This window comes from Staphylococcus lugdunensis (genome assembly GCF_002901705.1).
GTDB classification, from domain to species: Bacteria; Bacillota; Bacilli; order Staphylococcales; family Staphylococcaceae; genus Staphylococcus; species Staphylococcus lugdunensis.
Map to the genome: position 1 here is coordinate 337,122 of NZ_PPPV01000012.1, position 115,343 is coordinate 452,464.

Annotated in this window: 108 protein-coding genes, 1 other RNA gene and 2 riboswitches (2 of these 111 cut by a window edge); of the genes, 81 read left to right on the top strand and 28 right to left on the bottom strand. The window is 32.9% G+C overall.

The window, feature by feature from the left end; genetic code table 11:
• The 4 genes from CD041_RS02405 to CD041_RS02420 form a co-directional block, all read left to right on the top strand.
• Positions 1 to 932 carry the 3' portion of an alpha-ketoacid dehydrogenase subunit beta gene (locus CD041_RS02405; RefSeq protein ID WP_002478144.1) on the top strand. The gene continues 52 nt to the left of window position 1, outside the view, so the window shows 932 of its 984 coding nt (coding positions 53–984); its start codon lies off the left edge, out of view; it ends in the stop codon at positions 930 to 932.
• A gap of 13 nt (positions 933 to 945) precedes the next feature.
• Positions 946 to 2,199 (top strand): dihydrolipoamide acetyltransferase family protein, encoded by a 1,254-nt coding sequence (locus tag CD041_RS02410; protein WP_080606569.1) that lies wholly within the window; start codon positions 946 to 948, stop codon positions 2,197 to 2,199.
• Positions 2,200 to 2,346: 147 nt separating this feature from the next.
• Positions 2,347 to 2,784, top strand: a complete 438-nt coding sequence (gene brxB / locus CD041_RS02415) for a bacilliredoxin BrxB (RefSeq protein ID WP_070544812.1) — start codon at positions 2,347 to 2,349, stop codon at positions 2,782 to 2,784.
• A 13-nt stretch (positions 2,785 to 2,797) separates the two neighbouring features.
• A complete protein-coding gene (locus CD041_RS02420; protein WP_080606570.1) occupies positions 2,798 to 3,775 on the top strand; it encodes an aromatic acid exporter family protein in 978 nt (325 codons plus the stop codon).
• 51 nt (positions 3,776 to 3,826) lie between these two features.
• Here CD041_RS02420 and prli42 read toward each other — a convergent pair whose 3' ends face one another.
• Entirely contained in the window at positions 3,827 to 3,922 is a 96-nt protein-coding gene (gene prli42 / locus CD041_RS12110) for a stressosome-associated protein Prli42 (RefSeq protein ID WP_014533303.1), read from the bottom strand.
• 155 nt (positions 3,923 to 4,077) lie between these two features.
• On the opposite strand from prli42, the gene CD041_RS02425 reads away from it, so the two are divergent.
• The 4 genes from CD041_RS02425 to CD041_RS02440 all read left to right on the top strand — a co-directional run bounded on the left by CD041_RS02425 (position 4,078) and on the right by CD041_RS02440 (position 9,611).
• Entirely contained in the window at positions 4,078 to 5,202 is a 1,125-nt protein-coding gene (locus tag CD041_RS02425) for a M20/M25/M40 family metallo-hydrolase (RefSeq protein ID WP_002478148.1), read from the top strand.
• A 75-nt stretch (positions 5,203 to 5,277) separates the two neighbouring features.
• Positions 5,278 to 6,684 (top strand): NADP-dependent phosphogluconate dehydrogenase, encoded by a 1,407-nt coding sequence (gnd, locus tag CD041_RS02430; RefSeq protein WP_070648500.1) that lies wholly within the window; start codon positions 5,278 to 5,280, stop codon positions 6,682 to 6,684.
• A gap of 213 nt (positions 6,685 to 6,897) precedes the next feature.
• Complete coding sequence (locus CD041_RS02435; protein WP_170121711.1) at positions 6,898 to 7,953, top strand: LacI family DNA-binding transcriptional regulator; 1,056 nt, start codon at positions 6,898 to 6,900, stop codon at positions 7,951 to 7,953.
• An 11-nt stretch (positions 7,954 to 7,964) separates the two neighbouring features.
• A complete protein-coding gene (locus CD041_RS02440; protein WP_070648677.1) occupies positions 7,965 to 9,611 on the top strand; it encodes a glycoside hydrolase family 13 protein in 1,647 nt (548 codons plus the stop codon).
• Between the two features lie 264 nt (positions 9,612 to 9,875).
• On the opposite strand, the gene CD041_RS02445 is transcribed toward CD041_RS02440, so the two are convergent.
• Positions 9,876 to 10,757 carry an AraC family transcriptional regulator gene (locus CD041_RS02445; protein WP_012990838.1) on the bottom strand — a complete coding sequence of 294 codons (882 nt, stop codon included), beginning with the start codon at positions 10,755 to 10,757 and terminating at the stop codon, positions 9,876 to 9,878.
• A 141-nt stretch (positions 10,758 to 10,898) separates the two neighbouring features.
• Complete coding sequence (gene zwf, locus CD041_RS02450) at positions 10,899 to 12,383, bottom strand: glucose-6-phosphate dehydrogenase (protein WP_002478153.1); 1,485 nt, start codon at positions 12,381 to 12,383, stop codon at positions 10,899 to 10,901.
• 154 nt (positions 12,384 to 12,537) lie between these two features.
• On the opposite strand from zwf, the gene rnz reads away from it, so the two are divergent.
• The gene (gene rnz, locus CD041_RS02455; RefSeq protein WP_002478154.1) at positions 12,538 to 13,461 is read left to right on the top strand and encodes a ribonuclease Z; all 924 of its coding nucleotides are present in this window, start codon (positions 12,538 to 12,540) and stop codon (positions 13,459 to 13,461) included.
• An 87-nt stretch (positions 13,462 to 13,548) separates the two neighbouring features.
• Here the strand turns inward: rnz and proC are convergent, their stop codons facing one another.
• A complete protein-coding gene (gene proC, locus CD041_RS02460) occupies positions 13,549 to 14,361 on the bottom strand; it encodes a pyrroline-5-carboxylate reductase (protein WP_002478155.1) in 813 nt (270 codons plus the stop codon).
• Positions 14,362 to 14,448: 87 nt separating this feature from the next.
• Between proC and CD041_RS02465 the strand changes: the two genes are divergently transcribed.
• Positions 14,449 to 15,204 carry an SDR family NAD(P)-dependent oxidoreductase gene (locus CD041_RS02465; RefSeq protein WP_002478156.1) on the top strand — a complete coding sequence of 252 codons (756 nt, stop codon included), beginning with the start codon at positions 14,449 to 14,451 and terminating at the stop codon, positions 15,202 to 15,204.
• Positions 15,205 to 15,751: 547 nt separating this feature from the next.
• Here CD041_RS02465 and CD041_RS02470 read toward each other — a convergent pair.
• Positions 15,752 to 16,660, bottom strand: coding sequence for an aldo/keto reductase (locus CD041_RS02470; RefSeq protein WP_080606572.1), 909 nt, complete (start codon positions 16,658 to 16,660; stop codon positions 15,752 to 15,754).
• Between the two features lie 83 nt (positions 16,661 to 16,743).
• On the opposite strand from CD041_RS02470, the gene CD041_RS02475 reads away from it, so the two are divergent.
• From CD041_RS02475 to xerD, 3 genes are all read left to right on the top strand, one after another.
• Complete coding sequence (locus CD041_RS02475) at positions 16,744 to 17,286, top strand: NUDIX hydrolase (protein ID WP_070648506.1); 543 nt, start codon at positions 16,744 to 16,746, stop codon at positions 17,284 to 17,286.
• A gap of 108 nt (positions 17,287 to 17,394) precedes the next feature.
• A complete protein-coding gene (fur, locus tag CD041_RS02480) occupies positions 17,395 to 17,859 on the top strand; it encodes a ferric iron uptake transcriptional regulator (protein ID WP_002459058.1) in 465 nt (154 codons plus the stop codon).
• A 38-nt stretch (positions 17,860 to 17,897) separates the two neighbouring features.
• Positions 17,898 to 18,785, top strand: coding sequence for a site-specific tyrosine recombinase XerD (gene xerD / locus CD041_RS02485; RefSeq protein ID WP_002478160.1), 888 nt, complete (start codon positions 17,898 to 17,900; stop codon positions 18,783 to 18,785).
• Positions 18,786 to 18,797: 12 nt separating this feature from the next.
• On the opposite strand, the gene CD041_RS02490 is transcribed toward xerD, so the two are convergent.
• Positions 18,798 to 19,313 (bottom strand): DUF309 domain-containing protein, encoded by a 516-nt coding sequence (locus CD041_RS02490; RefSeq protein WP_002478161.1) that lies wholly within the window; start codon positions 19,311 to 19,313, stop codon positions 18,798 to 18,800.
• Between the two features lie 93 nt (positions 19,314 to 19,406).
• Here CD041_RS02490 and CD041_RS02495 point away from each other — a divergent pair, with 93 nt between their 5' ends.
• The 6 genes from CD041_RS02495 (at position 19,407) to CD041_RS02520 (ending at position 25,277) form a co-directional block, all read left to right on the top strand.
• Positions 19,407 to 20,138, top strand: a complete 732-nt coding sequence (locus CD041_RS02495) for a segregation and condensation protein A (RefSeq protein WP_002459061.1) — start codon at positions 19,407 to 19,409, stop codon at positions 20,136 to 20,138.
• Positions 20,131 to 20,664 (top strand): SMC-Scp complex subunit ScpB, encoded by a 534-nt coding sequence (gene scpB / locus CD041_RS02500; RefSeq protein WP_070648508.1) that lies wholly within the window; start codon positions 20,131 to 20,133, stop codon positions 20,662 to 20,664. The genes CD041_RS02495 and scpB overlap by 8 nt, the downstream gene beginning before the upstream one ends.
• A gap of 2 nt (positions 20,665 to 20,666) precedes the next feature.
• Positions 20,667 to 21,407: a pseudouridine synthase gene (locus CD041_RS02505; protein WP_070648510.1), complete on the top strand. Its 741-nt coding sequence runs from the start codon at positions 20,667 to 20,669 to the stop codon at positions 21,405 to 21,407.
• 146 nt (positions 21,408 to 21,553) lie between these two features.
• Complete coding sequence (locus CD041_RS02510) at positions 21,554 to 22,279, top strand: response regulator transcription factor (RefSeq protein ID WP_080606573.1); 726 nt, start codon at positions 21,554 to 21,556, stop codon at positions 22,277 to 22,279.
• Complete coding sequence (locus CD041_RS02515; RefSeq protein WP_070648512.1) at positions 22,263 to 24,011, top strand: ATP-binding protein; 1,749 nt, start codon at positions 22,263 to 22,265, stop codon at positions 24,009 to 24,011. Before CD041_RS02510 ends, CD041_RS02515 begins: the two co-directional genes overlap by 17 nt.
• Before the next feature lie 527 nt (positions 24,012 to 24,538).
• A riboswitch (FMN riboswitch) is annotated at positions 24,539 to 24,669 on the top strand.
• Positions 24,670 to 24,734: 65 nt separating this feature from the next.
• Positions 24,735 to 25,277, top strand: coding sequence for an ECF transporter S component (locus CD041_RS02520; protein WP_002478165.1), 543 nt, complete (start codon positions 24,735 to 24,737; stop codon positions 25,275 to 25,277).
• Positions 25,278 to 25,418: 141 nt separating this feature from the next.
• On the opposite strand, the gene CD041_RS02525 is transcribed toward CD041_RS02520, so the two are convergent.
• On the bottom strand, positions 25,419 to 25,667 hold the full coding sequence (locus tag CD041_RS02525) for a ferredoxin (protein WP_002449743.1): 249 nt from the start codon (positions 25,665 to 25,667) through the stop codon (positions 25,419 to 25,421).
• A 110-nt stretch (positions 25,668 to 25,777) separates the two neighbouring features.
• Here CD041_RS02525 and CD041_RS02530 point away from each other — a divergent pair, with 110 nt between their 5' ends.
• The 5 genes from CD041_RS02530 to CD041_RS02550 all read left to right on the top strand — a co-directional run bounded on the left by CD041_RS02530 (position 25,778) and on the right by CD041_RS02550 (position 32,185).
• Positions 25,778 to 26,737 carry a YpbB family protein gene (locus CD041_RS02530; protein ID WP_037544342.1) on the top strand — a complete coding sequence of 320 codons (960 nt, stop codon included), beginning with the start codon at positions 25,778 to 25,780 and terminating at the stop codon, positions 26,735 to 26,737.
• A complete protein-coding gene (locus CD041_RS02535) occupies positions 26,724 to 28,103 on the top strand; it encodes a RecQ family ATP-dependent DNA helicase (RefSeq protein WP_002459069.1) in 1,380 nt (459 codons plus the stop codon). Before CD041_RS02530 ends, CD041_RS02535 begins: the two co-directional genes overlap by 14 nt.
• 130 nt (positions 28,104 to 28,233) lie before the next feature.
• Positions 28,234 to 29,562 carry an elastin-binding protein EbpS gene (gene ebpS, locus CD041_RS02540; protein WP_225306456.1) on the top strand — a complete coding sequence of 443 codons (1,329 nt, stop codon included), beginning with the start codon at positions 28,234 to 28,236 and terminating at the stop codon, positions 29,560 to 29,562.
• 289 nt (positions 29,563 to 29,851) lie between these two features.
• Positions 29,852 to 30,838 carry a bacillithiol disulfide reductase YpdA gene (gene ypdA / locus CD041_RS02545; RefSeq protein WP_070648516.1) on the top strand — a complete coding sequence of 329 codons (987 nt, stop codon included), beginning with the start codon at positions 29,852 to 29,854 and terminating at the stop codon, positions 30,836 to 30,838.
• A 363-nt stretch (positions 30,839 to 31,201) separates the two neighbouring features.
• Positions 31,202 to 32,185 carry an amidohydrolase family protein gene (locus tag CD041_RS02550; RefSeq protein WP_070648518.1) on the top strand — a complete coding sequence of 328 codons (984 nt, stop codon included), beginning with the start codon at positions 31,202 to 31,204 and terminating at the stop codon, positions 32,183 to 32,185.
• Between the two features lie 290 nt (positions 32,186 to 32,475).
• Here the strand turns inward: CD041_RS02550 and CD041_RS02555 are convergent, their stop codons facing one another.
• Positions 32,476 to 33,444, bottom strand: a complete 969-nt coding sequence (locus CD041_RS02555; RefSeq protein ID WP_002459073.1) for an asparaginase — start codon at positions 33,442 to 33,444, stop codon at positions 32,476 to 32,478.
• 76 nt (positions 33,445 to 33,520) lie between these two features.
• On the opposite strand from CD041_RS02555, the gene cmk reads away from it, so the two are divergent.
• From cmk to CD041_RS02680, 25 genes are all read left to right on the top strand, one after another.
• Complete coding sequence (gene cmk, locus CD041_RS02560) at positions 33,521 to 34,180, top strand: (d)CMP kinase (protein ID WP_002459074.1); 660 nt, start codon at positions 33,521 to 33,523, stop codon at positions 34,178 to 34,180.
• Between the two features lie 282 nt (positions 34,181 to 34,462).
• Positions 34,463 to 35,641 (top strand): 30S ribosomal protein S1, encoded by a 1,179-nt coding sequence (gene rpsA / locus CD041_RS02565; RefSeq protein ID WP_002459075.1) that lies wholly within the window; start codon positions 34,463 to 34,465, stop codon positions 35,639 to 35,641.
• Positions 35,642 to 35,814: 173 nt separating this feature from the next.
• Complete coding sequence (gene der / locus CD041_RS02570) at positions 35,815 to 37,125, top strand: ribosome biogenesis GTPase Der (protein WP_002459076.1); 1,311 nt, start codon at positions 35,815 to 35,817, stop codon at positions 37,123 to 37,125.
• Between the two features lie 17 nt (positions 37,126 to 37,142).
• Complete coding sequence (locus CD041_RS02575; RefSeq protein ID WP_002492343.1) at positions 37,143 to 38,141, top strand: NAD(P)H-dependent glycerol-3-phosphate dehydrogenase; 999 nt, start codon at positions 37,143 to 37,145, stop codon at positions 38,139 to 38,141.
• Positions 38,142 to 38,310: 169 nt separating this feature from the next.
• Complete coding sequence (gene hbs, locus CD041_RS02580; protein WP_002478172.1) at positions 38,311 to 38,583, top strand: non-specific DNA-binding protein Hbs; 273 nt, start codon at positions 38,311 to 38,313, stop codon at positions 38,581 to 38,583.
• 275 nt (positions 38,584 to 38,858) lie between these two features.
• Positions 38,859 to 39,425 (top strand): hypothetical protein, encoded by a 567-nt coding sequence (locus CD041_RS02585; protein ID WP_002478173.1) that lies wholly within the window; start codon positions 38,859 to 38,861, stop codon positions 39,423 to 39,425.
• A gap of 12 nt (positions 39,426 to 39,437) precedes the next feature.
• Positions 39,438 to 40,163, top strand: a complete 726-nt coding sequence (locus CD041_RS02590; RefSeq protein ID WP_002478174.1) for a demethylmenaquinone methyltransferase — start codon at positions 39,438 to 39,440, stop codon at positions 40,161 to 40,163.
• A 1-nt stretch (position 40,164) separates the two neighbouring features.
• The gene (locus CD041_RS02595; protein WP_070648520.1) at positions 40,165 to 41,121 is read left to right on the top strand and encodes a polyprenyl synthetase family protein; all 957 of its coding nucleotides are present in this window, start codon (positions 40,165 to 40,167) and stop codon (positions 41,119 to 41,121) included.
• 142 nt (positions 41,122 to 41,263) lie between these two features.
• Positions 41,264 to 41,713 carry a nucleoside-diphosphate kinase gene (ndk, locus tag CD041_RS02600; protein ID WP_002492333.1) on the top strand — a complete coding sequence of 150 codons (450 nt, stop codon included), beginning with the start codon at positions 41,264 to 41,266 and terminating at the stop codon, positions 41,711 to 41,713.
• A gap of 394 nt (positions 41,714 to 42,107) precedes the next feature.
• On the top strand, positions 42,108 to 43,274 hold the full coding sequence (aroC, locus tag CD041_RS02605; protein WP_002492340.1) for a chorismate synthase: 1,167 nt from the start codon (positions 42,108 to 42,110) through the stop codon (positions 43,272 to 43,274).
• Positions 43,275 to 43,307: 33 nt separating this feature from the next.
• A complete protein-coding gene (gene aroB, locus CD041_RS02610; RefSeq protein ID WP_070544829.1) occupies positions 43,308 to 44,372 on the top strand; it encodes a 3-dehydroquinate synthase in 1,065 nt (354 codons plus the stop codon).
• 10 nt (positions 44,373 to 44,382) lie between these two features.
• Positions 44,383 to 45,678, top strand: coding sequence for a 3-phosphoshikimate 1-carboxyvinyltransferase (gene aroA / locus CD041_RS02615; protein WP_002459085.1), 1,296 nt, complete (start codon positions 44,383 to 44,385; stop codon positions 45,676 to 45,678).
• Positions 45,679 to 45,681: 3 nt separating this feature from the next.
• Complete coding sequence (locus CD041_RS02620) at positions 45,682 to 46,926, top strand: tetratricopeptide repeat protein (protein WP_002478178.1); 1,245 nt, start codon at positions 45,682 to 45,684, stop codon at positions 46,924 to 46,926.
• Between the two features lie 23 nt (positions 46,927 to 46,949).
• A complete protein-coding gene (locus CD041_RS02625; protein ID WP_207754588.1) occupies positions 46,950 to 47,510 on the top strand; it encodes a YpiB family protein in 561 nt (186 codons plus the stop codon).
• A gap of 3 nt (positions 47,511 to 47,513) precedes the next feature.
• Positions 47,514 to 48,110: a DUF1405 domain-containing protein gene (locus tag CD041_RS02630; RefSeq protein ID WP_070648524.1), complete on the top strand. Its 597-nt coding sequence runs from the start codon at positions 47,514 to 47,516 to the stop codon at positions 48,108 to 48,110.
• Between the two features lie 45 nt (positions 48,111 to 48,155).
• The gene (locus CD041_RS02635; RefSeq protein WP_070648526.1) at positions 48,156 to 48,851 is read left to right on the top strand and encodes a zinc metallopeptidase; all 696 of its coding nucleotides are present in this window, start codon (positions 48,156 to 48,158) and stop codon (positions 48,849 to 48,851) included.
• A 169-nt stretch (positions 48,852 to 49,020) separates the two neighbouring features.
• Positions 49,021 to 49,344: a nucleotide pyrophosphohydrolase gene (locus CD041_RS02640; protein WP_002478181.1), complete on the top strand. Its 324-nt coding sequence runs from the start codon at positions 49,021 to 49,023 to the stop codon at positions 49,342 to 49,344.
• Between the two features lie 26 nt (positions 49,345 to 49,370).
• Positions 49,371 to 50,489 carry an N-acetyl-alpha-D-glucosaminyl L-malate synthase BshA gene (bshA, locus tag CD041_RS02645; RefSeq protein WP_002478182.1) on the top strand — a complete coding sequence of 373 codons (1,119 nt, stop codon included), beginning with the start codon at positions 49,371 to 49,373 and terminating at the stop codon, positions 50,487 to 50,489.
• A gap of 12 nt (positions 50,490 to 50,501) precedes the next feature.
• The gene (locus CD041_RS02650) at positions 50,502 to 51,704 is read left to right on the top strand and encodes a CCA tRNA nucleotidyltransferase (RefSeq protein ID WP_070648528.1); all 1,203 of its coding nucleotides are present in this window, start codon (positions 50,502 to 50,504) and stop codon (positions 51,702 to 51,704) included.
• Positions 51,691 to 52,662, top strand: a complete 972-nt coding sequence (locus CD041_RS02655; RefSeq protein WP_002478183.1) for a biotin--[acetyl-CoA-carboxylase] ligase — start codon at positions 51,691 to 51,693, stop codon at positions 52,660 to 52,662. The genes CD041_RS02650 and CD041_RS02655 overlap by 14 nt, the downstream gene beginning before the upstream one ends.
• Before the next feature lie 23 nt (positions 52,663 to 52,685).
• Positions 52,686 to 55,367: a helicase C-terminal domain-containing protein gene (locus tag CD041_RS02660; protein ID WP_070648530.1), complete on the top strand. Its 2,682-nt coding sequence runs from the start codon at positions 52,686 to 52,688 to the stop codon at positions 55,365 to 55,367.
• Positions 55,368 to 55,474: 107 nt separating this feature from the next.
• On the top strand, positions 55,475 to 56,767 hold the full coding sequence (gene asnS / locus CD041_RS02665; protein ID WP_070648532.1) for an asparagine--tRNA ligase: 1,293 nt from the start codon (positions 55,475 to 55,477) through the stop codon (positions 56,765 to 56,767).
• A 183-nt stretch (positions 56,768 to 56,950) separates the two neighbouring features.
• Positions 56,951 to 57,637 carry a DnaD domain-containing protein gene (locus CD041_RS02670; protein WP_070648534.1) on the top strand — a complete coding sequence of 229 codons (687 nt, stop codon included), beginning with the start codon at positions 56,951 to 56,953 and terminating at the stop codon, positions 57,635 to 57,637.
• A complete protein-coding gene (gene nth, locus CD041_RS02675; protein WP_002478185.1) occupies positions 57,627 to 58,286 on the top strand; it encodes an endonuclease III in 660 nt (219 codons plus the stop codon). Before CD041_RS02670 ends, nth begins: the two co-directional genes overlap by 11 nt.
• Before the next feature lie 6 nt (positions 58,287 to 58,292).
• Positions 58,293 to 58,625 carry a YpoC family protein gene (locus CD041_RS02680; RefSeq protein ID WP_002459098.1) on the top strand — a complete coding sequence of 111 codons (333 nt, stop codon included), beginning with the start codon at positions 58,293 to 58,295 and terminating at the stop codon, positions 58,623 to 58,625.
• 89 nt (positions 58,626 to 58,714) lie between these two features.
• Here CD041_RS02680 and CD041_RS02685 read toward each other — a convergent pair whose 3' ends face one another.
• Together CD041_RS02685 and recU are read right to left on the bottom strand one after the other, a co-directional pair.
• A complete protein-coding gene (locus CD041_RS02685; RefSeq protein WP_002459099.1) occupies positions 58,715 to 60,910 on the bottom strand; it encodes a transglycosylase domain-containing protein in 2,196 nt (731 codons plus the stop codon).
• Entirely contained in the window at positions 60,907 to 61,533 is a 627-nt protein-coding gene (gene recU, locus CD041_RS02690; protein ID WP_002459100.1) for a Holliday junction resolvase RecU, read from the bottom strand. Before recU ends, CD041_RS02685 begins: the two co-directional genes overlap by 4 nt.
• Positions 61,534 to 61,782: 249 nt before the next feature.
• On the opposite strand from recU, the gene CD041_RS02695 reads away from it, so the two are divergent.
• From CD041_RS02695 to CD041_RS02785, 19 genes are all read left to right on the top strand, one after another.
• On the top strand, positions 61,783 to 62,124 hold the full coding sequence (locus CD041_RS02695; protein WP_002478186.1) for a DUF1798 family protein: 342 nt from the start codon (positions 61,783 to 61,785) through the stop codon (positions 62,122 to 62,124).
• Position 62,125: 1 nt separating this feature from the next.
• Complete coding sequence (locus CD041_RS02700; RefSeq protein ID WP_002459102.1) at positions 62,126 to 62,680, top strand: SLOG family protein; 555 nt, start codon at positions 62,126 to 62,128, stop codon at positions 62,678 to 62,680.
• Positions 62,681 to 62,705: 25 nt separating this feature from the next.
• Positions 62,706 to 63,044, top strand: coding sequence for a cell division regulator GpsB (gene gpsB, locus CD041_RS02705; protein ID WP_002478187.1), 339 nt, complete (start codon positions 62,706 to 62,708; stop codon positions 63,042 to 63,044).
• Between the two features lie 53 nt (positions 63,045 to 63,097).
• Positions 63,098 to 63,482, top strand: an RNA gene (rnpB, locus tag CD041_RS02710) — RNase P RNA component class B.
• A 131-nt stretch (positions 63,483 to 63,613) separates the two neighbouring features.
• The gene (locus CD041_RS02715) at positions 63,614 to 64,744 is read left to right on the top strand and encodes a THUMP domain-containing class I SAM-dependent RNA methyltransferase (protein ID WP_002478188.1); all 1,131 of its coding nucleotides are present in this window, start codon (positions 63,614 to 63,616) and stop codon (positions 64,742 to 64,744) included.
• A 127-nt stretch (positions 64,745 to 64,871) separates the two neighbouring features.
• Positions 64,872 to 65,507: an SDR family oxidoreductase gene (locus CD041_RS02720; protein ID WP_070648536.1), complete on the top strand. Its 636-nt coding sequence runs from the start codon at positions 64,872 to 64,874 to the stop codon at positions 65,505 to 65,507.
• Positions 65,508 to 65,770: 263 nt separating this feature from the next.
• Positions 65,771 to 69,235, top strand: coding sequence for a dynamin family protein (locus tag CD041_RS02725; RefSeq protein WP_070648538.1), 3,465 nt, complete (start codon positions 65,771 to 65,773; stop codon positions 69,233 to 69,235).
• The gene (locus tag CD041_RS02730; RefSeq protein ID WP_002459107.1) at positions 69,225 to 70,106 is read left to right on the top strand and encodes a 5'-3' exonuclease; all 882 of its coding nucleotides are present in this window, start codon (positions 69,225 to 69,227) and stop codon (positions 70,104 to 70,106) included. The genes CD041_RS02725 and CD041_RS02730 overlap by 11 nt, the downstream gene beginning before the upstream one ends.
• Positions 70,107 to 70,981: 875 nt before the next feature.
• Positions 70,982 to 72,385 (top strand): anthranilate synthase component I, encoded by a 1,404-nt coding sequence (locus CD041_RS02735; RefSeq protein WP_002459108.1) that lies wholly within the window; start codon positions 70,982 to 70,984, stop codon positions 72,383 to 72,385.
• Positions 72,382 to 72,948, top strand: a complete 567-nt coding sequence (locus CD041_RS02740) for an anthranilate synthase component II (RefSeq protein ID WP_002459109.1) — start codon at positions 72,382 to 72,384, stop codon at positions 72,946 to 72,948. Before CD041_RS02735 ends, CD041_RS02740 begins: the two co-directional genes overlap by 4 nt.
• A gap of 7 nt (positions 72,949 to 72,955) precedes the next feature.
• On the top strand, positions 72,956 to 73,957 hold the full coding sequence (gene trpD, locus CD041_RS02745; RefSeq protein ID WP_070648540.1) for an anthranilate phosphoribosyltransferase: 1,002 nt from the start codon (positions 72,956 to 72,958) through the stop codon (positions 73,955 to 73,957).
• A gap of 2 nt (positions 73,958 to 73,959) precedes the next feature.
• On the top strand, positions 73,960 to 74,742 hold the full coding sequence (gene trpC / locus CD041_RS02750; RefSeq protein ID WP_037540405.1) for an indole-3-glycerol phosphate synthase TrpC: 783 nt from the start codon (positions 73,960 to 73,962) through the stop codon (positions 74,740 to 74,742).
• A complete protein-coding gene (locus CD041_RS02755; RefSeq protein WP_070648542.1) occupies positions 74,739 to 75,374 on the top strand; it encodes a phosphoribosylanthranilate isomerase in 636 nt (211 codons plus the stop codon). The genes trpC and CD041_RS02755 overlap by 4 nt, the downstream gene beginning before the upstream one ends.
• A complete protein-coding gene (trpB, locus tag CD041_RS02760; RefSeq protein ID WP_070648545.1) occupies positions 75,367 to 76,584 on the top strand; it encodes a tryptophan synthase subunit beta in 1,218 nt (405 codons plus the stop codon). Before CD041_RS02755 ends, trpB begins: the two co-directional genes overlap by 8 nt.
• The gene (gene trpA, locus CD041_RS02765) at positions 76,574 to 77,314 is read left to right on the top strand and encodes a tryptophan synthase subunit alpha (protein ID WP_002459114.1); all 741 of its coding nucleotides are present in this window, start codon (positions 76,574 to 76,576) and stop codon (positions 77,312 to 77,314) included. The genes trpB and trpA overlap by 11 nt, the downstream gene beginning before the upstream one ends.
• Before the next feature lie 649 nt (positions 77,315 to 77,963).
• A complete protein-coding gene (locus tag CD041_RS02770) occupies positions 77,964 to 79,223 on the top strand; it encodes an aminoacyltransferase (RefSeq protein ID WP_080606574.1) in 1,260 nt (419 codons plus the stop codon).
• A 17-nt stretch (positions 79,224 to 79,240) separates the two neighbouring features.
• The gene (locus CD041_RS02775) at positions 79,241 to 80,500 is read left to right on the top strand and encodes an aminoacyltransferase (protein WP_002459117.1); all 1,260 of its coding nucleotides are present in this window, start codon (positions 79,241 to 79,243) and stop codon (positions 80,498 to 80,500) included.
• A 590-nt stretch (positions 80,501 to 81,090) separates the two neighbouring features.
• Positions 81,091 to 81,867 (top strand): HAD-IIB family hydrolase, encoded by a 777-nt coding sequence (locus CD041_RS02780; protein WP_080606575.1) that lies wholly within the window; start codon positions 81,091 to 81,093, stop codon positions 81,865 to 81,867.
• 59 nt (positions 81,868 to 81,926) lie between these two features.
• Positions 81,927 to 82,931, top strand: coding sequence for a siderophore ABC transporter substrate-binding protein (locus CD041_RS02785; protein WP_070648549.1), 1,005 nt, complete (start codon positions 81,927 to 81,929; stop codon positions 82,929 to 82,931).
• Between the two features lie 263 nt (positions 82,932 to 83,194).
• Here the strand turns inward: CD041_RS02785 and CD041_RS02790 are convergent, their stop codons facing one another.
• A complete protein-coding gene (locus CD041_RS02790) occupies positions 83,195 to 83,569 on the bottom strand; it encodes a hypothetical protein (RefSeq protein WP_002459120.1) in 375 nt (124 codons plus the stop codon).
• Positions 83,570 to 83,797: 228 nt separating this feature from the next.
• Here CD041_RS02790 and pepF point away from each other — a divergent pair, with 228 nt between their 5' ends.
• The gene (gene pepF / locus CD041_RS02795; protein WP_062077635.1) at positions 83,798 to 85,606 is read left to right on the top strand and encodes an oligoendopeptidase F; all 1,809 of its coding nucleotides are present in this window, start codon (positions 83,798 to 83,800) and stop codon (positions 85,604 to 85,606) included.
• A 78-nt stretch (positions 85,607 to 85,684) separates the two neighbouring features.
• On the opposite strand, the gene phoU is transcribed toward pepF, so the two are convergent.
• The 6 genes from phoU to cvfB all read right to left on the bottom strand — a co-directional run bounded on the left by phoU (position 85,685) and on the right by cvfB (position 91,485).
• Positions 85,685 to 86,335 (bottom strand): phosphate signaling complex protein PhoU, encoded by a 651-nt coding sequence (gene phoU / locus CD041_RS02800; protein ID WP_002459122.1) that lies wholly within the window; start codon positions 86,333 to 86,335, stop codon positions 85,685 to 85,687.
• A gap of 5 nt (positions 86,336 to 86,340) precedes the next feature.
• Positions 86,341 to 87,240, bottom strand: coding sequence for a phosphate ABC transporter ATP-binding protein PstB (gene pstB / locus CD041_RS02805; RefSeq protein ID WP_002459123.1), 900 nt, complete (start codon positions 87,238 to 87,240; stop codon positions 86,341 to 86,343).
• Positions 87,241 to 87,309: 69 nt separating this feature from the next.
• Positions 87,310 to 88,230 (bottom strand): phosphate ABC transporter permease PstA, encoded by a 921-nt coding sequence (gene pstA / locus CD041_RS02810; protein WP_002459124.1) that lies wholly within the window; start codon positions 88,228 to 88,230, stop codon positions 87,310 to 87,312.
• Position 88,231: 1 nt separating this feature from the next.
• On the bottom strand, positions 88,232 to 89,158 hold the full coding sequence (gene pstC / locus CD041_RS02815; protein ID WP_002478202.1) for a phosphate ABC transporter permease subunit PstC: 927 nt from the start codon (positions 89,156 to 89,158) through the stop codon (positions 88,232 to 88,234).
• Positions 89,159 to 89,345: 187 nt separating this feature from the next.
• The gene (locus CD041_RS02820) at positions 89,346 to 90,326 is read right to left on the bottom strand and encodes a PstS family phosphate ABC transporter substrate-binding protein (RefSeq protein WP_002459126.1); all 981 of its coding nucleotides are present in this window, start codon (positions 90,324 to 90,326) and stop codon (positions 89,346 to 89,348) included.
• A 262-nt stretch (positions 90,327 to 90,588) separates the two neighbouring features.
• Positions 90,589 to 91,485, bottom strand: coding sequence for an RNA-binding virulence regulatory protein CvfB (gene cvfB / locus CD041_RS02825; protein WP_070648551.1), 897 nt, complete (start codon positions 91,483 to 91,485; stop codon positions 90,589 to 90,591).
• 142 nt (positions 91,486 to 91,627) lie between these two features.
• Between cvfB and CD041_RS02830 the strand changes: the two genes are divergently transcribed.
• The 9 genes from CD041_RS02830 (at position 91,628) to lysA (ending at position 102,411) form a co-directional block, all read left to right on the top strand.
• Complete coding sequence (locus tag CD041_RS02830) at positions 91,628 to 93,229, top strand: ABC-F family ATP-binding cassette domain-containing protein (protein WP_070648553.1); 1,602 nt, start codon at positions 91,628 to 91,630, stop codon at positions 93,227 to 93,229.
• A gap of 506 nt (positions 93,230 to 93,735) precedes the next feature.
• Positions 93,736 to 93,911, top strand: a riboswitch (Lysine riboswitch).
• An 85-nt stretch (positions 93,912 to 93,996) separates the two neighbouring features.
• On the top strand, positions 93,997 to 95,199 hold the full coding sequence (locus CD041_RS02835; protein ID WP_070648554.1) for an aspartate kinase: 1,203 nt from the start codon (positions 93,997 to 93,999) through the stop codon (positions 95,197 to 95,199).
• 216 nt (positions 95,200 to 95,415) lie between these two features.
• Complete coding sequence (locus CD041_RS02840; RefSeq protein WP_002492792.1) at positions 95,416 to 96,405, top strand: aspartate-semialdehyde dehydrogenase; 990 nt, start codon at positions 95,416 to 95,418, stop codon at positions 96,403 to 96,405.
• A gap of 2 nt (positions 96,406 to 96,407) precedes the next feature.
• The gene (gene dapA / locus CD041_RS02845) at positions 96,408 to 97,292 is read left to right on the top strand and encodes a 4-hydroxy-tetrahydrodipicolinate synthase (protein ID WP_037544512.1); all 885 of its coding nucleotides are present in this window, start codon (positions 96,408 to 96,410) and stop codon (positions 97,290 to 97,292) included.
• Complete coding sequence (gene dapB / locus CD041_RS02850) at positions 97,292 to 98,017, top strand: 4-hydroxy-tetrahydrodipicolinate reductase (protein ID WP_080606576.1); 726 nt, start codon at positions 97,292 to 97,294, stop codon at positions 98,015 to 98,017. Before dapA ends, dapB begins: the two co-directional genes overlap by 1 nt.
• Positions 98,018 to 98,037: 20 nt before the next feature.
• A complete protein-coding gene (dapD, locus tag CD041_RS02855; RefSeq protein WP_002478209.1) occupies positions 98,038 to 98,757 on the top strand; it encodes a 2,3,4,5-tetrahydropyridine-2,6-dicarboxylate N-acetyltransferase in 720 nt (239 codons plus the stop codon).
• Between the two features lie 155 nt (positions 98,758 to 98,912).
• On the top strand, positions 98,913 to 100,064 hold the full coding sequence (locus tag CD041_RS02860; protein WP_070648555.1) for an amidohydrolase: 1,152 nt from the start codon (positions 98,913 to 98,915) through the stop codon (positions 100,062 to 100,064).
• A gap of 4 nt (positions 100,065 to 100,068) precedes the next feature.
• Positions 100,069 to 101,145, top strand: a complete 1,077-nt coding sequence (locus tag CD041_RS02865) for an alanine racemase (RefSeq protein ID WP_070648558.1) — start codon at positions 100,069 to 100,071, stop codon at positions 101,143 to 101,145.
• The gene (gene lysA / locus CD041_RS02870; protein WP_070648560.1) at positions 101,146 to 102,411 is read left to right on the top strand and encodes a diaminopimelate decarboxylase; all 1,266 of its coding nucleotides are present in this window, start codon (positions 101,146 to 101,148) and stop codon (positions 102,409 to 102,411) included.
• 678 nt (positions 102,412 to 103,089) lie between these two features.
• Here the strand turns inward: lysA and CD041_RS12270 are convergent.
• From CD041_RS12270 to msaA, 4 genes are all read right to left on the bottom strand, one after another.
• Positions 103,090 to 103,542, bottom strand: coding sequence for a hypothetical protein (locus tag CD041_RS12270; protein ID WP_225307951.1), 453 nt, complete (start codon positions 103,540 to 103,542; stop codon positions 103,090 to 103,092).
• Positions 103,497 to 103,895 carry a hypothetical protein gene (locus tag CD041_RS12275; RefSeq protein ID WP_225306459.1) on the bottom strand — a complete coding sequence of 133 codons (399 nt, stop codon included), beginning with the start codon at positions 103,893 to 103,895 and terminating at the stop codon, positions 103,497 to 103,499. The genes CD041_RS12270 and CD041_RS12275 overlap by 46 nt, the downstream gene beginning before the upstream one ends.
• 422 nt (positions 103,896 to 104,317) lie before the next feature.
• A complete protein-coding gene (gene cspA / locus CD041_RS02885) occupies positions 104,318 to 104,518 on the bottom strand; it encodes a cold shock protein CspA (RefSeq protein ID WP_002433901.1) in 201 nt (66 codons plus the stop codon).
• Between the two features lie 204 nt (positions 104,519 to 104,722).
• The gene (msaA, locus tag CD041_RS02890; RefSeq protein ID WP_002459141.1) at positions 104,723 to 105,031 is read right to left on the bottom strand and encodes a regulatory protein MsaA; all 309 of its coding nucleotides are present in this window, start codon (positions 105,029 to 105,031) and stop codon (positions 104,723 to 104,725) included.
• 167 nt (positions 105,032 to 105,198) lie between these two features.
• Between msaA and CD041_RS02895 the strand changes: the two genes are divergently transcribed.
• From CD041_RS02895 to CD041_RS02905, 3 genes are read left to right on the top strand one after another with little or no spacing between them, the layout of a single operon-like run.
• On the top strand, positions 105,199 to 105,468 hold the full coding sequence (locus CD041_RS02895) for an acylphosphatase (protein WP_062077620.1): 270 nt from the start codon (positions 105,199 to 105,201) through the stop codon (positions 105,466 to 105,468).
• Positions 105,469 to 105,483: 15 nt separating this feature from the next.
• Positions 105,484 to 106,107 (top strand): 5-bromo-4-chloroindolyl phosphate hydrolysis family protein, encoded by a 624-nt coding sequence (locus tag CD041_RS02900; protein ID WP_002478214.1) that lies wholly within the window; start codon positions 105,484 to 105,486, stop codon positions 106,105 to 106,107.
• A gap of 24 nt (positions 106,108 to 106,131) precedes the next feature.
• On the top strand, positions 106,132 to 107,280 hold the full coding sequence (locus CD041_RS02905; RefSeq protein ID WP_070648563.1) for a toxic anion resistance protein: 1,149 nt from the start codon (positions 106,132 to 106,134) through the stop codon (positions 107,278 to 107,280).
• Between the two features lie 55 nt (positions 107,281 to 107,335).
• Here CD041_RS02905 and brnQ3 read toward each other — a convergent pair whose 3' ends face one another.
• The 7 genes from brnQ3 to CD041_RS02940 form a co-directional block, all read right to left on the bottom strand.
• The gene (brnQ3, locus tag CD041_RS02910) at positions 107,336 to 108,679 is read right to left on the bottom strand and encodes a branched-chain amino acid-like transporter carrier protein BrnQ3 (RefSeq protein WP_002459145.1); all 1,344 of its coding nucleotides are present in this window, start codon (positions 108,677 to 108,679) and stop codon (positions 107,336 to 107,338) included.
• Between the two features lie 126 nt (positions 108,680 to 108,805).
• Positions 108,806 to 110,695 carry a vWA domain-containing protein gene (locus CD041_RS02915; protein ID WP_002459146.1) on the bottom strand — a complete coding sequence of 630 codons (1,890 nt, stop codon included), beginning with the start codon at positions 110,693 to 110,695 and terminating at the stop codon, positions 108,806 to 108,808.
• A 16-nt stretch (positions 110,696 to 110,711) separates the two neighbouring features.
• Positions 110,712 to 111,503, bottom strand: a complete 792-nt coding sequence (locus CD041_RS02920) for an ATP-binding protein (protein WP_002478216.1) — start codon at positions 111,501 to 111,503, stop codon at positions 110,712 to 110,714.
• 126 nt (positions 111,504 to 111,629) lie between these two features.
• Positions 111,630 to 111,833, bottom strand: coding sequence for a DUF6501 family protein (locus CD041_RS02925; RefSeq protein WP_002459148.1), 204 nt, complete (start codon positions 111,831 to 111,833; stop codon positions 111,630 to 111,632).
• A 36-nt stretch (positions 111,834 to 111,869) separates the two neighbouring features.
• Positions 111,870 to 112,676 carry a VOC family protein gene (locus tag CD041_RS02930; protein WP_062077615.1) on the bottom strand — a complete coding sequence of 269 codons (807 nt, stop codon included), beginning with the start codon at positions 112,674 to 112,676 and terminating at the stop codon, positions 111,870 to 111,872.
• Positions 112,677 to 112,964: 288 nt separating this feature from the next.
• A complete protein-coding gene (odhB, locus tag CD041_RS02935) occupies positions 112,965 to 114,275 on the bottom strand; it encodes a 2-oxoglutarate dehydrogenase complex dihydrolipoyllysine-residue succinyltransferase (protein WP_070648565.1) in 1,311 nt (436 codons plus the stop codon).
• Positions 114,276 to 114,288: 13 nt separating this feature from the next.
• Positions 114,289 to 115,343, bottom strand: partial view of a 2-oxoglutarate dehydrogenase E1 component gene (locus CD041_RS02940; protein ID WP_070815408.1) — the end only. It continues 1,753 nt past the right edge of the window; 1,055 of the gene's 2,808 nt are visible here — the last part of the coding sequence; its start codon lies off the right edge, out of view; its stop codon occupies positions 114,289 to 114,291.

The following is a 115,343-nucleotide window of genomic DNA, read 5'->3' on the forward strand; positions in this document are numbered from 1 at the left end:
TGGAAAAGGATGAAAATGTCTTTATTCTTGGTGAAGATGTAGGTGTTAAGGGTGGTGTCTTCGGTGCAACAAAAGGCTTACAAGAAAAATATGGTGTTGAACGTGTAATTGATACACCTTTAGCCGAATCAAATATAGTAGGTACTGCGATTGGTGCTTCAGCTTTAGGTAAACGACCAATTGCTGAAATTCAATTTGCAGACTTTATTTTACCAGCTACAAATCAAATTATTAGTGAAGCAGCAAAAATGCGCTATCGATCCAATAATGATTGGAATTGTCCTATCACAATTCGCGCACCTTTTGGTGGAGGTGTTCATGGTGGTTTGTATCACTCGCAAAGCATCGAAAGTATTTTTGCTTCAACGCCTGGATTAACAGTTGTTATACCATCATCCCCTTATGATGCTAAAGGATTATTATTATCATCCATTGCATCTAATGACCCAGTATTATTCTTCGAACATAAAAAAGCTTATCGTTTTTTAAAAGAAGAAGTTCCTGAAGGCTATTATACCGTGCCACTTGGAAAAGCAGATGTAAAAAGAGAAGGACAAGATATAACTGTATTTACATACGGATTATGTGTTAATTATTGTCTGCAAGCAGCTGATATATTAGCAGCAGATGGCATTAGTGTTGAAGTTGTCGATTTAAGAACCATATATCCATTAGATAAGGAAACAATCATTCAACATGCAAAACAAAATGGCAAAATCTTGTTGGTCACAGAGGATAATTTAGAAGGAAGTGTTATGTCAGAGGTCGCAGCAATTATAGCTGAAAACTGTCTCTTTGATTTAGATGCACCTATCATGAGATTAGCTGGTCCAGATGTACCTTCAATGCCATTTTCACCTTCTTTAGAAAACGAAGTAATGATGAATCCTGAAAAAATTGAAGCGAAAATGCGTGAACTTGCGTCATTTTAAGGAGTGTATAAAAATGGATGTAAAAATGCCAAAGTTAGGTGAAAGTGTACATGAAGGTACAATAGAAACGTGGTTAGTCTCAGTTGGAGATTCAGTAGATGAATATGAGCCACTATGTGAAGTTATCACAGATAAAGTCACTGCTGAAGTCCCTTCAACAGTATCAGGTACAATTACTGAAATACTTGTTGATAAAGGTGAAACAGTTGCCGTTGATTCAATTATTTGTCGTATTGAAACACATGGAGAAACAAATAACCATATTGATGATAAATCTCAAAATAACGTAACTGAATCTGAGTCTGCAAAAAATGCCTTAAATTCTTATAAATCACAAGATACAGACGCAAAAAATAATAACGGTCGATTTTCACCTGTAGTATTCAAATTAGCTGCTGAACATCAAGTAGATTTAACACAAGTAATAGGTACAGGATTTGAGGGACGTGTAAACAAGAAAGATATTTTAAAATATATTCAACAACACAGCGATAACACAAGTCAAGAAAAGCAACAAACTAAAGCTACGACAGCAACTAGAAATACAACTTCTAAGACTGAGTCATTGCAACCATCAAGTATTCCTGTCAACGGTGTCAGAAAAGCCATCGCGCAAAATATGGTAACTAGTGTAACAGAAATACCACACGGTTGGATGATGGTTGAAATAGATGCTTCAAACTTAGTTCAAACAAGAAATCATTATAAAAATAACTTTAAAGAAAAAGAGGGTTATAACTTAACGTTCTTTGCATTCTTTGTAAAAGCCGTGGCAGACGCTTTAAAAGCAAATCCTATTCTTAATAGTAGTTGGGACGGTGAAGACATCATCATTCATAAAGGCATAAACATTTCTATAGCAGTAGCTGATGATGATAAGTTATATGTCCCAGTGATTAAACACGCGGATGAAAAATCAATTAAAGGTATTGCTAGAGAAATTAATGATTTAGCAAATAAAGCACGGACAAAAAAATTAACACAAGCTGACATGGAAGGCGGTACATTTACTGTAAATAACACAGGTACATTTGGTTCTGTTTCTTCTATGGGTATTATCAATCATCCTCAAGCAGCCATTTTACAAGTTGAATCAATCATTAAAAAACCTGTAGTTATTGATGATATGATAGCTGTTAGAAGCATGGTAAATTTATGTATTTCAATTGATCATAGAATACTTGATGGGGTACAAACAGGTAAGTTTATGTCACACGTTAAAAAACGCATTGAACAATATACGATAGAGACAACAAATATTTATTAATATTTTGCAGGCATGAAAACGTAGTCAACTTTGATTTTGTTTTCATGCTTTTTGTGTTATATCATTTCGAGTAAACAAGCTTATTGAAGATTGCCGTCAATATTAGTAGAATAAAGGAAAGTCTTTTTAAAATGAAAGGTGAATCGTATGGATTTAAATTTTGATTTATATATGAACGATGTAGTTAATCAAGCCCGCAGTGAAATTGAACAAGCTGGCTATCAACAACTAACAACTGCAGAAGAGGTTGATGAAGTATTACAACAACAAGGAACCACATTAGTGATGGTGAATTCTGTATGTGGTTGTGCAGGAGGCGTAGCTCGTCCAGCAGCTTCACACGCATTACACTATGATAGATTGCCTCAACGTCTTGTTACGGTATTTGCTGGTCAAGATAAGGAAGCAACACAAAAAGCAAGAGATTATTTTGAAGGCTATGCACCATCTAGTCCATCTTTTGCACTTATTAAAAACGGTAAAATCACTGAAATGATTGAACGTCATCAAATTGAAGGACATGATGTTATGGATGTCATCAATCAATTACAAGCGTTATTCGATAAGTACTGCGAAGAAAGATAATTGGTGCTTACACATGTTAAAGTTAAATCCTTATAAGATTGGATTTAGAACACTAAAAACAGCTGTAGGTATTACTCTCGGAGTCATTCTAGCAAAATGGCTAGGACTTGATAATTATGCTTCAAGTGCTATCCTTATTGTGTTGTGCATCAAACATACAAAAATGCATTCGGTTCAAGCGATAGTATCTCGATTTATATCCTGTATCTTAGTTTTATTTATTGGTTCTGCTATCTTCAGTTTATTAGGTCAAACACCAGTTATTCTAGGTTTAATCGTTATGTTATTTATTCCTGTTACCGTGATGTTAAAAGTACAAGAAGGTGTCGTTACCAGTTGCGTTATTTTACTTCATGTCTTTAATGCTAAAGCAATTAACCTTCATTTAATTTTCAATGAAATCCAGCTTTTATGTGTTGGTCTTGGTATTGCTTTTATTATGAATTTAATTATGCCAAGTTTAGATAAAGATTTAATGCGTTATAAAGCTAAAATTGAACAAGAATTTAAAGAAGTCTTTTTAAAATTTAGCCAATTATGTAAATCATCAAATGAGATTATTAAATTGAATTTCAAGCAATTACAGTTAGATATTAACAAAGGAAAGTCAATCGCATTTAGAGATGTAAAAAATCATTTTGTACGTAATGAAAATTCATACTATCACTATTTTGATATGCGACAAGAACAACTTGAGTTATTAAAACGTATACACGCACACCTTCAAAATGTTGAAATAAACGATCCAATAGCTAAAAGAGTCTCACATTTATTGTATGAAATTGGTGAAAATGTCAATAGCAACGACTATACAGTATTGCGCTTACATTCTTTATATGAAATCAGACTCACATTAAATGAATTGCCTTTACCAACCACACATAAAGCATTAAATTCACGTTCAAGTTTAATTCAGATTTTAAATGAATTAGAGGATTATTTACAAATAAAATCACAATTCGGCTCATTGCGCTTACATAGTGAATTATAATAAATACAGGCATGCTTGCATGACACAATGTCATTACAACATGCCTGTATTTTATTGCATAAATGGCACTAAACTTGTTAATAATAATGCTGCCACAACTGCAACCAACATGACGATAATAATAACTCTTAAAACTTTGTTATTCAATTGAAACGCTCCTTAACACTGTATGATAATGTTATAAAATTTATATATAAAATAACCTTATATGATTTACTTCAAAATGGCAATCATTATATTTTCTCTGTTAACTCAAGTCAGTTAAACTATAATCATAAGTTTTAAAAGAAGGAGTGGGCAAGGTGATTAACCAATCGCGATTAGTTGATACATTTTTAGAATTGGTACAAATCGACTCAGAAACGGGTCATGAATCAGTAATTCAACCCATATTAAAAACTAAATTAAAACAATTAGGGTTAAATGTAATTGAAGATCAAGCCAGTCAGCATGATGGTTTAGGTGCAAACAATTTAATTTGTACATTACCAAGTAATATTACGAATAGAGATGTTGATAAAATTTATTTTACGAGTCATATGGATACCGTCGTTCCTGGTGTAAATATTCAACCTGAAATTAAAGAAGACGGCTATATTTATTCTGATGGCACTACGGTTTTAGGGGCTGACGATAAAGCAGGATTAGCAGCTATTATAGAAATGATTCGGCACATCCAAGAACACAATATTTTACATGGACAAATTCAATTCATTATTACCGTAGGGGAAGAATCAGGATTATTAGGAGCTAAAGCACTTGATGACAGTCTTTTAGATGCTGATTATGGTTTTGCTGTAGATGCTAGTGTAGATGTTGGCACAACCGTAACTGGTGCACCTACTCAAATGCTTTTAGAGGCAATCATTAAAGGTAAAACAGCGCATGCAAGTACTCCTAATAAAGGTGTTAGTGCGATAAATATTGCTGCAAAAGCAATTAGTAAGATGAAATTAGGCCAAATTGATAATGTGACTACAGCTAATATTGGTAAATTTCATGGTGGCGCTGCTACAAATATTGTTGCTGACGAAGTTGTTTTAGAGGCAGAAGCAAGATCTCATTCCGATACAATGATCAAACAACAAATACATCATATGAAAGAAACGTTTGAATCTACAGCTAAAGCATTGGGTGGCGCTGCTGAAGTAAATGTAGTAAAAAGTTATCCTGGTTTTAAAATTCCCGACGACGCACTTGTCACTCAAATTGCTGTAAATAGTGCCCATGCATTAGGCTTATCTGGAGATACTGTAATTTCAGGTGGCGGTTCAGATGGAAGTATTATCAATATGTTAGGCATTCCTACTGTGATATTAGGCGTTGGTTATGAAGCCATCCACACTACATCAGAAAGAATTTCAGTGACTGCTTTATGTCAATTAACTGAGCAACTAATTAAAATCGTTGAAAATGTAGCTAAGTAAGTTTATGTAAGATGAAGTATACTCATAATATATGATACAATACTAATGAAAAACTGAACAAGAGAGGTAAGTAATATGACACAACAAATCGGTGTAGTAGGTTTGGCAGTAATGGGGAAAAACTTGGCGTGGAATATAGAATCACGCGGTTACAGTGTTTCTGTGTTTAACCGTTCTAGACAAAAAACGGATGAAATGGTAGAAGAATCAAAAGGAAAAAATATTCATCCAACTTATAGTTTAGAGGAGTTTGTTAAGTCCCTAGAAAAACCTCGTAAAATTTTACTCATGGTAAAAGCTGGTCCTGCTACAGATGCAACTATAGATAGTTTGTTACCTTTATTAGATGATGATGATATTCTTATTGACGGAGGAAATACAAATTACCAAGATACGATTCGTCGAAATAAAGCGTTAGCCCAAAGCGGCATTAATTTCATAGGCATGGGTGTATCTGGTGGAGAAGTAGGGGCTCTTACTGGTCCTTCTTTGATGCCTGGTGGACAAGAAGCAGCATACAATAAAGTAAGTGATATTTTAGATGCTATAGCTGCGAAAGCTAAAGACGGTGCTTCTTGTGTAGAATATATTGGTCCTAATGGTGCAGGCCATTACGTGAAAATGGTCCATAACGGTATTGAATATGCCGATATGCAATTAATCGCGGAAAGTTATGCTATGATGAAAGACCTATTAGGTATGTCACATGAAGAGATTTCGAAAACATTCAAAAATTGGAATGGTGGTGAATTAGAAAGCTATTTAATCGAAATCACTGGAGATATCTTTACAAAATTAGACGAAAGTCATGATGCTTTAGTAGAAAAAATTCTTGATACTGCTGGCCAAAAAGGAACTGGTAAATGGACATCGATTAACGCGTTAGAATTGGGTATTCCATTAACAATTATTACAGAATCAGTATTTGCTCGTTTTATTTCATCCATAAAAGAAGAACGTGTCAATGCTTCCAAATTATTAAATGGACCAAACGCTACATTTGACGGTGACAAAGATGAATTCTTAGAAAAAATTCGTAAAGCTTTATATATGAGTAAAATTTGTTCTTATGCTCAAGGTTTTGCTCAAATGCGCAAAGCAAGTGAAGAAAACGAATGGAATCTTAAATTGGGCGATTTAGCTATGATTTGGCGCGAAGGTTGTATCATCCGTGCACAATTCTTGCAAAAAATTAAAGATGCATATGATAATAATTCAGAATTACAAAATTTATTATTAGACCCTTACTTTAAAGGTATTGTAACTGAATATCAAGATGCATTAAGAGATGTAGTAGCTACAGGTGTTCGTAATGGCGTGCCTACACCAGGTTTCTCAGCTAGTATTAATTACTATGATAGTTATCGTTCAGAGAACTTACCTGCTAACTTAATCCAAGCTCAACGCGATTACTTTGGCGCTCATACTTATGAACGTAAAGACAAAGAAGGCGTATTCCATACACAATGGGTTGAAGAATAATATTTAAGAGTCTAGGATATTAGTATGTTATTGGCTATGAACTATTGACTGGATTGAAAATAAGCTTACACTAAGCTTTTGTCATTCCTAGTCAACCTTGCCGGAGCGGGACAGAATTCATTATGAATTCGTAGTCCCGCTCCCTTCTTATCATTCTGTGCAAACGTTTGCATAATTATTTTACTTTTACCTATTAAATGTTATAGAATTTCTATTGAAAGCGCTTACTATAAAAGAGGTGATTTTACGGTAACAATTAAAGACGTGGCAAGGTATGCAAATGTCTCACCATCAACTGTTTCAAGAGTCATTAAAGGTAACAAGAAAATTAGTTTAGCCACTATCCAAAAGGTACAAACAGCGATGGATGAATTAAATTACTTCCCTAATCAAGCTGCACGTACACTTATAACTAAAAAAACAAACACAATCGGTCTTATCTTCAAAAGTGAAACAAATCTATTGCGCCAAAATCCATTCTATAATGATGTGATTACTGGCATAAGTAACACATGTAATCAATTTAATTATGCTACCAATACAACAGTTTCAAATAATGAAGAAGATTTGTTAAAAGAGGTTCAATATTTTATAGATAGCAAAAAGGTGGATGGATTTATATTACTTTATTCCAAAGAAAATGATCCTATCTTTCAATTATTAGTTAATCTAGGTATACCGTTTGTTGTTATTGGTAAAAATTATAATAAAAATGATGTCATCCATATTGATAATGATAATATTGAAGCAGCATATAAACTAACTGATTGGTTAATCCTACAAGGCTTTCAAGATATTCTATTTTTGTCCGAAAAAGGTAATTATGCAGTTTCCGCAGATCGAACAATTGGCTATCAACAAGCAATGATCGATGCGAGTTTATATCCCAAAGTGCACAACATATCAAATCAGCGCCTAGATTTACAACAATTTGTCAAATACTTATTATGCTTACAGCAATTACCTCATGCTATTATCACTTCAGATGCAATGCTTAATCTACATCTTTTAAGCGTGTTATATGATAATCATGTGTTTATTCCAAAAGATATAGGCACTGCAACATTTAATTATTCATTTATAACCGAAAGTGCTTCACCCCCACAAACGTGTATCAATATAAATACAGAATGTTTAGGACAAACTGCTGCAACACAAATCATTAATCTATTAGCACAACAACAAGTATCTAATGTAGAAAATCAAAACATCTATATACCAACATCAATCATTCAACGTCAATCAACTCAAATAAATATAAAGGAGTAGGTACTATGTCAATTAAAAGAAATTGGTGGAAAGAAGCGGTCGCATATCAAGTGTATCCTAGAAGCTTTAATGACAGTAATAATGATGGTATCGGGGATTTACCCGGTCTCATTGCTAAGTTAGATTACTTAAAAGATTTAGGCATTGATGTCATTTGGTTAAGTCCAATGTATCAATCACCTAATGATGATAATGGGTATGATATAAGTGATTATCAAGCAATCATGGATGAATTTGGTACAATGTCTGACTTTGATCAACTGTTAAATGAAATTCATGCACGTGATATGAAATTGATTTTAGACTTAGTCGTTAATCATACTTCTGATGAGCATCCATGGTTTATAGAATCAAAATCAAGCAAGAATAACCCCAAACGCGATTGGTATATATGGCGAGATCCTAAAGAAGACGGTTCAGAGCCAAATAACTGGGAAAGTATCTTTAATGGATCTACTTGGGAATATGATACTCAAACACAACAATATTATTTCCATCTATTTAGTAAAAAACAACCCGATTTAAATTGGCATAATCCTGAAGTAAGAACAGCCATATTCGACATGATGAATTGGTGGTTTGATAAAGGAATTGATGGATTTCGAGTTGATGCAATTACTCATATTAAGAAAACATTTGAAGCAGGGGATTTACCAGTTCCAATTGGTAAATCCTATGCACCTGCCTTTGATGTTGATATGAATCAACCAGGTATACAAGCGTGGCTTCAGGAAATGAAAGATAAATCTTTGAGTCATTATGATATTATGACAGTGGGTGAAGCAAATGGTGTTAATCCAGATAATGCAGAAGAATGGGTAGGCGAGGACGAAGGAAAATTTAATATGATTTTTCAATTTGAACATCTCGGATTATGGTCAACAGGAGATCAAAAATTTAATGTCAACGCCTACAAAAATGTCTTAAATCATTGGCAAAAACGTCTCGAAGGCATAGGGTGGAATGCATTATTTATTGAAAATCATGACCAACCACGTAGAGTTTCAACATGGGGAGATGATGAAAAATATTGGTATGAGTCGGCGACAAGCCACGCTGTAGTTTATTTCTTACAACAAGGTACACCATTTATCTATCAAGGACAAGAAATAGGTATGACCAACTATCCATTTGAAAGCATAGAGACATTTAATGATATAGCTGTAAAAAATGAATATCAAATTGTGAAAAAGTCAGGTGGAGACGTTGAAAAACTACTAGACAAGTATAAAATGGAAAATCGTGATAACGCGCGTACACCAATGCAATGGGATGATAGTGTGAATGGTGGATTTACAGAAGGGCAACCATGGTTTCCAGTCAATCCTAACTATAAAACGATTAACGTTAAAGAGCAATTAAGTAATGAACATTCTGTATTGAATTTTTATAAAAAATTAATTAAATTAAAAAAATCTGATGACATTTATACTTATGGTCAATTTGATTTAGTAGATGCTGATAATTCTAAAATATTTGCATACACACGCACACTTGGAGATAAAACTGTTGTAGTAGCAGCTAATTTAACAAAAACTGAAGCAAAACTTAATTTACCATTTGATATTACGCATGCCAAGATTAAATTACACAATTATCCAAGTGAAGTAATTCTGGAAAGAGTCCAACCATATGAATGTTTTGTTGCAGAACTTTAGTTTGACCACTATAATATTGGCAGTAGTTGACTGGATTGAAAATACGCTAATACCAAGCTTTTTCAATCCTAGTCAACCTTGCCGGGGCGGGACTACGAATTCATTATGAATTCTGTACCGCAAAGGGTCTTGCAAAAATACATCTCATTTATACGTAATTTCACATCAACATACTTAAAAAAGCCAGTTCCTATATTATTTTCAATAGAAATTGCTTTTTTATTTGTCCAAGAACTTTATGTCCCAGACTTGTCGTTTGTCACATTATTCTATTTCATCTTCTGAATCTACATGATATGTTTCTTGTTGTATTGGTAACCAAAGTTGAATTTTAGTTGGCTGTTCAAAAGATATCTCATGTGGATATATCTCGACATAAAGGCTATCTCGTTCATAAGGCAATGTTAATTGCAAACTCGTTTCAATAAAATGCCATGCTTCATTTACAGCATAATCTATCTCACCGTGCAGATTAAACTTTGCATAATGACGACCAGGTAAGCGTCTACTTTCTAAATGCATCGGGTATCGATCACTTGGAACGCCGACAAATATTTCCAACCCGTTGTCTAAAGGACAACTAATGACAAATAATTCATAAGGGCTTATATTATTATACTTTAATAAATCTTTAATCTTACCATCAAGGTATAAATCTTCTAAAAAGTCTGGAACATTAAATGGATTGGATAGTTGGTTTGTATTAATATATCGTGCATGCCCAACCAGCGCAATATCGCTGGTTTCTTCTAATCTATAGGGAAATGGTTCACGCTCTGTTGTAGATAATTTTATGTATACTCTTTTTTGAATTTTAAGTTCATTTTTTTTAGTAGATGCTTGAATAGGTGAGAGACCATGAAAACGACTAAAATCATTTGCAAAATCATTTGCATTAGCATATTGATACTTTTTTGCAACATCAACAAGACGTGATGAATTTTGTATCATATCTTCTGCTGCAAGTGTCATTTTTCTTGCTTGAGCATAATTTGATGGAGATAAACCCACAATCATTTTAAATGATTGGTCGAGATGGTAAGGTGAAAGACCAACGTAATCACTTAATTCCTGCAAATTAAACGGCTCGGTAATGCGGTCTTCAATATAAACAATGGCCTGTTGTAGCTGCTTAATAACGTCCAAAACTTTCACTCCAATAAATTTCAATCATTACATTATATTTTACAATAATTTCACTAAATATACACCAATTACGGTCACATTAATTTAAAAATAAAAGAACAGCACTCGAATACATAAAACGATATGCTGCTCTTTATGTTTTTATTGAATATCGTCCCACCAGTGATTACCATCTCGGCTTAATAATAAATCGCTTTCAAGCGGACCATTAGTTCCAGATTCATAATTAGGAAATACAGGGTCATTTAATGTCCATTCTTCTTGAATGATATCGACAAATTTCCATGTTGATTTTAATTCTTCCCAATGCGTGAAGTTAGTCGCATCTCCTTTTAGACAATCAAAAAGTAAGTTTTCATACGCATCAACTGTGTTCATTTTATCTTGAGCACTCATTGCATAAGATAGTTGAACTGGTTCAGTTTCGATACCTTGGATGCTTTTTTTAGCGTTTAAATGCAGTGAAATACCTTCATTTGGTTGGATATTAATGACTAATAAGTTAGAATCTAACAGCTTATCTGATTCATAATATAAATTCATTGGAACTTCTTTAAACTCAACTACAACTTGAATTGTTTTTGACTTCATACGTTTGCCTGTTCGGATATAAAACGGTACACCAGCCCATCTAAAGTTATCTATCATTAATTTACCTGACACAAACGTTGGCGTGTTAGAATCATTTGCTACTCGATCCTCATCTCTATAAGCCTTAACTGGCTTATTATCAATATAACCTTCACCATATTGGCCACGTACAAAGTTTTGTTTAACTTCTTCTGGCTCTAATTTACGTAAAGATTTTAATACTTTTACCTTTTCGGCACGTATATCTTCGCTTTTTAAACTAATAGGTGCTTCCATGGCAAGTAAAGCCACCATTTGAAGCATATGGTTTTGCACCATATCTTTTAATGCACCACTTGATTCATAGTATCCTCCACGATCTTCAACACCTAATAATTCTGATGATGTTACTTGAATATTTGAAATATATTTATTATTCCATAAAGGCTCAAACATCGCGTTGGCAAATCTTAACACTTCAATGTTTTGCACCATATCTTTACCTAAATAATGATCAATTCTATATATTTCTTCTTCTTTGAACGATCTTCTAATTTGTTTGTTTAAAGATTCTGCAGATTTCAAATCACTGCCAAATGGTTTTTCTATAACTAGACGTTTGAAACCATGTGTATTAGTAAGACCAGATGTTTTTAAGAAATCTGAAATAATACCAAAGAATTGAGGTGCCATAGCTAAATAGAATAGGCGATTACCTTGTAATTGATATTGCTTATCTAATTCATTTGAAAAAGTTAACAACGATTGATAACTTGCCTCATCATTGACATCATGACGATGATAATAGACATGCGTCATAAATTCATCTAATAAGTCTGTATTGCCTACATGGTGTTGTATAGAAGATGCAACTTGTTGACGAAATTCATCATTTGTTAAATCTCGGCGACCAATTCCGATGATAGCAATATGTTCATCAAGATTATTCTGTTGAAATAAATGGAAAAGAGATGGGAAAAGCTTTCTGTGACTTAAATCACCAGTTGCTCCAAAAATTGTAATTAAACAAGGAATATGTTTGTTTTTTGTACTCAAGATCAAAACCTCAATTCTTTAGGGATATGATTTTCTTATTATAAAATAAAAGGGACAGGTATTCATATCTTTTTGCTTATATTATACTTTATTTCTTATTATAACAATTGTCATTACTTATGATAAAATATATTGAAGTAAAGGAGGCATATGCATGGAAGTAACGTTTTTTGGTACGAGCGCAGGCTTGCCTACAAAAGAAAGAAATACCCAAGCAATTGCTTTAAATTTGGAACCTTACTCTAATTCAATATGGCTATTTGATGTAGGCGAAGGAACACAACATCAAATTTTACATCATTCCATTAAACTCGGTAAAGTTGATCATATTTTTATAACGCATATGCACGGCGATCATATTTTTGGATTACCAGGTTTATTAACAAGTCGCTCATTTCAAGGAGGAGAAAGTAAACCTTTAACTTTGGTTGGTCCTCATGGAATCAAGGCATTTGTTGAAACAACTTTAAGCTTATCTGAATCTCACTTGAATTATCCAATTACTTTTATAGAAATCGACGATGGCTTTAGTTATCATCATAATGGGTTTAAGGTAACTGCAAAGGTTCTAAACCATGGCATTGTATCTTATGGTTACAGAGTTGAAGCGCCTACAACACCAGGTAAAATTAATGTCGAAGCTTTGAAAGCACTCGGACTTGAGCCAGGTCCTAAATACCAAGAAGTTAAGGATAACGATACATTTGAATTTAATAATATTATTTATAAATCCCAAGACTTTAAAGGATTAGCAAAACCAGGTCCAATCATAGCAATATTTGGAGATACTAAGCCATGTGCCAACGAGAAAATCATAGCACAGGGCGCTCAGTTAATGATTCATGAAGCTACATACATAGAAGGGGATAAAGCATTAGCAAATAACTATCATCATAGTCATATAGATGATGTATTTCAGCTTATTCATCAGGCACATGTTAAGCAAACATTAATCACTCATATGAGTAATCGCTATAATAAAGAGGATATTCATCACATTTATAATCATCTTTTGCAGCAAGACAATGTACCTAATTTCATATTTGTAAACGATTTCGACACTTTCAAAATTGAATAAAAATAAATAATATATAAAATAGAGTAGCACAGAAAATCAGTTTAACTTAAAGATTTCTATGCTACTCTATTTAATGTTTTAATTGTATTAGTTATCATTTTTAGATAATTCTATACTTCTTTTAACAGCCGCATTTAAACAGTCTTCAAATATACCCGATATATTATGCTCTGCAAGCGCATCTAACCCTGCTTGCGTAGTACCACCCTTGGATGTAATATTTTTTCTAAGTTGTTCCATACTTAAATCTGAACGTTCAATCATCTTACTCGTACCAATTATAAGATTACGGATTGATTCTTCTACTTGACGCTTCTCTAAACCAAGATTTGTCCCGGCTTTGACATATTGTTCAAATACATGGTAAAGGAAAGCTGGACCACTTCCAGTAATTGCTGTCACTTGATGTAAATGACTTTCGTCAACTTCTATTACAGAACCAAAGGCGTTTACCAAATCAATCACTTCTTGCTTAGCAGTTGGTCCAAAATTATTTGAAAAGCTAATACCTGTGACTGAATGACCCACTTGCGCATTTGTATTAGGCATGATACGCGCTACTGGCTGATTAACTTCAAGTTGCTGTTTAATATAATCAATAGGCAGTCCTGCCATGATTGATATAAAGCGATTATTATCTTGTATATATGGACGAATGCGTTTGGCAACAGTTTCAAAATCATGTGGTTTTGTTCCTAAAAAAACATAATCTGCACCTTTTAATAAAGCTGCATCATCATAACTATATTCAACACCTAAGCGAGTTGAAAATGTTTTAAGGCGCTCTTCATTAGATTTATTCGTAAGATAAATGTCATTTGATTCTAACTTATTTGCATTAATAATACCTGTGAAAATAGCTTGAGCCATATTACCTGCACCATAAAAAACAAGTTTCATTATTATATCAATTCCTTCCCCTTTTGATAGATACATAGTAACATAACTATAAAATATGGTCGAAATTGATACTAAAAGGAGAACAAAATGATAGGTAAACATTATGTTGTAACTGGAGGAACAAGTGGCTTAGGCTTAGAAATTGTAAAAGCATTGCTAAGTCATGGCGCAAAAGTGACCTTAATCATAAGAGACATAGAGAAGTATCAATCATTGTCGTTAAATAAATACAAAGGACATATTCAAACAATATGTTGTGATTTAGAACAACAAAATGACATTATAGCACTTACTTCTCAATGGTCAGAAACTATTGATGGCATTATTTATAGCTCAGGTTTAGGTTACTTTAAATCTATAGCCGCTCATTCAAATAAGGAAATGATAGAAACTTATGCAGTTAATTTACTTGGATTTCATTTGCTCTTTTATGGTTTAGCACCTTATTTAGTTAATGGGGCGTCAATCGTAGCTATTTCAAGCCAAGCTGCTTTTGTTACTCAAGCACATGCCGCACATTACAGTGCATCTAAAGCAGCTTTAAACGCTTCGTTAAACGCATTAAGAATAGAATCACCTGAATTACATGTTATGGTTGTTAATGCTGGTCCGATTCGAACGCCATTTCATAAAAAAGCAGACCCCACGATGACATATGCAACAAAGTATAGTCGTCTAATGATTGAACCTGAACAGTTAGCACACCGAGTTATTAAAGGCATAATTAGAAAAGAGCAAGAAATAAATCAACCGACATGGATGCATCAAATGCTCAAAATATATCAACTTGCTCCAAGAACATTTGAACGTATTTTTGCACCATTATTTAAAAATAAAATGTAATGAAATAATTTGTAGGCTAAACATTAAAGATATTAAAACTGATATTTCTATTGATAACATATGTTGCTTCATGTCATTATTCTTATTCATAAGGCACCTCATTCATTGCGTTTATTAACGAATATTAAATGATACAAAAGCGCCATACTTTTTTAAAAGCACTTCACCGAAAAATGACATGTAAATACATAATATTTATGACAAAACTCATGAGAAAACAGTGCCGGGGCAACAACAAAGAGAAATGCAAAAAGCATTTCACCAAGCAAAGCAAGTTGGGGTGGGGCGGATGAGACAGCGCCCTATGAAGACGAACCAATAAAATACAAAGTGTTGAATATAAAAGAAGCGCAAAAAGTCTGGGACATCATGATGTCTTAGCTTTATGAACTAATATTGGCAACAGTTGACTAGGATTGAAAAAAGCTTGATTTAAACATATTTTCAATCCTAGTCAACCTTATCAGGGCAGGACTACGAATTTATAATAAATTCTGTTCCGCTCTCTTTGCGCTAATATTTTATTTTTGATGTCCAAGCTGTTTTCCTAAGTTAAATGCTGCGTATATTCTATATTTTTTACACGATGACGCGCTGCTTTAACTTTGTCTAAACTAAGTTTAATTAAATAATTATGCACATTTTCTTCAAGTTGCTTCACTGAACTTGCACCAACAATAATAGATCCTAATGCATCATGTGACACTAAATAGTTAAATGATAACGCACTTAAATTATTATCAATTTCTTTAATAGAAGCAATTGTTTCACCTAAATCATGATGCGTATAGTCAAATATACCTTCATGAAATTTACTATCTAATACATCAATACTATTAGCAGTTAATAATCCTTTAAATACGGGGCCACGAGCGAGTAACTTAACTTGCTTTGCATGGATTTGTTCTAATAAGCGTTCTGGGCGATTATCTATCAGATTAAATTGCGACATAATTGTATCAATTTGACTATGCTTCAAGTAATAGTCAATAACATTTGGACGAATGGATGAAATACCGTATGAACGTATAATACCTTCTTGCTTCAATTCATCAAAGGCACTAATCGTTTCATCTAAAGGATCATCGATAGTCCCACCATGCAATTGATATAAATCAATATGTTCCATTTTTAGACGCTTCAGCGATTGTTTCACGCCCTCTTTAATATGTTTCTTAGAAGGATCCCAAGTTGTCTGACCATTATCTAATAGACGGTTACCTACTTTTGTACCAACGATGATATCACCACGATTATGGTATTTTTTAAGTGCTTTCCCTACAAGTTCTTCATTCATTCCATGGTCATACATATCAGCCGTATCAAAGTAAGTAATACCATGCTCGATAGCACAATCAATAATAGATTGAGCAGTTTTAAAATTTGTTCCTAAACTCATGCAACCTAAACCTAATTCAGAAATTTCTATGCCACTCTTTAAAATTTTTTTTTGCATGTCCTAGCTCCTTTCGATACACTTTAATTAACGCATTTATCTTATCAATATATCCATCTAAATGAAAGAGGAGTGAATAAATAATGGACTTTACAGAAACGACCATTGATAGAACAGTTATTTATAATGGGAAAATTATAGACCTAGAACTTCATGAAGTGGAATTACCGAATGGCAAAAGAGCCAAACGTGAACTTATTTATCATAATGGTGCCGTAGCAGTATGTGCGGTGACCCCTGAGAATGAAGTTTTATTAGTTAAACAATATCGCAAGCCAATTGAGCAACCTTTATTAGAAATTCCAGCTGGTAAATTAGAACAAGGAGAGCAACTTGAAAGTGCAGCTAAAAGAGAATTGTCTGAAGAGACAGGGTATGTTGCTGAACATCTTGTGCATATAACGGATATGTATGGTTCTCCTGGCTTTTCAAATGAAAAATTATCTATCTACTTTACTAACAAATTATCACCTGGCAAGATGCATTTAGACGATGATGAATTTGTCGAATTACATAAAATACCTTTAACAGAGATAAGCCAACGATTAGCAACTAATGAAATCACCGATGCAAAAACAATCATCGCACTACAATATTTACTACTACATTATAATAATTCTAAATAATAAGCAGTCTTACTTGCGTTTTATTGATAATACTGGTACTTTATAAATGAGAATTTTATCAGTATAGATTAAAATGATTATAATTTTTAGTAGAGGGGTGAAGCTTCCGTGGAAGACCGTTTAAATCGCGTGAAGCAACAATTACAACAATCTTCATATAAATTAACACCTCAACGTGAAGCAACAGTGAGCGTTTTAATTGAAAATGAAAAGGACCATTTAAGTGCAGAAGATGTATATTTGAAGGTAAAGGATCGTGCTCCAGAAATTGGGTTAGCCACTGTCTATCGTACGTTAGAATTATTAGCAGAATTAAAAGTAGTAGACAAGATTAATTTTGGTGACGGCGTTGCCCGCTTCGATTTAAGAAAAGAAGGTGCTAAACATTTTCATCATCATTTAGTTTGTATGGAGTGTGGTCGTGTTGATGAAATTGAAGAAGATTTATTACCACAAGTCGAAGAACGTGTGGAAACTGAATTTAATTTTAAAATTTTAGATCATCGCTTAACATTTCATGGCATATGTGCTGAATGTCAAGCTAAAGGTAAAGGAGATAACAAATCCTCTTAAAGACACTTTGTTACATCCCGTTTTAAAGAGGTTATGACATGAATACAATCATAGAAGAATATTTAAAATTTATTCAAATTGAAAAGGGATTAAGTCCAAATACGATTGGTGCCTATCGTAGAGATTTAGATAAATATAAACTTTATCTTGAAACACGACATATTGAACATATCGACTTTATAGACCGTCAAACGATACAAGAGTGTTTAGGTTACTTAATTGATCAAGGAAGTTCGGCTAAATCGTTAGCTCGTTTTATTTCAACTATTAGAAGTTTTCATCAATTTGCATTACGAGAAAAGTATGCCGCAAAAGATCCAACTGTATTACTTGAAACACCGAAATACGAGAAAAAATTACCTGATGTTCTTGAAATAGATGAAGTTGTACGTTTATTAGAAGCGCCAGATTTATCTAAAAAAAATGGCTATAGAGATCGCACAATTCTTGAATTAATGTATGCAACTGGTATGCGTGTTTCCGAACTCGTGCATATTGAAATAGAAAACATTAATGTCATAATGGGCTTTGTACGTGTGTTTGGTAAAGGTGATAAAGAACGCATTATTCCATTAGGTGATACTGTCATAGATTATTTAAAGACTTATATGAAAGAGATTCGACCACAATTGCTTAAAAGCACGGTTACGAATGTATTGTTTTTAAATATGCATGGTAAACCATTATCTCGACAAGGTATTTGGAAAATGATTAAACAATATGGCATAAAATCAAATATTACGAAAACATTAACGCCACATACTTTAAGACATTCATTTGCAACACATTTATTAGAAAACGGTGCTGATTTAAGAGCAGTTCAAGAAATGCTTGGACATTCAGACATATCAACTACGCAATTATATACTCATGTTTCTAAAGCACAAATCAGGCAAATATATAATCAATATCATCCAAGGGCATAATAAAGATTAATGTCAGTCACTAAAATCTTTATTATGACTCTTTTTCTTTTTAGCTAATATTCTAGCTTGGTTTACAGCAGAGCGATCTCTTAATTTATGGTGATGAATAATATAGTCATCGGTTAACGTTTCTGGTTCAAAGAAATAATCTGAATGAAAACGTTTGACGATTAATTCTGCTTCAGACGTCATAGGCAAATAGATAGGAATAAACTCATGCTGCTTTGTAACCTGATAAATTTTCTCTTCTATTAGCTGTTGGTATGCTTCAATGTTTAATGGTAATTGATGTGTTTCTACCGCATTGCATATCGTAACTAGTGCTTTTTTATAACTTTTTAAAGCACCTTTATAATTATGTCGTCTATGGTGATATGAAGCTGTTGTAAATAAGATTAAACTCACAATAGCATCTTGCTTTGAATATGATGGTTGCTCTTTCCATGCATCTTCTAAAATATCATGACATAAAAAGTAATGTTGATGTCTGTGAAATTGATAAAAAAATTCAATAAGTGCTTTTTCCAAATAAATACATCCTTCATTTTAAATATATCTACTATTCATGCTATAATATTTTTGATAAATATGCACAATAGATGCAATATGAGGTAGATAAAAATGTATGAAGTAAAATTAGACGCTTTTAGCGGTCCACTCGATTTATTGCTCCATTTAATTCAGAAATATGAAATAGATGTTTATGACATTCCAATGAAAACATTAACTGAGCAATATATGCAATATGTACATACGATGAAGCGTCTAGAAATTAATATTGCTAGTGAATATCTCGTTATGGCTTCTGAACTCTTAATGATTAAAAGTAAATTACTTCTACCTCAATCAGATGATCATGTAGAATTTGAAGAAGATCCACGTGAAGATTTAGTAGGTAGACTAATTGAATATCAAAACTATAAAGAATATACAGAAATACTTGATAGTATGAAAGCAGAACGAGATCTCTACTTTACAAAACATCCGACAGATTTATCTCATTTAGAAACTAATGAAAGTTGGGATAAATCAAACACCATTGATTTGACAGAACTGATTGTTGCTTATCAAAGAGTGAAAAATCGCGTTGAGTATCACACACCAAAAACTGTAGAAATCAGTAAAGAAACATTCACTATTGAAGAAGCAACAGAAATTGTAACGACAAGATTACGTACACAAACAGCGTTTAATTTTTTCAGCTTATTTACTTTTCATGAACCAATTGAACAAGTCGTTACGCATTTTCTTGCTATTTTAGAAATGTCTAAGGCTGGCATAATAAACATAAGTCAAAAGCAAAATTTTGATGATATTGATATTGTAAGGGGAGTGAATTATCAAGTTGGATAAACAAGCAATCTTAGAGGCATTATTATATACAGCTGGCGATGAAGGTATTGACACAAAACAATTACTAGAGATACTGGACATTACTAAACCACAATTGATTGAATTAATCGATAATTATTCATCTCAAGGACTAGAAATTCATCACTACGGTCAAACTTATGTATTAACTACAAAAAAAGATGCTGCTAATTATATTGAAAAACTCGTTCAACAAAAGTCAAATATGAAATTATCACAAGCTGCAATGGAAACGTTATCAATCGTTGCTTATAATCAACCTATTACACGTAGTGATATTGAATTAATACGAGGTATTAATTCAGATGGTGCTGTTAGAACATTAGTTGCTCGTGGTATGATTGAAGCTAAAGATGTTGAACATTCAAGAAGCCATCACTTGTATACAACTGAATTATTTTTAAATGTATTTGGATTAGAAACAATAGAAGATTTACCAACTACCGAAGAAGATGATGAAGAAATAGAAGATTTCTTTAGTCAATTAGTTAATCAAAAGGGAGAATGATTATGAGCAAAGAACTAGAGCGATTGCAAAAAAGAATTGCTAATAGTGGTTATACGTCTAGAAGAAAAGCTGAAACATTGATTACTGAAGGTAAAGTCAAAGTGAATGGAGAAGTTGTCACTGAACTTGGCACAAAAGTAAAACCATCAGATCAAGTTGAAGTAGAAGGAATCAAAATGGAACAAGAAGATAAAATATATATTCTGTTTCATAAACCAGCGCAAGTCATTACTAGTGTATCAGATGACCGTGGAAGAACAGTTGTGACTGACTATTTTAAAGACTTAGATACTAGAATATATCCTGTTGGTCGTTTAGATTACGATACATCCGGAGTATTACTACTAACAAATGATGGTGAGTTCACTAATCTTATGACCCATCCACGGTACCATATACCAAAAACATATGTTGCCAAACTCAAAGGTTACCTTATGCGCGAAGAAGTAAAAGCACTTGAAGCAGGAATAGAACTTGAAGATGGTTTAACTCAACCCGCTACTGTTAAAATTAAACGCCAAGATAAAGACAAAAATACAACGTTAGTTGAGATTACCATTAGTGAAGGACGAAATCGACAAGTACGTCGTATGTTTGAGCATTTTGGCCATAGCGTTAATAAATTAACACGTATACAATTCGGTTCACTAAATTTAAAAGGTCTTAACGCTGGAGAAGGACGCGTATTAACACCTCATGAAGTAAAAGTATTACGTCATCAAGCAGAAAACGGCAATTGGTAAGCGGTTACATGTAGTTTGCTGAAGTTAATTTTATGGTTATAAAATCATGCTAATTTTTTCACAATCAAATTTGAAATTAGAGATTTAACAATTACCATATGCTATAATAAACAAGAAAATAGCATGTGTAGGAGGTATATGAATTAATGAGTAAGGAAATACTTATCGTAGATGATGAAGACAGAATTAGAAGATTACTCAAATTATACTTAGAGAGAGAATCTTTTAACATTCATGAGGCTAGTGACGGCAAAGAAGCCTATGAATTAGCCATGGACCACAATTATGCATGCATACTTTTAGACTTAATGCTTCCTGAAATGGATGGAATCGAGGTCGCATCAAAACTACGGGAGCATAAAGATACACCTATCATTATGCTTACTGCTAAAGGCGAAGAAACTAACCGAGTTGAAGGATTCGAATCAGGTGCTGATGATTATATTGTTAAACCATTCTCTCCACGTGAAGTGGTCTTAAGAGTGAAAGCGCTATTAAGACGTACACAATCAACAAGCGCCGAACAAAGCGAGCCTCATGCGAGAGATATCATAGAATTTAATCATTTACTTATTGATAATGATGCGCATCGTGTATTAGCTGATAATCAACAAGTTAACTTAACACCCAAAGAATATGAACTACTAATATATTTAGCTAAAACACCAAACAAAGTATTTGATAGAGAACAATTACTTAAAGAAGTTTGGCATTATGAATTTTATGGTGACTTAAGAACTGTTGATACCCATGTTAAACGCTTAAGAGAAAAACTTAATCGTGTTTCAGAAGATGCAGCACAAATGATTCAAACAGTATGGGGTGTTGGCTACAAATTTGAAGTTAGAGCTAGCAATGAGCCGACTAAATAGTGTTGTAATAAAACTGTGGTTAACTATTATCTTTATAGTAACGACAGTTTTAATTTTATTAAGTGCTGCATTAATAACTTTTATTCAATACTATTATACTGAGCAAACAGAAAAATCAATTCGTGATGATGCCAAAAGAATCAGTCATGTTGTTGAAACATCTAAAAATAAAAAGTTAGCTATTGAACATAGCCAAAAACTGATTAGTGGTTCTGGTGGCGTTATTATTATGAAAGACAAGTCAACACATCATAATGCTAAAGAGTCACAATTAAATAATCAAATGTTGGCTGAGATTAATCAAAACGAACACTTTTCTCCAGTGTTTAATAAAGGTCAATCTGCAACTCAAAATGTAACATTAAAACATAATGACCATTCTCGTTCTTATATCTTACTGGGTTATCCTATGAAAGCTCAAAAGGGAAGTCACAGTCATTATAGTGGCGTCTTTATTTATCAGGATTTAAAATCCATAGAAGATACCAATAACGCTATTACGATTATTATTCTGATAACTGCAATTATTTTCCTAGGTATTTCAACTGTCTTCGCCTTTTTCCTATCTAATAGAATTACTAAACCACTTAGAAAGCTTAGAAATCAGGCTAAAAGTGTTTCTAAAGGGGATTATTCTCAAATTTCATCTGTAACAACTAAAGATGAAATTGGTGAACTATCTCGCGCATTAAACGACATGAGTTTCGAAATTCAGGAAAATGTTCAAGCACTATCAACCTCAAAAAATATTCGTGATAGTTTAATTAATTCAATGGCTGAAGGTGTTGTAGGTATCAATGATCATCGCGACATTATATTATCAAATAAAATGGCAGATGAAATTTTACCAACTATTGATCAATCTATGTATGAACGAATTGAAGACCAAATCGAAGATACTTTTACAAGTAAAGGCACAGAATTTCGAGAATACGATTTTGACACACGCTATTATGTCTTCATTATGAGTTACATTCCTCAGATTCAAGAAGATGGTCGCAGTGGAATTGTCGTTATTATTCGTGATATGACTAATGAGCATAACTTAGATCAAATGAAAAAAGATTTCATTGCTAATGTTTCTCATGAATTGCGTACACCTATTTCATTATTACAAGGATATACAGAATCAATTGTTGACGGTATCGTTACAGAACCAGAAGAAATTAAAGAGTCATTATCAATTGTCTTAGATGAAACAAATAGGCTCAATCGTTTAGTTAATGAATTACTCAATGTTGCAAGAATGAATGCTGAAGGGTTATCTGTTAATAAAGAGATACAACCTATTGCACCATTATTAAACAAAATACAAACAAAGTATAGACAACAAGCTAGTGATTTATCATTAAATATGTACTTAACTCCAGAAACTAATGACGCATTGTGGTACTACGATTCTGATCGAATCGATCAAGTGCTCACAAATCTTATTGATAATGCTACAAGATATACTCAACCTGGTGATACAATTTCTATTACTAGCGAAGATACTGATAAGTACAATGTGCTTCACATAAATGATACAGGCAGTGGTATTGCTCCTGAACATTTAAATCTTGTTTTTGATCGCTTTTACAAGGTTGAAGCATCCAGAACACGTGGCAAACAAGGAACCGGCTTAGGATTATTCATTTGTAAAATGATTATAGAAGAACATGGAGGTACGATTACTGTATCAAGTGTCGTTGGAGAGGGAACAACATTTACAATCAAGTTACCGAAGCCTTAATCTTCAGGCTTATTTATAAAATTTATCAAAGATAATATCACTGAATTCAGACAGGGACATAAACCCGCAAATAATAGCACAAAGATGATTTAAAATTAAAAATCGTCTTTGTGCTTTTTTATATTCAATACTTTGTATGATCGACTCGCATGCTTAGGAGACTACTTCAGCTTGCTTTGTTAGAAAAAACTGGTTTAGTCAGTTTTTTCTGTGCTGGACTTTGACTTAATATAAAAATAAGGACGAAGGCTATTTAAGCAGAGACGTTTATGAGCCGACCTGACCTTATATATAGTTAATATCAGTTAAAACATATTGAGATTAACTATGCACGATATATTGGCAGTAGTTGACTGAATTGAAAATATCCTTATACCAAGCTTTTTCCATCCTAGTCAACCTTTCCGATACGGAACTACGAAATCATAATGAATTCTGTCCCGCTCTCAATCATCATCTCTTACCGGGCAACTTTATTGCTTTGCGGCTAGTGTTGTCGTATGATTAATGACGTAAAATATTTTAAAATTCATCTTCGGGGTAGGGTGTAATTCCCAACCGGCAGTAAATAAAGCCTGCGACCTGCTTGTGTTCAACAAGCGGCTGATCTAGTGCGAATCTAGAGCCGACAGTATAGTCTGGATGGGAGAAGATGGAGGTTTATTTGTTGCGAACAATTTTCCTCCAATTCTTTGCAAGATGAATGGAAGGAGAAAACTACATATGCAACAAAATAAACGTCTAATAACCATCAGCATGTTAAGTGCCATTGGCTTTGTTTTGACTTTTTTAAAGTTTCCACTACCTTTTTTTCCGCCATACTTAACATTAGATTTCAGTGATGTCCCTACATTGTTAGCAACTTTTTCAATGGGTCCTATAGCAGGTATTATAGTAGCATTTATTAAAAATTTGCTTAATTTTTTCTTTAATATGGGAGACCCAGTAGGTCCTGTGGCTAATTTCTTAGCCGGTATAAGTTTCTTACTTACAGCATATTATGTTAATAAAAGAGGACATGTTGCTAATAAAGCAATGATAACTGCATTAGTCATGGCTACATTAGTTATGACCATTGTACTTAGTATTTTAAATTATTTCGTATTGTTACCACTATATGGCATGATTTTCAACTTAGCAGATATTGTAAAAAATATAAAAATCATTATCGTCTCTGGTATCATACCGTTTAATATTATCAAAGGGGCAATCATCTCAATCATATTTATACTTTTATATCGCAGAATTAAAAGCGTACTTAAATAATTAACAGGTAAATGAAACTTTTAAAAATACGCTTGTAAATACAAAGCAGGCAATGTTCCCATTTGAGAAATATTGCCTGCAATTATTATAATTAATTTTTTGCTTTAACTACTAATCTACTATATATAAAATAGCTATGTGCTATTCGAATTTTAAAGCATCACCATCAAAAGGTTCTTCTTCTATTTTGATGGAATCAGTTGGACAACCTTCTAAGGCATCTTCCATATCTTCATATAACTCTTCTGGCACTTCGGCAGTACCTTGGTTATCATCAAGGATTACGAAAGCAATACCTTCATCGTCATAATCATAAATATCTGGAGCGGCCGCACCACATGCACCACATGCAATACACGTATCCATATCAACGATTGTATATTTAGCCATTTTCATTCGCCTCCTTTGATAAACATGCTACACTAGTATAACAAATACTCATGTATACATCGAAAAAACTTTTTATTAATTTATCAGTTTCATAAGAGCGAGGGTCGAGATTGAAAGATATTATACTTTATTCTAAACAACATTCATTCACTTATAAAACAAATAAAAGCATTTTTAATTTATTAACAGGCAAAAAAACACATCAAACCTTTTTTGACGCCTGCAGTCAACAACTTTTATCATTATATCACAGTTTACCCAATTTAAAATATCCGTCTTTCGAGCGATTTATGGCACAAAATGTTAACAATGGCATGACGATAAAAGTTCATCCAAGATATACGTATGATAGTTTAGTACATACTTTCAATTGTATTCAATTACTTATTCAAACGTTGTCAAACACGCAACAAAATGTCTATTCATTTATACCTATTTCACAGCATGGCCTTATCCAAAGAAAAGTTAAACAAATCTACTACTATATAAAAAAAGAAGATAAGGATAGCGCATTTATCACTGAGCTAAATCAATTATTTAAAGCTCTATATACAAATAATAACAATTATTGTTGTCTACATTATTATTTACAAGGCTATGAAGAACCAATGTATACCCGCCAACAAATCAGTTTGATTGAAAGTATACCTGAACAGCATTTATTTAACCTAGAAATGAATGAACTTGTAACACTAATGTATGAACTAGAAATAGAATATCGTTATCCAATACTTAGTCAATGTATCATTAAACCGTCATTATTACATAAAACACACATAACCCAACAACAATTAAAACAACGTTTTTCAATGACGCAAATTGCTCAAAAACAACACGTCAAACTGAATACAATCGAAGATCATATACTAGAGTTATTTATTAAAGGTTATATCACTCATTATTTTGATTTCATATCTGAAGACGGTTTCCATCAATTTAATGAATTTTATAACAAACATCGTGGAGAGCGATTAAAAGCATATAAACAGGCCTTCCCAAACTTGTCTTATTTTGAAATAAAACTAATGATTGTTGGAATTGAAAGAGGTGAGCTTATTGCTAGAGGATAAATTAAAATCCTGGTTTGGTTTTGATAACTTTAAAGCAGGACAAAAGGAAATTATTAAAAGTGTATTAGATTCAAATCATACATTGGGCATTTTACCGACTGGTAGCGGTAAAAGTCTATGTTATCAAATGGCTACTTATGAATTACAGCAATCAACTTTAATTATTTCCCCGCTTATTTCTTTGATGGACGATCAGGTTGCACAATTAAAAATGAGTGGAGAACAGTCTGTTGCATACATTCATTCAGGTATGGATGATAATGAAAAAAACTGGAATATGAAACGCTTAGCGAAGAGTCGCTTTATATTTTTAAGTCCTGAATTTATATTACAACCTCAAAACTTCAAACTAATTTCAACTATCGATTTTGGTCTTATTGTACTAGATGAAGCACATTGTATCTCTGAATGGGGATATGACTTCAGACCGCATTATGCGCTTATTAGTAAAATAACCAACTATTATAAAAATGCTACCATCCTTGCGCTAACTGCTACTGCTCCGCCACATTTGGAACAGGATTTAAATCAGCTGTTAAATGTGTCATTTCATGTTATCAAAACACATATGAATAGACCTAATATTAGTTTTCAGCACATTAACTTTAGAAATGATCAAGAAAAAATGAATTGGTTAATGCACTATATAGAACAATCTGGTCCAACAATTATTTATGTTTCGTCTAAAAAAATGTGTGTTGAATTAGCCAAGACTATATATAAACATGGGTATTTAACAGGGATATACCATGGTGATTTATCTTATCAAGAACGACAAACCGTCCAACAACAATTTATCAATAATGATATACCAGTCATTGTAGCAACTAGTGCATTTGGTATGGGAGTCAATAAAAAGGATATTCGCACGGTTATTCATTTTCATCTATCTACCAGTCCGTCTAGTTATCTACAAGAAATAGGAAGAGCCGGGCGTGATCAGCAACCGAGCCAAGCAATTAGCCTATTTCAACCGGATGATCGCTATTTATTAGAAACCATCCTTTTTGCAGATATGATTTTACCTTATGATATTGACTGCTACGAACTTGGTGCAAACATTGAGCCATTGAAGCAAGATATATTAGAAATCTTACATTCTCATTTCACTTATGCACAACTTAAACAGATTTTCCAAATAGCACAAGAGAGAAAACAACTCGCACTTAATCGTATGCTTAGTTATAGCCAACTTGATCAATGTCGTCGAAAATACTTATTAGAATTTTTTGGAGAAGTCCCTGATATTCCATCTATATGTTGTGACCATGATACTGATATAAAACCGCTTAAAATTTATAATCGAAAAAAGGTCAAACGTCAAATGTCTTATGAAGATAAACTTAAAAATTTATTTCTTAGCTAAGTACTTCCTTTGCTATAAATATTTAGTAACGCTATAATTATTGTAATAAATTGTATTTATAAGTACATATTATAAATTTTCTTGGGTAAACTATAACTAACAATAATTAATTCGCAGTAGAGAAAGGATGATGAGTGTGTCTAATAATTTTAAAGATGATTTTGAAAAAAACCGTCAATCAATTGACACGAATCAGCACGAAGATAAATCAGAACACCACACAGAAGAACACACAACAAATGAAAAGGAGCAAGTACAAGAAAATTTAGACAACAACCAACAATTTCCACCCCGAAATGCACAACGTCGTCAACGTAAACGTCAGCGGAACACCAAAAGCAATCAAGATAAACAAGTTCATAACTATAATGAAAAAGACAATCAAAACCATCAAACGGAAGATGAAAGACAACCATCACATGATTCAACTAAACCGCAACAAGAAGCAAAGCCAACAGAACACAAAAATGCGAATTCTCAGAACCGTAAAGGTGCGGCCAGTGCAAGTGTTGGCGCAGCAAGTCATGATAATAAGGAATCAGTAAGCAATAGACACGATACTCGAAATACTGGCGAACAACAAAGCAACAAACAAAACAATCAAAGTACTCAAAATGAATCTAAGCAAGCAATAGCAGATGATGATCAAGCGCAAAATAATCCAGAAAAAAAGTCGTCTAAATTAGACAAAACAACAGCTGCAGGCGTTGGAGCTGCTGGAACCGCTGGAATAGGTGCAGCAGCAAATCATAACAATAAAAATAACAATGATGATTCTACCCAACAAGAAAATAAACAGAGATCAACCCAAAATGATAAGAAAAAGGCTGCAGGTAGTGGTACAGCAGGTGCAGCTGGAGCAGCAAGTCAAAACAATCATTACAACAATACGAACAGACCGGAGCATCATGATGATAAGGAATCGAACAAACGTGGAATTAAAGGCTTATTGTTGCCATTATTAGCTTTATTGCTTGTGCTTGCCGCGCTAGCTATCTTTTTAGGTATGTATTTGAATAAAGATCACGGTGATAATCAAGCAGATGACAATCAAAAAGTAGCACAACAAGATAAGAAAGATAAAGCTAGTAACAATGATAAAAGCAACAAAGAAAAATCAGATAGTAAAGATAAAAAAGATGATAATAGTAGTAACAATGCATCAAATGATGACAACAATTCTGAAGCAAACTCTGATAACGCATCAGCTAATAATTCAAACGGTGTAAATAATCAAGCTAACAATCAAAATGCGCAACAACAACAAAACGGAGCGTCACAGTCAAATAGCGCACAAGGCCAACAAACGCATACCGTTGTTGGTAACCAAAATCTTTATCGTATCGCCATTCAATATTATGGTAATGGTTCTCCAGAAAATGTTAATAAAATAAAAGCCGCAAACGGCTTAACAAGTAATAACATTTCTAATGGACAACATTTAGTTATACCAAGATAAGACAAATAAATAACCAAAACGATACGTCTAAAAAAGGTACCTTCAAAAATATAACCATATAAAAATATATATTGACAGTAATTGACTGGATTGAAAATACGCTTATAATAAGCTCATTCCAACCCTAGTCAACCTTACCGGGGCGGGACAGAATTCATTATGAATTCATAGTCCCGCTCTTTTTTAATCATATTCATTGCTAAATCTCTTTTAAATACATCAAACAATTTTATTTAGAAATAAGAAACCAACTGCTATAATAATTAAGGGATTAAAGGAGGCCATAAAAATGCAAAGTTATGAAAGTATTATTATTGGAGGAGGCCCATGTGGTTTAAGTGCAGCTATAGAACAAAAAAAGAAAAGTATTGAAACCTTAGTCATTGAAAAAGGTAATGTTGTTGATTCAATATACAAATATCCTACACATCAAACATTCTTTTCTTCAAGTGACAAACTAAGTATAGGTGATATTCCATTTATTGTTGAAGAAAGTAAACCGCATCGTAATCAAGCACTCGTATACTACCGTGAAGTAGTCAAACACCATCAATTAAATGTACACGCCTTTGAAGAAGTTTTAACGGTTAAAAAAATTGACAATAAATTTACTATAACGACTACTAAAGATGTATATCAATGTAAATTCTTAACTGTCGCTACAGGATACTATGGTCAGCATAATCAATTAGAAGCTGAAGGTGCAAATTTAGCTAAAGTTTTTTACTATTTTAAAGAAGCACATCCATATTTTGATCAAAATGTTGTGGTCATTGGCGGTAAAAATTCTGCTGTTGATGCTGCACTGGAATTAGAAAAAGCAGGTGCTAATGTTACCGTATTATATAGAGGAGACCGTTATTCAGCCGCTATTAAACCGTGGATTTTGCCAAACTTCGAATCATTGGTTAATCATGAGAAAATAAAGATGGAATTTAATGCAACAGTAGAAAAGATTAGCGAAACTACCGTTACATATAAAAAAGATGGTAAGCTTATCGAAATACCAAATGACTATGTTTTTGCTATGATTGGATATCATCCTGATTATGACTTTTTAGAGTCAATCGGAATTGAAATTAATACAAACGAATATGGCACTGCACCAGTCCATAATAAAGAAACTTATGAAACAAATGTAGAAAACTGTTATATTGCAGGGGTCATCACTGCTGGAAATGACAATAATTCGATTTTTATTGAAAACGGAAAATACCATGGTGGCGTCATTACACAAAGCATTTTAACTAAAAAGCAAACACCTTTAGAGACTTAACCATTTATAAATACAACATAATAAAAAAAGCTATGAAGAAATTTTATACTCATTGATTTCTTCATAGCTTTTTTTATTTTAGAGAAGACTAGACCTATATTTTTTCCTTTTGAAACCCCAATTTAATTTATATTTTTTCTTTCAATAGTTTAAGTTAAATTTTTGACGTTTATTAGTCATAACTCATATTTTTATCTATAATCTTATATTTTATTTACACTAATGAATATTTTGTAGTTTAATATACAATTTAATAATTTTTGTTCATTGAAATTATTCATACTAAGCGTAACATGGTTTCTATACAAGTTGTCTATAAATAGTCGAGTTGTATAGAAGTTTAAAAATTGGAGGCGTTTATTTATGGTTAAACGTAGTGGATATATAGACATTCATCATCATATTATTCCCGAAATTTATTTAAAAGCATTAAATGATAGTGGCATCGATAAAGCTGGTGGACTTAAAATAAAAAAATGGGAACCCCAAGATAGCATTGAGATGATGGATCGGTTAGGTATCGAGGCGGGTATTACTTCTATTTCTGATCCTGCTCTTGAACCATTAGATCTAGAAAAAAGGAAAGACGTAGCAAGAAATATTAACGAACTTCAAGCAAAACTCATCAATGATTATCCAAATCGTTTTGGAGCATTCGCTACTTTACCACTTCCTGACGTTGAAGGCGCTATAGAAGAGGCAATTTATGCTTTAGATACGCTGAAATTAGATGGTGTGGCATTGTTGTCAAACTATAGTGAATCATTTTTAGGAGATCCTGAATTTGAGGATTTAATGAGAGTTTTAAATGACAGACAAGCAGTTCTCTTTATTCATCCAAGTACACCGCCAGATTATGTACCCCGACCAAAATACATGCCAGTCGACTTTATGGCTGAGTTTACATTTAATACTACACGAGCAGCTGCTAATCTGATTTTGAGTGGAACGATGGACCGATATCCTAATATTAAAATTATTTTAGCTCATGCAGGTGGCACACTTCCATATCTAACATGGCGAATTAATCAATGTTACGAACTTATTAAACAAACAATGGATAATAGTAAATATGTAACTCTTTCTAAATCACCTGAAGACTATATAAGTGATTTTTATTACGATACTGCGTTATCAACACAGTTAGCAACATTCAAAGCATTAGATGAGACAACAACAGATGATCATATTCTATTTGGTAGTGACGCCCACTATGCACCTGAAAAAATTGACAAATTAATGATTAACACTATAGAAAATGATGCTAATTTTAACCCTCAAAAGATTGAAGATGTTAAAAGAAATAATGCACTCACATTATTCCCAAGATTTAAAGATAGTTTTTAGTTAATGTTAATACTAGCGCAGGAGGGAACAGGACAGCGTTCATTATGAATTCGTAGTCCCGCCCCGGCAAAGGTTGACTAGAATTGAAAAAGGTTGGTATCAGCGTATTTTCAATCCCGTCAACTACTGCCAGTATTTAGTTGATAGCCTAAAACATAATAATATCCCGGATCTACTACGCATATAAAATAATTATATTTCCATATTTAATTCTAATTATTCATTGTTTAAAATAATTAACTACATAAAGTATTCTAACTAGACTTATCAACCTTATTTATTATTAAACATTAAAAATTGAAATAACTATTCAATTGTTTAAGTGTTAATTGATTACTCAAGCCAACTAATAATTTTAATCTCGCTTTAGGCCCATTCAATCCATTTGAAAAAATGCAACCTCTCGATTCTAAATCATAACCACCGCCTTCATAAGCATAAGTCGGACTTACAATACCATTGAATGAACGAGAAACAATTATTACAGGGATTTGCTGTTGTATACAACGTTCTAATCCAGCTAAACATGTTGTTGGTAAATTTCCTTGTCCTAACGCTTCTATAACAATGCCATCAACTTGTTGCTGAGCATAAAAGTTAAAAATATCACTACTTATTCCTAAATACGCTTTAATCAAAGGTACTACAAGGTCGGCATTCACTTTTGAGTATACAGTCTGCTGATATGGACGGTGATGGAACTGAACATTATCTTTTGTTAAGACACCTAATGGGCCATGATTAGGACTTTGAAAAGTATTGATATTAGACGTGTGCGTTTTTGTTACGTTACGTGCAGTATGAATTTCATCATTAAACACAACCATTACACCTTTATTCTGCGCCTCTTTAGACGTTGCAACCCTAATGGCACTTATAAAATTATATAAGCCATCCGAACCAATTTCATTTGAGGAACGCATTGCACCCGTAATGACAATTGGAGCCTCAATGCTAATAATTAAATCCAGTAAAAAAGCTGTTTCTTCTAAAGTATCTGTACCATGAGTTATAACGAATCCATCATATTCATTATTGATATTTGCAGATTCAATAATATCTTTTAACTGAATAATATGTTCAATAGTTATTTGTGGGGAGGGCACATTAAAAGGATGTACCTCTTGGATGTCAGCATATTGCTGTATCAATGATTCATGTTGAGAAATTGGATTATTCTTGTTAGTTATCACTTTATTTAAGTGATTTTGTGACATACTAATCGTTCCGCCTGTATGAATGACAAGTAACTTTTTCATATGTGTCCTCCTAGTTATCATTTACATATTTATGATAAAATATTATAAATAAAACAACAAGGTAGGTAATTTAATAATGGCTTCAATTAATATTGCGTTGGATGGACCAGCAGCAGCAGGAAAAAGCACGATTGCAAAGCGTGTTGCAACTCAATTAAAAATGATATATGTGGATACTGGTGCGATGTATCGGGCATTAACATATAAATATTTAAAACTAAATAAAACGGAAGACTTCGAAGATTTAATCCAACATACAACCTTGCAGCTTACATATGACCCTGAAAAAGGCCAACGCATCCTTCTTGATGACGAAGATGTTACAGATTTTTTGCGTGATAACGAAGTCACGAGTCACGTGTCATATGTCGCATCAAAGGCACCAATTCGAAAATTCGCAGTTAAAATCCAACAAAAACTTGCACATCAAAAAGGGATTGTTATGGATGGTAGAGACATTGGTACCGTAGTTCTACCTGATGCAGAACTTAAAGTGTATATGATAGCTTCCGTTGAAGAGCGTGCTGAACGTCGTCAAAAAGATAATGAACAACGCGGCATTGAATCTAATATCGAACAATTAAAGATTGATATTGCTGAACGTGATCAATATGACATGAACCGAGAAATTTCACCACTAAAAAAAGCTACAGATGCCATTACATTAGATACAACAGGAAAATCAATCGAAGAAGTTACAGATGAAATTTTAAATTTGGTAGACAAAATTAAATAATGTTACTAGCAACTATGATTAACGTTTAAAATCATAGTTGCTTTTCTTTTATCAAAAGTACATTAAGGCATATAATAAAGTTGTATATATTACGTGTATATATCAATTAAAGACCTAAAAATTACTTTTTAAATTCTTGAATATTCAATAATCTTTTTCATTACTTTTTTCAAGAAGCTCTGACAAGTTTATGTTTCATGATTCGCATGAGAAGGAATTTCTTGACAATTCTGTCATATTATAAGATGTTATAATTATGTAGTGTATAAGGAGGCAAACAAGATGACTGAAGAATTCAACGAATCAATGATCAATGATATAAAAGAAGGTGACAAAATCACCGGTGAAGTTCAACAAGTTGAAGATAAACAAGTTGTAGTTCACATTAATGGTGGTAAATACAATGGTATCATTCCAATAAGTCAACTTTCTACACATCATATTGATAATCCAAATGAAGTAGTTAGCGTAGGTGACAGCATCGAAGCATATGTCACTAAAATTGAAGTTGATGAAGAAAATGAATCAGGTGCTTACATTCTATCTAAAAGACAACTTGAAACTGAAAAATCCTATGAATACTTACAAGAGAAACTTAATAACGATGAAGTAATTGAAGCAAAAGTTACTGAAGTAGTTAAAGGCGGTTTAGTGGTAGACGTAGGTCAACGAGGCTTTGTGCCCGCTTCACTTATTTCAACAGATTTTATCGAAGACTTCTCTGTGTTTGACGGTCAAACTATTAAAATTAAAGTCGAAGAATTAGAACCGGAAAAAAATAGAGTCATTTTAAGCCGTAAAGCTGTAGAACAAGCAGAAAATGAAGTTAAAAAAGCATCTTTACTTGATTCTCTTAATGCTGGAGACGTTATTAAAGGTAAAGTAGCACGTTTAACAAACTTTGGTGCCTTTATTGATATTGGTGGTGTAGATGGACTTGTACATGTATCAGAACTTTCACATGAACATGTAGATTCTCCTGAAGACGTTGTTAGTGTAGGACAAGAAGTAGAAGTGAAAGTCAAATCTGTAGAGAAAGATTCAGAACGTATTTCTCTGTCTATCAAAGACACACTTCCAACACCTTTCGAACGCATTAAAGGCCAATTCCATGAAGGTGATGTTATCGAAGGTACAGTTGTAAGATTAGCTGCTTTTGGTGCCTTTGTTGAAGTAGCACCAGGTGTTCAAGGATTAGTCCATATTTCAGAAATAGACCATAAACACATCGGTTCTCCAAGTGAAAAACTTGAACCTGGCCAACAAGTCAATGTCAAAATTCTTGGTGTTGACGAAGATAATGAACGTATTTCACTTTCAATTAAAGCAACTTTACCTAATGAAGATGTCATTGAAAGTGATGAGGCAACAACACAATCTTATATAGATAATGATAGCGATGATGACAATCCAACATTAGGAGATATGTTCGGAGACAAATTTAAAGATTTAAAATTCTAATTCGTTATTTTTATAATCCGTTTTTATTTAGTCCAGTTAAGGTATCTACTTTAATTGGGCTATTATTATTTTAAAAATGATGTGATGCTATAGCTCTAGAAATTAATGTTTATTTGATTTAAAGTACGCATATGATAAAATTATAGAGATTTAAGAAAGAGAGGAATTAACAAATGACTAAACCTGTAGTAGCAATTGTAGGTAAGCCAAATGTAGGCAAGTCTACAATTTTTAACAGAGTAGTCGGTGAACGTGTATCTATAGTAGAAGATACTCCTGGTGTCACACGTGACCGTATCTATTCTTCAGGCGAATGGTTAACTCATGAATTCAATATCATTGATACAGGTGGTATAGAAATCGGAGATGCGCCATTTCAAACTCAAATCAGAGCACAAGCGGAAATTGCAATTGACGAAGCTGATGTTATCATTTTTATGGTTAATGTACGTGAAGGTTTAACTCAAAGTGATGAAATGGTTGCTCAAATTTTATATAAATCTAAAAAACCAGTTGTTCTTGCAGTAAATAAAGTCGATAATCCAGAAATGAAAACTGATATTTATGACTTTTACGCTTTAGGTTTTGGCGAACCTTATCCAATTTCTGGTTCCCACGGCTTAGGCTTAGGTGATTTACTCGACGAAGTTGTTAAGCACTTCAATAAAGAAACTGAGGATCCATATGATGAAGATACAATTAGACTTTCAATTATCGGACGTCCAAATGTTGGAAAATCAAGTTTAGTGAATGCCATTCTTGGAGAAGAACGCGTTATTGTTTCTAATGTAGCGGGTACAACTCGAGATGCAATCGATACTGAGTATACTTATGATAACCAAGATTATGTCTTAATAGATACAGCAGGTATGCGCAAAAAAGGGAAGGTTTACGAGTCTACCGAAAAATATTCAGTTTTACGTGCATTAAAAGCAATTGAACGGTCTAATGTCGTTCTTATTGTTATTGATGCTGAAGAAGGTATTATCGAGCAAGACAAACGCGTTGCAGGTTATGCACATGAAGAAGGAAAAGCGGTCGTAATTGTTGTCAATAAATGGGACACTGTCGAAAAAGATAGTAAAACAATGAAAAAATTTACAGATGATATTCGTAAAAACTTTCAATTTTTAGATTATGCACAAATTGCATTTGTTTCAGCCAAAGAGCGACAAAGATTACGTACACTGTTCCCTTATATCAATGAAGCAAGCGAAAATCATAAAAAACGTGTTCAAAGCTCTACACTAAATGAAGTAGTTACAGATGCGATTTCAATGAATCCAACACCTACAGATAAAGGTCGCCGTTTAAATGTTTTCTATGCTACTCAAGTAGCAATTGAACCACCAACCTTCGTTATATTTGTTAACGATGTTGAATTGATGCATTTTTCTTATAAACGCTATTTAGAAAACCAAATTCGTGATGCTTTTGGTTTTGAAGGCACGCCGATTCATATTATTCCAAGAAAACGAAATTAAAGAAAGTGAGGATCATTATGACAAAGATATCTATTTTTGGTATGGGAAGTTTTGGAACCGCATTAGCAAATGTACTAGCTGAAAACGGCCATGATGTATTAATGTGGGGGAAAAATGAACAAAATGTAAATAATCTAAATGAACATCATATGAATCCACAATATCTTAAAGAAGCTAAACTTTGTGATAGCATTAAAGCTACAACTGATATTAATCAAGCTATACAATTTTCAGACGTTTTTCTGATGGCTTTACCAACAAAAGCGATGCGAGAAGTAGCAGGTGAAATTGATCAGCACTTATCTTCTAAAAAAACATTTATTCATGTCGCAAAAGGAATTGAAAATGGCACATTCAAACGTGTATCAGAAATGTTGGAAGATACAATTGCTCCAGAACATAATGCAGGTATAGGTGTCTTATCAGGGCCAAGTCATGCAGAAGAAGTCGTGATTAAACAACCAACTACAGTAGCTGCATCTTCAAAAGATGAAGCAGTTAGTCAACTCATTCAAGACTTATTTATGAATGATTATTTACGCGTTTATACAAACAACGATTTAATTGGTGTTGAATTAGGTGGCGCATTAAAAAATATTATTGCAGTAGCAAGTGGAATTGTAGCAGGACTTAACTTTGGCGATAATGCTAAAGCAGCATTAATGACTCGCGGTTTAGCAGAAATTAGTCGTTTAGGGGAAAAGTTAGGTGCTGATCCTATGACGTTTTTAGGGTTGGGTGGAATAGGTGATTTAATCGTAACATGTACATCAACACATTCTCGTAACTTTACTCTAGGATACAAATTAGGTCAAGGTAAAACGATGGACGAAGCATTAAATGAAATGAATATGGTTGTAGAAGGTATATACACTACAGAATCTGTTTACCATTTAGCTAAATCGCTCCACGTTGATATGCCTATTACCAATGCTTTATATGAAGTATTATTTGAAAACGAACCTGTTAAAGATGGCGTAAAAAAATTAATGGGAAGAGATAAAAAATCGGAATAATGTGTATTTTTATACTATAAATGCATATTAACTTAAAAACTTATCAATAAATCGCTCTATTTCAAGGTTTATCGCACATAAATCATTGCGGTTATTAGTCTCATTGTGTTAAAGTCATACCATAATGGTATTAAGTTATCATTATCATTTATCAGGAGGTGAATCTGATATGAACAAAACAGATTTAATTAATGCAGTTGCAGAACAAGCTGACTTAACTAAAAAACAAGCTGGTTCAGCTGTAGATGCTGTTTTCGAATCAATCCAAACTTCTTTATCTAAAGGTGAAAAAGTTCAATTAATTGGTTTCGGAAACTTTGAGGTACGTGAACGTGCTGCACGTAAAGGACGTAACCCTCAAACTGGCAAAGAAATCGAAATACCTGCAAGTAAAGTACCAGCATTTAAAGCTGGTAAAGCATTAAAAGATGCTGTTAAATAGTTTACTTATTAAAGCCCTTTTAAAAGGGCTTTTTTATTTATAGTTAAAAATGCATAAATAACATAAGTTTCGTTACAATTAAACTTTAAAATCTAATTGTACTCCGTCTCTACTGTATTCAAATATCACAGGTTGATCAAAATAAGAAAATTTTAATATTTATTAACAACATGCTCATGCGTTTTAACTTTGACATCAGATAGAAGTTCTATCTTTATTTAATTTTCAAGCAGATAATGTTAAGATGTATATTGATAATATCGTGAGGTGTGAAAATGGAAACGACTATAAGTAAACTAAATAAACAAATTGATGTTAGGTTAAAGGGTATATCAGACTATGAGCCAATCCATATTAACCAAAAGCTTGGTAGTTTATTAGATAAATACGATATCCCTGAACAAGCGAAACTTGCATGCCTCACAATTGATACATCAATGAGACATCTAGATGGTATAACAGATAATAACTTATCAAAACATTCTATACTTATTGGTGACTTACTAAGTGCCCATTTTTATACATTGTTAGCTGATTTAAATGAACCAGCTTTTCAATTATCAATGAGTAAGGCAATTATAACAGTAAATGAAATCAAGTCTTCTTTGCATCAGCAAACACTTTCCGAAGAAGAAGTCACAGATGCTATCATAAAGATAGAAGCGATATTTCCCCAAATCACGATATCTTATTTTAGTGAAGAAATTGACATAGCAAATATCTATAAGTATCTTTTTGAAGATATTGAAACATATTATCCATCATATTTAAAAATGTATAGCAAAGAAAAAGCAAAAATTGATATTCAAAAAATTAATCAAAGTTTTATAGAAAAAAAGTAGAGGTAAATCATAATGGCTGACAATAATGCAAAAAAAGAACAAGTACATACCGTTTTTCAAAATATTTCGCAAAAATATGATCGCTTAAACAATATTATTAGCTTTGAACAACATAAAGTTTGGCGTAAACATGTAATGAAAGAAATGCGTGTTAAAAAAAACAGCGTTGCATTGGACGTATGCTGTGGAACGGCAGATTGGACAATTGCATTAAGCAAAGCAGTCGGCCCTAACGGTGAGGTTACTGGACTTGATTTTAGTGAAAATATGTTAAAAGTTGGAAAAGAAAAAACTTCCGCTATGGATAATGTTCATCTTGTTCATGGTGATGCTATGCATTTGCCTTTTGAAGATGACTCTTTTGACTATGTAACAATAGGTTTTGGTTTACGTAATGTACCAGATTATTTAGGCGCTCTGAAAGAAATGCATCGCGTACTAAAACCAGGCGGTATGGTTGTGTGCCTAGAAACTAGTCAACCTACAATGCCTGTTTTCAAACAAGTTTACAAATTATATTTTAGATTCGTTATGCCTATTTTTGGCAAACTCTTTGCAAAATCTAAAGAAGAATACGAATGGCTACAACAATCAACATTTAATTTTCCAGATAAAGAAAAGTTAAAACGACTATTTAGTCAAGCTGGTTTTAGTAACATTAAAGTACGTAGCTTTACAGGTGGCGTTGCTGCAATGCACCTTGGCTATAAAGAAAAAAGTTCTACCAAAGGTGATTAACGTGGCAAAGTTAAACATAAATAATGAAATTAAAAAAGTAAATAATCTTCTTGAACAAATAATCAAAAGTAATGATACTGTGCTTGAAGAAGCATCTCTTCATTTATTGTCATCTGGAGGCAAAAGAGTGAGACCAGCATTTGTCATACTGAGTAGTCAATTTGGTAAATCAAAACAGTCAGAAGATACATATAAAGTAGCTGTAGCATTAGAACTCATCCATATGGCAACACTTGTGCATGACGATGTAATTGACAAAAGTGATAAACGCAGAGGTCGATTAACAATTTCTAAAAAGTGGGACCAAACTACCGCTATTTTAACTGGCAATTTTTTATTAGCGCTAGGCTTAGAACAATTATCAGAAGTTAATCACCCGCGAATTCATACCATTATTTCTACATCTATAGTGGATGTTTGTCGTGGAGAACTATTTCAATTCCAAGATCAATTCAACAGTAACCAAACAATATCTAATTATTTAAGACGTATTAATCGTAAAACTGCGCTATTGATTCAATTGGCTACAGAGGTAGGCGCTTTAACATCTAATGCCTCTCAACAAACCGTTTATAAATTAAAAATGATTGGCCATTACATAGGTATGAGTTTCCAAATTATAGATGATATTCTTGATTTTACAAGTTCTGAAAATAAATTAGGGAAACCCGTTGGCAGTGATCTAATGAACGGACATATTACATTACCTGTATTACTTGAAATGCGACGTAACAGTCAATTCAAGAAAAAAATAACAGATTTAACATCCGAAAGCCCTAAAGAGCATTTCGAAATATGTATCCAAAATATACGAAATTCTGAGAGTATTCATGAAGCTAAAGAAGTAAGCGATCATTATTTAAATAAAGCATTAAAACTTATAGATAGTTTAAACGAGCCACATGCTCAAAATTTATTCCGAAAATTAATTAAAAAAATGGGTTCCCGAGAAATATAAGCACAAATTAATATATTGAAAGCGCTTTAAACACCTGTTACTATTAAGTTAGTAGCAGGTTTCTTACATGCTACACACACATATACATAAAAATAGTGTAAAGGATAATCATTTTTGGAACATGAAAACAGGGGGATACACAGTGGAACGAACATTTTTAATGCTAAAACCAGATGCTGTACAGCGTAATTTAATAGGAAATATTATTTCTAGAATTGAAAATAAAGGTTTAAAGCTTGTAGGCGCAAAGTTGATGACTGTACCAACTTCATTAGCCGAAGCACATTATGCCGAACATAAAGGTAAACCTTTTTACGATGGATTGATTTCATTTATCACTTCAGCTCCTGTATTTGCAATGGTAGTTGAAGGAGAGAATGCCGTTAATGTGTCTCGTCATATTATTGGTCAAACTAATCCAGCAGAAGCAGCACCAGGTTCAATTAGAGGTGATTTAGGTTTAACTGTTGGGAGAAATGTTATTCATGGTTCTGATTCATTAGCTTCGGCTGAAAGAGAAATTCATTTATGGTTTGATGAAAATGAAATCAGTAACTATTCAGCACCTAGGGATAAGTGGTTATACGAATAATTTCATAAGTTCATTTTATCCAATCTTAAGAGGTATGACAGCTATATCTCTAGCAATCTAGGGCATAATTCCTAGAAAAATAGCATTCAGATGAATTCAATTCATCTGAATGCTTCTTTTTTATTCAATACGTCTCATTGATATGTAATTTTATATCAACATACTTAGAAAAGGCAATTTCAATACTATTTCAATAGAAATTTTCCTTTTTTTACTTGTCTAAGAACTTTATGTCCCAGACAGTTAATTAAAGAAGATTGTTCTATAGTCATATCTATTCCTAATAGCTTGATTTAAAATAGTTACTCCCTTAATTTTTATTATTTTACTTTTCCATATATGGTAACATAAGAACATATGAGAATTATTAACATATGGGAAGGAGCTAATCATCATGAGATATTTAACATCCGGTGAATCACATGGTCCACAACTTACTGTTATTATTGAAGGTGTTCCTGCAAATTTAGCGATTAACGCAGAAGATATTAATAAGGAAATGTTTAAACGTCAAGGCGGTTATGGAAGAGGACGTAGAATGCAAATAGAAAAAGATGCCGTACAAATTGTTTCTGGCGTTAGAAATGGCTATACATTGGGAAGTCCAATTACTATTGTCGTAACAAATGATGATTTCACTCATTGGCGCAATATCATGGGTGTAGAACCAATCACAGCAAAAGAACAACAAGAAATGAAGCGAACCATTACTAAACCGAGACCAGGTCATGCCGATTTAATTGGTGGTATGAAATATAATCATAGAGATTTGAGAAATGTCTTAGAGCGTTCTTCTGCAAGAGAAACAGCTGCACGCGTAGCTGTAGGTGCAGTATGTAAACTATTATTGGCACAGCTTGGTATAAATATGTATAGTCGTGTTGTAGAGATTGGTGGTATTAAAGACAAAGCTTTATACGATCCAAACATTTTCAAATCAAATATTGATAAAAATGATGTACGTGTGGTTGATGACAAGATTGCTCAAGCAATGCGCGATAAAATAGATGAAGCTAAACGAGAAGGGGACTCAATTGGCGGTGTTGTTCAAGTGATGGTTGAACATATGCCAGTTGGTGTTGGTAGTTATGTACAATACGATAGAAAATTAGATGGTCGTATTGCTCAAGGTGTTGTTAGTATTAATGCCTTTAAAGGTGTGAGTTTCGGTGAAGGATTTAAAGCTGCTGAAAAACCTGGAAGTGCGATTCAAGATGAAATTCATTATGATAAAAATAAAGGATATTATAGAGCTACAAATCATCTAGGTGGCTTTGAAGGTGGAATGACAAACGGTATGCCACTAATTATTAATGGTGTGATGAAACCTATTCCAACATTATATAAACCTTTAAATTCTGTAGATATCAATACGAAAGAGGACTTTAAAGCAACCATTGAACGTTCAGACAGTTGTGCTGTACCTGCCGCAAGTGTAGTTTGTGAACATGTCGTTGCCTTTGAAATAGCGAAAGCAATACTTGAAGAATTTCAATCTAACCACATGGAGCAACTTGTGTCACAAATCGAAGAACGTCGTCAATTAAATATTGAATTTTAGACAAGTTTAATCAATAAATAGAAGGTGTATTCAATGGAATTAACAACAACTTATGACACAAATAATTATCCCATTATTGTAGAACACGGTGCATTTCAATATCTATCAAGCGTCACAGATGACTATGATAAAATTTTCGTTATAGTTGATGAATATGTAGATTTTAACTTCAAAGCCAAAATTAATGATTATGTAACTGCGCAACATGCAATCAAAATTACCATTCCAGCAGGAGAACGTACCAAATCATTTGACCATTATCATCAAGTCATTGAACAAATACTTAGTTATCAACCAACGCGTGAAACATGTTTAGTTGCGATTGGTGGTGGTGCTACAGGAGATTTTACAGGATTTTTGGCAGCAACCTTATTAAGAGGAGTCCATTTTATTCAAGTGCCAACAACCATATTGGCTCATGATTCAAGCGTTGGTGGTAAAGTAGGCATTAATTCTCAACATGGTAAGAATTTAATTGGAGCATTCCATCGTCCTAATGCTGTCGTCTATGACTTGGATTTTCTTCAAACATTGCCATATGAAGAAGTATTAAGTGGTTATACCGAAGTATATAAACATGCATTATTATCCAATACGTATGACTTTCAATCTATAGAAAACGCCTTTCCAAACCAATCAAAATTACAATCTTTAAAAGATATTGAGCATTTTATTTTTAAAGGCATTCAAACTAAACTTGAAATTATCACTGAGGATGAAAAAGAGCAAGGCAAACGAAAATTTTTAAACTTGGGTCATACTTTTGGTCACGCAATAGAATATCAATATAAAATCCCTCATGGTCACGCGATTATGTTCGGTATCATTTATCAATTTATAGTTGCTAATGAAATATTAAGATCAAACTTTAATATTAAACACTTTGTAGACTATGCAGAGAAATTACAATACCCAACGCAATTTATTTCAACAATGCAGTTTGATCAACTATATCATCTCATGTTAGGTGATAAGAAAAATAATGGTAAGGGTATTCAAATGGTATTACTTAAATCTATTGGACAACCGGTTGTTCAGCACGTAGATAAAGACATACTTCATAAGGCATTTAAAGATTTATTATCATATTATAAGTAGGTGATATAGCATGACACAAACCATTCATATTACAGGTCCACTCAAAGGTGAAATAACGGTTCCTGGTGATAAATCTATGACACATCGCGCTATTATGTTAGCTTCATTAGCATCTGGAAAAACAGCTATTTATCAACCGCTTTTAGGTGAAGATTGTTTGAGAACATTAAATATCTTCAAGTTACTTGGTGTAGATATTACCATTAAAGATGATAATGTTTATATCGATTCTCCTGGTTATAGGAACTTTAAGACACCTCATCAAGTACTATATACTGGTAATTCAGGTACAACAACAAGATTATTAGCAGGATTACTAAGTGGCGTTGGGATTCAAAGCGTTTTATCAGGTGATATTTCAATTGGAAAAAGACCTATGGATCGTATACTTAAACCCCTGCAATTAATGCAAGCTAATATTTCAAGTGTTGATAATAATTACACGCCACTCATTATTCAACCAGGAAATATTCATGGTATTCGATACGAGATGGAGGTTGCAAGTGCACAAGTTAAAAGTGCGATACTGCTTGCAAGTTTATTTGCCAATGATAGCACGACAGTTATAGAGAAAGAATTAAGTAGAAATCATACTGAAACAATGTTTAAACATTTTAATATTCCAATTACGATTGATGGTAAATCTATTACAGTACCAAAGAATGCTATTCAACATATTAAAGCACGTGATTTCACTGTACCTGGCGATATTTCATCAGCTGCTTTCTTTATTGTGGCAGCTTTAATTACACCTGGCAGTGATATTACAATTCATAACGTTGGCATTAATCCAACACGATCAGGTATTATAGATATCGCACTAAAAATGGGTGCGCACATTGAACTTTTAAATCAAACACAAGAGGCTGAACCTACTGCATCAATTCATGTTCAATATACACCAAATTTAAAACCAATTCATATTGATGGTGAGCTTGTGCCTAAATCGATTGATGAATTACCAATTATCGCGTTACTATGTACACAAGCAACAGGTACAAGCATTATTAAAGATGCTACAGAATTAAAAGTGAAAGAAACAAACCGTATTGATACAACTGCAGATATGCTAGGCTTATTAGGATTTGATATTCAACCCACTGCGGACGGCCTAATCATCCATCCATCATCATTGACGAGAGCTGCAGTAGTTGATAGCTTATCCGATCATCGTATTGGTATGATGTTAGCCATTGGATCATTACTTTCATCAGAACCACTTGAAATTAAACAGTTCGATGCTGTAAATGTTTCTTTTCCAGGTTTCTTATCAAAATTAAAGCAGTTAGAAAATGAGGGAGAATAACAAATGGAAGATATCTACAAATTGATAGACGATATCAATCTACAAAAAATAGACAATATAGATTCTCGTGTAAACGATGCATTAACATCTCCAAATGATGATGCTTTGTTTATCTTAGGCGAAACATTGTATAATTTTGGCCTCATGCCTCAAGGATTAGAAGTTTTTAGAACACTTTATCATAAATATCCCGATGAAAGTGAATTGCTGATTTATTTTATTGAGGGACTAATGGCTGAAAATCAAACAGATGAAGCGCTCGAATATTTAAGCCACGTTGAAACCTCAACAGAGAAATTAATGCTTGAAGCCGACCTTTATCAACAAATAAATATGTTAGAGGTCGCTATTGATAAATTAATAGAAGCTCGAGATCTCGAACCCAACGATCCAATTATACACTTTGCTTTGGCAGAAATATTGTATTATGACGGTCAGTATCTGCGCGCGACACATGAGTACCAAACAGTGTTAGACACTGGTGAATATGAAATTAATGGTATTAATTTATTTGCGCGTATGGCTGATTGTAGTTTACAAAGTGGTAATTATTCCGATGCCATCCGTTTATTTGATGAAATCAGCGATGAAGAAATGACATCCGATGATTATTTTAAAAAAGCAATTGCGTATGAGAAAAATGATTTGTCATTAGAAGCCATTAAAATCATGACTACTTTGTTAACCAAAGATCCAGACTTTTTACAAGGCTATTATTACCTTCAACAGTTATATGAACATGAAAAGAATTATGCTGATGCAATAGAAATTGGTAAAGAAGGTCTACGATTAAGTCAATTTTATAAAGAGTTAATGGTTTCAACTGGTAGTATTGAAATAGAACATGGAGACGCTAATGAAGGTGTCGCATTACTCAAACAAGCTCTAGAAGTGGATAATGCTTATCACGAGCCATTACTATTATTAGCTGATTTATTCCGTTCTGAAGAAGATTATGAAGCGTTGATTAACCTCTTGCAATACGTAGACGAAGAAGATTTAGATCCCGTATTTACATGGCACCTTGCTTTTGCTTTTGGCCAAGAAGAACGCGATAAAGAGGCTCAGCATTTCTTTGAATTAGCCTATCCAACCCTTAAGACGCAGAGTGCATTTTTAAGTGATTATTATTACTATTTATTAGAAATTGGTGACAAAAATCATGCGCAACAAATTTTAAATCAACTGTTAGAATTAGATCCTAGCAATGAAATTTGGCACGAAGAAACCGCTAGACTTGAAAATTGATAAGAGGGGGTAATATAGTGCAGATGGATTCACTTACACAAATGAAACAAAGCTATATAGAATATGCTTTGTTTCATTATCATTTTAAATCACGTATAAGTGTTTGGTTACTTAACTATATTAAAGCATCTGATAAAATGCTTAGCCAAATTCATTTTGTTGTAGAAAAGATTCCATCTCACCCAACACTTGAGCTTTCACTTGTTGGTGCTGATGATGAAGCAATTCAGTATAAATATCATCATAACCACCTTATTAATTCTAATGAGATTTTTAATGTCATTATTTCACAATCTACACCATTTGATATCTTAATACATTTTCCACTTCACGTCGGACCGGATGCGAAATTAGAACAGCTTATTTTAGCACAAATAGTACAATCTGAGCGATACCAATCCTATTTACCTTATATTCATACCTTATCTTCAAATAGTACGTTACAACATCAATTTTTAAGTCAGCTGTATGAAAATATTGATTTAAGTTTATTGATGCATGACACAGAACGTTTTACGCAATTAACACATGTTCTAAATACGATTAAAGCTCAACACATGACTAATAACAATCTAGAGGATTAAATTATGCGCATTCGTGAAATTTGGGAACTATCCTTATATTATAAACCGTTTCTTTTATTGCTTTTGTTTTGCAATGTTTTAGGTACGTTATATGGCTATTACTGGTATGCTGAACAATTATCTTCAACAACATGGTATTTTTTACCATTTGTACCTGATAGTCCAACCGCTTCGTTATTTTTATGTTTAACATTATATTGCTTCTTGAACAATAAACGTTGTAGTATTGTTGGTACTCTAGCTTTTTTAACATTGTTTAAATATGGTATTTGGGCTGTCAGCATGAACATTTTAATGTTTATTGAAATTCATGATATAACAATAAATGGTCTACTCCTGCTATTATCTCACGCCATAATGGCTATGGAAGCATGTTATATTTATCCACGACTACAACGTTCGTCTTTTGCAATAGCAGTTGGTTCATTATGGCTATTCATTAACGATGCGATAGACTATCTATTTGAGCAGTATCCTATATATGACTTTATCGCTATGCACCTTGTTCCAATTGCTGTATTTACAGTATGTTTAAGTTTCATGAGTATTCTGTTATATTATATATTTGGTTCCATATTAAAGTTTAAATTATTTGCTTAATGTGCGTGTTCTCAGTAAAATATTATCAAAGGGAGAGTGAGTTTAATGTCTTTAATGTCTTATATAATTTATATTGTCATCATTATGGCGATTCCTATGTGGGCACAACACAACGTAAAGTCAAATTATGAAAAATATTCACAAGTCAGATCTACAAGTGGTAAAACAGGACGTGAAGTCGCTGAAGAAATCCTGAATGCTAACGGTATTTATGATGTCGAAGTAGTACGAGGAGAAGGCTTTTTAACAGATCACTACGATCCAAAAAAGAAAGTCGTTTGTTTATCTCCAGCTAACTTTGATCGTCCATCTGTAGCTGGCACAGCAATTGCTGCGCACGAAGTTGGGCATGCAATTCAACATGCACAAGGTTATGCATTCTTACGCTTTAGAACAGCGTTAGTACCTTTTGCAAATATTGGTAGTTCACTAAGTTATATGCTTGTCTTATTAGGTATTGTATTAACAACACTTGGTAGTGCTTTTGGCTCAACAGCGTTATGGGTTGGTGCAGGATTAATGTCACTAGCCGTATTGTTTTCAATCGTTACTTTACCAGTAGAGTTTGATGCCAGCTCACGTGCTATGAAACAAATACAAAGCTTAAATATTGTAAATGAAAAAGAATATAAACATGCTAAAAAAGTTTTATCAGCCGCTGCGATGACATATGTGGCAGCTACTGCAACAGCTGTTGCTGAACTTGTAAGACTTATCCTTATTGCGCGTTCTAGTGATTAACAAGTAAATATAGCATTTAATGCTACAATTTTGAGATATTCGTATAGCCATATTCTTTAACAAGGTGCACAAGTTGTACCTTGTTTTTTATTTGTCATTGCACGACGAATGCATGTTCAGAAATTTTGATATATACTATATAAGACATAATTATTAAAGGAGAATGACAATGACTAAATCTATGAAAGAGATGCAAAAAGAAGTCGATGCATACATCAGTCAATTTAAAGCGGGATACTTTTCTCCTTTAGCCAACTTAGCACGCTTAACAGAAGAAGTTGGCGAATTAGCTAGAGAAATTAATCATTATTATGGTGAGAAACAAAAGAAAGATTCAGAAGAAGATAACACCGTAAAAGCCGAACTAGGGGACAATTTATTTGTACTTCTTTGCATCGCTAACTCTTTAAACATTGATATGACTGACAGCTTTAATGAAACGATGAAAAAGTTTAATACACGTGATAAAAACCGTTTTGAGCGCAAGTCTTGATGTAATAGGAAGGGAGTTATGGCTAAATGAAAATTGGGATTACATGCTACCCATCAATGGGTGGCTCGGGAATTATTGCTACAGAACTCGGCATTAAGATGGCAGAACGTGGTCATGAAGTTCATTTTATTACTTCAAATCTACCATTTAGAATTAGAAAGCCTTTGCCAAACGTCACTTTTCATCAAGTTGAAGTTAATCAATACGCCGTATTTCAATATCCGCCTTATGATATCACTTTAAGTACAAAAATTGCGGAAGTTATTAAAGAGTATGATTTAGATATATTACACATGCATTACGCAGTTCCACATGCTGTTTGCGGCATACTTGCTCGCCAAATGTCTGGTAAAGATATAAAAATCATGACAACACTTCATGGCACAGATATCACAGTACTTGGTTATGACCACACATTAAAAGATGCTATAAAATTCGGAATCGAAGAAAGTGACATAGTGACAAGCGTCAGTCAGTCATTAGCTAAACAAACTAAAGATATTATTGAGACTGATAAAGATATCATTCCTATTTATAACTTTGTGCGTGAGGATGAATTTCCGACAAAACATGATGAGTCTCTAAAGAACATGTATGGTATTCTTCCTGAGGAGAGCGTACTTATTCATGTATCTAATTTTAGACGTGTTAAACGCATAGATACTATAATTGAGACTTTTGCAAAAGTACATCAATCCATACCAAGTAAGTTATTATTGTTGGGTGATGGCCCTGAACTCTGTGATATGCGTCAAAAAGCACGTGACCTTAATGTAGAAGATCATGTGTTATTTTTAGGAAAGCAAGATTGTGTGAGTGAATTTTATCAACTTGCAGATATTGTCTTACTTTTAAGTGAAAAGGAAAGTTTTGGGTTAAGCTTGTTGGAAGCGATGAAGACAGGCGTCGTACCGATTGGCTCAAACGCAGGAGGCATTAAAGAAGTTATCAAGCATGGAGAAACAGGTTATATCGTTGACGTTGGTGATAGTGCACAGGCTAGTGAATATGTGCTAGAACTATTAAATAATCCACAATTATATCAGACGATACAACACAATATGCTAAAGGATATTAAAGAACGTTTTGGCTCAGAACTTATTACTGACCAATATGAATATTATTACAATAAAATGTTACAGTAAAAGAGGTATCAGATGTCATATAGATTATTTGAACAAGCAAAACCTTTACTAACAAAAATTCAGCAACACGGTTACGAGGCTTATTTTGTAGGTGGATCAGTGCGTGACTATATTATGGGACGAGATATACATGATATTGATATCACAACAAGCGCTACACCTGATGAAATTGAAACAATATTTCAGCATACAATTCCTATTGGCAAAGCACATGGCACAATCAATGTTGTTTATGGACAGCATAATTATGAAGTAACTACATTTCGAGCAGAAGAAGAATATACAGACCATCGTCGCCCTAGTGAGGTAACGTTTGTCAGAAATTTGTATCAAGATGTTGAACGTCGTGATTTTACCATGAATGCCATTGCAATGGACAAATCTTATCAAATCTACGATTACTTTGGTGGACAAGCTGATATTAAGCAACACATTATCCGAACGGTAGGAGAGCCTCATGAGCGATTTGAAGAAGATGCTCTGCGAATATTACGTGGTCTCCGTTTCGAGGCTCAATTAGGCTTTACAATTGATACAACAACATTTCTTGCCATGCAACAACGTGTGGCAGATACAGCTTACTTATCTATAGAACGTATTATCGTTGAATTAAAAAAATTAATACAAGGGCATTATGTGTCATCCAGTTACAAGCATATGATTCAGCTAGGGTTGTTTAACCATATCCCATTCTTTGAATCTATAGATATGAACAAATTTATAGTAACAGAGCCTATGTCTTTCGAACTATGGATTGCATCATTGTTGTTTGCAACAAATAGTCAATTTTCTCTTACTTCTCTCAAAATAAGTAACAACGAGAAACAAAAGATTAAACAATTGCTATCTTTGCTTCAACTTTTGAATAAGATAAAATCAAAACAAGATTTACGTCTATTAGTATATGACTATGGCAGTCATTCTTTATTAGAAATCTTAAACCATCGTCAAATGTTTCAAGATCAGCATATAAAAGTAGGTAATCCTGTTATCATTAATCCTGAAGTGATTCACGATATATCACAATCACTTATTATAAATCAGCGTCAAGATATCGCAATAAGTGGTTATGATTTAATTAACTTCTTCAATAAAAAACGTGGTCCTTGGATTAAAACGGTATTAAGAATGATTGAAGTAGCAATTGTCAACAACAATGTGCAAAATAATAAAAAACAGATATTGAAGTGGGTGAAAAAACATGTCGAAATATAGTCAAGATGTGATTAATATGCTATATCAACATCACAACACATACATTTCAGGACAGCATATTGCCAATCAATTAAACATCTCACGTGCAGCTGTAAAGAAAATTATTGACCAATTAAAAGTCGAAGGTTGCGACATCGTATCGATTAATCATAAAGGACATCAGTTGAAATCGTTACCTGATCAATGGTATTTAGGCATTATTAAACCTATTGTCAACAAACATCAGATATTTGATCAAATAGAAGTTTATCGCACAGCCGATTCGACACAAATAATTGCTAAACAAATGTTAGTCAATAATTCTAAATCTTATCTAATATTGAGTGATGAACAAACAAAAGGACGTGGTCGCTTCAACCGAAATTGGAGTTCCTCTAAAGGGAAAGGCTTGTGGATGTCAGTTGTTTTAAGACCTAATGTACCATTTGATATGATGCCTAAGTTCAACCTATTTATTGCTTTAGGTATTCGTGATGCTATTCAAGCATTTGCGAATGATGAGGTTAAAATAAAATGGCCAAATGATATTTATATCGGTGATAAAAAAGTTTGCGGCTTCTTAACTGAAATGGTTGCGAATTACGATGCTGTTGAAGCAATCATTTGTGGTATTGGCATTAATATGAATCATACTGAAGATGATTTTATAGAAGAAATTAAGTCCAGAGCAACAAGCATACGCCTCCATGCCACACATAAAATTAATCGCTATGCATTTTTTGATCAGCTTATCTCACAAATTGTTTATCGCTATCAACAGTTTCTTACACAGCCATTTAATACCATCCGTGATGAATATATCAAAGCATCTAACATTTGGCAGCGTCAAATAAAATTCACTGAAAATGGCACGCAATTTATGGGTGAAGCGGAAGATATAGATTATAACGGCTTTTTAATTGTCAGAGATAACCAAGGGAATATGCGCCGTTTAATGAGTGCAGATATTGAAATATAATCATGAGTTAAGGAGAGATAATCATGGGGCAAACAAGTTACGCCGTTGTTGACTTAGAAACGACCGGTAACCAGCTTGATTACGATGAAATTATTCAAATAGGTATCACATTCGTTCGTGGCCAAAAAATTGTAGGTACCTACCATTCAATGATTAACACTGATGTAGAAATCCCTCCATTTATACAAGCGCTCACTTCAATAGAAGAAGATATGTTAAAGCAAGCACCATATTTTCATGAAGTTGCAGAAGACGTCTATAAACAGCTTAAAGATTCTGTGTTTGTTGCGCACAACGTTTCTTTTGATTTAACTTTTATTAAAAAGGCATTTAAACGTAATCACATCCATTTTCAACCCAAAAAGGTGATTGATACTGTTGAATTATTTAAAATTGCTTTCCCTACAGATAAAAGTTATCAGCTGAGTGAATTGGCAGAGGCACACCATATTCCATTAGATAATGCGCACCGTGCTGATGAAGATGCAACAACAACTGCAAAATTAATGATTAAAGCATTTCAAAAGTTTGAAACATTACCGCTAGACACGTTAAAACAATTATATTATTTAAGCAAAAACTTAAAATATGACTTGTATCATATTTTGTTTGAAATGGTACGCCAATATAAAAACGCTTTGCCAGATAACAAATTCGACCGTTTTGAACAAATTATGTATAAAAAACAAATCGATTTAAAAGCGCCAAAAACAGACTTTAATGGCTCTTTAAAAGACTTATATTCAAAAGTAGTGGCGCAATTAAAGTTAACTTATAGGCCACAACAATTATACTTATCTGAAATTATTCTTGATCAATTAATGCATAGTGATAAAGCCATGATAGAAGCACCACTAGGAAGTGGCAAGTCCTTAGCTTATTTGCTCGCAGCCTTAATGTATAACATTGAAACGGATAAACATGTCATGATTTCAACGAATACAAAGCTTTTACAGCATCAACTACTTTATAAAGATATCCCTGAACTCAATCAAGCATTAGAATTTAAAATTAATGCCTTATTGATTAAAAGCAAAAGTGAATATATTTCATTAGGATTAATCAGCCAAATATTGAAAGATGAAAATATCAATTATGAAGTAAGTATCTTGAAGATGAAACTGCTCATCTGGCTAACTGAGACTGAAACTGGCGACATACAAGAGCTTAATTTAAAAGGCGGTCAAAAGATGTACTTTGACCAAAAAATTGAAACATATGTTCCAGAAAAAAACGATGTTCATTTTTATAATTATATTAAACGCAATGCACAAAACATTCAAATTGGTGTAACAAATCATGCACACCTCATTCATTCTGATCACGAAAATTCTATTTATGAATTATTTGACGATTGTATTATAGATGAAGCACACCGTCTTCCTGACTATGCTTTAAATCAAGTCACTAACGAATTGAACTATGCAGATATAAAATATCAACTTGGCTTAATCGGTAAAAATGAAAATGAAAAATTATTGAAAGCTATTGATCACTTAGAACAACAACGTATTCTAGAAAAATTAGACATCCCACCCATTGATGTTTTTGGCTTGAAATCTCATATAACTGATATTCATGAATTAAATGAACGCTTATTTACTACAATATTTGATATTATACACAGCAGTGAAACACACGATGATGACACTCATCGATACCATTATGTCTATGATTTTGATACACAATCCATTTTGAATGATTTACATCAAGTCATTACAAAAGTTAATAAAACCTTGGAATTCTTTAATGGTATGAGTCATAAAACTGTTAAATCATTTAGAAAACAACTCCTATATCTTAATGAACGCTACAAGGCAATTGAAAACAGTTTATTAGAACATCACACGACGTTTATTGCCATAAAAAATTTACAGCAAAAATCGACCATTCGTTTATTTATTAAAGATTATAATGTCAAAGACGTTTTAACCTCACAAATTTTAGATAAATTTAAATCTTTAACTTTTATATCTGGTACTTTAACATTTAACCATTCGTTTGATGCCTTTAAAAATTGGTTTACCGAAACTGTCTCATTTAATACATTTGAAGTTCAAAATCCAATGCCACAACTTAAAAATACAAATGTGTTTATACCTACTGATGTAGAACCTTATAACTATTTAAGCATTGAAGATTATGTTTCTTCAATCGTGCAATATTTAGAAGTTTATACACAAAAAACGCAATCAAAATGTCTCATTCTATTTACCAGCTATAAAATGATGCACATGGTACAAGAACTTATCAATGACTTACCATCATTTGAAGATTATATCGTCTTGACACAACAACAAAATCAAAATTATAAAATTGTGCAGCAATTCAATAGTTTTGATAAAGCAATACTTTTAGGCACATCAACATTTTTTGAAGGTTTTGATTTTCAATCAAATGGCATTAAATGTGTCATGATTGCTAAATTACCATTTATGAATAAATATAATACAAAATATTGGCTGATGGATTCAGAGTTCAAATCTACATTTAAAGAATATGTATTACCTGATGCAGTTACACGATTTAGACAAGGATTAGGACGTTTAATTCGTAACGAAGAAGATCAAGGTTTAATCATTTCATTTGATGACAGATTAATTCATAGTAACTATAAAAATTTCTTTTCTCAAGTACTTGTAGATTATCGTCAGAATAAAGGTGATATCCAGCAATTCAATAAATTACTCAATAAGATTAAATAAGCTTGAAACACTAGTAAAAATAAAATATGGACAACTAGAACTTACATAGTGCTTTTGTTAAAATGAAAGAGTATTAATAAACAGAAATACACAATAGGAGACGAGTTATGAAGACAACAATTAAGCAAGCAAAACAACATCTTAACCAAGAAGTAACAATTGGAGCTTGGTTAACAAACAAACGTTCAAGTGGTAAAATTGCATTTTTACAACTTCGAGATGGTACTGGTTTTATGCAAGGTGTCGTGGTTAAGTCTGCCGTAGATGAAGAGACTTTCCAACTTGCTAAAGATATTACACAAGAATCTTCACTTTATGTTACAGGTACAATATCTGAAGATAATCGTTCTGATATCGGCTATGAAATGCAAGTCACATCGATTCAAGTAATTCACGAAGCACATGATTACCCAATTACTCCCAAAAATCATGGCACAGAATTTCTAATGGACCACCGTCATTTATGGCTGCGTTCAAAAAAACAACATGCTGTTATGAAAATTAGAAATGAAATTATTAGAGCTACCTATGAATTTTTTGATACGCACGGCTATACTAAAATTAATCCACCTATTTTAACGGCAAGTGCACCTGAAGGCACAAGTGAGTTATTCCATACAAAATACTTTGATCAAGATGCGTTTTTATCTCAAAGTGGTCAATTATATCTTGAAGCTGCGGCTATGGCTCATAGAAATGTTTTTTCATTTGGTCCAACGTTCCGTGCTGAAAAGTCTAAAACACGTCGTCATTTAATTGAATTTTGGATGATTGAAGCAGAAATGGCTTTTACAACGCATGCTGAAAGTTTAGAGGTTCAAGAGCAATATGTTGCGCATGTGGTCAAATCCGTATTAGAAAATTGTACTTTAGAATTGAAATTATTAGATAGAGATACTTCAAAATTAGAAAAGGTAGCTACACCATTTCCTCGTATTACCTATGATGATGCGATTGATTATCTCAAAGAACAAGGATTTGATGATATCGAATGGGGCGATGATTTCGGTGCACCGCATGAGACAGCTATTGCTAATCATTATGACTTGCCAGTGTTTATCATAAATTATCCAACATCAATTAAACCATTTTATATGCAACCAAATCCAGACAATAACAATACTGTGCTTTGTGCCGATTTAATCGCGCCAGAAGGTTATGGTGAAATTATAGGTGGTTCAGAACGTATTAACAATTTAGAATTGCTTGAAGAACGCATCAAGCAATATCACTTAGATGAGGAAAGCTATAGTTACTACTTAGATTTGCGTCGCTATGGTAGCGTTCCACATAGTGGTTTTGGTTTAGGTTTAGAAAGAACAGTTGCGTGGATATCAGGTGTTGAACATGTTCGAGAAACATCACCATTCCCACGCTTACTAAATAGACTTTATCCATAACATTTACATGTTTATTAAGTAAGAAATGATAAGCTTATTGATTAGGCATAAACAATTTTAATGCTAAACTGATTGCCTATTAATGCTCGCAATCTACAACTTTAGAATTTTGGTTAGGGGAGTGGGATAACAAACTGTCTCACTCCCATTTTATAGAAACTAAATATATTGAGGTGATAATATATGGATATCTTTCAACTCAAGACAAGACCAGTCGTATTAAGAAGAGAATTATTTGATCATTATAGTGAATTAGGTATGGATGAACAAGATTTGGTTATTCTTATTAAATTAATTTATGCTGCAGAAACTTCTAATAAACAGCCCTCAATAGAAGCCTTAAGAAAAGGATCGACACTAGATTCTAGAGAAATCACCACAATTATACAACATCTTATCCAATTAGATTTATTGGAATTAAATGTGAATAAAGATGAAGAAGGTAAATTTACCGAATATATGAACTTGGATCCGTTTTATACTAAATTATTATCCTTGCTCAAGCAACAAGAACTTAAGAGTCAAAATAAGCAAGAAGATAATCAATTCCAACAGTTATTCACTTTGATAGAACAAATATTTGCTAGACCGTTATCACCCTATGAAATTGAAACGTTAAATCAGTGGATTGATGTGGATCATCACGACATTAGTATCATCCAAGCAGCTTTGGATGAAGCAGTAGGGCAAAATAAGCTTAGTTTTAAATATATGGATCGAATACTGCTTAATTGGAAGAAAAATAATGTAAAAACAATCGATGATACAATTAAAATTCGTGAACAGTTTCATAAGCCTAAAATGAAACATACAGTTAAAGAAGTCCCTAAATTTGACTGGTTAAATGGAGAGAACTTAGATGATAAGTAAAAAGAAAGCGCTAAAAATGATCGATATTATCGCTGATATGTTTCCAAATGCAGAATGCGAACTAAGGCATAATAATGCATTCGAACTGACAATTGCAGTTCTTTTGTCAGCCCAATGTACGGATAACTTAGTAAATAAAGTAACCGCTACATTATTCACTAAATATAAAACACCTGAAGATTATCTAGCTGTACCATTAGAAGAATTAGAACAAGATATCCGTTCTATTGGTTTATATCGTAATAAAGCAAAAAATATCAAAAAATTATGTACCTCACTACTTGAAAAATTTAATGGTCAAATTCCCCAAACTCATGCAGAACTAGAAAGTTTAGCAGGAGTTGGACGTAAAACGGCAAATGTGGTGATGAGTGTAGCATTCGGAGAACCAGCTTTAGCCGTCGACACCCATGTCGAACGTGTCTCAAAACGCTTAGGTATCAATAGATGGAAAGATAATGTGCGACAAGTAGAAGATAGGTTATGCTCAATAATCCCAAGGGACCGCTGGAATAAAAGCCATCATCAATTAATATTTTTCGGCCGTTATCATTGTATTGCAAGAAAACCAAAATGTGACATATGCCCATTGTTTGATGATTGTAGAGAAGGACAAAAACGATATAAACTTAAATTAAAGAAAGCGTGATTTCAGATGATAGAAAAGCAAGATTTTGAAGTATTAGAACAACAACTTGAACAATTTGCAGCTACCAGAAATTTAAATTCAGCTGAAGCCAAACCAGTAGTTGATGCATATTTTCAACTGTTAATAGATTACTTCAAACAAATCAATCAAATTTCTGCAATTGATTTTGAATCACTCTCACTTTATCCTATCGTTCCAATGAATTTCTACGAACGCTATCAATATCTATTAACTAGAAAATACCATTTTATGGGTTACAGACAAATGAAAACATTAAAAAGCGAATTAATAAAAATGGCTGCAAGCTATCAAACAAGATTGAAATTCCGTAAATCATAAATGTGCATTAAATAATAAAAAATTCCCTCTAAAGCATCTCTTAAATAATTAAGAAAGCTTTAGAGGGAATTTCATTTATGACGAATTTATTATCGTCCGAAAACTGAGCTTAAACCACCTGTGCTGCTTGAGTTGTTTCTTGCTCCACTTGATGTGTTTGAATTACTTGAACGATTTGAACTTGAAGTACTGTCGCTAGAACCGCTACTTCCATAAACTTTTCGTCCTGTTGTATTATTATCAGGGTGATTAGCTACTGATAATGATTCTTTATTACTACCACTTACAGAGTCAGGTTTACTAAAGTCTGAACCGTCTCTTGGTGAAATATCAGACATCACTTCTTCTAGTAAATATTGTGGATATTCTTGTTCAGAATGGCCAACAAATGAATTTGTACCATATTGTTTAACTTCTTTAAAGCCCATCCACACTGACATACTGTATTTTGGAGTGAAACCATTAATCCATACATCTTTAGCTGCACTATCTGGTAAATTATATTTTTGATAAACTTCTTCACCATATGTTCCAGTACCAGTTTTCGCTGCAATATTAACGCCAGAAACACCATGTCCATATGCTGAACCATATGCTGAAAACGTACCTTTAAGCATTTCAGCCAACATGTAAGCCGTATAGTCTTTCATTGCTTTATGACTAGAATGATCATATTCAATTGTTTCGCCGTCTGCAGTCACAACTTTTTGAATAGAATGTGCATTATTGTATGTTCCTCCATTTGCAATTGACGCAAATGCTGAAGCTAATTGAGTAGGTGAGAATTCTGATGAAGAACCACCCAGTACTTCAGACGGACCAATTTCATTCTTGTAATCAAGTCCAACTTTTGATGCAAATTTCTTCGGTGCATTGTTACCAGCTTGAGAACGTGTTGCTTGCCATGTTTTTAAAGCTGGTATATTGAAACTTTGTCGAATAGCATCATACATTGATACTGTTCCATGACCTTTTTGATCGTAGTTTCTAAATGTAGAACCTTCAACTTGATAACTAGATTCATCTTGAATAGCATGATTTGTAGCCCATTGCATATTTTCAATTGCTGGACCATATGCTAAGAATGGTTTTAATGATGAACCAGTAGGGTGAGGGTCAGTAGCTTGGTTTCGATCGACGACATCTCTGAAATTACGTCCACCTGAAATAGCAACTAATCCTCCAGTTTTGCTGTCTACAATTGAAGAACCAACTTGCTGATCATCATTTTTGTAGAAGTTACCGTTGTCTATACGATTTTGTAATGTTTTTTGGACATCTTTATCCATGTTTGTATAGATTTTGATTCCGCTTTGTAAAACATCACCAAGATTTTGATTTTTAAACTTATCATTATTCATAAGTTCAGATTTTACAAAGTTAACATAAGAATCGTAATCCGTATCTTGATTTTTCGTACCAGTTTGACGTTCTTTTGTACTACGTTGAACGAGATTATCTTTTAAAGATGTTTTCTTTGCTTGTTCCCATTCTTTTTTACTAATGCGATTGTGATAATGCATTAAATAAAGAACTGTATCCTTACGATTTTCTGCTTCTTTTGGATGATCATAAATGTTATAAACATTTGGAACTTGTGGTAAACCAGCTAAATATGCTTCTTCAGCTAAATTTAAATCTTTTAAGTCTTTATTGAAATAATATTTAGCTGCAGCTTTAATACCATATACACCATCAGAATAGTAAATCTTATTTAGATACATTTGGAAAATGTCATCTTTACTATACTCTTGCTCTAACCGATATGAAAGGTATGCTTCCTGTGCTTTACGACCAATAGATTTCTCTTCTGATAAAAATGATCGTTTGACAACTTGTTGGGTCAATGTTGAAGCACCTTGTGAACCAAAGCCACCAGTCAAGTTTTTACCTACGGCCCCAAATAAACGTTTATAATCAAGTGCACCGTGTTCATAAAAACGATTATCTTCAGTTGCTAAAACTGCATTTCTCATGTTTTTCGGTACATTCTTCAAATCAACATGCTCTCGTCTAGCACCATTGTCGAGTGTTTTAACTAATTTGCCATTTTTATCATAGATTTTAGCAGGCGCAGGATCTTGTAATTTCGATTCTGTAAATGCGGGTGCTTTCCATGCATAATAAGCAAAAAGTAAAATACCTAATAGTGCGAGAATGATAAAGGCAATAAACATAAAACCTATAATCTTAATAATCGTTCTCTTCACACTTTTATTCTGTTTTTGTTTGGATTTCCCATTATTACCTTTCTTAGGTTGAGAAGATCCTTGCTTTTCCGTCATACGCGGTCCTCACTTTCATCTAATATCAACTTATCAACAGCTTTGAGGTAATCTAATCTAGGTTGATACTGATAAGGAATATGGTAACCATTTTTTCGTATTTCTTCAACTGTTATCGACTTTTTAACATCCGCTTTGTACCTTTTCCAGAAATATTCAAACTTAGAATAGGGAAGAAGATACACTTCATCAAGTACTTTAAATCGCATAATTAAGAACACAATACCGCGCTGGACATGTGCTTTTTGCATATGCGCAACTTGATGATCATGAATGTTGTTTAATGGGAAAGACGTTTTATTTTTCGTTTCCTTTGCCTCAAAATCGATATAATGACTTCGATAAACACCATTATAGTCAGTTGTTGAAGGCGTACGAAAGTAAGCTTCATTTATAACTGCTTTACTTCGTTTCGGATAATGAACATTCACAATTTGCACTGGTGTAGGTTTCTTGTGAATAACAGCTATATCTTTGTCTAAATAATAAGAATTAGATAATTCTATATCTTTTTCCAAAGACATTCCGCGCCCACCATATTCTATATTACCTGAAATAGTGGCATCATTGCGTCCGACCTTAGTCTTATTTGAATTAAATGGTTTCCCGTTTGGATAATTCATTACTTTCACCACCAGTTTGGTTATAAACCCTTCTTATTATACATGAGGCATTTTAATGTTCCAAACTTTTATATGAGAATAATGTATAAAATATCAATCTATACATTAACCACTTCATTTTAACGTTTATTGCCAATTAACACAATATTTCAGTTAATTTAGTTAATGATGTGTCATAAATAACACTGAAAAAGATACTAAAATGACGTCACTGTGTAATTATGTTAAATTTATTTATGGGAGGCCTAAATGCAACAATATATTAATCAATTAAATGATGAATTAAAATATATAAAATCTACCTATAATAAAGTTAAAAAATCACAGTGCAATTATGATTTTGACCGTTATGTAAAGCCTTATGCCACGCAAATAGATTCTCTTCTTACACAGTTTTCCTATTATAAAGATGACATCGTAACATTACCTTATTTAAATGAATATAAATGGCAGATATTTTTACAAATGGTGAAAGAATTATCAGTTGAATGTCATTATTATAGAACAAGTCGCAAACTTTTTAATGAGAAATTTAAAAATGTGACTTATGTTTTAAATTACATGGCATCACAACTTGAAATTGGGGAATAATATGGTAAAAACAATTTATATAACTGGTTATAAATCATTTGAGTTGAATATTTTTAAAGATGACGCTCCGGAAGTTTATTATTTAAAACAATTTATACGTCATAAATTAATAAATTATCTTGATGAAGGACTAGAATGGGTGTTAATTCAAGGTCAAATGGGTATAGAACTGTGGACAGCTCAAGTTGTTATTGAGTTGAAAGCACAATATCCCGAACTAAAATTAGCGATTATCACACCATTTGAAGGTCATACGCAACGCTGGAATGAGCAAAATCAATTAGTCTATAACCAACTGGTAGCCAAAGCAGATTATGTGGATAGTATTTATCATAGTCAATATAAGGGGGCTTTTCAGTTTAAACAGGCTGACCGCTTTATGCTGGAACATTCTGATTTGACGCTACTTATTTATGATGAAGAGCAAGAGGGGAGTCCCAAGTTTTTTAAAGCGATGTTAGTTGATTTTATGTCTAAAACAAACTATACTTGTGATATTGTGACGTTTGATGAATTACAAGATTTCATTAATGATTTACAGTGGGCTGAAGATTAAAGTTTTGAAAAATGAGGTGGATAAAATGGCAGATGTATCTTTAAAGCTATCAGCTAAAGATATTTATGAGAAAGATTTCGAAAAAACTATGGCACGTGGCTACAGAAGAGAAGAAGTAGACGCTTTTCTGGATGACATTATTACTGACTATCAAAAGATGGCAGATATGAACAGTGAAGTTGTAAAATTATCAGAAGAAAATAACAAATTAAAAAAAGAACTGGAAGAATTAAGATTACGTGTAGCAACATCTAGACCCCAAGACAACAAATCTTTCGCTTCTGGCAGTGCCAACTCTAACAACAATAACGTCGATATTTTAAAAAGAATTTCAAATCTTGAAAAAGCTGTATTTGGTAAATAAAGACATTTACGTTTGTTACTAAGAAATATAATATGGTATAATCGCAAAAGTGATATTTTGGGTAATCGCTATAGCAATATAGAGGAAAGTCCATGCTCACACAATCTGAGATGATTGTAGTGTTCGTGCTTGATGAAATAATAAATCAAGGCATTAATTTGACGGCAATGAAATAACCTAAGTCATCAGATAAGGTTAAATTAATTTGAAAGTGCCACAGTGACGTAGCTTTTATAGAAATATAAAAGGTGGAACGCGGTAAACCCCTCGAGTGAGCAATCCAAATTAGGTAGGAGCACTTGTTTAGCGGAATTCAACGTATAAACGAGACACATTTCATCTGAAATAAGATGATAGGTAGACAGATGATTACCACCCGCGTACCAGTGCAGCTAGTACACATTATGAGTACAACGGAACAGAACATGGCTTACAGAAATATCATTTACTAGTTTAGCTCTCCCTTTGTGCGGAGAGCTTTTTTCATGTAATTTCATTACTAAACTATTCAGAACTATGATTATTCGTTAAAATAGACTTTGAAATCACTTAATTAAAGGAGATTAAACATGTTTCAATTATTAGCTGTTTGTCCAATGGGATTAGAAGCAGTGGTCGCAAAAGAAATTCAAGACCTAGGCTATGAAACTCAGGTAGAAAACGGGCGTATATTCTTTGAAGGCGATGAATCTGCCATAGTAAAATGCAATCTTTGGTTACGTACCGCTGATCGAGTAAAAATTGTAGTTGGTCGTTTTAATGCGACAACTTTCGAACAATTATTTGAACAAACAAAATCATTACCATGGGAAACTATTATTGATAAAGATGGCAGCTTTCCAGTCCAAGGAAAAAGCGTTAAATCAACACTCTACAGCGTACCTGATTGCCAAGCTATAACTAAAAAAGCGATTGTTGAACGCTTAAAATATGCTTATCAAGAATCTGGATGGCTAAATGAAACAGGTGCAAAATTCCCTGTGGAAGTATCGATTTTAAAAGATAATGTGTTATTAACGATAGATACCTCTGGTTCTGGGCTAAATAAACGGGGTTATCGTTTAGCTCAAGGTGAAGCACCTATAAAAGAAACTTTAGCTGCAAGTTTGATAAAATTAGCAAATTGGACAGGACAAACACCATTAATCGATCCTTTTTGTGGTTCAGGAACAATAGCTATTGAAGCATGTCTTATAGCACAAAATATTGCGCCAGGGTTTAATAGGGAATTTGTATCTGAAGCATGGCATATTATTCCAGAAGATCTTTATGAAAAACTGCGTAACGAAGCCGACCAACAAGCAGATTATGATAAAGAAGTCGAAGTCTATGCCTATGATATCGATCCAGATATGATTGAAATTGCTAAACGTAACGCTGCAGAGGTAGGATTAAGTGATATCATTCAATTTGAAGTTAAAGATGTGAATACACTAACTATTCATCGTGAAGAACCAATGGCATTAATAGGCAATCCACCATATGGTGAACGTATCGGCGATAGAGAAGAGGTCGAAACAATGTATCGTTACATTGGTAAATTGATGGCACAGCATCCCTTCTTATCAACTTACATTTTAACGAGCAATAAAGAATTTGAGTTTTTAGCTAATCGTAAAGCGACAAAACGTCGTAAATTATTTAACGGTTATATCGAATGTAATTATTATCAATATTGGGGTAAAAAACCGCAATATTAATCTGCAATAACAAATTTAGTCACAAATAATTCATTCGCACTCTTATCATTACTATTGTAAAGTAAGGATAACTGAGTTTTTAGTTAACATATACAGAAGAATTACATCATAGTTAGGAGAGATAAATATGAAGACTGTTTTAATTATCGGTGCCAATGGTAAAGTTTCCATTGAAGCTACTAAAATATTTTTGGAAAATACAACTTATAATGTAGATTTATTTTTAAGAAATGCGCATCGTATACCCGACTATAGATCAAATCGCATCACGGTATATGAAGGTGACGCTAAAAATGAACAAGATATCGTTAAAGCGCTGGATAAAGTAGATGTTGTCTTTGCTAGTCTATCAGGCTCTATGGACGCTGAAGCAACAGCTATTGTAAATGCAATGGCACAAAAAAATGTTTCTCGCCTTATCTTTATCGCTGCTCCAGGAATTTATGATGAATTACCAGATAAATTCAATCAATTTAATAAAGAACAATTTGGTAATAAATTGTTAAAATACTGTAAAGCAGCTGATATTATCGAAGCTTCAAATTTAGACTATACAATTATTCGTCCAGCCTGGTTTACATTTAAAAATGAAACCGATTATGAAGTGACCCAAAAAGGAGAGCAATTTAAAGGTACAGAAGTATCAAGAAAAAGTGTTGCTAATTTAGCAGTTAAAATAGCAAAAAATCCATCGCTGCACTCCAAAGAAAATATTGGCGTAAACAAGCCAAATACTGATGGAGACAAACCAGCATGGATGTAGTAATCCAAGTCACTATGTCGAAAAATAATTAAATTAAAGCTGTACAGCCACATCAACTTTTAAAAAAACTCAATAAAATTTTCAAGAACGTAAAGTGTTTTATTAAGCGCTTTGCGTTCTTAATCGTTGTTGTGAAAAACATTGAAATCATTTTTGACTGTAATTCTTTTTGTTTATATTCATTTTCCAGCCATTTTCACTTTATTAATGCACGTATTTATTTGTAAAATAAAGCTATGTACTGTGACAAAGGGGAAGCGCTTATGATAAATCAAAGTCAATTAGACCATTTATATAAACTAAAAAAAGAAATAGAAAAATCTAACAACAAACAATTAATTAACACAATTAACCAAGTTATTAAAAAAGTATATTTAAATCAATTTACCATTTCATTTGTCGGTCATTTTTCAGCCGGTAAATCTACACTTATCAATTTACTATTAGAACAAGATATACTACCAAGTTCTCCTGTTCCAACAACAAGTAATACAGCCATTGTGTCTGTTGCAGAAGAAGAGGGGATTATTGCTAATATTACCGGTCAGCAATATACCAGACTTAAGACGTATGATGAAGTCAAACAGATGAATAGGTTAAATGTAGATGTCGAATCAATAGAAATTGCAATTAACTCAACAAAATTCAAACCAGGATTTACATTGCAAGATACACCTGGTGTAGATTCAAATATATCAACACATTTATCTTCAACCGAACAATATATGTATACAAGCAATCTTATCGTTTATACAGTCGACTACAATCATGTGCAATCAGCTTTGAATTTCAAATTTTTAAAACGTATGAACGAAGCAGGATTGCCCGTAGTATTTGTTATTAATCAAATTGATAAACACCAGGAAGAAGAACTAAGCTTCGATACATTTAAGAAAAAGGTAGCACAATCCATTAAAGAATGGGATATCAATGTCGAGCAAATTTACTATGTCTCTAAATTTGAACATCCACATAATCAATTAAAAGACCTGTCACGTGACTTAGTAACTATGGATGAACATAGAGAATCCATCAATCAATACGTCGAGCGAACATTAGATTTTATCGCGCATTCACAACTGTCATATATTCAAAGTGAGCTTCAAAATATTTTAGAAACTTTGGATATTGAGGAACAAGATTTTCAAGAAGCATATTTACGTTTTCAACAAAATCAAGCTGTAAGCGAAGAAGCAAAGATGTTAAATAATCCACAAGAATTATTGCGTTTTCTTAAAATGAAACGGAAAGACATACTTGAAAATGCATATATCATGACACACGATATGCGTGAACAAATACGATTTTATCTAGAAAGTATGTCAAAAGATTTTAAAGTGCACGGTTTTCTAAATAAGAAGAAAAAGAAGGAAGCGGAACAACAACGTCGCCTTAAACTTGTAATCGATATGTTACAAGACAAAGTCAATCAGCAAATTCGTCAACTTATGCGAGAAGATATGTCCTTTTTAACGCGCTTCATCAATAATAGTACAGTAACTTCAAACATATTAAATCAACATTATCACATCGATGAAGCCTTGGTATCATCTTTATACCAACCTCAAACAGCAATTAGTAATACCTATGTACTTACATTTTCTGATGATACATTAAAGGCCATTCGTAAATTTGTAGAACAAGAATCTGAACCATTATTTGAGCAGGCATCTAAGTATGCTCAAGCTAACGATTTATCTGATGATGCAGACAATGATTTAACGATTTATGAACGGTTTATTGAATTAAAACAGTTAAAAGAGTCTCTCACAACAAAGAATTATCGTCATTATTATATACATTTGGATGATTCTTTAGATAAACTCATCGGACGCACCGAAACAAATTATATGTTATCAGAAACTACAGATTCACATGAACACGCTCATATGGAAACAGTTAAGCATAAAGAAAAAACACAACATGCCGATATAGCTGAAGGCTTAAACATCATAAAAGATATACCACTTTTTAAACAAACAAAAATGGATATTCAAGACACTTTAAAACGCATGAACCAAAACATAGTAAAAATAGCAGTATTTGGCACATTTAGTGCAGGAAAAAGCAGTTTAATTAATGCTTTACTTGGAGATACATATTTAGTTAGTTCTCCTAATCCTACAACTGCAGCCACTACCGAATTGTCATATGGTGAACAAAGTTATATCACGTTAAAAACAAATGACCAATTAGTAGCCGAATTAAACGATATACTGAAGTATCATCACTTATCATTTGATAGCCTTGAAGCACTGTTAAAAAGTGATTTAAATCAAATCAAACAAAAATTACCTAAAAATCAACTTGCATTTATCAATGCTATTGAAAAACATGCTTCATTGTATCAAACTATGCTCACTCAAGGTACAAAACATAATATTGAACAAGCAGAAATTAAAAAATGGAGTTCTGAAGATGCGTATGCCGCTTTCGTAAAAACTGTACACTTAAAACTGCCAATCGAATGGTTACAGGATAAAATTATTGTTGATTCATTAGGTTTACATTCAAATAACCAACGTCATACTAATGAAACTGAACAAATTTTAACTTCGGCAGATTTAATTCTCTATGTTAGCTACTTTAATCACTCATTTACAGATAATGATAAGGCCTTTATAGAACACATGAAGGCAATGAATCAATTAAATGATCATCAATCGTTTAAAATGATAGTAAATGCAATTGACTTAGCAGAATCAAAAAATGACATTGATAGTGTAAAAGAATATGTTTTTAATGCTTTAAATCAGGTGGGTTTAAAGTCTGAAATTTATACAGTATCAAGTCGCATCGGCCTTAAAAGAAATGATGAAGGCATCATTAACTTAAGAGATAGTATTGATTATTTTGCAAAAGTAGAAGCAAAGTCTATTTTAGAAACACAAATGATACATCAATTAGCACAAATTAAACAGGCCTATGCAGAATTAATTGATGATTATTATAACAACGAAGCACAACTAAGAACTCGAAATAATAAATTACAACAATATCAGCAAGAAACACATGTTGCTACACAACTCATAACAACATCAAGTCAATTATCTATTAATGAAATTGATGACCAAATTTATTATTTAAATGATAGATTAAAATTGCAATTATTAGACGACGTTAAAAGTGTTTTTAATAGTCAATTGACTCAGCATCCTGACTTCTCAAAACAAAAGTCAGACGCCACAAAAGACTATTTAACTCAAATTCACCAACGTTTTTACTTAGAACAAACACTTATTACTGAACGAATTAAAAAACATTTCCAACAAGATATAGAACGTCAACTATCTCCAGTATTAAAAAAATTAGAACAAGTTCATATTTTCATTCAACCTGAACTAAATATTAATATTGAAATTAGCAATACACCGATACTTACTATTGAATTAGAAGATATGTTAAAGGTATTACCTAAAAATCTAACAAAACGTAATATTTTAAATCATAATATTCAAAGAAAAATACAACAAAATATTGCACAGCAAACCTTACATTTAATACAAAATGGTTTAAACGACTTACGTCACAAGCTCCAAAAAGTCATAAAGGACATGGAAGATCAATACGAACATGTATTTTTAGACTTAGAAAACGAAGTACAGACACAAATTCAAACACTTTTATCATTTAAACTGGACAATCAACTTATCACATCTATAGAACATGCAGCGCGTCAATTAGATCATATTTTACAAGGGAAAGAAGGCCGCACTTATGACGAATAGAGTATTACTAGTAGATGGTATGGCATTATTATTTAGACATTTTTACGCAACAAGCTTACACAATCAATTTATGTATAATTCGAAAGGTATACCTACAAATGGCGTTCAAGGTTTTGTAAGACACATTTTTTCAGCTATTCATGATATAGCACCAAGTCATGTTGCAGTTTGCTGGGATATGGGACAAGAAACATTTAGAAATCAAATGTATGCTTCATATAAGCAAAACCGTCCTGCACCACCAAATGAACTCATTCCACAATTTGATTATGTCAAAGAAATCGCAACTCAGTTTGGTTTTGTAAATATTGGTGTTGTCAATTATGAAGCTGATGATGTTATAGGTAGCTTAGCCCAAACTTATTCAGATCAAAATGAGGTATTTATTATTACTGGGGACAAAGATATATTGCAATGTATCAATCCTAATGTAGAAGTTTGGTTAACCAAAAAAGGCTTTAATATATATAATCGTTACACACTTGAACGTTTTCTTGAAGATTATGGAATTACACCAAAGCAATTCATTGATGTTAAAGCTTTCATGGGAGATACAGCAGACGGCTATCCCGGCGTTAAAGGTATAGGTGAAAAAACGGCACTTAAGTTAATAAAAGAACATCAAAGTGTCGAAGGTGTCCTTAGTAATATTAGTAAGCTAACCCAAGGCCAACAAACAAAGATTAATAGTCATATTGATGACTTAAAACTTTCTAAACAACTTGCTGAAATATATACCAACGTACCACTAGATACAGAGTCATTATTTGATAAAATGACATACGCCAATACGTTACAAAATATATTGTCAATTTGTAATGAACATGAACTATTTGTCTCAGGTAAATATCTTGCGACTAACTTTAGTTAAGTAACATAATTTAAAAGTAAAAAACAAAAGTTGTAAAATCACACACATATATATTGTATATGGCATGACGCTTGAGGAAGTAATGCTAGTTAGAGCCGAGACTGAGACAACACCCTAGGAAAGCGAAACCATAAAATACGAAGCATTACAAATAAAGAACCGTTTGGGACATCATTATGTTTAGACTATGAACTGTATAAAGTGGCAGTGTTGACTGGCTTGAAAATACGCTTATACCAAGCTTTTTTCAAGTCTAGTTAACCTTGCAGATACGGTAATACGAATTCAAAATGAATGATGTTAATGACTCTTATTTATAGACAATGGGAGACGCACATAATTAATTATAAACAACTCTAATAAATCAATCTTTTTTAATTTTAACCATATTATGAACAAGGGTTGACATTATTAAAAAGGTGATGTAATATACTGAAACATAAGAATTATCAGATAATTTGAAGAATAAGTAGTTTTACGTTACGTAACAATAAGAAAGCTAATGGGTGATGTAAATTAGCACGGCGTGTTAAATGAATTGGGTCTTCAAAGTTTAAAATATGACTATATTAATGAGTGAGCAATGTATATTTTTAATTAAGGTGGCACCACGGTAACGCGTCCTTATGTGTTTAGCGTTAACGTGTTTTTTTACGCTTTAATTACTGAAATTAGTAGTTGTTTATACGGTAGTTTTAGAAAGTTAGTGGTTGATGAAAACTAACACCTTGAATGATGAAATTGGGTTCAGTAAATTTTATCAATATTATATTTTAAAGTGAACAATATCTAACCGATATTGTTAATCAAGGTGGTACCGCGCAACAGCGTCCTTTTGTATAGAGGATGCTGTTTTTTTATGGAAGGAGCTTAAAATGAAAATTTATTACAAAGTTTTGAAGGCAACGATGACGCCAGAAGCACTTGCACAATTAAGTACGAAAAAGATTATTTTAGAAAGTGCTAATCAAACTCAGGTCAAAGGTCGCTACTCAATTGTTGCTTTAGATTATTACGGCACAATAACACTATATGATGATTTTTTAGAAATTAAGACGCAGCAACAATCAGAAACGATAACAACTCATTTTTATGATTATTTTAAAAATTATATAAATCAATTTAATGAGTCCATATCGCATTCTGACTTGCAGGACTTACCCTTTATTTCAGGATTTATTGGTTCATGTAGTTTTGATTTAGCACGCCATGAATTTCCAATTTTGAAAAAAACACCACTCAAGTTAAACAATGAACATGATGCAAGATTTTTCATGATTGAAGATGTATATGTATTTGATCATTATAAAGATGATTTGTATGTTATTGCGACCAATCAATTTTCATTAGCATCACAAGAACAATTAGAAGCACGTGTTGAGAATAATATAAAAAGACTCTACAATATTCAACCGCTTCATCAAACTATTGATTTTCAACATCATAAAGTTATAACAAGCAATATTGATAAAACATCGTTTTTAAATATGATTAGCCAATATAAACAAAAAATTCAATCTGGAGATATGTTTCAAGTTGTCCCATCACGCATCTACAGTTACCAACATCACTTTGGCAATCAGTTACATCAATTAACATTTCAATTGTATCAAAATTTGAAAAGACAAAATCCAAGTCCTTACATGTACTATATTAATATGGATGAGCCTATTATCATAGGTAGTTCTCCTGAAAGCTTTGTCAAAGTTCATAAAGATAAAGTTTACACTAATCCTATAGCTGGAACAATTCAACGTGGTACAACACCAGATGAAGATTTAGCTCATGCACAACAACTACTCAATGATTCTAAAGAGCGCAGCGAGCACAGTATGCTTGTTGACTTAGGTAGAAATGATATCAATAGAATAGCGCTACCAGGTTCAACCAGCATATTAAAACTTATGGAAATTGAAAAATACGAGCATGTGATGCATATCGTTAGTGAAGTACGAGGCAATGTCGATAAATCATTATCACCGATGACTATAATTGCAAGTTTATTGCCAACTGGCACTGTATCAGGCGCACCAAAATTACGTGCTATTCAACGGATTTATGAAAGCCACCCATATAAACGTGGCATCTATAGTGGGGGCATTGGCTACATAAATTGTAATCAAGATTTAGATTTTGCACTTGCTATACGTACAATGCTAATAGATGACAAAGAAGTTCATGTTGAAGCAGGTTGCGGTGTTGTTTATGATTCGATTCCTGAAAAAGAATTACGAGAAACGCAATTAAAAGCAAAAAGTTTATTGGAGGTCACACCATGATATTAATTATCGATAACTATGATTCATTTACCTATAACTTAGTTGACATAGTGTCAAAACATCAAAATGTCATCGTAAAATATCCTGACGATCCAGATGCATTAACATATCAAGAAACGGTATCTGGTGTTATTATTTCCCCTGGTCCAGGCCATCCTTTAGATAACAATTATCTGTTACAAATAATAGAAACATACAAAAATTTACCAATATTAGGCGTTTGTTTAGGCGCACAAGCGTTGACTTGTTATTACGGTGGTCGAGTAATCCAATCTGACACTGTCATGCATGGTAAAGTCGATATTATGCACCAAACTCATTCATCATTATTGTATAAAGGGTGTCCTTCGTCATTTAATATCATGCGTTACCATTCACTTATTTCAGATGCCAATCATTTTCCTAAAAATTTAATCATTACAGGAAAAACGGAAGATTCTATTCAATCATATGAGCACAATAAACGTCCGCATTATGGCATACAATATCATCCAGAATCATTCGCCACCGATTATGGAGAACAAATTATTACTAATTTCTTAAACATCACACAGAAAGGCTGACAACAATATGAAATCAACAGAATCACTAACTAACCATCACCCATTTTCTCAAGCAGATGCTAACAACTTGATTAAAATACTCATTGATCCCAAAGTGGAAAACCATGACAAAGTTGAGTTGTTACAAACATTTACAGACAGAGAACTACAACAGAAAGAATTAACACATCTGGTTCGCAGCTTAACTCAAACGATGTACCCTGTCCAACCATCCTACCCAGGTGCAATGTGTGTCTGTGGCACTGGCGGAGATAAATCAAATAGTTTTAATATTTCTACAACCGTTGCATTTATTGTTGCAGCAGCAGGCGTGCCAATTATTAAACATGGAAACAAAAGTATAACATCACATTCTGGCAGCACTGATTTACTACAACAACTTAATATTCAAACAACCAAAGTTGAAGACGTAAGTCAACGCTTAGATAATAAAGGTTTAGCCTTTGTAAGTGCACCTGAAGCATATCCTGTAATGAAATATATTCAACCAGTAAGAAAAATGATTGGTAAACCGACATTTTTTAATTTAATAGGTCCTATTATTAATCCTTTTGCACTGACTTATCAAGTTATGGGGGTCTTTGATCCAAACCAATTGGACTCAATCATCCATACTTTAAAAGATTTAGGACGACGTAGAGCAATTGTCTTACATGGTGCGCACGGCATGGATGAAGCCACATTATCAGGTAATAATTTAATTTATGAACTAGATGAAAATGGTAACGTAAACCACTACACATTAAATGCACAAGACTTAGGATTTTCATATGCACCTGATAGCGAACTTAAAGGAGGTAGCCCAGAAGAAAATAGACGTATTACCTTAGATATTTTAAACGGAAAAGACAGATCATCAAAAAGAGATGTTGTCGTCCTTAATGCAGCAATTGCACTTTATGTCGCTGAAAAAGTACATAGCATTCAAGCTGGAATATCAATAGCTGAGTATTTAATAGACAATGGACTTGCTATGAAACAATGCTTAATTGTAGAAGGGAATGCGTAATGATGACTATTTTAACTGAAATTGTTGATTATAAAAAAAGACTATTAGCTAATGGTTACTATGACAACAAACTAAAATCATTAAAAGATTTAACGCCAATAAATAAGCCTACATTTAAATCTACACTTAGCAAAAGTAAACATTTATCTATCATTGCTGAAATTAAAACGAAAAGTCCTTCAGTTCCAAAATTCAATGTAAAAGATTTAGTTAAACAAGTTCAAGAATATGAGGCTAATGGCGCAGCTGCAATTTCTATATTAACGGATGAACATTATTTCGATGGAAGCTTTGAACGTCTACAAAACTTATACAGCCATACAACACTTCCTATACTTTGTAAAGATTTTATTATTGATACGATACAAATCGATGTTGCAAAGAAAGCTGGGGCCTCAATGATATTACTAATCGTTCATTGTTTAACAGATAGTAAACTAAAACAACTTTACAAATATGCACATAAACTAGGTTTGGAAGTACTGGTTGAGGTCCACAGCATTAAAGAATTACAACGTGCGCATCAACTTAATGCATCATTAATCGGAATTAATAATAGGGATTTAACAACTTTTAACACTCATGTAGAACATACCAATCAAATATTACGTCAAAAACATTCTGGCAGATTCTACATTTCTGAAAGTGGTATCCATTCGAGAGAAGACGTGCTATCAATAGTACAGACAGGAATATCTGGTATACTCATTGGCGGTGCTTTAATGAATTGCACAAATATCTCTGAATTCTTGCCAAGTCTTATGTTAGAAAAGGTAAATTTATGAAATTAAAATTTTGCGGTTTCCAAACAAAACAAGATATTTTAAATGCACAACAACTCAACATCGATGCACTAGGAATGGTTTATTATGATAAAAGTAAGCGTCATATTCAAGCTGATACAATCGCTTATTTATCACAGCTAATTCCCAAAGCAATTGAATGTGTATTAGTCGTCGTTAATCCATCATGGGACAATTTGCAATATATACTTCAATATGCGCAGATTAATTGCGTACAGTTTCATGGAACTGAAAATATTAAACTTACCTCTAAAACTAAACAGAATTTCAAGAATATTAAAATAATTAAAGCTTTACCTGCTAACTCACAACTACTTAAACAAATTAAATATTATCGAGAGGTTGCAGATAGTTTTATTATTGATACTCCATCTGCTTCATATGGTGGCACAGGACAGTCATATGATTGGCAGATTTTAAAGTCTTTACCTACAGATATAAATTATTTAATAGCTGGTGGGCTTACGTTGAACAAAATAAAATATATTGAAACCTTAAATTTGAGCCATGCTGGATACGATATTTCTAGCGGTATAGAAACAGACAATCATAAAGATTTAAATAAAATGAAAGCAATCATTCAACATGTTAAAGGAGCGATTTATCATGTATAACAATATTCAAACAGAAGCAGATCAATTAGGTTTTTTTGGCGAATACGGTGGACAATTTGTACCAGAAACATTAATGCCAGCAGTATTAGAATTAAAACAAGCTTATAATAAAGCAAAAAAAGATCCTCAATTTCAACAAGAGCTAAATGATTATTTAACTGAATACGTAGGTCGAGCCACACCATTAACCTTTGCACAATCTTACACACAACATTTAGGCGGCGCAAAGATATATTTAAAACGTGAAGATTTAAATCACACTGGTGCTCATAAAATAAATAATGCGCTTGGACAAGCTTTACTGGCAAAACGTATGGGCAAACGTAAATTGGTAGCGGAAACTGGTGCAGGACAACATGGTGTAGCAAGTGCAACCGTTGCAGCATTATTCGATATGGAACTAATTGTATTTATGGGGAAAGAAGATATCCAACGTCAACAACTAAACGTGTTTCGTATGGAACTCTTAGGCGCAAAGGTAGTCTCAGTTGAAGATGGTCAAGGGACATTATCAGACGCCGTTAATAAAGCATTACAATACTGGGTTAGTCATGTTGATGATACACATTATTTACTCGGTTCAGCACTAGGACCTGATCCATTTCCTACGATAGTAAGAGATTTTCAAAGTGTTATCGGAAATGAAATTAAAACACAAATATTAGAAAAAGAAGGCCGCTTGCCTAATGCCGTTGTTGCTTGTGTTGGAGGTGGCTCTAACGCGATAGGAACATTTTATCCTTTTATAAAAGATGAAGTCCAATTATATGGTGTTGAAGCTGCTGGGGAAGGTGCAAATACAAACAAACATGCACTTGCTATAGGCAAAGGTAAACCAGGTGTACTACATGGCGCAAAAATGTATCTTATTCAAGATAGACACGGTCAAATAGAACTTGCACATTCTATTTCAGCTGGCTTAGATTATCCCGGCATTGGTCCAGAACATTCATACTATAACGATATTGGTAGAGTCCATTATACGAATGCAACTGACACAGAAGCAATGGAAGCACTCATACGTTTTACTAAAGATGAAGGCATTATCCCTGCCATAGAAAGCGCGCATGCTTTAAGTTATGTTGAAAAATTAGCGCCACAAATGGATAAGGATCAGTTGCTTGTGGTGACGATTTCTGGTCGTGGTGATAAAGACATGGAAACTATAAGACAATACATTCAACAAAGAGGTGATAGCCATGCACAATAAATTATTTATTCCATATGTAATGGGAGATAAAGATTTCATTCAACATGTCAAATTATTAAGTGAACATGGCGCTGATTACATTGAGATTGGTGTACCATTTTCAGATCCTGTTGCCGATGGACCAATCATTATGAAGGCAGCCAACCAAGCTATTAAAGATAATGTAACTATTGATACTATATTTGAACAACTTAAACAGAACCAACATCAAATTAAAGCAAACTATATCCTTATGACTTATTATAATATTGTCATGACTTACGGTATAGAAGCATTCTTTAAATCATGCGAAGAAGCAGGGGTATATGGTTTAATTATTCCAGATTTACCATTTGAACTCACTGAGAAATTAAAAGAACAAGTGACTAACTATTCAGTTAAAATAATTTCATTAGTAGCTATGACAGCCCCTGAAGAACGTATAAGAGAAATTGCCACACATGCAGAAGGTTTTATTTATACAGTAACTATGAACGCTGTAACAGGTCAAAATGAATCATTTCATCCTGAATTAAAGCAAAAATTAGCGCTATTAAAGTCTATTACGCAAATTCCTGTTGTCTGTGGATTTGGTATACGTACACCTGAACAAGTTAGCGAAATCATTCAATATGCAGACGGTGTTGTCATTGGAAGTGAAATTGTAAAACGCTTAAAATCTCAGTCTCAAGAGGACATTATCACTTACATCAACTCAATTCGCCAAAGATTAAGCAGTCAATTTGATTAACCCTAAATCCGTTTTATAATTACCTTACTGTGATAATTATACTCAATCATTAGCATGCATAAATAAATGCAAAGCTTACAAAATTCAAAGTCAATACCACTCGAAGCGGACGAATTGGGGCCAGAAAAATTAGCCAGTAAATGAGTTTTTTGTTAATTCATTTACTGGCTAATTTATTGACATTATTTCATCTTATTTAATAGACTTCACTAAACTAAATGAAGGAGGTACCGAGTGTATAAAAATATATGCTAACAATAGAAATTGACGTTTTAATACATTCAAATAGTACCTCTTAAGGAACCAAACCGGAAGAAAAGATTTTGACGTTCAAATTTTAATAAAAGATTTTCTTTATATATACGTTACATTAATATCCAAAATTGATCTTAAAGCATCTGTTTTAAAATATTTCATCTTATTCAATCAAATACGAATTATTGAGCATTCATTATAATCATAATATAACTAAAATAGATATACTCAATATCATTGTTAATATTTTAGTTTTACCAGTATCTATTGTATACTTAATTCAATTAGCATATGGTGTTACAATTGAATATATCAGTAATTTTAGAGATTTTGATGTTCATTGACTACATTTAAATACTAGAAATTAATCAAATAATAATTAGGAGTTATATGAATGAAGTTTACAAATTTAACAGCAAATGAATTCGGTGATTTCACAGATCAAATGCCATATAGTCATTTTACTCAAATGACAGGTAACTATAATTTAAAAGTTTCCGAAAAAACAGAAACACATTTAGTTGGTGTTAAAAATAATAATAACGAAGTAATTGCAGCATGTTTATTGACAGCTGTACCAGTCATGAAGTTTTTTAAATACTTTTACAGCAATAGAGGCCCAGTTATAGATTATGCTAACCAAGAACTTGTACATTTTTTCTTTAATGAGCTAACTAAATATTTAAAAAAGTATAACTGTCTCTATGTCCGCATAGATCCATACTTACCTTATCAATATAGAGACCATGATGGTAATATAACGGCAAATGCTGGCAATGATTGGTTTTTCAATAAAATGGAACAACTCGGATACCATCATGATGGCTTTACAACAGGATTTGATCCAATATTACAAATCAGATTCCATTCTATTCTTAATTTAAAGGATAAGACAGCTAAAGATGTTTTAAATAATATGGATAGTTTACGTAAAAGAAATACAAAAAAAGTTCAAAAAAATGGAGTCAAAGTAAAGTTCCTTACTGAAGAAGAACTACCTATCTTTCGTTCATTTATGGAGCAGACGTCAGAATCTAAAGAATTCTCTGATAGAGACGACCAGTTTTATTACAATCGGTTTAAGTACTATAAAGATAGGGTGCTTGTGCCTCTAGCATATTTAAAATTTGATGAATATATAGAAGAACTAACGAATGAACGACAAACTTTAGAAAAAGATTTAGGCAAAGCACTTAAAGACATTGAGAAACGACCAGATAACAAAAAAGCTTATAATAAACGAGACAACCTACAACAACAACTCGATGCCAATCAACAAAAGTTAAATGAGGCTAATCAGTTACAAGCGGAACACGGTAATGAGTTACCTATCTCTGCCGGTTTCTTTATTATTAATCCGTTTGAAGTTGTATACTACGCTGGAGGTACCGCTAATAAATATCGTCATTTTGCAGGTAGTTACGCGGTTCAGTGGACTATGATTAACTATGCTATTGAACACGGCATAGACAGATATAATTTCTACGGCATTAGTGGAAACTTCTCAGATGATGCTGAAGACGCAGGTGTCATTCGCTTTAAAAAAGGTTATGGTGCAGAAGTGATTGAATACGTTGGTGATTTTGTAAAACCTATAAATAAACCTATGTATAAACTTTATTCAGTGTTAAAACGAATTCAAAATAAGCTATAGAGGAGAATGGATTAATTATGAAATTTACAGAGTTAACAATTAAAGAATATGAAAACTTTGTACAAAATCCATCATTAGAAAGTCATTACTTCCAAGTAAAGGAAAATATCGTAACAAGGGAAAATGATGGTTTTCAAGTGGTATTATTAGGAATAAAAGATGAAAATAATAAAGTTCTTGCTGCTAGTCTTTTCTCAAAAATACCAACAATGGGTAGCTATGTCTATTATTCTAATCGTGGTCCTGTCATGGATTATACCGATCTTGGATTAGTTGATTTCTATCTAAAAGAACTAGACAAATACCTACATCATCATCAATGTCTATATGTCAAATTAGATCCGTATTGGATTTATCAAATCTATGATAAAGATGTTAACCCGCTTGAAAATCATGACAAAAACGATGCAATGATTAATTTATTAAAGTCTCACGGCTATGAACATCATGGATTCACTACAAAATATGATTCCTTTAGTCAAGTGCGGTGGATGGGGGTTTTATATTTAAAAAACGAAACACCTCAATCACTAAAAAAACAATTCGATAGTCAACGTAAACGCAATATAAATAAAGCGATAAACTTTGGAGTTAAGGTAAAATTCCTTGGTAGAGACGACTTTGATCAGTTCCTTGACCTCTATCGTGAAACTGAAGAACGCACTGGTTTTGTTTCTAAAACAGATGATTATTTCTACAATTTCATCGATACATATGGTGATAAAGCTTTAGTACCATTAGCATATATAGATTTAGACGAATATATTTCATCATTACAAGATGCTATTAATGATAAAGAAGCTCGACGTGACCAAATGATGACTAAAGAAAATAAAAGCGATAAGCAACTAAATAAGATTGCAGAATTAGACAAACAAATAGATCACGATAAAAAAGAACTTTTAAATTCTAGCGAACTACGTCAAACTGATGGTGCCGTACTAAATTTAGCTGCTGGCGTATACTTTGCTAATGCTTATGAGTTAAATTATTTTTCTGGAGGTTCTTCAGCAAAATACAATCATTTTATGGGTCCATATATGATGCATTGGTATATGATGAACTATTGCTTTGAACATGGCTATGATCGGTATAACTTCTATGGAGTATCCGGTGATTTTACTAAAGATAGTGAAGATTACGGTGTTTATCGCTTTAAACGAGGCTTCAATGTTCATATTGAGGAATTAATAGGGGATTTTTATAAACCAATTAATAAAATTAAATATTGGCTATTCACAACATTAGATCGTATACGTAAGAAAATCAAAAAGTAACTAGATATTAAGAAGAAAAGCATTAAGGTAAACAACCACAATGCTTTTCTTTTTTGTATCAAGTGATAGAGACTTGATACAAGATGTAGGCAGAGTAATCTGAGATGTAGTTTCGTGTTGCGTCCTACAATTTAATATTAGCATATATTTTCACTATTACAACTATACTCTACAATAATTTTTAATTGCATTTTTACTAATACTATACATTTTATTATTATACATATAAATGAAATACGTACAGATTCATATTAAATGCGCTAAAATAGTGTTAAAAGCTTAGAATAAACCTGTTTATTTGCAAGTAAAGTTAATATTAGTTATAAAGTACATCAATAAATTCAACTTGTCTGTGATAATCATTCATTCACCACAGCAAACAATTCGTATGACTTGAACACATACATATAGCAGATAAAACTTAATAAACTATAACTAACTGCTCACTATTTATAAATGCTCACCCCTATTTCGTTTTTTTATTTTAGTTTACATAATATATATTATAGGAAGTTATATATTTTACTATCTTCTAACCTTTTTCAAGTATGCTATACTTTATTTTATATCTTAACTAAGGAGCTTCTACTATGAATTTTGTTTTCGACATAGATGGCACGCTTTGCTTCGACGGTCAACATATTGACAATAGAATCATTAGTCGTCTAAAGCAATTGCAATCTTACGGCCACCAAGTGATTTTTGCATCAGCACGACCTATACGTGACTTATTGCCAGTGATACCTGATTTTCAAAATAATACGTTGATTGGCGGCAATGGTTCTATTATTTCAACTGATAATAAAATTAAAGTCATAGATTATATTAATCAAGATGATTTTGAACTCATAATAAAGGAATTAATAGTAAATTATAACTTGAGTTATATTGTCGATGATGCCTGGGATTATGCAGCAAATGTAAACGCCAATAATACGATTTATACTCGTTTAGATCCTCACAAATTGGCTGAGTTACGTCAACTTGATGAAATAACACATCCTATAAAGGTAATCTTTCTTAATATTAAATCACATCATTTTTCAGAAATTGCTCAGCACTTAATGCAACATCAAACTACTTTAGAACTCATCAACCATTCAAATGAATCTAATATTGATATTACAGCGCATGGCATCAATAAATACAAAACATTACAATCAATATTAAAAAATGATGCACCCTATATTGCATTTGGTAATGATCACAATGATATTGGACTATTGCAACATGCTACTAATGGTGTACTTGTATCTAATAATACATTTTATATAGATGATTTAAATAATCAACCTCATATTTCAGTTATAAATGCTGATATTAATGCAATTTGCCATCAAATCGACAAATATATTGCAACAAATTAAAAATTTAATTGAAAATGATTATCAATATCATTTATAATGACAACTAGGAGGTTTTATTTATGAAAAAAATTATACAAGTATGTACGATATTTATAATATTGCTATTATTAGCAGCGTGTCAGAATGATGATAATTCAAGTAACCACGATGGTAAAACGATTACCGTCAAGAATACATATGAATTTAAAGATAAAAACAATACTCATGATAAAGGAGAAATGAAAACAGAAAAAGTTGAGGTCCCAGTTAATCCTAAACGTGTTGCCGTATTAGATTACGGTGCTTTAGATATCATGCAACAGCTTAACGTTCAAAATCGTATTGTAGCTATTGCTAAAGGTCAAGGTGACGCTTTCCTCCCTTCTTCCCTCTCTGAATTTAAAAATGACAAATACATGAATTTAGGAAATCCTGGACGTCCGAATTTCGATCAGTTAGCCAAAGCGAAACCCGATATTATATTTGCTTCCTTTAGACAAGCACATACCAAAACATTAGATGAAATGAAAAAAGCTGCCCCAAATGCTAAAATTTTATTTGTCAGTCCAGATAATGACGATTATATTAAATCTATTAAAGCACATACAACATTAATGGGAAAAATTTTCGATAAGAAAAAAGCTGCAGAAAAGTTAAACAATAAACTTTTGACTCAAGTTGCTGAAACAAAAAAAGCAGTTAAAGATGAACGTGTGATATTCTTAGCTGTTGATGATAAAGGAATGAAAGCATTTGCTTCAAGTGGTCGTTATGGGGGCTTCCTTAATCATGATCTTGGCATCAAACATGCTGATAAACAAATGAAAGTTAATTCTGCTGGTAATCTTATTAGCAATGAATACTTAACAAAAATTAACCCTGACAAAATTTTTGTTATTAATCGTACTAAAAAAGGTAATGACAAACAATTGCCAGATGAGTTAAAAAATGATGTTGTGAAAAATGTCAAAGCCATTAAAAATGGTCAAGTTTATCAGTTTGAATCTAACGCTTGGTATTTTGGTGAAGGCGGAAACAAACTAACGATAGATCAATTAGCTAAAATTAAACAAGCATTTAAATAAGCCTACAACAAAAACCGACTGAGACGTAAATGCCTCTGACAAGTTGAAGCAGGCCATTTCTATTGAAAATTCATAGAAATGGCCTGCTTCATTATTGTTACATTAAGTGTTATTGACAAACCTACCTTCTCTTATGGTTGAAGACTACCGCCTGAAGCTGTCCTCTAATCTATTGAACTAATAAATATAGTATTGAATAAAAAAGAAGCACAAAGATGATTTATGTCAGTCAAATCACCTTTGTGCTATATGTGTTTTTTATGTTAACGCTTTTTTCGACGTAATATTTCTTCATTATTGTTATCGAATGGTTGTTGCTCATGTTTATTTGCATATTCTTGACGTATTTCTTTTTCTAATTGTTTTTTCTTGCGTTCACGTCTCCAATTTCTTGTGCTATACCATAATAAGAAACTCAAGATTAAACTCATAATCGCTAAGAATGCAGCATAACCTAGCAATGGTTGGTATGAAATAGAATAAAAATTAGGTATAAAAAATGCCAGAATTGCAAGTACAACAAACGTTACAATTGAAGCAAAAAACCATTTATGCAGTATTAAAGTACAAATAACTGTTAGAATAACCATCGCTATAATAGTTATCCACAAATAATTAGGCATATCAAAGATACTCATTATTATACTCCTTAATCTTTTAATCTACATTATGTATAACTATATCATAAATTTTATTCATTATACCATCGCTTTATCACTGAAATCACACAATTTTAGCCTTACGATTACAATTAAGTGTACACTCCCCTATCTTTTTATGTACTTTTTTATTTATTAACGGTTCTGAAGAAATTGATAAATTCATGTATAATAAATGATACATACAAATACATAGGAGTGATATTAATGCCTATAGGATTACCATTAAGAAAAGATGTCCCTACTAATGAAACATGGGATTTGCAAGATTTATTTAAAAGTGATGATGATTTTTATAACACTTTAGCTGAAACAACTAAACGTGCAAAACATTTCCAGCAATCTTTTAAATCTCAACTTACAAATACACAACTTACACTTAAAGCATTAGATGAATATGAAAATATTTTAATTACGATAGATCGATTAGCAAACTATGTTGAACTAAGACTTAGCGTTGATACTACAGATGAAGAAGGTCAAAAGGTAAACGCGAAATTTTCAACATCAATGGGTTTGATAGCGAGTCAGCTTTCTTTCGTTGAATCAGAACTCCTTGCTTTGTCAGATAATCAAATACGAACAATTCAAGCCAATGTTCCTTACCCACACTATATAGAGAAATTGATTCAAAGAAAATCTTATCAATTATCCCCTGCTGTTGAAGAGACACTTGCGACACTTTCGCCTTTGTTTTCAAGTGCATATGATCTATACGGCACTACAAAAATGTTAGATGTTCACTTTCATCCATTTGAACATGATGGTATAACCTACCCTCTAGATTATGCTACTTTTGAAAATGAATATGAAGACCACCCTGATCCTAACTTTAGACAGCAAAGTTTTAAACACTTTAGTGATGCTTTACGTCAATATCAACATACAACAGCAGCAACATATAACATGCAAGTACAACAAGAAAAAATCGAAGCTACTTTAAGAGGTTATGACTCTGTTATTGATTTTTTATTACATGATCAGGAAGTCAGCAGAGATATGTATCATCGCCAAATTGACGTTATCATGAGTGATTTAGCACCCGTGATGCAAAAATATGCGCGTCTATTAAAACGTATTCATGGCTTAGAAAAAATGCGTTTTGAAGATTTGAAAATTTCTGTTGATCCAAGCTATGAACCTGAAATATCAATAGAAGAATCTAAAACATATATTAGAGGTGCCTTAAGCGTCCTAGGTGAAGAATATATGGACATGGTTGAACAAGCCTATGCAAGACGATGGATTGATTTTGCCCAAAATAAAGGTAAAGAAACAGGTGCTTATTGTGCAAGTCCTTATTTATCACATTCATATGTTTTTATATCTTGGACTGGAAAAATGACTGAAACATTTGTCCTAGCTCATGAACTTGGACATGCAGGTCATTTCAACCTTGCTCAACAAAACCAACACTTTTTAGATTCAGAGGCCTCAATGTATTTTGTCGAAGCACCTTCAACTATGAATGAAATGCTCATGTCTAACTATTTATTTGAACATAGTGATGATCCTAAATTTAAACGCTGGGTGATTGGCTCAATTTTATCACGCACATATTATCATAATATGGTTACACATCTACTTGAAGCGGCTTATCAACGTGAAGTGTATAAACTTGTTGATCAAGGTGAATCCTTGACTGCACCATTATTAAATCATATTACTCGTAATGTCTACGAACAATTCTTTGGTGATGCTATCGAGTTAACCAATGGTGCAGAATTAACTTGGATGAGACAGCCACACTACTATATGGGTCTATACTCCTATACTTATTCAGCAGGATTAACTATTGGTACTGTGGTAGCTCAAAAAATTAAAAACGAAGGGCAACCTGCAGTTAATGCTTGGTTGAATACTTTGCGCGCAGGTGGCAGTAAATCTCCAGTTGAACTAGCTAAAATGGCTGGCGTTGATATTACAACAGAAGCTGCATTAAAATCTACAATAGCCTATATTTCAAAACTGGTGAATGAAGTCGAAGCTTTAACTAATATCATTGAGCAGCAGTAAAAACTAATAACCACGAAGCCTAACTTAAATAAGGCATCGTGGTTATTTTTTATTGTAATCATTCATTTGATTGTTATATTAACGTTTAAAGCTATCAAAATGTTCTCCCGTCAAATAATAATATACACTTTCAGCAATATTAGTTACATGGTCCCCCACACGTTCTAAGTTACGTGCTGCTAAATGTGCTTGCCCAGCCACAAATGGATCATTATCTATTAAATATGTTGTATTGACGATATTAGCATATAAATCATCTATATCTTGATCACGATCAATAATTTCACGAATTAATGTAATATCTTCATGTTTTGCGGCCGTATTTAAATCTTGCAGCATAAGCATCGCAAGTTTCCCCATTGTTTTAAGGCGTGTAAGCACGTAATCATCCGTTATTTTAACTCTTAAACGAATATTAGCGATACTTGCAACATTATCACCCATTCTTTCAAAATCAGTAGCAATTTTTAAAGCTGCCATCATCATTCTTAAGTCGCTAGCAATAGGCTGTTGTTTCATAATAAGTAAAATAACTTTTTCATTTATTTCACAATCTAATTTATTAATATCTTTATCTTTATTAATGACTTGACGCGCAAAATTTTTGTCTTTTTCACTTAATGACACAATTGCATTATTTATATTGAAGTACGTATACAAGCCCATGCGACGAATATCTTTTAATAATTCATCGAGTTGTTCTTGATAATTTTGACGAATAATTGTCATATTTTTTAACCAAAACGTCCAGAAATATAATCTTCCGTCTGCTTATCAGAAGGATTAGAGAATATTTTGTCCGTATCATCATATTCATTAACATAGCCATTTAAGAAAAAGGCCGTTTTATCCGAAACACGTGCGGCTTGTTGCATATTATGTGTCACCATAATGATTGAATAATCTTTTTTAAGCTCTTGTACAAGTTCCTCGACTTTTAACGTTGAAATCGGATCTAAGGCTGAAGTTGGCTCGTCCATTAAAATAACATCTGGTTCAATTGCCAAACATCTCGCTATACAAACACGTTGTTGTTGACCGCCAGATAAACCATATGCGTTCATGTGTAAACGATCTTTCAATTCATCCCAAATTGCTGCTCCACGTAACGATTTTTCAACAATTTCGTCTAATATTTTTTTATCTTTAATACCATGCGTTTTCGGGCCATAAGTAATATTATCATAAATTGATTTAGGGAATGGATTAGGTTGCTGGAAGACCATACCAACATTTGTACGTAGTTTCTCTTTTGAATACTTCTCATCAAAAATATTTTTATCACGATATAATATTTTTCCTGCTGTCTTAACGGAAGGTACTAATTCTACCATGCGATTGAGCGCTTTAATGTAAGTCGATTTTCCACAACCAGATGGTCCAATAATTGCTGTAACGTTGTTTTCTAAAATGTCTAAGTTAATATTTTGTAACGCATGATTATCTCCATACCACAAATCTAAATTTTGTGTTGAATAGACTACTTTTCTATCACTATCTGAAAGATGGTCTTCTTTTTTTGAATGCTCTGTTGTTATTATTGTTGAATCATTTTGTGCTTTGGTTGTTTGTTGATTATTTTTTTCTACTGCTTGTTCTATGTTTTCTTTATCTTTAGTTAAATTGTTTGTCATTTTGAAAACTCCTTCACTCTCTAATTACTATAAAAACAAATCCCTAGTTCACGTGAACACCCAACATGATTAGAACTTTTTACTAAATTTATTACGGAAATAAATAGCTAAACCGTTCATTAATAATAAGATAACTAAAAGTACTATAATTCCTGCTGAAGCAACATTTTGAAATTCTGCTTGCGGTAATTTAGCCCAGTTATATATCGCCATTGGTAACGCCTGGAATTGATCCATGACAGAATTAGGTAAACGCAATAGTATTGTAGGAATACCTATTAAAATTAATGGCGCAGTTTCACCTAAAGCACGAGATAATGCTAGAATAAAGCCAGTTAAAATTCCTGGTAGTGCTGCTGGCAACACAACTTTTCGGATTGTTTGCCACTTGTTTGCACCTAAACCATAAGATGCTTCTCTAACTGATGACGGCACTGCTCTTATTGCCTCTTGAGCTGCAACAATAATGACAGGTAAAATTAATAACGTCATGGTTAATGCACCAGCTAAAATTGAATTACCTAATGATAAGGCTTGAATATTCATACCTCTAACAAAGATTGTCAATCCAAGTAATCCGAAAACTACAGAAGGTACACCAGCTAAATTAGAAATACAAACTTTAATAAAATCTGTAAATGGATTTTTCTTAGCATACTCCTCTAGATAAATTGCTGTTCCTACTCCCAAAATAATTGAAAATGGTATGATGGTTAACATGAGCCATAATGTACCAACCAGAGCCCCTTTTATACCCGCTTGAGAGGGTGTTGATGATGAAAAATTAGTAAAGAATGAAGGCGTTAGATGACCCACACCTTTAATTAAGGTATCAATAAGTAATGCTGCTAAAAAAAGCAACCCAATCAACGTACATGCTAAAAATAAAAATTTATTGATTTTATTTTTAGTCATGCGTGTACTAATATTTTTTTCAACTTTAGACTGATCTACTAAAGCTTTTTTGTGTATATTTGTTGATGATGACATATTAATACTCCTCTCTAAAGCGCTTAGAAATCCATTGAGAAAGCAGGTTCATTAGTAACGTAAATATAAATAATGTAAATCCAACAGCATAAATACTGTAATAAACATCTGAGCCATATGTTGCATCCCCAGTCGCAACTTGAACTATATAACCTGTCATTGTTTGAATGGAACCTGTTAAATCTAAGGAAGCAGTTGGTGTACTACCCGCCGCTAGTGAGACAATCATTGTTTCACCAATAGCTCTTGAAATCGCCAAAACGATTGAAGCCAATACACCTGAAATAGCTGCTGGTAACACTACTTTCGTCGCTACTTCAAACTTAGTAGCTCCAAGCCCCAGTGCACCTTCTCGAATTTTATTCGGAACAGAAGACATTGCATCTTCACTCATACTCGTAATTAACGGTATAATCATCACACCAACAACCAATCCTGGACTAATTGAATTAAAGCTTCCTAATTCTGGAAAAATAGATCTTAAAATTGGTGTAATGAATGTTAATGCGAAGAAACCAAAAACGATTGTCGGAATCCCAGCTAAAATTTCTAATATTGGCTTAATAATACGTCGCGTTCTATCACTTGCGTATTCACTTAAATAAATGGCTGCACCCAATCCAATAGGTACTGCAAATATTGCTGCGATAAGCGTAATTTTTAACGTCCCTATAACTAAAGCCCAAATGCCATATTTAGGACTAGATGAAAATGGTGCCCATTCTGTAGTGAAAAGAAATTCAGTAATGGATACCCTAGTGAAAAATGTAATTGTTTCTGTTAATAATGTAACTAATATGCCAATCGTAACTAATATAGATATAAATGAAATAACAGCTAGAATCATAGGTACGATTTTATCGCTTTTACCGCCCTTTTTTGCGTTATTCTTGGCAATCAATTCCCTAACATTTGTATTTGAAGCCATACCATACACACTCCGTTTTCTCCCAATTATTAAAAAAGTGGATTGGGAATAGATTCGGTTTAACTCTGAGTTAATCAGTGATGCACGCGTCAATTAACTCATGTTCAACCTACATAAGTGAGTATACGTATTTCATTACGTTTCTATCACTTATTTTATTCCCAACCCAGTTCTATTGATTTATTTATTATTTATCTTTCTTGTCTTTTTTATCTTTATCTTTTTTATCATCTTTTTTGCCATTTTTGTCGATGAATTTATCTAATTGCTTTTGTTCTTTTTTGTAATCATCTTTTGGCAATGCTACATAGCCTGCATCTTCTGCAGATTTACCTTCATCTTTAAGAACGAATTTCATAAATTCTTGGAAGCCTTTATTTTCTTCTAATGATTTTTCTTTTGCATAGATGAATAATGGTCTACTTAAAGCGTATGAATTATCTTGTATTGTTTTTTTAGTTGGTTTTGTATCTTTGCCTTTATCGTCTTTAATTTTTACTTCTTTCAATTTATCTTTATTTTGTTGATAGAAGTTATAGCCAAAGTAACCAATACCTTCTTTATTTTTCTCTACAGATTGAACGATAACATTCGTATCTGCATTTTTCTCAGCTTTAATATCACCTTTATCCATTACTTCTTCACTGAAGAAATCATAAGTACCATGTGATTGGTCTGGTGAAAATGCTTTGATTTTTTTATTTGGCCAACTTGAATTTACATCTTTCCAAGTTTTAGCTTCTCCAGAGTAGATTTTTTTCAATTGGTCTTTTGATAAAGAATCAACAAAATCGTTATCTTTGTTTACCGTTACTGTTACACCATCTTGAGCAATTTTGTATTCTTTATATTTGATATTTTTGTCTTCTAATTTTTTCTTTTCTTCATCTTTAATCGGTCTTGAAGCATTTGAGAAATCTGTTTCTCCAGCGATGAATTTTTCGAAGCCACCGCCAGTACCAGAAGTACCAGATGATACTGTTACATCAGGATAATCTTTAGCAAATTTTTCGTTTAGTTTTTCAACGATAGGACCTACTGTGGATGATCCGTCACCTTTAACTTCTCCGCTAACATCTTTACCATTACCTGAGCCATTTCCGCCACAAGCTCCTAATAAAACCGAAGCGCCCAATACAGTAGTACCAACTAATTGCCACTTTTTCATTAATATATCCTCCTAATATAAATAACCCAAATGTTATATGTATTTCTTACACTTCTAATACTACAGACCCTTTGTTAAATTAAAATAGAGTGAATGTAAATGTTTTGTTAAGTTTAAAACAGCTGATAAATCAAGCTTATATAATCTGTTTTAATGAAGTTTGTATTTAAAAAGAAAATGGTAGCTAGACAAATATAAGTTCAACTTATTGCCTACTACCATTTTTAAATACTGTATTTAGTTATAATCTATGTGGCTAAATTTAATCCTCAACACGGCTCCAGCCTTTTTTCGTCAAAGAAATTTTTCCCGTTTCAATATTAATGATTTTTTGTTTGTATAAATGACCAATAGCTCGTTTAAAAGAACCTTTACTCATATTAAAAACTTCTTTAATGGCTTCTGGACTTGATTTATCCCAAAAAGGAAGTTCACCATTATATTCAACTAATAAATCAAAAATGATTTGTCCATCATCATCTAAGCGTTCATGTGCAAGTGGTAAGAATGACGCATTAAGCTCTCCTTTGTCGTTATGACCAATGACGCGTAAATTAACTTTTTCCCCTAGACGCGGCTCTGATTTGCGTTCAGACTCATGTACAAATATTTTGTATCCCTCTTTAGATAGTAAGAAACTACCTACTCTTAATAAACGATATGGTCTTGCTTCTATAATTTCATTTAACATATCATCATCTTGCACTGGCGTGTACATTTTTTCGACAATTGTTTCACTAGCGAGACGAGCAAACATATGATTGTCACGATCGATACGCAAAGTAACGAGTAAATAATCCCCTGCTACGGGCCATACATCTTTAACTTTTGGTAAATCTTCCCAAGGCACTAGCACTTCTCTAGGTAAACCGATGTCTACATGCGCACCATCACGGTCCGTTTTTAATACTTTAGCAAAATCATATTTATCTTTTGTTATATCAGGCATGTTTTGCGTTGCAAATAAATCCCCAGATCTATTGGGATATATAAAGAAACTATATTCCTCTCCTATTTCTAACTCATCATCATCACTTATTTCAGATTGATTCAATTTAACTTGTTCACCATTCGGGCCTTTTAACAAATAAGTAGAACCTTGTTTGCCTTCGACTTTTAGAAATTCAATTGAACCTACTATATCTTTATCTAATGCCATATTGTTCTCCTTCGAATAATGTATTCCTATTTATTATAACATGTCTAATGTTTTCTACCATAACAACAATTATTCAGTCGAAAGTCAAGATATTATATGATATAATTCATCCGTTAGAAAAACGTAAAAAAGGAGCAAATGAATGTTACAAGTTACTGATGTTAGTTTACGTTTTGGTGATCGTAAACTATTTGAAGATGTTAATATTAAATTCACTGAAGGTAATTGTTATGGTCTTATTGGTGCTAATGGCGCTGGTAAGTCAACGTTTTTGAAAATTTTATCAGGTGAATTAGACTCACAAACTGGTCACGTTGTCTTAGGCAAAAACGAACGTCTCGCCGTATTAAAACAAGATCACTTTGCCTATGAAGATGAACGTGTACTTGATGTTGTTATTAAAGGACATGAACGTTTATTCGAAGTAATGAAAGAAAAAGATGCCATATATATGAAACCAGATTTTAGCGATGAAGACGGTATTCGCGCTGCCGAACTTGAAGGTGAATTTGCTGAGATGAATGGTTGGAATGCTGAAGCAGATGCTGCTTCTTTACTATCAGGATTAGGTATTTCTACTGATTTACACGACAAAAAAATGGCTGAATTGGAAAATAATCAAAAAGTAAAAGTCTTATTAGCACAAAGTTTATTTGGCGACCCTGATGTATTACTACTTGACGAACCTACCAATGGTCTAGATATTCCAGCAATTAGCTGGTTGGAAAACTTTTTAATTAACTTTGATAATACTGTTATTGTTGTGTCTCATGATCGCCACTTTTTAAATAACGTTTGTACCCATATTGCTGATTTAGATTTTGGAAAAATTAAATTATATGTTGGGAACTATGATTTCTGGTATCAATCAAGTCAATTAGCACAAAAGATGGCTCAGGAACAAAATAAGAAAAAAGAAGAGAAAATGAAAGAGTTACAAGATTTCATCGCACGATTCTCTGCTAATGCTTCTAAATCTAAACAAGCTACAAGTCGAAAGAAACAGTTGGAAAAAATTGAATTAGATGATATTCAACCATCTTCAAGACGTTATCCTTTTGTGAAATTTACACCAGAGCGTGAAATTGGTAACGATTTGTTAGCAGTTGAAAATATCTCTAAAACAATCGATGGTGAAAAAGTCTTAGATAACATTTCTTTTACTATGAATCCTAATGATAAAGTAATTCTAATTGGTGACAGTGAAATTGCCAAAACAACATTATTAAAAATCCTTGCAGGAGAAATGGAACCAGATGAAGGTACTGTTAAGTGGGGAGTTACGACATCATTAAGTTATTTCCCTAAAGATAACTCAGAGTTCTTTGAGGGTGTGAATATGAATTTAGTTGATTGGTTGCGTCAATATGCACCTGAAGATGAGCAAACAGAAACATTTTTACGTGGTTTCTTAGGCCGCATGCTATTCAGTGGTGAAGAAGTTAAGAAAAAAGCCAGCGTTCTTTCAGGTGGAGAAAAAGTCCGTTGTATGTTAAGTAAAATGATGCTTTCAAGTGCCAATGTTCTGTTACTCGATGAACCTACAAATCATCTTGACTTAGAAAGTATCACTGCTGTAAACGATGGTTTGAAGTCATTTAAAGGTTCAATTATCTTTACGTCATATGATTTTGAATTCATCAATACCATTGCCAACCGTGTCATTGATTTAAATCAAGCTGGTGGATTATCAAAAGAATTACCATATGAAGAATATCTAAAAGAAACTGGCGTTCTCTCATAATCTCCCCATCGATTTCTAAACAAACTGGTACATTAAATATAGTTTGCCCTGTTCTCTCAAGTATGTCTTCATCATGCTGCGCACTTAAAAGAACTGTATTTAATCTTAATGTCATTTATTATAAAAATCATTCAGAGCCTAAGACGTAATTATGTTTTAGGCTCTAAAGTATATATTGGTAGTAGTCGACTGAATTGAAAATATGCTTATATCAAACTTTTTTCGATTTTAGTCATACATGCGGTAAGAAATACAAATTCAAAATGAATGCTGTCGCGCTTCCTTCTACTTGTCAGAGAGCGTGCTGTCTAAACTTATCTTTAAATGAACCTGTTTATTATTTTTAAAAATGCATAGCAGCGATATTACTTTTTACATTAACTATGATTAATTAGTCAATTACAGCATTATGAAACCTTTAATTGTCAGTAAATTTGTAAAAATCTAAATTCTCAGTTTACAGATGCTAACCCACCATGTATAATGAAAAACATATCAATTGAATAAGATTTTGATGAGGCGCATCAATCATTAGTAAGAAATAGAGTACTGTCTGCTAACAGCTATTTCTGAAAGGGTGCGATGCCGAAATAATGCAACTAGCAGGTTCGCTTTATTGGACTTTATGGTTAAAAGCCAAAAGTTTGTCATTATTTTTTAATAATGGAGTGCATCACTTGTTATAAAAATCCCGAGCAAGTTCGCGCATTCCGAACTTGCTCTTTTTTAGTAGCATGTGTCTCCTTTAATATTGGAGGTTTAACAATTTGAAACGACGCGTTTTAAAATTTGGCGGTTCATCAGTCGCTGATTTTACAAAAATAAAAAATATCGCAGCGATGCTTAAGCGTCGTGTCGATGAAGGTGAACAATTAATTGTAGTAGTAAGTGCTATGGGTAAAACAACGGACCTGTTAATGGAAAAAGTACAATCATTAACAACAACACCTAGAGATCAAGAACTTGCCCTACTGTTAACTACCGGAGAACAACAAACTGTTTCTTATTTATCAATGGTTCTCAATGATATAGGTGTTGCTTCCCGTTCAATGACAGGTTATCAAGCTGGCATTAAAACAATAGGTCATCATTTGAAAAGCAAAATTGCTGAAATCAATCCTGCAGTATTTGATCATGCATTTGAGACGTATGATGTTATTGTTGTGGCAGGTTTCCAAGGTATAAATGATAACTATGAATTAACCACGCTTGGTCGTGGGGGTTCAGATACTACAGCCGTTGCACTTGCCGCTAGTAATGCAACCCCATGTGAAATCTACACAGATGTCGATGGTGTTTATGCAACAGACCCTCGTATTTTGAGTCGAGCTAAGAGATTAGATGTCGTCTCTTATGAAGAGATGATGGAAATGAGTGCATTAGGCGCAGGCGTATTAGAGACTCGAAGTGTTGAGTTAGCCAAAAATTATGATATTCCTATCTATTTAGGTCGTACTTTATCAAATGTGAAAGGAACATGGATTATGCCCAATAGTGAAATATTAGAGAAAAAAGCTGTCACTGGTGTAACTTTAGATAAACACATGATGCATATCACAATTAGCTATCCTTTATCTGATGACCGTTTGCTTACACAACTATTTACCGCTTTAGATAAAGGCGCAATTAATGTAGATATGATATCTCAAATTGTCAATGTTGAAGGATTACAATTATCATTTTCTATCAAAGATAGTGATATTCATCAAATCTCAGATATATTAGAAAATCTATCCGTATCTTTTAGTGCATTAGATTATAAGATTAATGAAACATATGTCAAAATTTCACTAATTGGTTCAGGCATGCGCGATATGTCAGGCGTAGCTTCTAAAGCATTTATCACATTGATAAATGCCAAAATCCCTTTTTACCAGACAACCACTTCTGAAATTAGCATTTCTTATGTCATTGATGCACAGAATGGTGACCGAGCCGTACAAACATTGTATGATGCATTTGAAATATAGAATATGTTTCTGGGACATAGCTATATTTTAGGCTCTGAGCCCTATATTGGTAGTATTGACTGGATTGAAAATACGCTGATACAAAGCTTTTTTCAATCTTAGTCAATCTTTCCGGGGCGGGACTACAAATTCATATTGAATTCTGTCCCAATCCCATAGATACATTTTAAAGATTTTCAAAATTTCAAATAGAATGAATAATGGAGTGACAGACTTATGACAAGATTAGCAGTAGTTGGAGCAACAGGATTAGTTGGAACAAAAATGTTAGAAACTTTAGATAGAAAAGGCATTCCTTTTGATGAATTAGTGCTTTTTTCTTCAGCGCGCTCAGCTGGCAAGAAAATTGATTTCCAAGATCAAATATATATAGTACAAGAATTAACAGAAGCAGCAGCAAGTGAACATTTTGACTATGTCTTAATGAGTGCTGGTGGTGGTACAAGTAAACAATTTGCTCCTATTTTCGAACAAGCAGGTGCAATTGTAATTGATAACTCAAGCCAATGGCGTATGAATAAAGATATAGACTTAGTCGTTCCAGAAGTAAATGAACCCCATTTTAAACGCGGCATTATTGCCAATCCAAACTGCTCAACTATTCAATCAGTAGTTCCACTAAGAGTTTTGCAAGAAAAATTTGGTTTAAAACGTGTTGCATATACAACATATCAAGCCGTTTCAGGTTCTGGTATTAAAGGAAAAAGAGATTTAGCTGAAGGTGCAAATGGTAAAGCACCAGAAGCATATCCTCACCCTATTTATAATAATGTTCTACCTCACATCGATATCTTTTTAGAAGATGGCTATACTAAAGAAGAACAAAAAATGATTGATGAAACACGTAAAATATTAAACGAACCAGACTTACGTGTAACGGCAACATGTGCACGCGTACCAGTACAAGATAGTCATAGCGTTGAAATCGATGTTACGCTTATTGAAGAAGCAACAACTGAAGAAATCAAAGCTTTATTTGACAAAGATCCTCGTGTTGTTCTCGTAGATAATCCAGCCAATAATGAATATCCATTAGCCATTAATTCTACGGGCAAAGATGAGGTATTTGTTGGACGTATTAGACGTGATGACTCACTAGACAATACATTCCATGTTTGGTGTACTTCTGATAACTTACTAAAAGGCGCCGCATTAAATGCCGTTCAAGTACTAGAGCAAGTCATTAAATTAAAAGGAGCTAGATAATTATGGCACATTTATTCGAAGGTGTTGGTGTAGCTCTAGCTACCCCATTTACTAATAATGAAGTTGACTATCAAGCACTTGAAAGACATGTAGATTTTTTACTTAAAAATAATGTTAAAGCAATTATTGTCAACGGTACTACTGCAGAAAGCCCTACGCTAACTGACAACGAAAAAGCACAGGTACTCGAAGCCGTTATTAAACAAGTCAATCATCGTGTAACGATCATTGCTGGAACTGGCACAAATAATACTGCAAAATCTATACAGGCATCATTGCGTGCAAAAGAACTAGGCGCTGATGCAATCATGTTAATCACACCTTATTATAATAAAACAAACCAACGCGGCTTAATTAAGCATTTTGAAACGATTGCAAACGAGGTTAAATTGCCTGTAGTACTTTATAATGTACCTTCTCGTACTAATATGACGATTAATCCAGAAACAGTCGAAACGCTAAGTCATAATGATTATATTATAGCTATCAAAGATGCCACTAATGACTTTGCATATTATGAAGAAGTAAAAAAACGTATTAACCAAGCGGAGTTTGCATTATATAGTGGTAATGATGACAACGTCGTTGAATTTTATAATCGAGGCGGCAATGGGGTCATTTCAGTCATTGCAAATGTGATACCTCAAGAATTTCAAGCTTTATATGATGCTAAACAAAGAGGAGAAAATATTACAAAAAGTTTCGAACCAATAAGTAAACTATTATCAACTTTATCATGTGATGTAAATCCAATTCCGATTAAAGCTTTAACAAGTCATTTAGGTTTTGGTAATTATGAACTACGTTTACCACTTCTACCTTTAGAAGCTGCAGAAACTAAAGTATTAATTAACGCTTACGAGCAATTTAAAGCAGGTGAACTTTAATGAAGATATTATTAATTGGTTATGGCGCAATGAATCAACGTGTTGCACGACTAGCTGAAGAAAAAGGTCATCAAATCGTTGGTGTCATTAATCGCGAAAATAGCCCGAGCACACCTTACCCACGTTATGACCATATCAAGGATGCACAAAATGAGGCAGATGTAGCCATTGATTTTTCAAATCCCAAATTATTATTACCATTGCTCGATGAAGACTTTGAATTGCCATTAGTCATTGCTACAACTGGTGAAAAAGAGCAACTTACAGCTAAACTTAAACAACTTAGTAAACGCATGCCAGTTTTCTTCAGTGCAAATATGAGTTATGGTGTTCATGCATTAACTAAAATTTTAGAAGTAGCTGTTCCCCTATTACAAGATTTTGACATCGAATTAACAGAAGCACATCATAACAAAAAAGTCGATGCACCGAGTGGAACACTTGTCAAACTTTATGACGTAATTAAAGAATTACGTGAGAATGTGACACCCGTTTACGATAGACATGAACGTAATGAAAAACGCACTAAAGATGAAATTGGTATCCACGCAGTACGTGGCGGAACGATTGTTGGAGAACATGATATCCTGTTTGCCGGTACTGATGAAACAATAACAATTTCACATAAAGCACAATCAAAAGATATTTTTGCAAATGGTGCCATAGGAGCTGCAACGAAACTCGTTCATAAGAAAAATGGTTTTTATACTTTTGACAATTTATAATTTAAGGAGAGACATCAATTATGGTTCAACATTTATCAGCGCAAGAAATAATTCAATTCATTAGTGATGCAAAAAAATCTACACCACTAAAAATATATATCAACGGGGATTTTAGTAATATATCATTTCCTGATTCATTCAAAGTCTTTGGATCAAATAACTCTAAAATTATTTTCTGTGAAGCAGATGATTGGAAGCCTTTCTATGAGCAATATCAATCTAGTTTAACTGATTTAGAAATTGAAATGGATCGAAGAAATTCAGCTATCCCGCTCAAAGATTTAACAAATACTAATGCGCGTATTGAGCCTGGTGCTTTTATTCGTGAAGGTGCCACAATAGAAGATGGAGCTGTCGTTATGATGGGCGCCACAATTAATATTGGTGCAGTCGTTGGTGAAGGTACAATGATTGATATGAATGCAACTTTAGGCGGACGTGCAACAACTGGAAAAAATGTGCATGTGGGTGCTGGTTCAGTATTAGCAGGCGTTATTGAACCACCAAGTGCGCAACCAGTGGTAATTGAAGATAATGTCTTAATCGGTGCGAATGCTGTTATTCTTGAAGGCGTTCACGTTGGTAAAGGTGCCATTGTAGCTGCAGGTGCCATTGTCACTCAAGATGTACCAGCAGGTGCAGTCGTTGCAGGTACACCTGCAAAGGTTATAAAACAAACATCTGAAGTAGAAGACTCAAAACATGAAATTGTCTCTGCTTTAAGAAAACTAAATGATTAATTACTTTGTTCAATTAAATTAAAGTACTTCGGAGGTTGAGATGTTGCAATTGCTTATCATTTCACCTCCTTAGTTATACTTTTTACAAGCGGTATACTACAAATATTTAAGTTACAATAGATGTATGTATTATATTGATAAAAGAGGATGATAGCATGAATGAATTAGAATTTGTAACAACACATAGACGTCACTTACATCAGCATCCAGAACTTAGCTTACATGAATTCGAAACAACCAAATATATTACTGCGTTTTTAGATGATATCGGTGTATCTTATGAAAGACCCCTTGAAACAGGCGCAATCGCTTATTTAGAAGGCAACAGTGATCATACTATAGCTTTTAGAGCAGATATTGATGCTTTGCCTATTTTTGAGGAAAATGATATCGATTATCGTAGTCAAGTTGATAATGTTATGCATGCCTGTGGTCATGATGGACACACAACTGCATTGATGTTATTCGTAAAACGTTGTAAAGACCAAGCGGATAAAGGACTATTGCCACATAATGTCGTATTTATTTTCCAACCAGCTGAAGAAACTGGTGGCGGCGCCAATCTTTTAATCAAAGCAGGTGCATTTAATAACTACCCTATTGAAGCCATTTTTGGAGTTCATGTAAATCCTTTTGCAGAAGAAGGACAAATCGTTATTCGTGATAATGAGATTACTGCTAGTGCAACTGAATACCGTTTTTATCTGCAAGGATTATCTAGCCATGTTGCCGATAAAGAGCAAGGTCATTCTTGTGGAGAAGCATTGCAACACGTGCTTGCTCAAGTGGGAATGATCCAACAGTTTCATCTTAATGGCTTGAAGCGAAATATTGTCCATATGGGCCACTTTGAAGCTGGAGAAGCTATTAACACAGTGCCAAGCCACGGTTATTTAGAAGGTACAATTCGTACTTATGATGCAAATGATTTAAATAGCGTTAAAACACAGATGCAAAAAATTGCTAAAAGTGTGAGCTTACTTTTCAACGTTGATTGTCAAGTTAAATTTGAAGAAGGCTATCCTGCAACGATGAATAGCCCACAATTACGTAACACAGTTGAACAGGCCATTGTCAATGCTGGCTTAGAAGTTGTTGAGAAACCTTTACCTTTTTTATTTGGAGAAGATTTTAGTTTCTATGGTCAACAACTTGCCCCAGCTTATTTTGCATTTGTTGGAACGCGTAACGAAGCCAAAAATTATATTACTGGATTACACACATCCCATTTAAATTTCGATGAGCGTGTATTAATTTATGTAGCTGATTACTATGAAAATTTATTAAAACAATATGGGGAGGCATAACATAGTGACTGCAACATGGTCCGTAAATTCAGACATATTTTTCAACAATGTCGTAACTGTTAAAAATAACCAACCTATTATAGCTGTAGTAAAAAACAATGCCTATCACTATGGATTAGAGTATGCTGTAAATATGTTTTTAAAGGCAGGTATAAATACTTTTAGCACGACTTCTCTTAAAGAAGCCGTTCGTATTAGAAAACTTGCGCCTAAAGCTACTATCTTTTTAATGAATGCTGTTTATGACTTTGATATTGTGCGTCATAACCGTATTCACATGACTTTGCCATCACTGCAATATTATTATGCTAATAAATCCAATTTGTATGATATCAATGTGCATTTAGAATATGAAAACTTATTACATCGTTCAGGGTTTAAAAATCTTAGCGAACTACGCGAAGTATTAAAAGACCATGCGCAAAATAATCAACCTCATAAAATGCATATCACAGGTTTATGGACTCATTTTGGCTATGCTGATGAGTTTGATGTGCCAGAATACGATACTGAAAAACATGCTTGGTTAAAGGTTTTAAATACACTATTAGCAGAAGGTTATACTTTTGACATGATTCATGCTCAAAATAGTGCAAGCTTTTATCGTGAACAACATCAAGTACTTTCCAATCACACGCATGCTCGAGTTGGTATTGCATTGTATGGTTCACGCCCATATAGTTCGTTAAAACCTTCTGAAATTAAACAGGCTTTAACCGTTAAAGCAAATGTGATTCAAGTAAGAGAAGTAAATAAAGGGGATTATTGTGGCTACAGCTTTGCATATGAATGTAAGAATCATCATACCCGCCTTGCGGTCGTAGATATAGGCTATGGTGATGGAATTTTAAAATCTAGAGCACAACATGATGTAATCATCAACGGAAAACGTTATCCGATTCGTGCACTAATGATGAGTCATATGTTTGTTGAAGTGGATGAGCTTGTTCATGCAAGAGACGAAGTTGTATTATATAATAATGATATACGCATAGATGAATTTACATTTAAAGGCGTAGGAGCAAATTCAGAACAGCTCAGTGCAATGAACCATGATTCTTTAATAAAGGAGTACAAATAAATGACTGTTAAATATAATGATTATGGTGAACTAACTATGGGAGGTACTAGTCTTAAAACATTAGCTTTAAGCTTTGGTACCCCCACCATCGTATATGATGAAGATCAAATTCGTCATCATATGAGACGTTATCATTCCGCTTTTAAACAAAGTGGTTTAACATATAATATTTCATATGCTTCAAAAGCCTTTACGTGTTTGCAAATGGTCAAACTTGTTCAAGAAGAAGGTTTACAATTAGATGTTGTATCGGAAGGAGAGTTATATACCGCCCTATCAGCAGGTTTTGATCCACAACAAATTCACTTCCACGGTAATAATAAAATAAAACGTGAGATTCAATATGGATTAGAAAATGGAATTGGCTATTTTGTGGTAGATGCTTTAGAAGAAATAGAATTAATTGATAAATATGCAAGTGATATGGTAAATGTTGTATTACGAGTTAATCCTGGTGTTGAAGCACATACTCATGAGTTTATTCAAACAGGTCAAGAAGATAGTAAATTTGGATTATCAATTAAATATGGTCTAGCACTGGAAGCAATTAATAAAATTAAAGCTTCCAAGCATTTGTATTTAAAAGGTATTCATTTCCATGTTGGCTCACAAATTGAAGGTACAGAAGCCATGATTGAAACAGCAAAAATTGTCTTAAATTGGTTATCTGAACAACAAATTCAAGTCGAGTTGCTAAATTTAGGCGGTGGGTTTGGCATTAAATATGTCGAAGGTGACACAAGCTTTCCAATTGAAGAAGGCATTGCAGAAATCACAACTGCTATCAAAGATATAACAAAAGAATTAAACTACTCAGTTCCTGAGATTGGTATTGAACCAGGACGTTCAATTGTTGGAGAAGCAGGTATAACACTTTATGAAGTAGGTACAATTAAAGACATACCTGGAGTTAACAAGTATGTATCAATTGATGGTGGTATGAGTGACCATATACGAACAGCACTTTATGATGCACAATATGAAGCATTACTTGTTAATCGTCATGAATCCGCAGATGAAACAGTTACAATCTCTGGAAAACTATGTGAATCCGGAGATATAATCATTAGAAATGCCAAATTACCATCATCAGTTCATCGCGGAGATATTTTGGCTATCCTCTCAACTGGAGCTTATCACTATTCAATGTCATCGAATTACAATCAAATGCAAAAACCGTCAGTCTTCTTTTTAAAAGATGGTAAGGCGAGAGAAGTAATTAAACGACAATCACTACGACAACTTATTATTAATGATACAAAATAATTAAAGTACCCCACTAGCGGCTTAATATACTAGGAAAATCTTAGAAAATAGTGAGCCTAGGACATAAATCTTAGAAAATAGCACTCATATGAATTGAATTCAATTCATATGAGTGCCTAATTTTATTCAATACTTCGCATTGTTGGCTCGCTTTCTTAGGGGACAGCTTTAGCCACCCCAACTTGCTTTGCCAGACGAAATGCTTTTCGCATTTCTCTTTGTTGAGGTCCCGTTTGTCCTGTTCTCTCAAGAGTCTCGCCAAAATATGGCACTTTAGTATAATTTAATAAACACAACTAAACTAAATTAACGAAGTGCCTTATGTATAAAGAATATAACATGACTTAACTTACACTACCAATGGAAACTTCAGTTCTTATCCCCACACATGACATGTCACGATATGTTAATAACATTATCGAAACAATCCCAGATAATAAATTCGAGGAATTCAAATATCATCGTGGTGCTACATCATATCACCCTAAAATAACGAAGAAAATAGTAATTTCTATCTTATTTCGCTAGAAATTACCATTTTCTCTTTAATCCGAGATATTTATGTCTCATACTGTCCCTTTTTCATTATTTTTCTTATATTAAGACAAAACCAACTTCTCTTCTAACTTTGTTTGTTATATTTAGATTAGAAAATTTATATTATCACTTAAATAAAATTTAATCATTAGTTCTTTTATTTATCATAATTTGTATATATAACCCTAGAAAAACTTCATCAGGATAATCTAATTCAGAAGTGTTATCTATTTGAATTGTATGTCTTTCACCCCTACTTTTTGTATATTGAATCTTATTTAAATCGAAGAAACTTCTGTGAGCATCAAATATCACTTTGTCATCTTTTACAATTTTAGTGTTCATACTTAAATAAGGATTAATAAATTTATACATTGTGTTCTTATTAGAATAAAACGTATATGGTAGTTGTTGTTTCATTCCTTTTTCTGTATTCAATTTTTGTCTTTGTAAAATCCCTATATTAGTTTTATCCAGATACACTTTATAATGAGGACGTAAAGACAAAAGTTTTATTCGTTTTATTTTTAAAATATGATTATCTGATTTTAAAAATATTCCAAAAAGAGGAAAAAACCAATTATACTCATCCACTTTTGAATTACATTATTAAAATCCGTTGTATAGTATATATTTTTATTGCCGTATATTGGAATATATTGTTTATCAATCGTTATTAATGGTGCTTGATAAAAATATTCTCCATTAGCAAAAATTTTAAATTCGTTATTCTTTGCATCTTTTATAATTTTAGCAAACTGTTTTTGTGTATATCTTCTATATAGTAAAAAAGCTATAATTACAAAAAACAAAATGATCCAAAGTACAATGAAAATCCATAAATTTTCTAAAGGAAATGTTTCACCTTTTATAACAACATTTCCTGTTACTAAAATTAAAAATATTGTTAAAAATAGCCATATTATGAAAACACAAGCTATACTCATTATTCCACTCATCCTCACTATTGAATTTTCACATAACAATCGTTATATTCTAATAGATTTACAAGCAAAATATTACCTATTTATTCTATACTTTGACTTTCATACTCTTGTTAATATTTCTTTCTTAATGCCACTCATATTTTGTGATAGTGATTTATTTTATTCTTAATACGTATATTCAATGTAATTTGTTTTAATCTAATTCTATAAAACAATTAAATTTGTATACTTTTTGAAAAAGAATAATACATTTTTGCAAGCAATTTAATCTTATCATATTTTGCAACTATTTGTTTATATTGATGAGTTTAAGCGTCTTTATCATGCATCTATAACACATAATTTTCGTTTTCATAATCTAATAAAAAAACACCTTACATCTTGGTAAGGTGTGGTGAAGTCAATTATCTACAATATATTTATTATAGTTTAACAACGTTTGCAGCTTGAGGTCCGCGGTCGCCTTCAACTACTTCAAATTCTACTGATTGACCTTCTTCTAATGATTTGTAACCATCTTGGTTAATAGCTGAGAAGTGTACGAATACGTCGTTTTCTCCTTCAACTTCGATAAAACCAAAACCTTTTTCAGCATTAAACCATTTTACTGTACCTTGTTTCATAACTGTGAAACCTCCAAGACTAAAATTCATACAATATGCGTTATTCGCATATTACAAAAAATACATGTATGTATTATGTATAACTAATTAATAATTATGTATAAAACTTCAGATATTCTTTGCAATATGGAATAAAACTACTGCTTAGTTGTTATTATATGTTAGATTACGCCAAAATGCAATATAAATGTAGAAAACTATTGTTTATTCAAATTTTGGCATATTTAAATAAACCTCATTATTATTTAATACAATAAAGCTATAAAATATTTGTAAGTCCTCTTCACAATCTTCACAATAATTCATATCACAATTGTTATAAAAAGCATGTATATTAAACTTACCTACAACATAGTTATCATAGTCTTTTTTACTTTGTTTAATAAGTGCTTTATAAGCATCAAGCATTTCAGTGTATGTCGAAAATGAACTTTGTTTCACAATTTTATCAGTCCAGTCACTAAATAGCCACCAGCCCTCATAATCAGCCCTTATTTTTGCCACTGTCCACATTTAAGTTTCCCCCCTGAATGCTATACCTATAATCAATATTTTAGCTTTTTAGTTTATAAATTCAAGCATTCCGACTCATACTTTTGACGGATGCCCTTTGCGATAGCTGTAGCAATTATTAGGTTTTTAGTTTAAAAGTTCGTATAATATAAACAAGGGGTGATGTTATGCAACGCAAACATATTAAGGTCTATGGCATCGTACAAGGCGTGGGCTTTAGATTTTATACGCAAAGAATTGCACATAAATTAAAAATAACTGGGACAGTACAAAATATTGAAGATTATGTAGATATATATGCTCAAGGGAATGAAGAACAATTAAATCAGTTTATTGCAAGTGTAACAACAGGTGCATCACCTGCATCACATGTTGATGACTATGAAATCGAAACACTTGAAATTGATAACCAACTTAAAGAATTTAAAACTATTTAACAAAGGAAGATGACCGTGAGGTACACTATTTCTCGAATTTTCGGTGTTCTAGTGGGCACGCCAATCGCGATAATATCATGTATTGTGAGTATTTTCGTATTAGATATTTCTTTTCTGTTAGATGCTTTAATTGGGTTATCGATGTTTTTTGTTTCCTACCTACCGACACAGCGTCTTACCTCTCGCAAATATTTAATTGATATTGGCTTATCAAGAAGAGACTATCGTTTTGTCAGACAGCAATTAAGTATTTCTCACAAAAAAATCCGAAGTATTATAAAATCCTTTATCAATATTAGATCTATACAAGATTTTAGACAAATAAATGATATTTATCGTATTGCAAAGTCCATACATTTTAGCGTAAAACAACGACCACGTATGTTTTTTAAGGTGGAAAGCTTTTTTTATTCACACATAGACAACGCTTTAAATCTTGTGGAATCTTATACTCACTTAGCACGAATGCCTAAAAAATCGAAAGCAGAAAAACAAAAACTACAGCAAACGCGTATTACATTGGATGAAATTAAACGCACACTTATTGCCGATTTGAAGCGACTAAATGAAGAAGACTATGAACGACTAGATACTGAGATAGAACTAAATAAAATCGAACAGCAACGAAAGCGATTATAAACTAGCACTGGAGTGAATAACGAAATGAGCAATGAGAAACAATCTTTTAAGTCACATCCTCTAGACGAATATATCAATGGTCAAACTTCTCATTCTCAAAATAAAGAGAATAACTCACAAATCCAAAAGCTAACACCTGAAGAAACTCGTAGAATTGAAGAAATATGTGAAACGATTAAACCATTAGACAATGAAAGTCTACTAGCTTTTGGTGCAAATTTACAACAAAAGATGTCTCAATTTTCTCATCATATGTTAGATGAAGTAAAAAGTAAAGATGTTGGCCCTGTAGGCGATACTCTAAATCAATTAATGTCGAAATTAAAAGCAGTTAACCCGGATGATTTGAGTCCTGAGAAGCAATCTAAATTGAAACGATTATTTAGACGCACAAAAGCTTCTATAAATGAAATGTTTTCTAGAATGCAATCTGTCAGTTCACAAATTGACCGTATTACTATCCAATTGAATCAACACAAAGATCATTTATCACGTGATATTGCGTTATTAGACGAACTTTATGAATTAAATAAAAATTACTTTGATGACATTTCATTATATATTTTAGCAGCTCAACAAAAGAAAGAAACAATACAAACAGAACAAACAGAGACATTGCCTCGTATGCGCGAACATACACAACAAAATAACAATCAAATGGCTATTCAAGATATCGCCGATATGGAACAATTCGTTGACCGATTAGACAAAAGAATTTATGATTTACAACTCTCACGTCAAATTGCACTACAAACTGCACCTCAAATTCGAATGATTCAAAATGTTAACCAAGCTTTAGCTGAGAAAATTCAAAGTTCTATTTTAACTAGTATCCCCCTTTGGAAAAACCAAATGGCTATTGCACTGACACTATTAAGACAAAGACACGCTGTTAGATCACAACGTGCCGTTACCGATACTACAAATGATCTACTTACACAAAATGCATCAATGTTAAAACAAAATGCGCTTGAAACAGCAACCGAAAATGAACGTGGTATTGTAGGCATAGACACACTTAAAGCAACTCAAAGTGATATTATTCAAACGATAGAACAAACACTTGAAATTCAACAACAAGGCCGACAAAAACGTCAGCAAGCCGAAAAAGAACTTAATCAACTTGAAACTGAACTAAAGACACATTTAAACAATATGCGACACAATAAATAAATTCAACCGAATATTAAATAAATGCGCTAGGAGCAGATAACCCTAGCGCATTTATTCATTCTTTCTGATATATAATATGTTCTTGCTTAATAAATATTGACACGATATAACCTATTACAGTAGCTATCACTGCGATAGGTAGCCATTCTAATGAATATTGTTTTAAAGGTAAATGCGCAATGAATGGCATTTTTATCCAACCACTCGTACTCATCACACTTAGCACTGATACAATACTAACTACAACAATAGGTATTTGTTGGGCAATTCGTTTTGTTGGTATAAAACGTGCTAATAATATAAGTAGCACTACTGTAATAGCAACTGGATAGATGATACTTAGTACAGGTACTGACATTGCTATAACGTTGTTTAATCCCAAATTTGCCAATAGAAAACTCACAAACGTAAAGAAAACAACATACATTTTATATGGAATTTTTGGCAAAATACTATTAAAATACTGACTTACAGCCACTATCAAACCACAAGCTGTCGTTAAACATGCCAAAGCCACAATTATTCCCAATAAATATTTCCCCAATAATCCAAAACCTGTTGAAGCAATCAATGTAAGCAGATATGTTCCTACATTTTGATTATGAGAAACTAATAAATCTAACTTGTCCTGCGAGATAGCCATACGATTACCTAAAAATCCTAAAGAAATGTAGATAAATACTAAAGCACTTGCAGCAATTAGACCAGCTAATGCAGTTTGCTTAAAAATTTGATCAGCATGGTTTACCCCTGTTAGTTTAACAGCATTGACAACAATCATTGAAAATGCAATTGCTGCTATCGCATCCATCGTCAAATAACCTTCCGTAAAGCCTTTTGTAAAAGCACCAAAATGAGATTGATATAAATCTAAATTACCATGAGACGGCGGATTGCTTCCAAAGTCTATAAATCCTTTAACTATCATTGCTAAAATTGTAATTAATAACAATGGTGTTAACAATGAGCCTATACGTTCAACCATTTTATTCGGATTGATACACAGATATAAAACTATTAGAAAATAGATTAATGTGAAAATTAATAATGCTACGTTACCATTCGTATGTGCAATTGGTGTAATTGTCATCTCAAATGCTGTCGATGCAGTTCTAGGAATTGCAAATAACGGTCCAATAGTTAAATAAATGATAACAAGAAATACTACTGAAAATTTAGGTGAAATTTTATTAAATGAGCCAATGTATCCATTTTTATCAAGAGCACCTACCATGACACCTAATAAAGGTAAACCGATTCCTGTTAATGAAAAAGCGATGATTGCTGGCCAAAAAAAGCGGCCACTATCTTGTCCAAGATTAGGTGGAAATATCAGATTTCCTGCTCCAAAAAACATAGCAAATAAAGTGAAACCGATTATCCAAGTATTCTTATTCATGCTACTGCTCCTTTTTATCTGTAAAATTGCAATAATTTAAATTCTAGCATAAAAAGGATTTAAAAGTCTAGTTAATTTCAGAAAATTTAAAAATCAAATTAATATTACTTATTGAATAACATTAATTTATAGGGATTTTAACAGTAGTTTTTTTAATAGTGGTGACAAGTGACTCGGTAAATTTTCTACACCTTCAACAAAGATGGCATATTGACCATAAATATTATGAATTGTTTGTTCTATCTCTTCAGTAATTGGATCTTGACTTAAAAAGACATTAAATACTTCAATACCGTATTTTCTTGACATCTCAACAGCTTCATAAGTATCTAAGATACCATCTTGACTATAATTATATGCAGATGGTTCACCATCTGAAAAGACAATTAAAAATCGTTGGTTATGACTACGTCTCAATAATCGTTCACTACCAATTCTAATAGCTACGCCATCCCTATTATCATCTTGTGGATGGAGTGACATAATGCGAGGTGCACTACGTTCTAATGTAGAATAATCATAGTTGATAATTTCATCTATAATATTAGGTTGACGTGTTTCATCCGAATCAAAAGCATCTTCGTTAAATGCTAATATCTCATGTTTTACATTCAACGATTTTAATGTTTCATGGAACAAGACGACACCTTTTATTGTTTCTTCCATCTTGTCAAACATGCTTGCTGAAGCATCTACAAGTAGTGTAAAAGTTGCATCAAATGACTTACTCAAGTCCTGCTTCTTGTAGAATAATTTATATTGATCATCTATGAACCAATTGGTTAAATTTCGCTGCAAACGTCCCTTAGTTAAATTGTGGCGCTCATCTTGATGCTCACGCTCAATTGTTTTTTTTATAATTTGTATTAAATCTTTTGTTTCAAATTGGACATCTGATTTAACGGTTTGATACTGCATCAAATATTCTGGTAAGATATCAGGAATTTGCCATTTAATTTCAACATTTTCATTGATACCTTTTAGTGCAAACGAAGCATTTTGACCAATGGCACCACCTTCTTGGTTATCCAGCGTACTTTCAGAGCCACGTCCTTTTTTAGTCATCATATCTGTCATATCGTCAGATGAATCTCCTTCACGTGCTGTATCATTGTCACTCATGACATCACTGTTTTCGCCTTCGTGAAGTTCCATTTCTAGATAAGCGCCACCTTCTGACTTACTATCTTCCGCATTTGTATCGGCTTCAGCAGACTCAGAATCGGTTTCTTCATTTGTATTATCATGTCCATCTACATTAGCTGCATCAGTACGTTTTAACTCTTCAAATGTCATTTCTTGTATTGCTTCATATACCTTTTTAGGTAAATGATAATATTCATTCAGCATATCTTCCTTTAATATATCATCCACTTGAAACATAATACGTTGTGCGAGGTACATATTATCTTCAGAAGATCTATTTTGGAAGAAGTTAGGCAAATATTGGAACATATGATTTAATATATCATCTATTTGTGCATGAATTGTTGGAATCTCAAAGAAATTTTGAGTTAAAAATGCGCGTTCTAAATATAAAAATAGCAAATCTGTATACACGGTTTTAGTCTTATAAAATTTAATTTGTGATTCAGTATAAGACAAACGCGTTTGCAGACGTAAATCTATAATCTTAGCAGTACTAGGTCGATCATTACGTATATGATTAAATACTCGTGAATCTTCTAATAATCGAAAAATTTGCTGATAAAATTTAGGATGTTTAAATGCTTTGTCGTGAATAACCTCATTAACTATTTTTTCGTCCATCAATTTGTAACCGTAAGCAGCGAGCATGACGTCTGTTTTTAAACCTGCACGTTCAATTTGTTTAGGTCGATGAGACCAAAACCAGCTTGTAATCAATGTATTATTCATTGGATCATAATAAGGGAATTTTTGAATTTTAACGGTTGTCTGTTCGTTTTTTAAGAGCAAGCGTGCTAAATCTTGCAACATCATCACTTGTTTAGCATCTAGTTGCTCATCATTAAATTTTATAAAACGATCGCTCATAATCAACTATCCCTTTCTAAAAGTTTAATTCGATTGCATTTTTAATTGCCTGTTGTTCACGTTCATCTTCTAGTTTATCGATAATTGTTCGCTGTATGGCACGTTCAATAGGCATAACTGTAATTAAATCACTTAAATCTATTAAAGCACGTATACTAGCTGCTTCTTCAGAAATTTGGCCTTGTTTTGACATGGTTCTTAAGTCTTCATTAAATTTGATGATTTGCGCAATAATTTTATCGTCTTGCAAACGACTTTGCTCTTTAATCACATTACTTAATATGTCCCCATCAATATAGTCTACTTGAATAACAACAAAACGATTTTTAAGCGCTTCATTCATTGGTAATGTCCCTACATATCCTTCATTTATCGCTGCAATAACATTAAATCCAGGAGCTGCTTCAATTACTTCACCAGTAAAGGGATTTGTTAATTTGCGTCGGTAATCAAGTACACCATTTAATATTGGCAATGTTTCGGGTTTGGCCATATTGATTTCATCAATATATAAAATATGACCTTCTTTCATAGCACGAATGACTGGTCCGTCAATGAAAACAATTTCCTGATCACCTTGGTCATTTGTTTTAATCGTTTTGAACCCCAATAAGCTCTCTGCATCTAAATCAACAGAACAGTTTACTTGGTGCATTGGAATATGAACGACTTCACTTAAAGTTTCTGCTAATTTTGTTTTACCAGATCCTGTAGGGCCTTTTAATAAAATATTTTTATTCAATTCAAATAGCGCCTTCGCATCATTAAAAACCGATTCATCTGAATTTTTATATTGATTTTGTACCATTAATTTATGAACTCCTTTAGTTAATTAAATGAAAATAAGACCTAGGAAAGGAACAATTATCACTGTACTCAGCCTAGATCCTATATTTATTATTAAGTTATTGTACAATTACATTAAACTTATTTTCTATACTTCTTTAAAGTACGTTTTATAATAACCACCAACTAATCCAGAATTATCAATAATTTGATAATATTCTTCTGTTTCATTAATAACATCATATCGTTGTCCTATAGTTAACATATCGGATACTGTAAATTTTTTAGCATCTGTATTAACCACTTCAACTTGTTTAATTGGTGTTTTTGTTTTCCATGTTTCGTGTAGCATATTACATGACCTTCCTTTGTACAATTTATATAAATTTTAATTTTCTAATGTATAAATAAATGAAATACCACTATTTTCAGTGATGCGTATCGATTTAACATCACCTTGATTTAGTGTTTGATAAGGTACCCCTATTTCTTTAAGATCAGACAAGGCTTGATTAAATTGTTGTACATCTTGAGTAGCAAATTCTACTTGTTCTACAACACCCTCTTCAGTCATTTCGATTTGTGGTTCTGCTTGATATAAATGTATTTCCCCACCTAAACCACCATCTCCAATTTTAAATACTTGGATTTTTTTATTTTCGAATTCTGAGGATTCATATTCTGCAAAATGATGCAATCCAAAGACATGTGTAAGCAATGATGTCGTCACAGATAACTCATTCACTTGAAGGATTACCGGTCCTAGCCCTTGAACCTGATGCAAAGGATTAACTGAGCTATCAAAATCAGGCATACCTAATTGAATACCAACATTATGTTCATTTGAATAAATATCAAAAATTTGTTGGTTTTTATCCATAAAATTAAAATGTTTATGTCCATTTAATTCAGACATATCACCAAAAGTAATATTATGGCTCTTAAATATTTCCTGATATTCTATCAAACCTTCATCAGTAGGTGTACGAAATCCAACACTAGCAATATGTTGATTACGATAATCACTATGCGGTACTTCAACAAAATGTAATCGTGTACCTGGACTTAAATTTGCATCGCCAAAGCGCAATGCGTTGTTTTTATCAACAATATTCATACCAACTATATCTTTAAATAAAGCCTTTGTACTCATCATATCACTTGTCCCAATCGTGACACTTCTCAGTCCGCTCATAAAAGACACCCCTATTTTATTCATTTCATTGTCATTATAACTTATTTCTTAAATGATTTATATGATGAGGTTCTGAAGTACGCCATTCATTTTTTCGCTTCTCCCCAACCAGCAAATTATTTTGAGCTGTTTCATTTTAAAAGAACTAACACTATTCATGCAAGATAACGATTCAATTACATTTATAACTAATCTTTATATTTTAAATTAGTACTAAAAATAAATAGAGCAGGCCATCAAATGACAAACCTGCTCTTATAAAGATATATCATATTAGTTAATGCGTAATTATGATTCTAATAATAAATCTTCTGGATTTTCAATGAGATCTTTAATTGTTTTCAAGAAACCTACTGCTTCTTTACCATCAATAATTCTGTGATCATAGCTTAAAGCAATATACATCATTGGTCGATTTTCAATTGTATCTTTATCAATTGCAATTGGACGTGTCATAATTGAATGCATACCTAATATTGCTGCTTGACTACCATTGATGATTGGCGTACTCATCATTGAACCGAAGATACCACCGTTAGTAATTGTAAATGATCCATTTACCATGTCGTCTAAGCCTAATTTTTTATCACGCGCTTTAACTGCTAAATTAGCAATTTCTTGTTCGATTTCTGCAAAATTCTTCTTATCACAGTCCCTTACAAATGGAACTAATAAACCATCATCTGTTGATACAGCTATACCAATATCATAATATTGTTTCTTGATCATGTCATCTCCATCAATTTCAGCATTGACTTCTGGATATTTTTTCAACGCGGCTACTGCTGCTTTTGTGAAGAATGACATAAATCCTAATTTTGTACCATCATGATCTTGCATAAATTTTTCTTTTTTACGTTTACGTAATTCCATCACATTCGTCATATCAACTTCATTAAATGTCGTTAACATTGCTGTATTATTTGATACTTCAAGCAATTTATTAGCTGCTGTTTTCTTACGACGAGACATTTTTTCACGAATAACTGGTTTGTTTGGTGTCGAAGATGATGATGTTTCTGGCGCTTTTCTTTGTGCCGTTTCTGCTTTTTTATTTGATGACTGTTGTTGACGTTGATCAATATCTTCTTTTCTTACGACATCATTAGATTTACCTGCTACTTCAGCAAGGTCTACACCTTGTTTTAAAGCATGACGACGTGCTGAAGGTGTGGCATTTACACGTTGAGTATGTTTTTTTGCTTCGTCAGAACGATCTGCTTTTTCAGCTTCATCTTGTCGCTGTTCATGATCACGAGTTGTGTCTTTGTTAGCTGTATCTGTAGTTGTTTCTGACTCCGACTCACCTTTAGATTCAGCCTTAGCGTCAGATTTTGAAGCTTCTGCTGATTTCGCTTCAGCACTACCTTCTCCAACAATGGCAATGGCTTGTCCTACTTCAACAGTATCACCTTCATTAGCAAGTTGTTCTTGAATCACACCTGCATCTTCTGATACAACTTCCACATTAACTTTATCTGTTTCTAATTCTAAAATTGCTTCTCCTTTTTCAACAGAATCGCCAACATTTTTAAGCCATTCTGCAATGGTCCCCTCTGTAATTGATTCTGCTAATTCCGGAACTTTAACCTCTGGCATAAATAATTTCCCCCTAGTTTCGTTTTAAGACACTTTTAATAATGTTACTTTGCACAAGTTTATGAATTTCGCCATCGCCTTCAGCCGGAGCTGCGCGTTTAATTCTTCCATGATAGTTTAAATTAATTTGTTCTGGTGTGATAGATTTAAGATGTGGATATGCATATAACCATGCACCTTGATTTTGAGGTTCTTCTTGTACCCAACATACACTTTCGATATGCGGTAATGTATCAAATATTGCCTTTATCTCATCTTCTGGGAATGGATATAAACGTTCAACAGCAATTAATAATATTTGTTCATCTGGATTCTTAACCAAATATTCTTTCAAATCGACAAACATTTTTCCAGAAGCCAGTACAACTTTTTTCACTTTTTTAGGATTATAAGTCTCGGTAAGAATTGGTTGGAACTGCCCTTCAGTAAATTTATCAATAGGTTGTGCTACTGTTTTATTGCGCAATAAACTTTTTGGTGACATTACAACCAATGGTCTCATGGCTTGTGTTCCTAAGCTTGCTGCTTGAGCACGTAATAAATGGAAATAATTACTTGCGCTTGATAGGTTAACGACAGTGCTATTATTTTCTGCAGCTAATTGTAAAAAACGTTCTAGCCGTGCTGATGAATGTTCTGGTCCTTGTCCTTCAAAAGCATGTGGTAAAAATAATGTTAGGCCACTTCGTTCTCCCCACTTTGCTCGTGCGCTTGACATAAAATTATCAAACATCATTTGTGCCATGTTTGAAAAGTCTCCATATTGTGCTTCCCAAATATTAAAACTTTCTTTATTTTCAACATTATAGCCATATTCAAATCCAACTACTGCTGCTTCAGAAAGTGGCGAATTATGGACTTCAAACGTCGCCTTTTGATGTGGCACATGATGTAATGGCGTGTATGTGTCTCCAGTTTCTTCATCATGTAATACAGCATGGCGATGACTGAACGTACCACGCTCACTATCTTGTCCAGTTAAACGTATTGAAGTCCCATCTTGCAGTATTGTCGCAAATGCAAGTTGCTCTGCTTGAGCCCAATCAACTAATCCTTCCTCTTTCTCAA

Bases quoted from the DNA above. Each gene is read 5' to 3' on its own strand.
- CD041_RS02410 (WP_080606569.1), top strand. From the start codon at position 946: ATGGATGTAAAAATGCCAAAGTTAGGTGAAAGTGTACATGAAGGTACA.
- brxB (WP_070544812.1), top strand. From the start codon at position 2,347: ATGGATTTAAATTTTGATTTATATATGAACGATGTAGTTAATCAAGCC.
- CD041_RS02420 (WP_080606570.1), top strand. From the start codon at position 2,798: ATGTTAAAGTTAAATCCTTATAAGATTGGATTTAGAACACTAAAAACA.
- gnd (WP_070648500.1), top strand. From the start codon at position 5,278: ATGACACAACAAATCGGTGTAGTAGGTTTGGCAGTAATGGGGAAAAAC.
- rnz (WP_002478154.1), top strand. From the start codon at position 12,538: ATGGAAGTAACGTTTTTTGGTACGAGCGCAGGCTTGCCTACAAAAGAA.
- proC (WP_002478155.1), bottom strand. From the start codon at position 14,361: ATGAAACTTGTTTTTTATGGTGCAGGTAATATGGCTCAAGCTATTTTC.
- CD041_RS02465 (WP_002478156.1), top strand. From the start codon at position 14,449: ATGATAGGTAAACATTATGTTGTAACTGGAGGAACAAGTGGCTTAGGC.
- CD041_RS02470 (WP_080606572.1), bottom strand. From the start codon at position 16,660: ATGCAAAAAAAAATTTTAAAGAGTGGCATAGAAATTTCTGAATTAGGT.
- CD041_RS02475 (WP_070648506.1), top strand. From the start codon at position 16,744: ATGGACTTTACAGAAACGACCATTGATAGAACAGTTATTTATAATGGG.
- xerD (WP_002478160.1), top strand. From the start codon at position 17,898: ATGAATACAATCATAGAAGAATATTTAAAATTTATTCAAATTGAAAAG.
- CD041_RS02495 (WP_002459061.1), top strand. From the start codon at position 19,407: ATGTATGAAGTAAAATTAGACGCTTTTAGCGGTCCACTCGATTTATTG.
- CD041_RS02505 (WP_070648510.1), top strand. From the start codon at position 20,667: ATGAGCAAAGAACTAGAGCGATTGCAAAAAAGAATTGCTAATAGTGGT.
- CD041_RS02510 (WP_080606573.1), top strand. From the start codon at position 21,554: ATGAGTAAGGAAATACTTATCGTAGATGATGAAGACAGAATTAGAAGA.
- CD041_RS02515 (WP_070648512.1), top strand. From the start codon at position 22,263: ATGAGCCGACTAAATAGTGTTGTAATAAAACTGTGGTTAACTATTATC.
- CD041_RS02520 (WP_002478165.1), top strand. From the start codon at position 24,735: ATGCAACAAAATAAACGTCTAATAACCATCAGCATGTTAAGTGCCATT.
- CD041_RS02525 (WP_002449743.1), bottom strand. From the start codon at position 25,667: ATGGCTAAATATACAATCGTTGATATGGATACGTGTATTGCATGTGGT.
- ebpS (WP_225306456.1), top strand. From the start codon at position 28,234: ATGAGTGTGTCTAATAATTTTAAAGATGATTTTGAAAAAAACCGTCAA.
- ypdA (WP_070648516.1), top strand. From the start codon at position 29,852: ATGCAAAGTTATGAAAGTATTATTATTGGAGGAGGCCCATGTGGTTTA.
- CD041_RS02550 (WP_070648518.1), top strand. From the start codon at position 31,202: ATGGTTAAACGTAGTGGATATATAGACATTCATCATCATATTATTCCC.
- CD041_RS02555 (WP_002459073.1), bottom strand. From the start codon at position 33,444: ATGAAAAAGTTACTTGTCATTCATACAGGCGGAACGATTAGTATGTCA.
- cmk (WP_002459074.1), top strand. From the start codon at position 33,521: ATGGCTTCAATTAATATTGCGTTGGATGGACCAGCAGCAGCAGGAAAA.
- rpsA (WP_002459075.1), top strand. From the start codon at position 34,463: ATGACTGAAGAATTCAACGAATCAATGATCAATGATATAAAAGAAGGT.
- der (WP_002459076.1), top strand. From the start codon at position 35,815: ATGACTAAACCTGTAGTAGCAATTGTAGGTAAGCCAAATGTAGGCAAG.
- CD041_RS02575 (WP_002492343.1), top strand. From the start codon at position 37,143: ATGACAAAGATATCTATTTTTGGTATGGGAAGTTTTGGAACCGCATTA.
- hbs (WP_002478172.1), top strand. From the start codon at position 38,311: ATGAACAAAACAGATTTAATTAATGCAGTTGCAGAACAAGCTGACTTA.
- CD041_RS02585 (WP_002478173.1), top strand. From the start codon at position 38,859: ATGGAAACGACTATAAGTAAACTAAATAAACAAATTGATGTTAGGTTA.
- CD041_RS02590 (WP_002478174.1), top strand. From the start codon at position 39,438: ATGGCTGACAATAATGCAAAAAAAGAACAAGTACATACCGTTTTTCAA.
- aroC (WP_002492340.1), top strand. From the start codon at position 42,108: ATGAGATATTTAACATCCGGTGAATCACATGGTCCACAACTTACTGTT.
- aroB (WP_070544829.1), top strand. From the start codon at position 43,308: ATGGAATTAACAACAACTTATGACACAAATAATTATCCCATTATTGTA.
- aroA (WP_002459085.1), top strand. From the start codon at position 44,383: ATGACACAAACCATTCATATTACAGGTCCACTCAAAGGTGAAATAACG.
- CD041_RS02620 (WP_002478178.1), top strand. From the start codon at position 45,682: ATGGAAGATATCTACAAATTGATAGACGATATCAATCTACAAAAAATA.
- CD041_RS02625 (WP_207754588.1), top strand. From the start codon at position 46,950: ATGGATTCACTTACACAAATGAAACAAAGCTATATAGAATATGCTTTG.
- CD041_RS02630 (WP_070648524.1), top strand. From the start codon at position 47,514: ATGCGCATTCGTGAAATTTGGGAACTATCCTTATATTATAAACCGTTT.
- CD041_RS02635 (WP_070648526.1), top strand. From the start codon at position 48,156: ATGTCTTTAATGTCTTATATAATTTATATTGTCATCATTATGGCGATT.
- CD041_RS02640 (WP_002478181.1), top strand. From the start codon at position 49,021: ATGACTAAATCTATGAAAGAGATGCAAAAAGAAGTCGATGCATACATC.
- bshA (WP_002478182.1), top strand. From the start codon at position 49,371: ATGAAAATTGGGATTACATGCTACCCATCAATGGGTGGCTCGGGAATT.
- CD041_RS02650 (WP_070648528.1), top strand. From the start codon at position 50,502: ATGTCATATAGATTATTTGAACAAGCAAAACCTTTACTAACAAAAATT.
- CD041_RS02655 (WP_002478183.1), top strand. From the start codon at position 51,691: ATGTCGAAATATAGTCAAGATGTGATTAATATGCTATATCAACATCAC.
- CD041_RS02660 (WP_070648530.1), top strand. From the start codon at position 52,686: ATGGGGCAAACAAGTTACGCCGTTGTTGACTTAGAAACGACCGGTAAC.
- asnS (WP_070648532.1), top strand. From the start codon at position 55,475: ATGAAGACAACAATTAAGCAAGCAAAACAACATCTTAACCAAGAAGTA.
- CD041_RS02670 (WP_070648534.1), top strand. From the start codon at position 56,951: ATGGATATCTTTCAACTCAAGACAAGACCAGTCGTATTAAGAAGAGAA.
- nth (WP_002478185.1), top strand. From the start codon at position 57,627: ATGATAAGTAAAAAGAAAGCGCTAAAAATGATCGATATTATCGCTGAT.
- CD041_RS02680 (WP_002459098.1), top strand. From the start codon at position 58,293: ATGATAGAAAAGCAAGATTTTGAAGTATTAGAACAACAACTTGAACAA.
- CD041_RS02685 (WP_002459099.1), bottom strand. From the start codon at position 60,910: ATGACGGAAAAGCAAGGATCTTCTCAACCTAAGAAAGGTAATAATGGG.
- recU (WP_002459100.1), bottom strand. From the start codon at position 61,533: ATGAATTATCCAAACGGGAAACCATTTAATTCAAATAAGACTAAGGTC.
- CD041_RS02695 (WP_002478186.1), top strand. From the start codon at position 61,783: ATGCAACAATATATTAATCAATTAAATGATGAATTAAAATATATAAAA.
- CD041_RS02700 (WP_002459102.1), top strand. From the start codon at position 62,126: ATGGTAAAAACAATTTATATAACTGGTTATAAATCATTTGAGTTGAAT.
- gpsB (WP_002478187.1), top strand. From the start codon at position 62,706: ATGGCAGATGTATCTTTAAAGCTATCAGCTAAAGATATTTATGAGAAA.
- CD041_RS02715 (WP_002478188.1), top strand. From the start codon at position 63,614: ATGTTTCAATTATTAGCTGTTTGTCCAATGGGATTAGAAGCAGTGGTC.
- CD041_RS02720 (WP_070648536.1), top strand. From the start codon at position 64,872: ATGAAGACTGTTTTAATTATCGGTGCCAATGGTAAAGTTTCCATTGAA.
- CD041_RS02725 (WP_070648538.1), top strand. From the start codon at position 65,771: ATGATAAATCAAAGTCAATTAGACCATTTATATAAACTAAAAAAAGAA.
- CD041_RS02730 (WP_002459107.1), top strand. From the start codon at position 69,225: ATGACGAATAGAGTATTACTAGTAGATGGTATGGCATTATTATTTAGA.
- CD041_RS02735 (WP_002459108.1), top strand. From the start codon at position 70,982: ATGAAAATTTATTACAAAGTTTTGAAGGCAACGATGACGCCAGAAGCA.
- CD041_RS02740 (WP_002459109.1), top strand. From the start codon at position 72,382: ATGATATTAATTATCGATAACTATGATTCATTTACCTATAACTTAGTT.
- trpD (WP_070648540.1), top strand. From the start codon at position 72,956: ATGAAATCAACAGAATCACTAACTAACCATCACCCATTTTCTCAAGCA.
- trpC (WP_037540405.1), top strand. From the start codon at position 73,960: ATGACTATTTTAACTGAAATTGTTGATTATAAAAAAAGACTATTAGCT.
- CD041_RS02755 (WP_070648542.1), top strand. From the start codon at position 74,739: ATGAAATTAAAATTTTGCGGTTTCCAAACAAAACAAGATATTTTAAAT.
- trpB (WP_070648545.1), top strand. From the start codon at position 75,367: ATGTATAACAATATTCAAACAGAAGCAGATCAATTAGGTTTTTTTGGC.
- trpA (WP_002459114.1), top strand. From the start codon at position 76,574: ATGCACAATAAATTATTTATTCCATATGTAATGGGAGATAAAGATTTC.
- CD041_RS02770 (WP_080606574.1), top strand. From the start codon at position 77,964: ATGAAGTTTACAAATTTAACAGCAAATGAATTCGGTGATTTCACAGAT.
- CD041_RS02775 (WP_002459117.1), top strand. From the start codon at position 79,241: ATGAAATTTACAGAGTTAACAATTAAAGAATATGAAAACTTTGTACAA.
- CD041_RS02780 (WP_080606575.1), top strand. From the start codon at position 81,091: ATGAATTTTGTTTTCGACATAGATGGCACGCTTTGCTTCGACGGTCAA.
- CD041_RS02785 (WP_070648549.1), top strand. From the start codon at position 81,927: ATGAAAAAAATTATACAAGTATGTACGATATTTATAATATTGCTATTA.
- CD041_RS02790 (WP_002459120.1), bottom strand. From the start codon at position 83,569: ATGAGTATCTTTGATATGCCTAATTATTTGTGGATAACTATTATAGCG.
- pepF (WP_062077635.1), top strand. From the start codon at position 83,798: ATGCCTATAGGATTACCATTAAGAAAAGATGTCCCTACTAATGAAACA.
- phoU (WP_002459122.1), bottom strand. From the start codon at position 86,335: ATGACAATTATTCGTCAAAATTATCAAGAACAACTCGATGAATTATTA.
- pstB (WP_002459123.1), bottom strand. From the start codon at position 87,240: ATGACAAACAATTTAACTAAAGATAAAGAAAACATAGAACAAGCAGTA.
- pstA (WP_002459124.1), bottom strand. From the start codon at position 88,230: ATGTCATCATCAACAAATATACACAAAAAAGCTTTAGTAGATCAGTCT.
- pstC (WP_002478202.1), bottom strand. From the start codon at position 89,158: ATGGCTTCAAATACAAATGTTAGGGAATTGATTGCCAAGAATAACGCA.
- CD041_RS02820 (WP_002459126.1), bottom strand. From the start codon at position 90,326: ATGAAAAAGTGGCAATTAGTTGGTACTACTGTATTGGGCGCTTCGGTT.
- cvfB (WP_070648551.1), bottom strand. From the start codon at position 91,485: ATGGCATTAGATAAAGATATAGTAGGTTCAATTGAATTTCTAAAAGTC.
- CD041_RS02830 (WP_070648553.1), top strand. From the start codon at position 91,628: ATGTTACAAGTTACTGATGTTAGTTTACGTTTTGGTGATCGTAAACTA.
- CD041_RS02840 (WP_002492792.1), top strand. From the start codon at position 95,416: ATGACAAGATTAGCAGTAGTTGGAGCAACAGGATTAGTTGGAACAAAA.
- dapA (WP_037544512.1), top strand. From the start codon at position 96,408: ATGGCACATTTATTCGAAGGTGTTGGTGTAGCTCTAGCTACCCCATTT.
- dapB (WP_080606576.1), top strand. From the start codon at position 97,292: ATGAAGATATTATTAATTGGTTATGGCGCAATGAATCAACGTGTTGCA.
- dapD (WP_002478209.1), top strand. From the start codon at position 98,038: ATGGTTCAACATTTATCAGCGCAAGAAATAATTCAATTCATTAGTGAT.
- CD041_RS02860 (WP_070648555.1), top strand. From the start codon at position 98,913: ATGAATGAATTAGAATTTGTAACAACACATAGACGTCACTTACATCAG.
- lysA (WP_070648560.1), top strand. From the start codon at position 101,146: ATGACTGTTAAATATAATGATTATGGTGAACTAACTATGGGAGGTACT.
- CD041_RS12275 (WP_225306459.1), bottom strand. From the start codon at position 103,895: ATGAGTATAGCTTGTGTTTTCATAATATGGCTATTTTTAACAATATTT.
- cspA (WP_002433901.1), bottom strand. From the start codon at position 104,518: ATGAAACAAGGTACAGTAAAATGGTTTAATGCTGAAAAAGGTTTTGGT.
- msaA (WP_002459141.1), bottom strand. From the start codon at position 105,031: ATGTGGACAGTGGCAAAAATAAGGGCTGATTATGAGGGCTGGTGGCTA.
- CD041_RS02895 (WP_062077620.1), top strand. From the start codon at position 105,199: ATGCAACGCAAACATATTAAGGTCTATGGCATCGTACAAGGCGTGGGC.
- CD041_RS02905 (WP_070648563.1), top strand. From the start codon at position 106,132: ATGAGCAATGAGAAACAATCTTTTAAGTCACATCCTCTAGACGAATAT.
- brnQ3 (WP_002459145.1), bottom strand. From the start codon at position 108,679: ATGAATAAGAATACTTGGATAATCGGTTTCACTTTATTTGCTATGTTT.
- CD041_RS02915 (WP_002459146.1), bottom strand. From the start codon at position 110,695: ATGAGCGATCGTTTTATAAAATTTAATGATGAGCAACTAGATGCTAAA.
- CD041_RS02920 (WP_002478216.1), bottom strand. From the start codon at position 111,503: ATGGTACAAAATCAATATAAAAATTCAGATGAATCGGTTTTTAATGAT.
- CD041_RS02925 (WP_002459148.1), bottom strand. From the start codon at position 111,833: ATGCTACACGAAACATGGAAAACAAAAACACCAATTAAACAAGTTGAA.
- CD041_RS02930 (WP_062077615.1), bottom strand. From the start codon at position 112,676: ATGAGCGGACTGAGAAGTGTCACGATTGGGACAAGTGATATGATGAGT.
- odhB (WP_070648565.1), bottom strand. From the start codon at position 114,275: ATGCCAGAGGTTAAAGTTCCGGAATTAGCAGAATCAATTACAGAGGGG.